General features: G+C 63.3%; 74 protein-coding genes, 1 tRNA gene, 1 rRNA gene, 1 pseudogene and 2 riboswitches. Of the genes and pseudogenes, 6 read left to right on the top strand and 71 right to left on the bottom strand.

Annotated elements, in window-relative coordinates:
• From GO707_RS07190 to argC, 16 genes are all read right to left on the bottom strand, one after another.
• Positions 1 to 341 (bottom strand): 16S ribosomal RNA (locus GO707_RS07190); the annotation flags it as partial.
• A 485-nt stretch (positions 342 to 826) separates the two neighbouring features.
• The gene (locus GO707_RS07195; protein ID WP_157012656.1) at positions 827 to 1,624 is read right to left on the bottom strand and encodes an anti-sigma-I factor RsgI family protein; all 798 of its coding nucleotides are present in this window, start codon (positions 1,622 to 1,624) and stop codon (positions 827 to 829) included.
• Complete coding sequence (locus GO707_RS07200) at positions 1,621 to 2,079, bottom strand: RNA polymerase sigma factor (RefSeq protein ID WP_022738980.1); 459 nt, start codon at positions 2,077 to 2,079, stop codon at positions 1,621 to 1,623. Before GO707_RS07200 ends, GO707_RS07195 begins: the two co-directional genes overlap by 4 nt.
• Before the next feature lie 47 nt (positions 2,080 to 2,126).
• Complete coding sequence (locus GO707_RS07205; RefSeq protein WP_022738977.1) at positions 2,127 to 2,555, bottom strand: hypothetical protein; 429 nt, start codon at positions 2,553 to 2,555, stop codon at positions 2,127 to 2,129.
• A 163-nt stretch (positions 2,556 to 2,718) separates the two neighbouring features.
• The gene (gene tyrS, locus GO707_RS07210) at positions 2,719 to 3,930 is read right to left on the bottom strand and encodes a tyrosine--tRNA ligase (protein ID WP_022738973.1); all 1,212 of its coding nucleotides are present in this window, start codon (positions 3,928 to 3,930) and stop codon (positions 2,719 to 2,721) included.
• A gap of 66 nt (positions 3,931 to 3,996) precedes the next feature.
• The gene (locus GO707_RS07215; RefSeq protein ID WP_114538827.1) at positions 3,997 to 6,504 is read right to left on the bottom strand and encodes a U32 family peptidase; all 2,508 of its coding nucleotides are present in this window, start codon (positions 6,502 to 6,504) and stop codon (positions 3,997 to 3,999) included.
• Positions 6,494 to 7,003, bottom strand: coding sequence for a bacterioferritin-associated ferredoxin (locus GO707_RS07220; RefSeq protein WP_147270606.1), 510 nt, complete (start codon positions 7,001 to 7,003; stop codon positions 6,494 to 6,496). Before GO707_RS07220 ends, GO707_RS07215 begins: the two co-directional genes overlap by 11 nt.
• Before the next feature lie 159 nt (positions 7,004 to 7,162).
• On the bottom strand, positions 7,163 to 9,355 hold the full coding sequence (locus tag GO707_RS07225; RefSeq protein WP_147272666.1) for a transglycosylase domain-containing protein: 2,193 nt from the start codon (positions 9,353 to 9,355) through the stop codon (positions 7,163 to 7,165).
• A 116-nt stretch (positions 9,356 to 9,471) separates the two neighbouring features.
• Positions 9,472 to 10,878: an ATP-binding protein gene (locus GO707_RS07230; protein WP_157012657.1), complete on the bottom strand. Its 1,407-nt coding sequence runs from the start codon at positions 10,876 to 10,878 to the stop codon at positions 9,472 to 9,474.
• 164 nt (positions 10,879 to 11,042) lie between these two features.
• Positions 11,043 to 11,858, bottom strand: a complete 816-nt coding sequence (locus GO707_RS07235; RefSeq protein WP_114538823.1) for a hypothetical protein — start codon at positions 11,856 to 11,858, stop codon at positions 11,043 to 11,045.
• Between the two features lie 395 nt (positions 11,859 to 12,253).
• Positions 12,254 to 13,639, bottom strand: coding sequence for an argininosuccinate lyase (argH, locus tag GO707_RS07240; protein WP_157012658.1), 1,386 nt, complete (start codon positions 13,637 to 13,639; stop codon positions 12,254 to 12,256).
• An 84-nt stretch (positions 13,640 to 13,723) separates the two neighbouring features.
• The gene (locus GO707_RS07245; RefSeq protein ID WP_022738953.1) at positions 13,724 to 15,106 is read right to left on the bottom strand and encodes an argininosuccinate synthase; all 1,383 of its coding nucleotides are present in this window, start codon (positions 15,104 to 15,106) and stop codon (positions 13,724 to 13,726) included.
• 639 nt (positions 15,107 to 15,745) lie between these two features.
• Complete coding sequence (locus tag GO707_RS07250) at positions 15,746 to 16,981, bottom strand: aminotransferase class III-fold pyridoxal phosphate-dependent enzyme (protein ID WP_022738949.1); 1,236 nt, start codon at positions 16,979 to 16,981, stop codon at positions 15,746 to 15,748.
• A 9-nt stretch (positions 16,982 to 16,990) separates the two neighbouring features.
• Positions 16,991 to 17,938 carry an acetylglutamate kinase gene (gene argB / locus GO707_RS07255; RefSeq protein ID WP_157012659.1) on the bottom strand — a complete coding sequence of 316 codons (948 nt, stop codon included), beginning with the start codon at positions 17,936 to 17,938 and terminating at the stop codon, positions 16,991 to 16,993.
• Positions 17,935 to 19,233 (bottom strand): bifunctional glutamate N-acetyltransferase/amino-acid acetyltransferase ArgJ, encoded by a 1,299-nt coding sequence (gene argJ, locus GO707_RS07260; protein WP_157012660.1) that lies wholly within the window; start codon positions 19,231 to 19,233, stop codon positions 17,935 to 17,937. Before argJ ends, argB begins: the two co-directional genes overlap by 4 nt.
• A 55-nt stretch (positions 19,234 to 19,288) precedes the next feature.
• Positions 19,289 to 20,347 carry an N-acetyl-gamma-glutamyl-phosphate reductase gene (gene argC / locus GO707_RS07265; RefSeq protein WP_157012661.1) on the bottom strand — a complete coding sequence of 353 codons (1,059 nt, stop codon included), beginning with the start codon at positions 20,345 to 20,347 and terminating at the stop codon, positions 19,289 to 19,291.
• 221 nt (positions 20,348 to 20,568) lie between these two features.
• On the opposite strand from argC, the gene GO707_RS07270 reads away from it, so the two are divergent.
• The gene (locus tag GO707_RS07270) at positions 20,569 to 20,997 is read left to right on the top strand and encodes an FKBP-type peptidyl-prolyl cis-trans isomerase (protein ID WP_157012662.1); all 429 of its coding nucleotides are present in this window, start codon (positions 20,569 to 20,571) and stop codon (positions 20,995 to 20,997) included.
• Between the two features lie 379 nt (positions 20,998 to 21,376).
• Here GO707_RS07270 and GO707_RS07275 read toward each other — a convergent pair whose 3' ends face one another.
• The 10 genes and pseudogenes from GO707_RS07275 to GO707_RS07325 all read right to left on the bottom strand — a co-directional run bounded on the left by GO707_RS07275 (position 21,377) and on the right by GO707_RS07325 (position 32,658).
• Complete coding sequence (locus tag GO707_RS07275) at positions 21,377 to 21,658, bottom strand: hypothetical protein (protein WP_114538815.1); 282 nt, start codon at positions 21,656 to 21,658, stop codon at positions 21,377 to 21,379.
• A gap of 225 nt (positions 21,659 to 21,883) precedes the next feature.
• Complete coding sequence (locus GO707_RS07280; RefSeq protein ID WP_157012663.1) at positions 21,884 to 23,032, bottom strand: helix-turn-helix domain-containing protein; 1,149 nt, start codon at positions 23,030 to 23,032, stop codon at positions 21,884 to 21,886.
• Between the two features lie 9 nt (positions 23,033 to 23,041).
• A complete protein-coding gene (locus tag GO707_RS07285; protein WP_227069945.1) occupies positions 23,042 to 24,526 on the bottom strand; it encodes a peptidase U32 family protein in 1,485 nt (494 codons plus the stop codon).
• Between the two features lie 19 nt (positions 24,527 to 24,545).
• Positions 24,546 to 26,105 carry a cysteine--tRNA ligase gene (gene cysS / locus GO707_RS07290; protein ID WP_157012665.1) on the bottom strand — a complete coding sequence of 520 codons (1,560 nt, stop codon included), beginning with the start codon at positions 26,103 to 26,105 and terminating at the stop codon, positions 24,546 to 24,548.
• Positions 26,106 to 26,198: 93 nt separating this feature from the next.
• A pseudogene (locus tag GO707_RS12740) lies at positions 26,199 to 27,117 on the bottom strand (HipA domain-containing protein).
• Positions 27,118 to 27,215: 98 nt separating this feature from the next.
• Complete coding sequence (locus tag GO707_RS07305) at positions 27,216 to 27,437, bottom strand: helix-turn-helix transcriptional regulator (protein WP_157012668.1); 222 nt, start codon at positions 27,435 to 27,437, stop codon at positions 27,216 to 27,218.
• A gap of 156 nt (positions 27,438 to 27,593) precedes the next feature.
• A complete protein-coding gene (locus GO707_RS07310; RefSeq protein ID WP_197745982.1) occupies positions 27,594 to 28,379 on the bottom strand; it encodes a GTP pyrophosphokinase in 786 nt (261 codons plus the stop codon).
• Between the two features lie 444 nt (positions 28,380 to 28,823).
• Positions 28,824 to 29,405, bottom strand: a complete 582-nt coding sequence (locus GO707_RS07315; RefSeq protein ID WP_114538809.1) for a hypothetical protein — start codon at positions 29,403 to 29,405, stop codon at positions 28,824 to 28,826.
• A gap of 28 nt (positions 29,406 to 29,433) precedes the next feature.
• Entirely contained in the window at positions 29,434 to 30,093 is a 660-nt protein-coding gene (locus GO707_RS07320; RefSeq protein ID WP_157012669.1) for an RNA polymerase sigma factor, read from the bottom strand.
• Between the two features lie 267 nt (positions 30,094 to 30,360).
• Positions 30,361 to 32,658, bottom strand: a complete 2,298-nt coding sequence (locus tag GO707_RS07325) for an oxidoreductase (RefSeq protein ID WP_157012670.1) — start codon at positions 32,656 to 32,658, stop codon at positions 30,361 to 30,363.
• A 277-nt stretch (positions 32,659 to 32,935) separates the two neighbouring features.
• Here GO707_RS07325 and GO707_RS12745 point away from each other — a divergent pair, with 277 nt between their 5' ends.
• Positions 32,936 to 34,594 (top strand): helix-turn-helix domain-containing protein, encoded by a 1,659-nt coding sequence (locus GO707_RS12745; protein WP_157012671.1) that lies wholly within the window; start codon positions 32,936 to 32,938, stop codon positions 34,592 to 34,594.
• A 232-nt stretch (positions 34,595 to 34,826) separates the two neighbouring features.
• Here the strand turns inward: GO707_RS12745 and ispF are convergent, their stop codons facing one another.
• The 7 genes from ispF to tatA form a co-directional block, all read right to left on the bottom strand.
• Complete coding sequence (gene ispF / locus GO707_RS07335) at positions 34,827 to 35,318, bottom strand: 2-C-methyl-D-erythritol 2,4-cyclodiphosphate synthase (RefSeq protein ID WP_157012672.1); 492 nt, start codon at positions 35,316 to 35,318, stop codon at positions 34,827 to 34,829.
• Between the two features lie 261 nt (positions 35,319 to 35,579).
• A complete protein-coding gene (gene ispD / locus GO707_RS07340) occupies positions 35,580 to 36,422 on the bottom strand; it encodes a 2-C-methyl-D-erythritol 4-phosphate cytidylyltransferase (RefSeq protein ID WP_022738886.1) in 843 nt (280 codons plus the stop codon).
• 405 nt (positions 36,423 to 36,827) lie between these two features.
• On the bottom strand, positions 36,828 to 39,410 hold the full coding sequence (locus tag GO707_RS07345) for an ATP-dependent Clp protease ATP-binding subunit (protein WP_157012673.1): 2,583 nt from the start codon (positions 39,408 to 39,410) through the stop codon (positions 36,828 to 36,830).
• Positions 39,411 to 39,550: 140 nt separating this feature from the next.
• Positions 39,551 to 40,612 (bottom strand): ion transporter, encoded by a 1,062-nt coding sequence (locus GO707_RS07350; RefSeq protein WP_198161041.1) that lies wholly within the window; start codon positions 40,610 to 40,612, stop codon positions 39,551 to 39,553.
• A gap of 147 nt (positions 40,613 to 40,759) precedes the next feature.
• The gene (gene lysS / locus GO707_RS07355) at positions 40,760 to 42,736 is read right to left on the bottom strand and encodes a lysine--tRNA ligase (RefSeq protein ID WP_157012675.1); all 1,977 of its coding nucleotides are present in this window, start codon (positions 42,734 to 42,736) and stop codon (positions 40,760 to 40,762) included.
• Positions 42,737 to 42,745: 9 nt separating this feature from the next.
• Complete coding sequence (greA, locus tag GO707_RS07360) at positions 42,746 to 43,216, bottom strand: transcription elongation factor GreA (protein WP_022738867.1); 471 nt, start codon at positions 43,214 to 43,216, stop codon at positions 42,746 to 42,748.
• A gap of 96 nt (positions 43,217 to 43,312) precedes the next feature.
• Positions 43,313 to 43,582: a twin-arginine translocase TatA/TatE family subunit gene (gene tatA, locus GO707_RS07365; RefSeq protein ID WP_114538803.1), complete on the bottom strand. Its 270-nt coding sequence runs from the start codon at positions 43,580 to 43,582 to the stop codon at positions 43,313 to 43,315.
• Between the two features lie 505 nt (positions 43,583 to 44,087).
• Here tatA and GO707_RS07370 point away from each other — a divergent pair.
• Positions 44,088 to 44,594, top strand: a complete 507-nt coding sequence (locus GO707_RS07370; RefSeq protein WP_227069746.1) for a metallopeptidase family protein — start codon at positions 44,088 to 44,090, stop codon at positions 44,592 to 44,594.
• A 61-nt stretch (positions 44,595 to 44,655) separates the two neighbouring features.
• Here GO707_RS07370 and GO707_RS07375 read toward each other — a convergent pair whose 3' ends face one another.
• Positions 44,656 to 45,057, bottom strand: a complete 402-nt coding sequence (locus GO707_RS07375) for a MerR family transcriptional regulator (RefSeq protein WP_114538802.1) — start codon at positions 45,055 to 45,057, stop codon at positions 44,656 to 44,658.
• A 111-nt stretch (positions 45,058 to 45,168) separates the two neighbouring features.
• Here GO707_RS07375 and GO707_RS07380 point away from each other — a divergent pair, with 111 nt between their 5' ends.
• Positions 45,169 to 45,819, top strand: a complete 651-nt coding sequence (locus GO707_RS07380; RefSeq protein ID WP_114538801.1) for an iron-containing alcohol dehydrogenase — start codon at positions 45,169 to 45,171, stop codon at positions 45,817 to 45,819.
• On the opposite strand, the gene GO707_RS07385 is transcribed toward GO707_RS07380, so the two are convergent.
• The 32 genes from GO707_RS07385 to GO707_RS07540 all read right to left on the bottom strand — a co-directional run bounded on the left by GO707_RS07385 (position 45,728) and on the right by GO707_RS07540 (position 77,102).
• The gene (locus GO707_RS07385; protein WP_231699566.1) at positions 45,728 to 45,967 is read right to left on the bottom strand and encodes an RNA polymerase sigma factor; all 240 of its coding nucleotides are present in this window, start codon (positions 45,965 to 45,967) and stop codon (positions 45,728 to 45,730) included. The genes GO707_RS07380 and GO707_RS07385 overlap by 92 nt on opposite strands.
• A 68-nt stretch (positions 45,968 to 46,035) precedes the next feature.
• On the bottom strand, positions 46,036 to 47,250 hold the full coding sequence (locus GO707_RS07390) for an acetate/propionate family kinase (RefSeq protein ID WP_173111680.1): 1,215 nt from the start codon (positions 47,248 to 47,250) through the stop codon (positions 46,036 to 46,038).
• A 55-nt stretch (positions 47,251 to 47,305) separates the two neighbouring features.
• Positions 47,306 to 47,382: transfer RNA gene (locus GO707_RS07395), tRNA-Pro, on the bottom strand.
• Positions 47,383 to 47,458: 76 nt separating this feature from the next.
• The gene (locus tag GO707_RS07400) at positions 47,459 to 47,941 is read right to left on the bottom strand and encodes a PaaI family thioesterase (RefSeq protein ID WP_114538799.1); all 483 of its coding nucleotides are present in this window, start codon (positions 47,939 to 47,941) and stop codon (positions 47,459 to 47,461) included.
• Positions 47,942 to 47,984: 43 nt separating this feature from the next.
• Positions 47,985 to 49,178, bottom strand: a complete 1,194-nt coding sequence (locus GO707_RS07405; RefSeq protein ID WP_114538798.1) for a lysylphosphatidylglycerol synthase transmembrane domain-containing protein — start codon at positions 49,176 to 49,178, stop codon at positions 47,985 to 47,987.
• A gap of 43 nt (positions 49,179 to 49,221) precedes the next feature.
• Complete coding sequence (locus tag GO707_RS07410; protein WP_114538797.1) at positions 49,222 to 50,388, bottom strand: ATP-grasp domain-containing protein; 1,167 nt, start codon at positions 50,386 to 50,388, stop codon at positions 49,222 to 49,224.
• A gap of 87 nt (positions 50,389 to 50,475) precedes the next feature.
• Positions 50,476 to 50,979: a DUF4430 domain-containing protein gene (locus GO707_RS07415; RefSeq protein WP_114538796.1), complete on the bottom strand. Its 504-nt coding sequence runs from the start codon at positions 50,977 to 50,979 to the stop codon at positions 50,476 to 50,478.
• A 31-nt stretch (positions 50,980 to 51,010) separates the two neighbouring features.
• Positions 51,011 to 51,129, bottom strand: a riboswitch (adenosylcobalamin-variant (AdoCbl-variant) riboswitch).
• A gap of 151 nt (positions 51,130 to 51,280) precedes the next feature.
• On the bottom strand, positions 51,281 to 52,462 hold the full coding sequence (locus GO707_RS07420) for a phosphoribosylaminoimidazolecarboxamide formyltransferase (protein ID WP_114538795.1): 1,182 nt from the start codon (positions 52,460 to 52,462) through the stop codon (positions 51,281 to 51,283).
• Positions 52,463 to 52,721: 259 nt separating this feature from the next.
• The gene (locus tag GO707_RS07425; protein WP_227069751.1) at positions 52,722 to 53,357 is read right to left on the bottom strand and encodes an IMP cyclohydrolase; all 636 of its coding nucleotides are present in this window, start codon (positions 53,355 to 53,357) and stop codon (positions 52,722 to 52,724) included.
• A gap of 127 nt (positions 53,358 to 53,484) precedes the next feature.
• Positions 53,485 to 53,567, bottom strand: a riboswitch (ZMP/ZTP riboswitch).
• Positions 53,568 to 53,666: 99 nt separating this feature from the next.
• Positions 53,667 to 54,659: an XdhC family protein gene (locus GO707_RS07430; protein WP_157012677.1), complete on the bottom strand. Its 993-nt coding sequence runs from the start codon at positions 54,657 to 54,659 to the stop codon at positions 53,667 to 53,669.
• 201 nt (positions 54,660 to 54,860) lie between these two features.
• Complete coding sequence (purN, locus tag GO707_RS07435) at positions 54,861 to 55,478, bottom strand: phosphoribosylglycinamide formyltransferase (RefSeq protein WP_114538792.1); 618 nt, start codon at positions 55,476 to 55,478, stop codon at positions 54,861 to 54,863.
• Between the two features lie 28 nt (positions 55,479 to 55,506).
• Complete coding sequence (gene purM, locus GO707_RS07440; protein WP_114538791.1) at positions 55,507 to 56,583, bottom strand: phosphoribosylformylglycinamidine cyclo-ligase; 1,077 nt, start codon at positions 56,581 to 56,583, stop codon at positions 55,507 to 55,509.
• A 17-nt stretch (positions 56,584 to 56,600) separates the two neighbouring features.
• Positions 56,601 to 58,082, bottom strand: coding sequence for an amidophosphoribosyltransferase (gene purF / locus GO707_RS07445; RefSeq protein WP_114538790.1), 1,482 nt, complete (start codon positions 58,080 to 58,082; stop codon positions 56,601 to 56,603).
• Entirely contained in the window at positions 58,082 to 58,990 is a 909-nt protein-coding gene (locus GO707_RS07450) for a class B sortase (RefSeq protein ID WP_157012678.1), read from the bottom strand. The genes purF and GO707_RS07450 overlap by 1 nt, the downstream gene beginning before the upstream one ends.
• Positions 58,991 to 59,432: 442 nt before the next feature.
• A complete protein-coding gene (locus GO707_RS07455; protein ID WP_157012679.1) occupies positions 59,433 to 61,166 on the bottom strand; it encodes a polyphosphate--AMP phosphotransferase in 1,734 nt (577 codons plus the stop codon).
• A gap of 64 nt (positions 61,167 to 61,230) precedes the next feature.
• Positions 61,231 to 64,089 carry a polyphosphate kinase 1 gene (ppk1, locus tag GO707_RS07460; protein ID WP_198161042.1) on the bottom strand — a complete coding sequence of 953 codons (2,859 nt, stop codon included), beginning with the start codon at positions 64,087 to 64,089 and terminating at the stop codon, positions 61,231 to 61,233.
• Positions 64,090 to 64,281: 192 nt separating this feature from the next.
• The gene (locus GO707_RS07465) at positions 64,282 to 64,689 is read right to left on the bottom strand and encodes a type II toxin-antitoxin system VapC family toxin (protein ID WP_117284201.1); all 408 of its coding nucleotides are present in this window, start codon (positions 64,687 to 64,689) and stop codon (positions 64,282 to 64,284) included.
• Positions 64,670 to 65,134, bottom strand: a complete 465-nt coding sequence (locus GO707_RS07470; protein WP_117284202.1) for an argininosuccinate lyase — start codon at positions 65,132 to 65,134, stop codon at positions 64,670 to 64,672. Before GO707_RS07470 ends, GO707_RS07465 begins: the two co-directional genes overlap by 20 nt.
• Before the next feature lie 190 nt (positions 65,135 to 65,324).
• The gene (locus GO707_RS07475; protein WP_157012681.1) at positions 65,325 to 65,651 is read right to left on the bottom strand and encodes a DMT family transporter; all 327 of its coding nucleotides are present in this window, start codon (positions 65,649 to 65,651) and stop codon (positions 65,325 to 65,327) included.
• A complete protein-coding gene (locus GO707_RS07480; protein WP_157012682.1) occupies positions 65,651 to 66,376 on the bottom strand; it encodes a B3/B4 domain-containing protein in 726 nt (241 codons plus the stop codon). The genes GO707_RS07475 and GO707_RS07480 overlap by 1 nt, the downstream gene beginning before the upstream one ends.
• A 227-nt stretch (positions 66,377 to 66,603) precedes the next feature.
• Positions 66,604 to 66,864, bottom strand: a complete 261-nt coding sequence (locus tag GO707_RS12045) for a hypothetical protein (protein ID WP_198161043.1) — start codon at positions 66,862 to 66,864, stop codon at positions 66,604 to 66,606.
• Positions 66,865 to 66,873: 9 nt separating this feature from the next.
• On the bottom strand, positions 66,874 to 67,467 hold the full coding sequence (locus GO707_RS07490; RefSeq protein WP_198161044.1) for an Rpn family recombination-promoting nuclease/putative transposase: 594 nt from the start codon (positions 67,465 to 67,467) through the stop codon (positions 66,874 to 66,876).
• 130 nt (positions 67,468 to 67,597) lie between these two features.
• Positions 67,598 to 69,025, bottom strand: a complete 1,428-nt coding sequence (locus tag GO707_RS07495) for a sodium-dependent transporter (RefSeq protein WP_227069755.1) — start codon at positions 69,023 to 69,025, stop codon at positions 67,598 to 67,600.
• 133 nt (positions 69,026 to 69,158) lie between these two features.
• On the bottom strand, positions 69,159 to 69,416 hold the full coding sequence (locus tag GO707_RS07500; protein ID WP_157012684.1) for a PqqD family protein: 258 nt from the start codon (positions 69,414 to 69,416) through the stop codon (positions 69,159 to 69,161).
• Between the two features lie 407 nt (positions 69,417 to 69,823).
• Positions 69,824 to 71,251 (bottom strand): phosphoglucosamine mutase, encoded by a 1,428-nt coding sequence (locus GO707_RS07505; protein WP_157012685.1) that lies wholly within the window; start codon positions 71,249 to 71,251, stop codon positions 69,824 to 69,826.
• Between the two features lie 115 nt (positions 71,252 to 71,366).
• On the bottom strand, positions 71,367 to 71,930 hold the full coding sequence (locus tag GO707_RS07510) for a phosphoribosyl-ATP pyrophosphatase (protein WP_232325695.1): 564 nt from the start codon (positions 71,928 to 71,930) through the stop codon (positions 71,367 to 71,369).
• Positions 71,931 to 72,041: 111 nt separating this feature from the next.
• Complete coding sequence (locus GO707_RS07515) at positions 72,042 to 73,052, bottom strand: 4Fe-4S binding protein (RefSeq protein WP_157012686.1); 1,011 nt, start codon at positions 73,050 to 73,052, stop codon at positions 72,042 to 72,044.
• A 9-nt stretch (positions 73,053 to 73,061) separates the two neighbouring features.
• Positions 73,062 to 73,745, bottom strand: a complete 684-nt coding sequence (locus GO707_RS07520; protein ID WP_232325697.1) for a 4Fe-4S dicluster domain-containing protein — start codon at positions 73,743 to 73,745, stop codon at positions 73,062 to 73,064.
• Positions 73,746 to 73,821: 76 nt separating this feature from the next.
• Positions 73,822 to 74,688 (bottom strand): DUF6273 domain-containing protein, encoded by an 867-nt coding sequence (locus tag GO707_RS07525; RefSeq protein ID WP_157012688.1) that lies wholly within the window; start codon positions 74,686 to 74,688, stop codon positions 73,822 to 73,824.
• Between the two features lie 68 nt (positions 74,689 to 74,756).
• Positions 74,757 to 75,626, bottom strand: a complete 870-nt coding sequence (locus GO707_RS07530; RefSeq protein WP_157012689.1) for a dimethyl sulfoxide reductase anchor subunit family protein — start codon at positions 75,624 to 75,626, stop codon at positions 74,757 to 74,759.
• A gap of 3 nt (positions 75,627 to 75,629) precedes the next feature.
• A complete protein-coding gene (locus GO707_RS07535; protein WP_157012690.1) occupies positions 75,630 to 76,247 on the bottom strand; it encodes a 4Fe-4S dicluster domain-containing protein in 618 nt (205 codons plus the stop codon).
• Between the two features lie 18 nt (positions 76,248 to 76,265).
• Entirely contained in the window at positions 76,266 to 77,102 is an 837-nt protein-coding gene (locus GO707_RS07540) for a molybdopterin dinucleotide binding domain-containing protein (RefSeq protein ID WP_278980952.1), read from the bottom strand.
• A 39-nt stretch (positions 77,103 to 77,141) separates the two neighbouring features.
• Between GO707_RS07540 and GO707_RS07545 the strand changes: the two genes are divergently transcribed.
• Entirely contained in the window at positions 77,142 to 77,753 is a 612-nt protein-coding gene (locus tag GO707_RS07545) for a LysR family transcriptional regulator substrate-binding protein (RefSeq protein WP_198161045.1), read from the top strand.
• Between the two features lie 372 nt (positions 77,754 to 78,125).
• Here GO707_RS07545 and GO707_RS07550 read toward each other — a convergent pair whose 3' ends face one another.
• The 3 genes from GO707_RS07550 to fusA all read right to left on the bottom strand — a co-directional run bounded on the left by GO707_RS07550 (position 78,126) and on the right by fusA (position 88,508).
• A complete protein-coding gene (locus GO707_RS07550) occupies positions 78,126 to 82,547 on the bottom strand; it encodes a DNA-directed RNA polymerase subunit beta' (protein ID WP_157012692.1) in 4,422 nt (1,473 codons plus the stop codon).
• A gap of 4 nt (positions 82,548 to 82,551) precedes the next feature.
• The gene (gene rpoB, locus GO707_RS07555; RefSeq protein WP_157012698.1) at positions 82,552 to 86,079 is read right to left on the bottom strand and encodes a DNA-directed RNA polymerase subunit beta; all 3,528 of its coding nucleotides are present in this window, start codon (positions 86,077 to 86,079) and stop codon (positions 82,552 to 82,554) included.
• A 350-nt stretch (positions 86,080 to 86,429) separates the two neighbouring features.
• Entirely contained in the window at positions 86,430 to 88,508 is a 2,079-nt protein-coding gene (fusA, locus tag GO707_RS07560; protein ID WP_157012693.1) for an elongation factor G, read from the bottom strand.
• A 602-nt stretch (positions 88,509 to 89,110) separates the two neighbouring features.
• On the opposite strand from fusA, the gene GO707_RS07565 reads away from it, so the two are divergent.
• On the top strand, positions 89,111 to 90,067 hold the full coding sequence (locus GO707_RS07565) for a hypothetical protein (RefSeq protein ID WP_157012694.1): 957 nt from the start codon (positions 89,111 to 89,113) through the stop codon (positions 90,065 to 90,067).
• A gap of 372 nt (positions 90,068 to 90,439) precedes the next feature.
• On the opposite strand, the gene GO707_RS07570 is transcribed toward GO707_RS07565, so the two are convergent.
• Together GO707_RS07570 and GO707_RS07575 are read right to left on the bottom strand one after the other, a co-directional pair.
• Complete coding sequence (locus tag GO707_RS07570) at positions 90,440 to 91,741, bottom strand: amidohydrolase (protein ID WP_157012695.1); 1,302 nt, start codon at positions 91,739 to 91,741, stop codon at positions 90,440 to 90,442.
• Positions 91,742 to 92,033: 292 nt separating this feature from the next.
• Positions 92,034 to 93,431 (bottom strand): peptidylprolyl isomerase, encoded by a 1,398-nt coding sequence (locus tag GO707_RS07575; protein WP_157012696.1) that lies wholly within the window; start codon positions 93,429 to 93,431, stop codon positions 92,034 to 92,036.
• Between the last annotated feature and the right edge of the window lie 444 nt (positions 93,432 to 93,875).

Raw genomic sequence — 93,875 nt, forward strand, 5'->3', positions numbered from 1 at the left:
TAGGAGTCTGGGCCGTATCTCAGTCCCAATGTGGCCGGTCGACCTCTCAGTCCGGCTACCCATCGCGGGCACGGTGGGCCGTTACCCCGCCGTCTACCTAATGGGCCGCGACCCCATCCCGCGCCGTCAGGGCTTTCCCGGGGAGGCCATGGGGCCTCCCCGGAGCATCCGGTATTAGCCGCCGTTTCCAGCGGTTGTCCCGGAGCGCGGGGCAGGTTGGTCACGTGTTACTCACCCGTTCGCCACTCTATACACGGCCGAAGCCGTCTTAATCGTTCGACTTGCATGTGTTAAGCACGCCGCCAGCGTTCATCCTGAGCCAGGATCAAACTCTCCGTTCGAAGGCGGCGTCTCCGCCGCCGACAGATCATGTGAGTGTGATTCTGTTTTTAAAACTCTCCGTCGGGGCCTTAGGGCCCCTGACAGGGAAAAAGTTAAGCTTGCTCTCTCGAATGTCCGTCTGACATCCGAGAAGACGTTTGTTCCGTCTCTCGAATTCCATCCTCAGTATCCGGTTGTCAAGGTTCCGCGGGAGGCTTCCCGCCCCGCCGCCCTCGCGAGCGACGCAAGGAAATACTTTACAGGGACTCGCATCCCCCGTCAAGCGGTTCACGAAATCTCGACAACTTCGCTCTCCCGCCCGACGGGCCGCCCGGACCGCCGGGGGCGCCGGGGGCGCCGCCTTCCGCACTTCCGAAAAAGGCAGCTCGCATATGATACAGCTCCCGGGATTTCGCGCAAGGGGGAATTTGAAAAATCTTTCATCCGCACGAATGGCCCCTGAGACGGCCGAAATTCCGTCGCAATACGTTATGCGTCGCCTCGTTTAATTGCCATGACGGCCGTGACCATATCCCTTACCGGCCCCTTGGCCATGTCCGTGGCCCTCGTAGGAATCGCCCTCCTGGCCGCTGTGGCATGCGTCGATGCGATCACGCAGCTGACGCATAGTCATAGAAGCACACTCCTCGAGCGTGTATGAGGGATCGAGGCTCATCAGCTCTTGGGCAGCCTGATAGCGACCAACGCCCAAACCCGCCGCAGCTGCCGCATCGCGAGTGGCGCTATCGGCACGGCGACAAGCATGTTCACAGGATGCAGAGGACAGCGCCTCGTCGCTTTGAGCAACAAGGCTCTCCCCCAAGCGATTGTTCTCAGAAACCACGTTGACGTCAATAAACGCATCTTTCTCAGCATAAGAGCCGAATGCGTCACTCGACAGCAGCGCGCCGATGACGTCGCCGTAAGGGCGATTCAGCATATCAACAGCGCCGAGCACGACAGCGCCATCATCATTGAGCGCTTCGGCTTCAATCACGATACCGAACGTATTAACCGTAAGCTCAAGAGAGGGATTCACCTCAATGTCCACGAAAGCAGACGGCGCACGATACACGCCATAGGCACCGACGAGGGCCAGCGCGAGCAAAAGGCATGCGGCCCAAGCAGTGACGACACGCACTCGCGGGCGACGCCGCAGGGAGGCGCGATGCACCTCAACAGAAGGAGCATCCGGCCGCCTCTTCCGCTCTTCCTCGAGAAGGGCCAGCGTGCGTCCGCGGAGCGCCTCGGAAGCATGCTGAGCATCGTAGGCCTCACGGATACGCTGCTCAAGATCGGTCATGAGAGGGCCTCCTTCAGCGTCTTTTTGCCGCGGGCAATCCAGGAATACACGGTATTCACGGGGACGTCGAGCATCGAGGCGATCTCCGGAGCCGTGTAGCCCTCGTACAGGGCAAGATACACGGGAGTGCGGGGAGGGTCATCGAGGTCGCTCATGGCATCGAGCACTTCTTTCACACGCGAATCGGGCTGAGCCTCCTCATCGCGGGACGCGAGCGATTCGAATGAGGTCTCATCAAGCGGCACATTCTTACTCGCAGCCGCCCGCCGCATATCGCGGCACGTGTTCGAAGCAACGCGAATCAACCACGCCTTGCGATGTTCCTCTTCACGAAACTGAACATCATCTGCGAGTGCGTATTTTAGAAATGAATTCTGGAACGCGTCCTCGGCATCCGCATGGCGACAAAGCGCCGTAAGGCAAACGCGCCACACGGTATCGCCATGACGCGCCATAGTCTCTTCTATGTCAGGGGCAGATCTCACGCACTCGCAGGGTTTGTTTAGCGAGCGCAGCCGTGGCCGCCGCCATGGTGACGGCCATGGCCATGACCCTGGCCGTTCCCGCTGCCGTAGTTGTCGCAGACGCCATCACCGTCGGCATCCACGTAGCCCGGGCAGTTCGCTCCAGCACCGGCGCAGTTGTCGCATATGCCGTCGCCGTCGGCATCCACATACCCAGAGCACGCGCCGTCTTGGTAGTTGTCGCAGACGCCATCGCCGTCGGCATCAGTGTAGCCGGGGCACGCACCATTCTCATGCCGGTCGCACGCACCGTTGGCATTGCGGTCGGCGTAATTCGGACACGTCGCCGCAGCCGAACGGGAGCCGATCGCCATCGGCGACGACGGGGAAAGGGCGGCGAAAGCCACCGCCGGCACGCAAAGCGCCAACGCGAGCACCACGACAACAACGAAGGTAGACTTCTTCATAATTCAGGTTCCTCCTTGAGTTTTCTTCCGTCTCTGCAAGTAACACGATTCAGCCACGCGAATCCTTGCAACTTTTTTCATTTCTGGAAAAAACTCCTCTAAGCGGAAAACGCCGCTGGCACTCAGCCGGCAAACCTCAGCACACTTACGCCGGCCTCAAAAGCTACTCGAAGCGCACGAACTTCTTCTTCCCCACCTGCACCTCGGCGCCGGCGAGAACCTCGGGAGCCACATTGTAGGCTTTGGGGGCAAGCGCCTCGCCGTTGACCTTCACGCCGCCGCCGTCGATAAGGCGACGCGCCTCGGAGGCGGTGCCAGCCACGCCGGCATCTACCAGAATCTTCGCCACATATACCAGGCCGTTCTCATCCGGCGTCAGATCGGGCGCGAAGATGGGGGCGTCGGCCGGGAAGCCGTGCTCCTTGAACTTGAGGTCGAAGTCGGCCTCGGCGGCCTCGGCGGCCACGTCGTCGTAGTAGGCGGCCACGATGTTGCGGGCGAGCGCGCGCTTTACCTTGTTGGGATGCAGCTCGTCAGCAGCCAGCCCTGCCTCGATACGGTCGATTTCGTCCACAGCCTCGGTGGAGGCGAGGCGGTAGTACTTCACCATGAGCTCGTCGGGAATGGACATGACCTTACCGAACATGTCGGCCGCCTCGTCAGTGAGCCCGATGTAGTTGCCGTAGCTCTTCGACATCTTCTTCACGCCATCGGTGCCCTCGAGCAAGGGCAGCGTGAGGCAGACCTGGGGCTCCATGCCCATCTTCTCCATGAGCTCGCGACCGGCGAGCAGGTTGAACAGCTGGTCGGTGCCGCCGAGCTCCACATCGGCCTTGATGACCACGGAGTCGTAGGCCTGCATGACCGGGTAGAGGAACTCGTGCAAGCTGATGGACTGGCCCGACGTGTAACGGTTGTGGAAGTCGTCGCGCTCCAAGATGCGGGCCACCGTGAAGTTCGCGAGAAGCTTCAGCAGCGACTCCATGTTCAAATCGAGAATCCACTCGGAGTTGTAGCGCAGCACGGTCTTCTCGGGATCGAGGATCTTGAACGCCTGGTCAACGTAGGTCTGCGCGTTCTCCTGGATCTTTTCGCGCGAGAGCTGCGGGCGCGTGGTGTTGCGCCCGGACGGGTCGCCGATGAGCGCCGTGCCGTCGCCGATGATGAGCGTCACTTGATGCCCCAGATCCTGGAACTGGCGCAGCTTGCGCAGGGGCACCGCATGGCCCAGATGGATATCGGGGGCCGTCGGGTCGACGCCGAGCTTCACGTTCAGCGGCACGCCGCGCTTGAGCTTCTCCAGGAGCGCCGATTCGGGCACGATCTGCGCCGTACCGGATTTGATAATGTGCAGTTGTTCCTCAGGAGTAAGCATGATGCCTCCGCTTTTCTTTAATATCGCGATACCTTTATACAAGTGCTGGAAATTCTAGCACAGCCGCTACGAGACGCCGCGGTAGAGGTGGCCGGAGGTGGTGTTGGGCATCTTCGCGATGGCGTTGCCGTCGTTTTGGGCCACGTGCAGGGCGCGAATGGCGCGCCCCACGGCGTGGGCCGTCTCCTCGGCGTTCATGAGGGTGGCGTCCACCATATAGGAGGAGATGCCGGCCGCGAGCAACTCGGGCATCGACGAGGCGATATCCAGTTCCACCGCGTTGTAGAGGTGGCTGCGGCCCATGGCGTCGGTGACGACCGGGAACTCGTAGCCCTTGCGATCCTTCAGCACATGGGGGCTCTTGCGACGCGGGCATTCGGCGCAGTTCTCGTCGCACGGGCCCTGGCTCATGAGCATGCAGTGCTCGGTGACCATGAGCTCCTGGGCGCCGATGAGCAGCACGCCCAGTTCCACCGGGGCATCTTTGGCAACCTCTTCGATTTGCCGCAGCGTGAGCTCCGGCGAGAGCCACACGCGCGCGGCACCGAACTCGCTGGCGACGGCCAGGGAGAGCTGGTTGGTAATGGGCACATGGGAGCCGACATCGAGCAGCGCCCCCTCTTCGGAAGCCCGTTCCATAGCACCGAGGCTTTCGGCCAGAAGCGGCTTGCCCTCGGCAGCATACTTCCACACGTCGGCATCGACGACCGCTTCGCGCGCGCCGCCAACGGCCTCGTGATCGGCCACAGGCATGATGGGAATGCAGCCCTTGGGGTAGCCGGCCTGCTCGGCAGCGGCGTTCTTCTGGCCGGCGATAACCGCCTCGCCGCGCCGGTAGTTCAGAGCCGGCACATAGATGATGTGCGCGCCGGCGCGCTTGGCGGCGCGAGCGCAAGCGGGGTTCGTGACCGTGACGGCCACGCGGCAGCCGGTGGGACGCGCTGCGGGCAGAGGCTCGCGCGGAGTAGTGCGGGGCAGGGTGCGCCCGTGGCCCTCGGCGGTAAGCGCCTCGGTGAGGACGTCCAGCGCCGCCGCGCGCACGCCATGCAGGGCCGAGAAGCCGATGCCGACGCCGTCGTCCATATCGATGGTGAGGTTCACCAGCTGGTAGGGCGTGTTGCCAAGGCGGTCGATGTGGGCGGCGACGTCGTCGAAGGAGACGGCGCGGGTGCGAGCCGCCTCTACGGGCGCGCCTTCGGCGACACCGGAAACCCCATCGGGGAAGGCAGCTTGCAGGCGACGGGCAACGGCGAGGGTGGTGCGGGGAGCGCCTTCGATATCGGCCTCGGCTGCGGGGTGGAACTCCATGCGAAGAGGCTCGCCGATGTGGAGGGTGGCGGTGCCGACGAGGGGCACGCGGGGCTCACGGGCGTCGTCTTCGAAGGCGGCCTCGGCACTGCGGACGCGGAAAACGCGGTCGCCGGCCTTCACCGTGCGCGTCTTGCCTTCCAGCGGCAAATGGTAGCGGCCCTTCTTGTCGGTGCGCACCGGCCCCAGCGTCAGCGTGCCGTTGCCCTTGCGCGTCCAGAACTCCAGGACGTCGCCTTCTGTCAGAGCATGGGCGCTCTTCAAATAGGCGGCGCCATCGCGCACCTCGTCGACGCGGCCGAGGAACAGGCCGCGGTTGTTGGGACGCTGGTAACTCATGATATCGTTGCCGCGCTTGCCGTCCAGATAAGCCGTGGTGAAACCGCGGGAGAAGGCATCGGTGAGGCGGTCGCGATCGGCATCGGTGATAGCCGCGTTCTCCTTCGCCAAAGCAGCATCGAGAGCTTTACGATAGACGGAGGTCACGGCGAAGACGTACTCGGGCGACTTCATGCGGCCCTCGATTTTAAGCGACGCCACGCCGGCGGCCACGAGGTCGTCCACGCGATCCACCGTGCACAGATCCTGGGGCGAAAGCAAGTGATCGCCCGGCGAGGGAAGGCTCTTCTGCAGAGCCTTGTTCTGCAGCTCATAGGGAAGCCGGCACGCTTGAGCGCACATCCCCCGGTTGGCCGAGCGGCCGCCGATCATGGAGGACATGAAGCACTGGCCCGAGTAGCACACGCACAATGCGCCGTGGGCGAACACCTCCACTTCCATCCCCTCTTCGGCCGCCGCCGCGCACAGAAGGGCGATCTCGTCCAGCGACACCTCACGGGCGAGCGTAATGCGCTCGGCCCCTAAGCGGGCCGCCGCGCGCACGCCGGCGAGGTTGTGGGTGTTCATCTGCGTGGAAAGGTGCAGCGACGCTTCGGGGAGCGTGCGGGAGATCTCCGCAGCCAGGCCGATGTCCTGTACGATGAAGCCGTCGGCTCCGGCGCGGTAAGCCTGGCGCACGCATTCCAAGGCCTCCCCTACCTCGTCGGGCAGGATGATGGTGTTCATGGTGACGTAGACGGAAACCCCGCGCAGATGCGCGAAGTCGCAGGCCTCCCGCAGCGTCTCCAGGGTGAAGTTGTCGGCCCCGCGCCGCGCATTGAAGGTCTCAAACCCCAGATACACCGCATCGGCCCCGCCAGCCACCGCCGCATGCAGCGCCGCCATATTGCCGGCCGGCGCCAGCAGTTCTACTTGATTAGTCTTCATTCAGCTTCAAAGCCTCTTCGTCGGCGGCCTTCAGTTTGTCGATGCCCTCGTTGTAGGCGTCTTGGATTTCCTTCACGCGCCCGTCGTAGGCGCTGAAGTCGAAGGGCGCCTCCTCGGTTGCGCTGCTGATCTCCGTGTACAAATCGATGTAGCTGTTCAGGGCATCCTTCAGCTTGTTGCAGCCGTCGACGTAGTTCGTCTGCAGGTCTTTCATGGCGTCCGGCGTATCGATGGCCGCCAGAGCGTCAATGGCCTCGAAGGCGCTGTTGGCCTTGTTGCGCATATTGACGACGCTCTCCTGAGCCACCGCCTCGTCGAATTCGCCGAGGCGCGTGTTCAGCTCCTCCACCGCCTGGTTGACCTTGGTCATGTAGGTGCGATTGGCCTGCTGCTGGTCGGTGGCTCCAGTGGCCGGCGACTGGCAACCGGCAAGAGCGCCGAGGGCCAAAGCCGCGCCAAGGGCCACAGCCAAAACCCGCGCGATGGTACGTTTCCTCATGATTTCTCCCGTCTTCGGTACCTTGAGGCACCGGTTGCTTGCTCAGGGCAGCCTCGTCGAGCGAGGCTTTGGTTTCTCATTCGCTATGATAGCAGTCCGCACCCCCGGGCCCGTACCGCCGTCACGGTATCGCAACAATTATGTCGCGGCTACGCTGCTTTAGGCACCCTCGCCGCCACCGTCGTCCGGGGCTGGGTCGGGCGTCGGCTCCGGCGTCGGCTCCGGCGTTGGCTCGGGCTCCGGGGTAGGCTCCGGCGTCGGTGTCGGTGTCGGCTCGGCGTTGCCGCCGCCCTCGTTGCCCTCTCCGCCTTCGTTGCCGCCGTTCTCGTCGCCGTCGCCCTCGGGCGTCTCCTCATCATCCTGCTTCGTGGTCACCTCGGTGTCGTCTTTCTTTTTCTTGGAAGAGTAGTAGCCGCCGATATGGTTGTCCTCGTCGCGGTAATCCTTCTTGTACTCGGGCTTATCTGCCTCGAAGAACTTCACCGTCTGCGTCGGGGAGATCATCTTGTCGATGAAATCGCCGAAGACGCTGGCCGCCGTCGTAGTCGTCGCCTGGGCCTCGGAATAGTCGGAGCGGTCACCCAGCCAGATGGCCACGGCGTACTGCGGGGTCACACCGCAGAACCAGCTGTCCTTCTTGTCGTCGGTGGTACCGGTCTTGCCTCCGGCCTCCTGGCCGTTATCGGGACGAGCCGCCTTGCCAGTGCCGTTGTCGATGACCACTTCCATGCAGTCGAGCGCCGCCCGAGCCACTTCGCGAGAGAACACCCGCTCGCCCGTGGGGTCGGTGTTGTCCACGATAACGTTGCCGTTCTTGTCCTCGATGGAGATGATGCACTCCGGATCGTAGTGGACGCCGCCGTTGGCCACCGTGGCATAGGCGTCAGCCATTTCGAGCGGCGTGACCGAACCGATGCCCAGGGTAAGGCCCGCCACCGCCGGCAAATCGGAGGTGATACCCATGGCGTGGGCCATCTCGATCACCTTATCGACGCCCACGGAGAGAAGCAAGCGAATAAACGCCGTGTTCGACGACACGCCGAAAGCGCTCTTGATGGTGCGCGTGCCGTAATCGGCCTTATCGTTGTTGTAGACAGGCTCGCCGCCCTCCAAATCAACCTTGTAGCCAGCATCGATGAGCGTTTCCGGGTCGATGCCCTCGTTGATAGCCGCCAAAAGCGTGAACAGCTTGAACGACGATCCGGCCTGACGGCCCGCGCCGCCCTCGCCCGTGGCCATGTTCACCTGGGAGCTCTCGTAATCGCGACCGCCCACCAGCGCGTCGATGTAGCCGTTCTCGGGGTTCACAACGGCCATGGCCACCTCGAAGGGATCGCCGGCCTCCTCTTCCTTTTCGGCCGCAGCCTCTTCGGCGGCGGTCTGGGCCTCGATATCCAGCGTCGTGATCACCTTCAACCCGCCCTTGAACAGCTCGGAGGTGGAATAGGCGTACTTGCCCTCGGGGTTGGTCAGCTGGTTGCGCACGTAGCTCGTGAAGTAGGGGTAGGCCAGAATGCCCGTCATGGAGGGCTCGGAGGGGTTCAGCTCGATGGGCTCGGCCTTCACCGCGTCGGCCTCCTCCGCCGTGATAACCCCGTTGGACACCATGCGGTCGAGCACGGTGTTGCGGCGCTTCAGGCAGTTGTCCGGATAATCGATGGGGTTATTGTAGGTGGGCGACTGGGGAATGCCCACGAGCGTGGCCGCCTCGTTCAACGTGAGGTCCTTCGCGTCCTTGGAGAAGTAGCGCTCGGCGGCGGCCTCGATACCGTAGGCACCGGAACCGTAGTTGATAGTGTTCAGGTACATGAGCAGGATCTCGTCTTTGGAGTACTGCTCTTCCAGCTTCTGGGAAATGTACATCTCGCGGATCTTGCGCTTGAAGGAGATGTCGCGCATCTCGTCGGAAAGAATCGTGTTGCGCACGAACTGCTGAGTGATGGTGGAGGCGCCCTCCAGCTCGCCGCCCATGAGGTTGTTCACGAGCGCGCGGGCCACACCGAGGTAATCGACGCCGGAGTGGGTGTAGAAGCGCTCGTCCTCGGTGGCGACGGTGCCCTTCAGCACGTACTCGCTAATCTGGTCGAGAGCCACCGGGTCGCGATTCTCCAGCTGGAACTCGGCGAGCAGCGTCGTGCCGTCCGATGCGTAAACCATGGTTGGCTGCGCCGTGTTGTAAGCGTCGGCGTTCTGGTAGTCGGGCAGATCCTCCAGCCAGGAGTTGCACAGCGTCACCACGCCGAACACGCCCGCCGCGAGAAAGGCGACGAACACGCCCAGCACCGACAAAACGATGACCTTCTTATTCTTTACTTTCGTGCCCTTACGGCCCTTCATTGCGCGAGAACCCACGAATTAACCTCCATCAGTTATAGGTCTGGCCATTTTACCAATGAGTTATGGAGGGTTCATAAGATGGAGCCGCCACCAGGAAATGCACAGAGGACGAGGGGCTTCCCATTCTGCCCTTATCGATGCCGATACAAGTCATCCAGCGTTACCGAAAATTCGTCGCCAGACGCCTTCATCTTTCGCAAGGTGGCCGTCGAAAGAGGGTTCTTCGAGAACAAGTAGAAGAATTCGATGCGGTAGCCCTTGACGAGATCGGCGCGGTGGTGCAGCTTCTCCAGCACTTCCGTCTCGTCGAACGAGTTGCGCCACTTGCACTCCCCTATTAAGGCCGTTTTGCTGGCGCGGTCTGCGGCCACGACATCGACGTCATCCTGCTGGCGAAGCGCCGGATCGGTTCCCCACCATTGCCCGAATGACGAGGCCCGTATCGGAAGGCGTCCCGCCAGGGACTCTTCGAGAAGCCATTGGGAGCACACGCGTTCAAACCGATGACCGAGGTAGGTTCCGAGTACTTCGTCGGAAAGCCCCTCAGCGACAATACGACCGGCACCTCCCTCGATGTCTCCAACTGCCGGCATGACAAAGGTATACCAAAAGTCGTAGCAGGCATCGGCGAAACGGTAGAGTCCTTTGCGCGAAGTTTGAGGGTTCTCTCCAAAAGGGACGACGCGCTCGATGATGTCAAGGCGTTCTAGAGTTGCCAAGTACTTCGACACCGCCGTCGCCTCAAGTCCCGCGCGAGCAGCAATCTCGCCGCGCCGCGTTGCCCCCGAGCCTATGGCGCGAAGAATCGAGTTGTACACAGCCGGTTCGCGCAACTCCTGTCGCAACAGCATAAGAGGCTCTTCATAGAGCAATCCGTCAGTCGAAAAAAACAGATCGGCGATGTTGTCGAGGAACGGCCGACTTTCATCAATCTGCGCCAGATAATAGGGCACCCCGCCCACGCAGGCGTAGTACCGAAAAGCGTCTTCTGCGCTTACCGTTGGAACCATGCGCGCTGACGTTAAATAGTCGAAGGGCCGCACACGAATCTGCGCCGTGCGGCGGCCGTGCAAGGGGCTCTTTTTGCCCAGCACCTCGCTCTCCATGAATCCCTGATCACTTCCGCATAGCGCAAGACACGCCTTCGTTTGAGCGAAATGATGGTCTATGGCGATTTGCATTTTCGAAACCAGCGACGGATTAGCCTCGGCAGCATAGGGAAACTCGTCGAATACGAAAAGGAACGGTTCTCGCCGAGCCTGCTCCGCGAGAAACTGCAGAGCACCATCCCAACCGTCGAACCTTGTTCCCGGCGGCAGCGAGAAAAACTGCGCAATCTCGACACTGAAATCAGCCAGGTTATCCGCGTCAGTCTGCTGCTGAGCCGTGAAGAAAAGCGTCGGCTTGTCCTGGGCGAAATGAGTTAGCAGGGTCGTCTTGCCCACACGACGTCGTCCATACACCACCACCATCTGGAAGACATCAGCATCATAGGCCCGCTCAAGCGTCTCCAACTCGTTTTCACGTCCGACGAACAACGGCACTCCTTACAGCAAAATAAGATACTCACGATTATTATAATCACGAGTATCTTATTTGCAACTAGCTATTCGCGTCTTCGTTCGTAGACAAGTCTCTTTCGCCGGAGCGCTTTCACCAGACATACGAGGTAACGGGCTCCACGACAAATCTCTGGCAAACGTTAGCCAACGGAATCCCTGTACATTTCGCTCCACGAGTCGTCATACAGACGATACAACTTGCTCCAGTTGTCGTCATAGGCACGATATTGATCGGTCCACGAGTCATCGTAAGCACGATACATGTCAGTCCATGTATCTGAAACAACTTTGTATTCCTCCGTCTCATAACCAGAGTTGATGGCCCCATCATACTGCTCGTACGAGTCTTTGAGCAGTCGGTCCCACGCCTCGTAATAGTCTTTCATGGCATCGTCCCACACCCCATAGCCATCCTCCATGGCTCTTGACCAAGTCTTATAATCGTCCAGCCCTTTTTCTCGGACAAGAGCATAATAGTCCGTCATACCAGCAAGGATTGACTCATACAGAGCTTCCGAACGCTGCAAAGCAAAATCGTAAGCATCTTGAACTTGGCTCGAATTGTCTGCATACCCCTGGTAAGTGTCACCAACCGCAGTATTAATCTCGCTGAACCTGCTTTCGAGATCGGACGAGGCTGCTTCTGTCTCGCTTTTAATCGCGCTCAGCTTAGCGTCAAGCTCATTATCTCCGGTAATAACCTCGACCTCTTCTGCCGGCAACTCAGCAGCAGAAGATTTTTCTTCCCCCTCGTCATCGCTAACGCTCTCAGCGTCTTGAGCACTTTCAGTAGATTTTTGCGCATCTGTCTGTGCAGACTCCGGGGTCGATGGAGAATCGTACGCACCTCCTGTCACCTGAGCGCAGCCCGCACACCCCAGCAAGGCCAAAGCGAAAACCACAGCGAAAGCCAATCTTGTTGCAACGGCCTTCTTCGAATCATCTTTGCCAAACACGCGATCGTCCTTTCCGTCGTTGCGTCTCGAAAGCTAGATGACGGCCAACTCGACACGTAAGCCACATCCTCTTTGACTCACTGCGAGCGAACGCGCGAAAGAGGAGAGCATCCACCGCAGTCACCACAACCGCAAGGACTTCAGAACGGGCAAACCGCACGAAAACCTTGAATGGCAGATGCTCTCCTGCCCTGGTTTTCGATGCAGCTGTACCGCAGCTCTGAAGTTGTATGCAAGCATGTCACTTGCGGTTGTGGTGGCTCGATTATAGCAAAGCCCAAATCGAAAGACAGCATAGAGAAAGCTGCGGCGCAAGCGGAGTCGCTTGTGCCGCAGCGGGATACAGCAGAATTCTCGATTTACCAAACTACGCTTAAACGCGCTTTGGCAATAAACTAAGCTCCAAAACCGACGAGTTGCGCCTTGGCGGCCGCCAGCTGCACGCGCACCGCTTCGGGGGCCGTGCCGCCGAAGGTGGTGCGGGCGGCGACGATGGCGGGCAGGTTCAGGCATTCCACGATATCGGATTCGAAAAGATCGCTCTCCGCCTTGAAATCGTCCAGCGTGAGGTCTTCCAAATCGCAGCCGCGCTGCTCGCAGGTGAGCACCAGATGCCCCACGATCTCGTGGGCCCGACGGAAGGGCAGGCCCTTCTTGGCCAGGTAGTCGGCCACATCCGTCGCGGCCAGATATCCCTTCTTCGCCTGGGTGGCCATGGCGTCGGCGTTCACCGTCATGGTGGCGATCATGCCGGCAGCGCATACGTAGCAGTCCTCCAGGGTGTCGGCGGCGTCCATGGCGCCCTCCTTGTCCTCCTGAAGATCCTTGTTGTAGGCGAGCGGCAGCGACTTCAGCGTCATCATGAGGGCCACCAGATCGCCCACGACCCGGCCCGACTTGCCGCGGATGAGCTCCGCGAAATCGGGGTTCTTCTTCTGGGGCATGATGGAGGAGCCGGTGGAGTAGGCGTCCGACAGCGTGATGAAGCCGAACTCCGCCGACGACCACAGCACGATCTCCTCGCACAAACGCGACAGGTGCAAACACGACACGCTACAGGCGTAGATGAGGTCGAGCAGAAAGTCGCGGTCGGACACAGCATCGAGCGAGTTCGGGATGGGATGGTCGAAGCCGAGCGCCTCTGCGGTGGCGAAGCGGTCGAGCGGGTAGGTGGTTCCGGCCAACGCGGCAGCTCCCAAGGGGCACGCGTCAGCGGCATTGCGGGCGGCGGCGAGACGATCGTAGTCGCGGGCGAGCATCTGCACGTAGGCGAGCATATGGTGCGAGAACAGCACCGGCTGGGCATGCTGCAGGTGCGTGTAGCCCGGCAGGATGACGTCGAAGTTCGCTTCGGCCTGGGCGATGAGCGCCTCGCGCAGGGCGACGTTGGCGGCCATGAGCTCGCCGGCGCGACGCTTGGCGTACAGGCGCGTGTCCGTGGCCACCTGGTCGTTGCGCGAGCGGCCCGTGTGCAGCCGAGCCCCGGCATCCCCCACGCGGCGGGTCAGCTCCGCCTCGATGGCCATGTGGATGTCCTCGCTTTCCATCACGTCGAACGTGAGCGCGCCGGAGGTGATGTCGGCCAGAATGCCCTGGAGCCCTTCTGCAATGGCTTCGGCATCGGCGGTCGCGATGATGCCCTGGGCGGCCAGCATGTTAGCATGGGCGATAGAGCCGGCGATGTCCTCGACGTAGAGTCGCTGATCCACGGGCAGCGACGCCCCGAAGCGCTGGGTAAAGGCATCGGCGCCTTCGGTGAATCTTCCAGACCACAGTGCCATAGTGTCTCCTCGGTAAATCGGTAAGCCAGGCGGGCGCCCCTCAAGACCGCCCGCTCCCCTCGTTGTCGTGCTCGTTGAGCGTCCCTAGGCCGTGACGGCGTCGGCGCCTTCCAGAATCTCCTCGGCTTCCTCCACCACGGCGCTCATCTTGCCGTAAGCGGTGTTCGCGAGGTTCACGTCGTCGTAGGAGGGCATGCGCGCGCCCGTGGCGAGCCGGTTTTTCGCCCACACCTTGCAGGACAGGCCGTGGATGTCGATGAAGCCCTTGGCGGCCTGATGGTCGAAAGCGTCGTCGGCATCGTAGGTGGCCAGGCCGAAATCATACAGCGAGTAGGTGCTCTTGCGTCCCACCACGGTGCAGGAACCCTTGAAGAACTTCAGCTTCACCGTGCCGGACACGCATTGCTGGGTGTGGGCGAGGAAGGCGTCGAAGGCCTCCTTCAGCGGCGAGAACCACAGGCCGTTGTACACCTGCTCGGCCCAGGTCTGCTCGATGGCGAGTTTGTGGTGCAGCACGCCCCGCTCCAGGCACAGATCCTCCAGGGCCTTGTGAGCCTGGATGAGGGCCAGACCGCCCGGCACCTCGTAGCACTCGCGGCTCTTCACGCCCACGAGCCGGTTCTCCACCATATCGATGCGGCCGTAGCCGTTGGTGCCGGCGATATCGTTCATGGCGTAGATGATGTCGAGGAAGCTCATCGGAGTGCCGTCAAGCGCACAGGGAACGCCCTGATCGAACTCGATTTCCACATAGGTGGGCTCGTCGGGCGCGCAGGCCGGATCGCACGTCATCGTCCAAATATCCGCCGGCGGCTCGCACCAGGGATCCTCCAGCACGCCGCACTCGATGGCCCGGCCCCACAGGTTGTCGTCGATGGAGTAGGGCTTGTCGGTGGTGGCCTTAACCGGCACGCCGTGGGCCGCCGCCCATTCGATCTCGTCGGCCCGGCAGCCGAGATCCCAGTTGCGCACCGGGGCGATGATGGTGAGCGCCGGATCCAGCATGAGCACCGAGGACTCGAAGCGCACCTGGTCGTTGCCCTTGCCCGTGCAGCCATGGGCCACGTACTTGGCGCCGAACTGATGGGCCACCGCCACGAGGTGCTTGGCGATGAGCGGCCGCGAGAGCGCGCTCACGAGTGGGTACTTGTTCTCGTACATGGCGTTGGCGGCCATGGCGCAGGCGAGGTACTCGTTGGCGAAGGTCTCCCGCATGTCGATGACCGCGCAGCCGATGGCACCGGTGGCGAGCGCCTTGGCCTTGATGGCCTCGAGGCCCTCGTGCTCCTGGCCGAGGTCGCCCACGACGGCGATGACGTCGAGATCGTATTCCTCTTGCAGCCATTTGATGCACACGGAGGTGTCGAGGCCGCCGGAGTAGGCGAGCACGCACCGTTCCTTCTCGCCGGGGGCCGGCTTGGCGGAGATCTGCGGGGCGTCGTGAAGGGATGAGTTCGTCGTAGTCATGGGAGTTGCCTTTCGTGTCGGGAGCTGCTTTTGGGTTTCCTTATGGGGTGCCCGGCTCGCTTTGCGATGGAAAGGCGTGGCGTGAAGTCGCGTCTGGGACGATGCGCAGGGTTCCTGCGCGATGGTGCTTGAGGTTTCGAAGAGGAACTTCGGGAGGCCACGGCCTTTGGCGGACCCGGGCGGGGCCGCGCGGCGGTGCGCTGAGCGCGCGAAAAGATCTGCTACGCGCGTCGGCGTCGCAGAGAAGAGGTACGTCGGCGTCGGTCGACGTAAGCCGTGGCGAGGAACTGGGGGCACGGGGCAGCAGCAGCGATTCCGCTGTGCTTGGAAGCTATGAGAGCTGCTGCCTGCATCGTGACAATTCCTTTCAAGTACGCGCAGCCGTCCGAGTTATGGGGCCCTGGCGCCTTGCGCCGTAAGCCCTCGGCTGTGCGGTTGACGGCATTATGCCCTAATTTATGAGTCGTCAACCCCGAATTTCAAAATTTTTGCGGAAACGGCGCAATTTAATTGTGCACTGTGCTGTGCAGTTGCACAAAAATTTGCTTATTCTACCTGGGAAATTGTGCGCTTATATACAAGAGCGACCCAAGCTTTTTGTGCAAGGGTCGCTCGATGATGGCTCGATGTGATGGCGTTTTACAGCAACTGCTCCAGCTTCTGAACCAGCACGTCCACGTCGGCTTCCGTGCAGATGAGCGGGGGCAGGAAACGCAGCGTATGGGGGCCGGTGGCGTTCAGGACGAGGCCCGCTTCCAGGCCGGCGGCCACCACATCGGGAGCCGACGGCGCCTCATGGGTGAGGTCGATACCGTTCATAAGGCCGAAGCCGCGCACCTCCTGCACGTGGGGCAGTCGGGCCAGCCGCTCGCGCATGTAGGCGCCGACCGACTCGATCTGCGCCCCCATACCTGGGGCGAGCAGCGTGGACAGCGTCACGTGGGCCGCGGCCATGGCGATGTTCGAGCCGCCGAAGGTGGTGCCGTGATCGCCCGGCGCGAACGCCGCCGCGATGGAGCTTTTGGCCGCGCAGGCGCCGGCCACCACACCAGAGGCGATGCCCTTGGCCATGGTGACGATGTCGGGCAGCACCCCGAAGTTCTGGAACCCGTAGGGCAGCCCCGTGCGGAAGATGCCACTCTGCACCTCGTCGCAGATCATGAGCGCACCGTGCTCTTCGGTGAGGCGGCGGATGGCGCCGACGAACTCCTCGGTGCAGGGATGTACGCCGCTCTCGCCCTGGATGCACTCGATCATGACGGCGCAGATGCGGTCGCCCTGGGTCTCGAACAGGCGCTCGAGCGCTTCCACGTCGTTGATGGGCGTGGCCGTGAACCCGGCCGGCAGCGGCTGGAAAGCCTCCTGCTTGGCCGGCTGGGCCGTGGCCGCAAGCGTCGCCAAGGTGCGGCCGTGAAAGCTCTTGGCCAGCGTGACGATGAGGCGCGGGGCCAGCTCGGCATCTTTGCCGGCGGCTTCCGTGCGGCGACGGGCGTACAGGCGCGCCAGCTTGATGGCGCACTCGTTGGCCTCGGCGCCGGAGTTCGCGAAGAAGGTCTTCCACGTCTCGGGGCTCGGCTCATCGACGTAGGCGTTCAGCATGTTCGACAGCAGCTGGGCCACTTCCCCGCGGTGCTCGATGTAGTAGTAGTTGCTCACGTGGATGAGCTTGGCCGCCTGATCGCTCACGGCCTGCACGATGGAGGGGTGGCAGTGGCCGAGGCTGCAGACACCGATGCCGGAGAGGAAATCGAGGTACTCGTTGCCGGCATCGTCGATGAGCGTCATGCCGTGGCCTTCGACGAATTCCACGGGCTTGCGGGCGAAGGTGCCCATCACGTATTCGGATTCCAAAGCCATTTCGCGGGCGAGAGTCATGGGATGCTCCTAACGGTTTTCGATGAGCTTGGCGGCGAATTTGCTGACAGGGGAGACGTTCAGGAACTGGGCCGAGGCGAGGCCTCCCACCATGGTGCCCATGCCGGAGTCGGTGAGCAGCTCCAGCAGCAACGCGTGGGGCACCGTGCCGTTGATGATATGGGCGGCGCTAACGCCGGAATCCAGCGCGCGCACGCAGCTGGAAAGCTTCGGGATCATGCCCGAGGAGAGTTTGTCGCCGCGCACCATGGCCTCGGCCTCGCCGAGGGTCATCTCGGCGATGAGGGAGTCGGGGTCGGGGTAGTTCTCGTAGAGGCCGTCCACATCGGTGAGGAAGATGATCTTGTGGGCGCCGATAGCCGCAGCAATGTAGCCGGCCGCCACGTCGGCGTTCACGTTGTAACAACCGCCGTCCTCGCCGATGGCGATGGAGGCAATGATGGGGATGTAATCGTCGGCCACCAAGTCCTCGATGAGCTGGGTGTTGATGCGGGTGATCTTGCCCACGCGCCCCAACTCCGGTCGGGCCTGCTCGGCCACGATGATGCCGGCGTCGGTTCCCGAGACGCCCACGCCCATGTTGCCGTGGGCGTTCATGGCCTCCACCAGATGCTGGTTCACTTCCCCGGTGAGCACCATGCGCACGAGATCCATGGCGTCGTCGGTGGTGACGCGCTGGCCGTCGATGAATTCCACGGGCAAGTTGAAGTTGGAGAAGGCGCGGTTGATGGCCTTGCCGCCGCCGTGGACGAGCACCGGGTTCACACCCAAGATCTTCAAAAGCACGATATCGGCCATGACTTCGGCGGCCAGCTGGGGGTTTTCCATGGCCGAGCCGCCGTACTTGATGACGATGGTCTTGCCCGTCACCTGCTTGAGCCATGGCATGGCCTCGTAGAGGATCTCGCCGGTGCGTACGGGTACGCCCTCAGCGCGAGCTTCGTTAGCGTATTTCATGAGCGGTAATCTCCATTGATCGTCACGTACTCGTGCGAGAAGTCGCAGGTCCACATCGTGGCCGACTCCTCCCCCGCGTGCAGATCCACCTCGATGGTCACTTCGGGTTCTTCGAAGCGACGCAGGGCCTCTTCTTCGTCGAAATCGACCACCAGGCCGGCACGGCACACAGGCAGGCCCAGTATATCGATATCCACGTCCTCCTGGTTGAAACGAGCACCGGACCGTCCGAGGGCGGCGGCAACACGGCCCCAGTTGGCATCGTGCCCGTAGACGGCGGTCTTCACGAGTGGCGAATTCGCCACCGTACGGGCAGCCGCATCGGCGTCGTCAGCCGTAACGGCCCCGCGCACGGTAACGGTGATGAGGCGCGTGGCCCCCTCGCCGTCGGCGGCCATCTTGCGGGCGAGCGTCGTCGCAAGCTGATCGAGAGCGCGCTGGAAGGCATCGAAGGCCGGCGTCCCGGGCGTGAAAGCGGGGCCGTCGGGCGCGGCAGCGCCGGAAGCCAGGGCGAAGCAGGTGTCGTTGGTGGAGGTATCGGAGTCCACCGTCACCTTGTTGAAGCTCTTGTTCACCGCCGCCGTGAGGGCCTGGGACAGATCGGGCGCGGCGAGAGGCGCGTCGGTGGTGATGACGGCGATCATGGTAGCCATATTCGGCATGATCATACCGGCGCCCTTGCACATGCCTCCCACCGTGAAGGTGACGCCCGGATATCCGATGCCGTCGCCGGAGAAGCTGACCGAGCCGTGTTTGGGACAGGTGTCCGTGGTCATGATGGCGCGGGCCGCCGTTGCGCCTTGGGATGTGCGGCCGGCGAGATCGTCGGCCACTTTCGCCATGGCCGCAAGCGCTGCTGGCACACCCTCCGCGAAGGGCTCAAGGCGCAGGTGCTGGCCGATAACGCCCGTGGAGGCCACGAGCACCTCGTCGGCCGGACAGCCCACGGCCTCGCCGACGAGCTCGGCGGTCTTACGGGCGTTTTCCAAACCGATCTCACCCGTGGCGGCGTTCGCGATGCCGGAGTTGACGACAACCGCCCGCGCGCATCCGTAGGCGGGAGCTCCCGCGCCCCCCTCGTTCAGGTGCTCGCGGGACACGCGCACGGGCGCCGCGCAGAACACATTGGTCGTGAAGGTGGCCGCCGCCGCACAGGGCTCGTCGGCCACGACGAGCGCCATGTCGAGACGCTCAGGATCGGCCCTAAAGCCCGCGTGTACGCCCACGGCGAAAAAGCCGAGCGCGCTGGCCGCGTTGCCCTCGGGATCGAAAGCGAAAGTGTCGTTCTCGGTCATAGGTCCTCTCTTTCCCACGGGACGGCGCCGAGGCGGCCCTCATCCCCTTCCACTGCTATACGGGGTTGGCGATCTCTTCCAAACCGCAAGTCTCGGGCAGGCCGAACACGATGTTGGCGCACTGCACGCCCTGACCGGCCGCGCCCTTCCCCAGGTTGTCGATGGCACCGGTGGCCACAATCATGCCGGCAGGGTGCACCGCCACGCCCACTTGGGCGCGACAGGTTCCCGCCACCGACGCCGTGCGCGGCTGCACGCCGGCGTCCATGACGGACACGAGCGGGCTTGCCGCATAGAAGTCGCGATACAACTCCACAAGCTCCTCGGTGGTAGGGGCGGCGCCCGGGGCCAGCGGCAACGTCACCGTGGACAGCAACCCGCGGTTGAGCGGAGCCAGATGCGGCGTGAACACGAGCCGGCCCTCGAGCCCCAGGATCTGCTCAATCTCGGGGGTGTGGCGATGGGTGCCCACGCCGTAAGCCTCCAGGTTCTCGTTGGCGAAGCAGTAATGGGTGCGCTCCGTGGCCTTCTTGCCCGCGCCGGTCACGCCCGAGACGGCATCGGCCACCACGGGGGCAGCAGCGTCCACGAGGCCCGCACGGATGGCGGGCGCAGCGGCAAGGGAAGTGGCCGTCGGGTAGCAGCCGGCGCAGCCCACGAGCACGGCCTCGCCGGCAGCGCGGCGCTCGGCCGCGGCGGCCAACTCATCGCCGGTCAGCTCGGGCAGTCCGAAGGCGGCCTGGGCCAAAAGGTCGGTGGCGGTGTGGGGCGCGTACCATTTCTCGTAGATAGCAGGATCCTTCAGGCGGAAGTCGGCCGACAGATCGACGACCGTGACACCGGCGGCGATAAGGTTGGGCGCCATGCCCATGGCCGCCTTATGGGGCACTGCCAAAAACACCACGTCGAAGGCAGAGAAATCAGTATCCTCGTGGGTGGAGAACGCGAGATCGGTTACCCCGGTGAAGGCGGGATAGGCCTTCGCAATGGGCGTTCCCGCCAGCGCGTCGGAAGTCGCCGCCGCCAAGTCGAACTCGGGGTGGCGCGACAGCAGGCGCACCAGCTCGATGCCGGCGAAACCGGCCGCTCCCACAACTCCCGCTCGATAGCCCATAGAAACTTCCTTCCTCTCTGCCCGTTTATATATTCGGCTCTTTCTTGAGCATGCGCACAAAGATGAGCGTTTTCATTACTGTTTTCATCATACCCCCACTGGGGCCATCCCAAAGGCAAAAAGCTCCGTTTATGACAACTTGGAGCAGGTTGCGCCCCTTCCCTGCCCCGCACGCCCCCTTCCGCTAAACTTAGGCGCACATCTTTTGGAAAGGAGCTCCCATGAGCAACAAAGGCAAGAAGGTCAAGGTGCACTACACCGGCACGCTGGACGACGGCACCAAGTTCGATTCGTCCGTGGATCGCGGCGAGCCCATCGAGTTTGTCTGCATGGCCGGCCAGATGATCCCCGGCTTCGACGCCGCCGTGGAGGACATGGCCATCGGCGAGAAGAAGACCGTGCACATCCCGGCCGCCGAGGCCTATGGCGAGCGCGATGACGCCATGGTGCAGAAGTTGCCCGTGGATCAGATTCCCAACGCCGACCAGCTGCCCGTCGGGCAGACCGTCTACATGATGGGCCCGGGCGGCCAGCCCTTCCCCGTGTTCGTGCAGTCCATCGAAGACGGCATTGTCACCTTCGACATGAATCACGAGTTGGCGGGCAAGGACTTGAACTTCGACATCGAACTTGTCGAGGTTGAGGACTAACCCCGGTTGTCCGGTCGGGAGTTGGCGGAGGGGGCACCGTGCTCAAACATCATTGAAGTGCAGGGCTCGTCGAGGGTTCCGACATTTCCTAATGCACTTCAATGAACTGCGCGCGGCACCCCCTCCGCCAACTCCCGACCTACTCTTACTTACTTGAGCTTACTTGAGCTTATTTGAAGCGACCCCGCCGACTTTGGCGGGGTCGCTTTGCGTTTGGGGAAAACCGAGGCTGCCCTGGGTGGGAAATTGGCAGCCGGCAAGGCTTGAGAGTCGGTGACTCGGCACGCCAAGGGGCATGCGGCAGATGCAAGCGCGGCAGCACGGGGCCAACGAAAAAGTGGCACCATGCGGCGAAGCGGAGACGCCTGCCGCGACGAACCTAGGCGAGCGCTTCGGACAGAGAAGCCTCGAACGCCTCGGAGGCGGCAGGCTTCACCTCGGTTTTCTTCTGGAAAAGGCCCTTGAACGCGGAGGGCAGCGCGGCCCAGACGCCAACTTGGGGCACGGCATCGGCCTCGACGAGCGACTGCACGGCGCTGGAAGCCGCCTTTGAGTTGATGCCCATATGGGCGAAGCGCTGCTCCAGCTTGGCGCAGTAGGCGGCGTCGGCGGAATCGAGGGAAGCAACGGCGGCTGTAGCCTGGTCGTTGAACAGTTTCATGGTGGTTCTCCTTTCGACGGCGCCTAGTTTAGGCCCACGATGAAGGTCATCGTTTGGTCGATCGGATGAAGCTCGATGCCTCGCTTTGTGCAGTTGCACAACGATATGCGCATCGTGCCCTTTTCGCAGAAACGCACGCACGCCCCATTGCAGCAAGAGCGCCGAATAAAACGCTGCCCCCGGAAATCGGAGGTTACCCCAACGGCGCCTAGAGCGCGCCCGGGGCTACGTCAGATAGGCCAAGGTGAGCAGGGCAGCCAGTTCGCGATCGGTCGCGTCTTGCACGGAAAGAACTTCCTTGATCTTCTTCAGGCGGTAGCGCACAGTGTTCGGGTGCTGGAACAGGGCCTCAGCCGTGCGGCTCACCTCGCCGCAGGAAGCGGCGAAGGCCTCGGCGGTCGGCCCCAGGTCGCTACCGTGCTCGGCATCGTAGTCGAACAGAAGCGAGCGCAGAAGGTCGGCGGCACGCGCGTACAGGCGGTCGCTTCGGGCCGCGGCGCGGAAGGCGTCGAAGCGCAGGGTGGTCCAGCGCACGATGCCGGCGTCCTCCCGCTCGGCCGTGCGCAGGGCGGCCATGGCCTGGCGCACGGCTAGATCCCCCTCCCCCAGGCTCACCTCCTGGCTGATACCGCACACCAAAGGCCCGGCCATGGCGATGCACTTCGCCAGGTCGGCGTCGGAGATGGCGATAGCCTTCAGCGGGGGCCTCTTGAAGGAGACGAACCCCAGAAGCATCCCACGGTAGCGGCACACAAACGTGCGCTCGACATCGTCCCAGCGCTCGCCATAACCGGCGAGCACCCCTTCCACCACTTTCTGCAGAGCGCGCAGCGACGCCCCATCGTCGGTGATGGGGCGTATGGCCACACACTGGATAGTGGCGCCCGTAACCCCCGCGATGGTGAAGAACGTAGAGCGCACGGCCTGCTCGTCGGAAGGCGCCAGAATGAGGTCGATCAGGTGGTTGCGCTCCCACTCGGCGGCATCGTCGTCGAGCAGGTTCATGAGGTCGGCGATGACTCGCTCCATATAGCGCCCCTCATAGAAGAACACGGGCACACCCCGGGCGGTCGAGGCCTCCGCCACCGATGGCGGCAGCTCCTTCAGCACCACGGGCTTCACGGCCACCGCCGCCACGCCGTACTCGATGAGCGCGAGCAGCGCCTCTTCGGCCAGATCGGGGTGCATCCCGGCGAAACCCAAGGTGGTGAACACGAATTCGCCCGAGGTGAACACCTCATAGCCGCCCGTGAAGGGCTCGTGATCGAGGGTTCCCACGCCCGTGACCTCGCGCTCGGCCGCCCCCTCGCAAGGCGCCGCCAACCAAATGCTGTCGAAGGCCCTCATGTTCATAACGTCGCCAACGGTGATCATGAGATTCTCCTAACTGCCATGGCGGGCGGAGCGGCGGAAGGTGCGTTTGCGGAGGAAGGAACCCTCGGGCACGTGAGCGGCAGGGGCACCACCGCACGCGCCACCTTCCACGAGGATGCGGTAGAGGTTGCAGGAGCGGTTGGCCACGGCGGCGGCTTCCCAGTCAGCGGTGGTGGCGCGGGTGAGGGCCTCTTCCACCGTGGCAGGGGCGTCCTCGTCGTGGTTGTCAGGGCCGAAGGTGTTGAGCCAGTGCAGGTCGCGCACGATGAGCCGGCGACTGGGCTCGTGGGGCGCGAGGACTTCCAGCTCGTCGCCTTCCGCGAAGCGGTTGCGGCACAGGAGGTAGAGGTGGTGCGGGTCGCCGGCGACGACGTCCGCGATGTGCATGGTCTCTTGTTCGTAGCCGTCGTAGGCGGGGGCCTGCTCCGCCTCGGAGAAGTAGAAGCCCGTGCCGTAGGGGCGGTGGGAGACGGCCAGAAGCTCGTCAGCCACCTCATCGGGCGGTTCGCCGTCAAGCACGCGGCGATAGGCGCCCACGACCGTAGCCACGTAGAACGCCTTCTTGTTGCGGCCCTCGATCTTGATGGAATCGACTCCCGCATCAGCCAGCGCCTGCAGGTGCGCAAGCATGTTAAGATCTTTCGCGTTCATAATGAAGGTGCCGCGGTCGTCCTCCTCAATGGGAAAGAATTCGCCGGGCCGCTTTTCCTCTTCCAGAAGGAACTCCACGGGTCGCCCCGCCGCGAACTCCGTAGGGGCGGACTTTAGTCCGCCCTGGATACCGATGGCGTTTTCGCTTTGCGGCAACTCAACCACACTTGCGGGCGAGGGGCGACCGAGGTCGCCCCCTGCGGGTTCATCCGGCCGCGTCGCCGCAGGCGAGGCGGCGCCGAGCTGGTAGCTCCAGCGGCACGGCTGGGTGCAGTGGCCCTTGTTGCCGGAGCGGCCGGTGAGGTAGCTGCTGATGAGGCAGCGGCCCGAGACGGCCATGCACATGGCGCCGTGGGCGAAGGCCTCGATTTCCAGATCGGGCGGCGCGTCCTGGCGCAGGCGGGCGATGTCGGCCAGCGACATCTCGCGGGCGCACACCACGCGGCTCGCGCCGAGGGAATGCCACACCCGGGCGGCGGTCGCATTGGCCACCGAGGCCTGGGTGCTCACATGGCGCTCCACCCGCGGCGCCACCTCCCCGGCCACGGCGAAAGCGCCCACATCGCCGATGATGAAGGCGTCCACGCCAGCCGCGTCCAGCGCACGGAAGAACGGCGGCAGCCCGTCGATGTCGTCGGGATGCATGAGGATGTTGCAGGTGACGTGCACCTTCACGCCATGGTCGTGGGCGAAGGCCACCGCGGCGGGAATCTCGTCCATGCGGAAGTTCGCCGCCCGCGCTCGCATACCGAACCGCTCAGCTGCCAAATACACCGCATCGGCCCCAAAGGCCACCGCGGCCCGCAGCTGTTCCATGCCACCCGCCGGCGCCAGAAGCTCCATGCCGATTTTGCCCAACGAGCTACCCCTCGAACGTCACGCGGGCACCCTGGGGGGTGTCCTCGATCACGAAGCCGAGGTCGGCCAGGCCGTTGCGGACGCCGTCGGCCACGGCCCACATCTTCTCGGCGCGGGCGGTGGCGCGGGCCTCGAGCAGACGGGCCACGGCGATCTCGGGGTCGTCGCCCTCGTAGCCGGCCAAGTCGGCGGCCAGGCCCACCACTTCCGCGGGATAGGCCGCGCCTGCCTCGGCGGCGGTCACATCGATGCCGAGCACGTCCATGAGCTCGACGATGGCATCCCGGGCAGCGCGGCCGGCCGCGGCCTCTTCGGCCGCCAGCACGGTCACATCGGCCACAAGCCCGTTCACATCGCTCACGAAGGAGAAGATCTCGCCCAGAGCCGCCGGAGCGTTGAAGTCGTCGTCCATAGCCTCGGCGAAGTTGGCCCTCAGCACGGCCACGCGATCGGTCAGCGCCGCCGCATCCAGCACGGCCGCGAGCTCGCCCTCGGCGGTTTCCGGGGCCAGGGCCGCCTCGCCGCGGGGCGTGCCCGTCTCCAACAGCCAATCGAGGGCCTTCACGGCGTTCTCGATGCGCGTGAGGGCCGCGTCGGCCTCGTTCATGCGCTGCTCGCCGAACACGAGGGGGCTGCGGTAGTGGCTCTGCAGCATGAGCATGCGCAGGGCCTCGGGCCGCACCTGCTCGAGCACCTCGCGCAGCAGCAGGAAGTTGTTCAGCGACTTCGACATCTTCTCGGTCTCGCCGGTTTCGGCATTGGCGATCTGCAGCATGCCGGAGTGCATCCAGTAGTTGGCAAACGTGCTGTCACAGGCGCACTCGGATTGGGCGCGCTCGTTCTCGTGGTGCGGGAACACCAGATCGGCCCCGCCGCCGTGGATGTCGAAGGGCAGTCCCAGGTACTTCTCGGACATGGCCGAGCACTCGATGTGCCAACCGGGACGGCCCTGGCCCCAGGGCGATTCCCACGCGGGCTCGCCGGGCTTGGCCGCCTTCCACAGGGCGAAGTCCAGCTCATCGCGCTTGCGCTCTTCCAAGCCCTGGCCATCGGCGCGCAGCTCGCGATGGCCGCTTTCCGCCTCGTCCACATCGCGACCCGAGAGCTGGCCGTAGCCCGGATAGGAGCGCACGTCGAAGTACACGTCGCCCTCCGACACGTAGGCATGGCCGCGCTCGATCAAGCGCTCGATAAGCGCGATCATGGTGCCGATCTCCTCGGTGGCTTTCGGGCGGATATCCGGATCCTGCACGCCAGCCGCGCGCATGTCCTCGATGAACAGACGCGTGTACTCCTCGGCCACCTCGGCGGCCGTGCGCGCCTCCTCTCCGGCGCGCTTGATGATCTTGTCGTCCACGTCGGTCACGTTCTGCACGAAGGTGACGTCGAAGCCGCGCCAGGTGAGGTAGCGGCGGATCATATCGAAGGAGATGAACGTGCGCGCGTTGCCGATGTGGATGCGGTTGTACACCGTGGGCCCGCACACGTACATGGAGACCTTCCCCGGCTCCACAGGTTCAAAGTCCACCTTCTGGCGGCGGCGCGTATCGTACAACTTAATCATGGGTGAGCTCCTTCGGCGAAAAATAAGGTTCCGGCCATTGTAGCGCAAGAGAGCACCTCGCCTTTGCGACGCAGGGCGATTAGGATATGAACATCAGCCCAACAAGTCGGCGGCCTTCCGCATGACGCCCTTGCGCTTGGCTGTGCTTCTTACGATGCGTTGCGTCAGATCGTGGGCGTCATCGGCCAGGCCAACCCTCGCCGACTCGATAGCGGCCGCCTCGAATGCCGCTTCCAACGAACTGGCCAATTCCTCAAGAATCTTCGCAGCCACTCGCTTCGGCTGGCGCATATCCTGAGCATGATGGGGTTTTTGCGTCTCGTACTTCTCCCCCGAAGTGAGGCCGATAGCTTGGCAGAAGTCTTCCTGGTGCACCCGCCGCAACACCTGGAGCGCGCCGTCGCCGGATCCCTCCATCATCTCGCGATCGTAGCGACGAACAACGAAAAGAGGGTGCTCGCCTAAGACAATACGTCTCGGGAACTTCGAACCCCATAGCCCGCGCTGCTTCCATGCAAATAAATTCGTTGGAGGCCAGAAGCGGAAAACGATCGGCTATCTGAGGCTTGATGATATGGCTCGACGGTGCTCCCGCCAATGGCGCAAACCAGCCCTTGTCCAAAGGAGCACGATCGTCATAAAAAAGCGCGATCTTCTCTTGGCCTCCAGCAAGGGATAGGCGATACTCCGCGCGAAGTTGGGCGATGGCGCCGTACGGGTAGCGAACGATTTCCTCAAGGGTGTTTGGGAGCGGAACATAGGCCGCCTCCCCTGGCAAATCACAGCTATCACCCTCTTCCAGTATGACGACATCGCCGGCACAATCCTTGCCGAGCACGCGAATGAGTTCCATAGGTCGCATGGCCGACACATGGAACTGACGCGCCACCGCCTCGCGAACATCGTCTTCGGGGAGAAGGCCCTCAAAGAACGGCATCGCCTCATAGCCCGTGTAGCGACGAGCTGAAAGCGGCAGCGATAGGGACAGCGGCACAGCAGATGACGACTTCAGTTAGGCCTCATCATAGGTAAAACCATAGAACGGCTCGCTGTTGCCCTTGTCGAGAGCGCCAACTAAGACGCCCCCTTGAAGCACCTTGAGCGACTCGCTCATCGCGCCCCTCCTCTCACGTCGATACTCAGGTCAAGTCCGAGCATAGAAGCCACACCGAGAGCCTTGCCGAACTGAATGGTCTCCTTGCCATTCTCCAAATCGGAAATGAAACGCGTGCCGCACCCGCAATAATCGGCCATCTGTTGCTGCGAATAGCCGAGCTCTTTGCGACGCGCGCGAATAGCTTGTCCGAGGACCTCCGTCGAGTTAATGCGCATAATGGTCTCATCACCTATCGGGAATATCTGGTGTTCGTGAACTATATCATTCCCGATCGGGAATGAAAAAGGAATTCAAGTGGTTCCATTACCGATCGGGAATGATATGGAACTACTAATTTTAGTCAGCCAGCTATGCCCTATCGCCGACGAGCCCTATTCTTCCCCGTCGTCCAGGTAGTTGCGCAGGGCCTGCATGCGGCGATCCAGCTCAGCGGCGGTGTCGGCCAGATCGGCCAGCTCCGCGGCCACGGCGGCGGCATCCTCCTCGGCGAGGTCCTTCTTATAGCGCAGCTGGTGCTCCAGCGAGGCCCAGAAGTTCATGGAGATGGTGCGCAGCTGCACCTCCACCTTCACGCAGCGCTTTTCGCGTTCCAGGAAAATGGGCACCTCGACGATGAGATGCAAACTGCGGTACCCGCTCGGTTTCGGGGAGGCCACATAGTCGCGCCGCTCGATAAGTCGCACGTCATCCTGGGAGAGCAGCGACTCGGCCAGGGAGAACATATCTTCGGGGAAGGTGCAGACGACGCGCACGCCGGCAACATCGTAGATGTTCTTCTCGATGGAGTCCACCGACACGGGAAAGCCCTTGCGGACAAGCTTCTTCGCTAAGCTGTCGGTGCTCTTCAGGCGCGATTTGATGGACTCGATGGGGTTGCGATCGTGTTGCAGGCCGAACTCGGCATCCAGCACGCGGAACTTCGTCTCCACCTCCATCATGGCGCACTCGTAGTAGGTCATAAGCCGCCGGTAGGGCGCGAAGTTGCGCTCCAACATGGCAGAGAACTCGTCGCTGCCCGCCAACCGCGCGAGCATCTGGTTCGCCAGCTCCTCCCGCTGCTCGTGCAACGCATCTAGCGCACTTTGGCCCAGCGCGCCCTGGCCGTCACGCAGCCGCACCACCGCGTTTTCGAAAGCTCGCTCCGTCAATCTCGCCATAGCCGCTCCCTTTCCCGCGTCATCGTTGGTCCCTTGCTCCTTCCGAGCATGAGACTTCGCTCTCTTTCGCAAGATGATACTTTGTGGCCCCGATATGGCTTGGAAATCACGAAACATCGGTCGAAATCTACAAAATGAGACTTCATATCCTTCAAATGGCTTGAAAACGACGAAACATCGGTCGGAATTTTCAGATTAAGCTCTTTTGTAATACACGACCTGGGAAAACATCATCCTCAGTATTACAAAGAATGCTGAAAACAAGCTCTTCGACCGATGTTTCGTGTTTTCCAAGCCATTTCAGCCATTTCGGCAAGAAGGTCTCCCGCAGAGAGTGAGCTTCTGCGGGAGATCGCACGAATATGGTTAGCGCATAACAAAATTCTGCATCGATCTATCGCGCCGTCGCTTCGACCCTATCACGCATTCGTGGCTGCGAAAACTCTACCGCACCTCCGCAGCGGCGGACGGAGCGGCTTCGGCCTCGGCGTCTTCCAAATGCACGGAGGCGTGCCAATTGCCGGGTTCGCCGCTTACCTGGTACACGTAGGTGGCGCCGTCCTTTTCGTAGGTGCCCGTGGCGGCGCCGTTAGCGGCCAGCTCGTCAGTCAAGTCGATGGGCTCCACGCCCTCGGGGGCTAAAACCACGTGGCCGTCGGAGGATTCCAGCACCATATCGTCGGCGTTCGGCGAGCCGTCCTCGGCGCCTTCCACCGTGTAGTCGTGAATCTCGTAGGTGGTGCCGTCGAAGTCGCCGCCTTCCGAGATCATGGTCATCTGCACCGCGCCACCCTCGCCGTCGCCCACCTCGTAGGAGACCTCACCGACGGTGGTGTCGCCGTTCTGGCTCATCTGCACGTCCATCTCCACTGGCTCGCCGTTGATCCACACCGTGACCTTCTCCACCCAGGTCTCGCCCGTGGCCGCGTAGCAAACGCCGTTGGTGACCACAAACACCCCGAGCAGGGCCGCACAGGTAGCAGTCGCGAACTTCAGCGCCATGCCGCGCTTTTTCGTCTTCTCCATGGGAATGCCCTTAACCTTTCCTATCAGGTCAGCAGAGGCATGGACCTCGCCCATCATGGCTTTGTATTGGCTTTGGTTGCTCATCTTCCCACGCCTCCTTCAGTGACTGTTTCAGTAGCTTCCTTGCGCGGACGAGCCGGGTGCGCACCGTGGGTTCCTTGATGCCCAGCACCTCGGCGATCTGGCGCGTGCCCATGTCCTCGAAGTAGAACAGGTGCACCACGATGCGGCACTTCTCGGGCAGATCGCCCAAAGCGGCATACAGCGCCTCGTGGGCGGGCTCGGCGAAAGCGGGCTCCTCGAAGGGAGGGGCGTCGCCGTCGCGAATCTCGCGCAGCTCCACCCGCTGGCGCCACAGACTGCGCCAGAGACTCTTGCACTCGTTCACCGTGACGCAGATGAGCCACGCGCGCAGGCGCTCGTCGAGGGCGCCTGTTCGCTTGGTATCGCAACCAGTTCCGTCCCCTGCAGTGCGCTCGCCGTCACGGCCGCGACCGTGGCCGGCATCGCGCCCGGGATCAGGATCGCCATCACATTCGAGCCACGTCGGCGGCTTCTCGTACGGTTTTAGAAACACCGCCTGCACCACGTCCTCGGCATCGGGCACCCGTCGCGTCTGATTGAGCGCGATGCGGTACACCATGTCGGCGTAGTCGTCGACGATCTGTCGGTACTGGCGGTTGTCCACGGGTTTCCTTCTCGTCCGTCGAGAAAGCGGCGACAGCGCGGCCGCTAGCTTGCCGCCCCGTCGCCACCTTCCACAAAAGGCCTTTCACAGACAATACGCTTGGGCGCGGCACAATGTGCGACGTTTGGGAGAAATTTTCCCTGACAAAACTCGCCAGAAACGAGGGTGGTATAGAACAAGCAAGGAAAAGGCCGACTCGGGGCCGGCCTTCTTCTTGGGAGGGTGAGGGGCGATGCGCCTTGCGCGCAGTGGTACGCCTTGGGCGCCTTAGCAGTTGCGGGCGGTGAGGTTGCCCGCGGTGATGGCGTTCTGGATGCTCAGCGGCTCGGCGGCGTCGCCAATCACGTGCACGTCGAACTCGCCGGACAGCTCGTCGGCCAGAGCCGTGTTGGGGCTCATGGTGGAGGCGTCCACCACGCAGTCGCAGGCAAGGGTGACGTCCATGCCGAAGCTGTTCGTGACGACGATCTCGCCGTCGCCCACGCTCTTCAGCGTGCACTCGGGCATGAGGCGGCCGCCGGCGGCGAAGAAGGCGGGCTTCACGAAGGCGTTCAGCATCATGGCCTGACCGGTGCCGAAGGCCTCGGCGGGCTCCGGCGCGATCACCGTCACCTTCTTGCCCTGGGCGATGAGGTAGTGGGCCGTGTCGGTGGCCTGAGCGTTGAATCCGAGCACCGCCACGCGCTCGCCGATCTCGCTGGCCAAAAAGTCGGTGACGCCAATGACCGGCGTGGCGGCCGTGCCCGCAGCCGCCAGCTCCGGCCGTACGCCGCCGGTGGCGACGATAACCACATCGGGGCTCTGCTCACGCACGAAGGCCGCGTCCACTTCCTGGCCGGTGACGACGTTCACACCTTCCACTTCCAGCATACGGGAGAGGTAGTTGCGCAGACGGCCCAGGCTCTCGTGCTTGCCCTTCACCATTTCGGCGAAGTCCAAAAGGCCGCCCAGGCCGTTCTTCTCGTACAGCGTGACGGCGTACCCGCGCTCGGCGGCCACGCGCGCCGCCTCCATGCCGGCCGGGCCGCCGCCAATGACCATGACGTTCTTGTCGCCGTCGGCCGGGCGCACCTCGTAGCCCTCGGGCATGGCATCGGTGAACACCGAGTTGTTGCAGGGATTCACGCGGCACAGACCGCCCAGGCAATTCAGGCAGCGGCAGCAGGGGCGGATCTCGTCGATGCGGCCCTCGCGCAGCTTGTTGGCGTATTCCGCATCGCAGTTGGCCACGGGACGGTGCATATAGATCATGTCGAGCCACCCCTCGCTCAGGGCGTTCTCGAAGTAGTCGGGAGCAAGCGCCGGATCCATGAACACCACGCCGCCCACGGGGATACTCACGTGCTGCTTCACGTAGCGGCAGGCGCCCATGATGAGGCCGCAGCCGGAGTGCGAGCCGTCGAGCAGCCCGCTGAAGTGGCTGTCGAAGTCGTAGAAGGTGCCGAAGCTGGTGGCGCCGTCGTAGCCGTAGCCGGCGAAAACGCCGTCGTTGACAAACTGGGCCTCGTGGAAGGCGAAGGTACCCAGGCGCAGCTCCAGGGCATCGGCGCCAGCGGCCTCGAGGGCTTGACAGATAGCCACGGTTTCCTCGGGAGTGTTCACCAGCGCGTTGTCGCCGAGAGCGCCGTCGTTCTCCTCGGCGCCGTTCACGAGCACCTGCACCACGAAGTCCGCACCGCAGCGCTCCTTGATGCCGCGGATAATCTCGCAGGCAATGCGCGTGCGGTTCTCGATGGTGGCCGGGCCGTAGGGGTCATCGGCGGCGCGGTCGTTGCCGAAGCGCGAGAAGAACCGTGCGGGCAGGTTGTCGCCGGCGGCATTCAGATCGATGCCGTCGAAGCCGATGGCCTGAAGGCGGGCGGCCCCGTCAATGGTGTCCTCGATGTACGTCTGGATGTCGGCGGCCGATAGCAGGCTGGCCTTGTGGGTCTCGCCCTCTTCGCCCATGTTCTCCCACAGATACACGATGCCCGGCGTGGCCGTCTTCATCTGAATGAGGCACGGCACGTCATAGCTGTGCACTTCGGCGCAGATAGCCGCAAGCGGGCTTTCCTCGATGGTCATGCGCATATCGTTGTCGGCCACATTCACGCGCTTGTCCAGCCGCTCGAGCATGATATAGCTGCCCTCGACGAACACCGCGCCCATGCCACCGGCGGCGATGCGGCCGTGATAGGCCACGGCCTTCTGCTCCTCGTTGGGCACCATGGAGCTGGCCGCCGACTTGATGAGGCGGTTCTTCAGCGTGAGCGAACCGATCTTCAGCTCGGAGAACATAGTGGTGTTGGCGAAGTCCTCGATGCTGTTGGTCGTAAAGTCCCAGTCCTGGGGATTGATCTGCGCGTAGGGCGAAGCGGTGCTTCCCGTCTGCGACAACGCCGGGGACGTCGCATCACCGGACGCCGCTGCCTCGCCGCCGGCCTCAGCCGCACGAGGCTGCGGGGCGCACCCGCCCAGAAGCCCAAGCCCAAGCGCGCTTGCACCCAGGGCCGCCGCGCCTATGCCGCCCAAAAACCCGCGGCGGCTTACCGTTGCTGCTGTTTTCGTCTCTTCCATCGTGCTCATGCGAGCCTCCCTTTCTCTCCTTCGGCACGTTTCCGTTCCGTTTTGCCGCCCCACCCAACGCCGCCGGGATCAGTGCGCTCGCTGCGGCTTGTCGCCGCCTTGGCAAGTGGCCCTGGAGGGCGTTCGCGGCGGGGATGAGGACACGGTAGGACGGAAGCCCAGTTCAACGCATCGACCCGATGGAGGTAATTGCGAAAATATTTCCAGCATCGACCCGTTAGTACGATAGGAACGAGGCGGGGTGAGCGTCTATAATCTAGAGAGAAAGGAGGGGCCCGTGACATTCGATTCCGCGAAACCGCTGGTGGTGGAAATCGGCCTTGGCTGCTATTTCTGGCTGGCGCTGTGCACGCTGCTGTCGGGCGCGCTGTACCCCGCGCTGGAGGTGGGCACCGCTTGTCAGATACCGCTGACACTGTCGTGCGACGCAGGGCTGCTTCTGGGCTTCGCGGGGTGCCTGGCCGTGGCGCAGAGCGGCGGGCGGACCTTCGGGGCATCGAGCCTTGCGGGAACCGACCGCACTTCCGGCGCCGTCGTGCTGCCGTTTCTGCTAGCCTGCACGACGAGCGCCTCCATCTTGCTGCGGGCGGGGATGCTCTTCGAAGATGCAGCGGTACCCATGATCGCGGGCGACGTGCTGCTCGGCGCGTCCTTGGCCGCTGCCGGATACCTCTGGTGGCTCGCCTTTTCCGGCGAACCGCCGCGCGGCGCGTTCCTTCGGCTCGTGCGCGCGCTGCTCGGCGCCAGCATCGCCTTTGTCGCGCTCAGCCTCATGCCGCGCGGCATTCTGCTGCTTTGCGCCTGCTTGGTGGCGCCCGTCGCCATGGGTCTGGGACTGGCGGCGCAGCTCCCGGAAACCAAAGCGAGCAGCAGCAAGGCTCATCCTGGAACCGGCGAAGACAAGACCCCCCTAGCCGCTGACGTGCTGCGCAGCGCCGAAGTCAAAAGCGCGCTTAACGCCGATGCCGCCAGCACCGGCGCCGAAGCCGAGCGGCCCGCGCCCTTGCCCCGCGTGCTCTCGGCCTCCATCGTCATCTCGGTCTTCGTGGCCGATTTGCTGCTCAGCCTGTTCCCCGTGTCGCTCTTCTCGGAGGCAAGCCCGCTTTTCGCGCCGCTGACCGGCGACCCAGCCGCGGCGGTCCTCGGCAACCTCACCGAGCCGGCCTTTATCGCTGCGCTGCTCATCGCCCTGTTTTCGGTCGCCGCCCTTCTGCTTGAAGAGCGCGGGCGCCTGCGCCTCCCGCTCGTGTGCTCCGTGGGATTTTTCGCCGTGGCCGTGGGGTTCGTCACCTTCCCCTACCACCTTCCCGGCGGAGCACCCATCGGCATCGCCGAAGCCGGGCGCGTCATCATTCTCGTCTTCATCATCATGGCGCTTCTGCGCTACTACCAGGGCTGCCCGCCGCAGGCGTGGCTCATCCCCCTCGCCCGGCTCGCGTGCCTGTGCGCCCTGGCCATGGCCGTGGCCGACGTGCTTGTCATGACGCTGTACCTGAACCCGGCCCTCGACCTGTTCGACTTCACCAACCGCACCATCTTCGGCGGCGTTGGCGTCCTGGTTCTGGTGGCACTGCTGCTGGGGCCCATGCCCCATGTCTACGAGGTCGTGCGCCGGGGGGCATGCCACTCGGAAGCCGCAGGGAACAATGCCGAAAATACCGACGAAGGAGCCGAAAGCGCGGCGGCGGTTTCCCTTCAACGCGAGGAGCTGGCCGAAGCGCACCTGGACGCCTTCGCCAGCACCCACCGCCTCTCGCCCCGCGAGCGGGAGATCCTAGGGCTCATCTCGAAGGGCCGCGACGTTCCCTACATCGAGCAGGAGCTCGTGCTTTCCAAGAGCACCGTGAAGACCCACATCCGCCACATCTACGAGAAGTGCGAGGTCTCCTCCCGCCAGGCCCTGATCGACCTCCTGCAGTCGCACCCGGGAGACTGAGGAAGCAGCCTCATTGAGGCCAGCACTCCCCCTACAACGGCGCACGCCGCGTCATCCAGCTCGGCAGCGAGTCGGCCGAGCAGGTGGGTCTCCCTAATCGTCCACCTGCAGCTCGACGAAGGCGCTTTCGGGGCTGTGCTCGCCGGCATCGTTCACCGAGCGCACGCGCAGCACGTAGAAGCCCGCCTTCGCCGGGGTATAACCGAAGGTCCAGATGGGGTTCTGGTTGTCGTTAAATGCGGTACACGAGACAGGTGGCGTAGGCGGTGATGCCCTCTTCGCGGCCTTCGGGACCCAAGTGCTCGGTGGTGGTGGCCTTCACGCCCACGTTCTCCACGGGAAGGCCCATGGCGGCGGCCAGGTTCTCGCGCATGGCCTCGCGGTAGGGAGAGAGCTTCGGAGCCTGGGCGGCAATGACGCTGTCCACGTCGATGATCTCGAAACCGCGCTCGCGCACGAAGCGAGCCACCTCGGCGAGCAGCTTAAGCGAGTCGGCATCCTTGTAGGCCGGGTCGGTGTCGGGAAACAGCTTCCCGATGTCGCCCCCGCGCACGGCGCCCAAAAGCGCGTCGGAGATAGCGTGGGCCAGCACGTCGGCATCGGAGTGCCCGTCGAGCCCCTGATGGTGCGGAATGTCCACCCCGCCCAAGATGAGCTTGCGGCCCGGAGCAAAAGCATGCACATCCATTCCCAGCCCCGTCCGAAGATTGCGCAGGTCGTTCATACCGGCTCCTTCCGCCTTCTTCCATCACGCATATCGCCTCTGAAAACCCTTCTCATTTCCTTCTCGGTCATCGAAAAGGCTCGTTTCTGCAGCAAATCGCGAGTTATAAGCGTCTGAGCGATGCGCTTCACCGCATTCCAGGTTTTCCGCCCAGCAAAACCCCAGGTCAGAAATTCGCAGCTTTTGAATGTCTCGAACGAAGCAAGCTCCAGACGCTTATAACTCGCGATTTGCTGCAGAAAGTGGCCTCTTCGTTAACCGTCATCGATGCTCGGAGTTCAAAAGCATAGTCCGAACGGCACTGGCGAGAAGCACATAGTCCTCGGGCACCGTAAGCTTAATGTTGTCGCGCTTCCCTTCCACGATCAGCACTTTGCCGCCAAGCCGCTCGATGAGCGACGAGTCGTCGGTTCCCACGAAGCCGTCGGACAGCGCGCTCGCATGGGCGCGGCGGTAGATGCCCGCGCGGAAGACCTGGGGCGTCTGGGCATTCCAGAAGACCGAACGGTCGGGGGTGCCCACCACCACGCCGTCTTCCACGACCTTCAGCGTATCCACCGCCGGATGTGCCACAATGGCGCCGTCGGCATCGAAGTTGCCCTTGACCATGTTGATGGTGTGCTCGATGAGATCCGGCGACACGAGCGGTCGGGCGCCATCGTGCAGCACCACGTATTCGTACTCGTCGCCCACCATCTCGAGCCCCGAAAACGCCGACTCCTGGCGAATGGCCCCCGAGGGCGCGAGCACCACGGGCGTGACGAAGGGGAACGGGTCGATGGCGCGGGACAAGTACTCGTGCATGCGCTCCTCGGGGCACACGATGACGATGAGCCCCACATCTCCTACCGCGTCGAAGGCCTCGGCCGACCACGTAAGGATGGGCTTGCCGGCAATCTCCACCAGCTGCTTGCCACCTTCTTTGCCGAAGCGCTCCCCTGTGCCACCGGCCAGAATGATGGCCGCCGTCTGGGGCTTTTTGTCCACTTTGCCCTGCAGCTGCAGAAGCGGCGAGCTCAGGGCATCGAAATCGAGCTCATCCATGCAAAAGGACGGCTCGCGAAGAACCGAGGGCTCGGTGACGGGATCGATGATGTTCGGCATAAGTACCCCCTGAGGGCTCGTGGAATGTTGGGACATAGTATAAGCCATCGCGCGCATTTTCGGTTTTCTTCCGCAAATGCCACTTCAGGCCCGCTTTGGTAAGGCGCGAGGACGAAAAATGCCAGTTGAAGCCCGCTTTGGTAAGATTTCGAGCTCCAGAGGTCTTGCGCCCTTACCATTCCGGGGTCGAACTGGCATTCGGGAAGGGAAAATCGAAATCGTCCCCAATCGCGGTTCAGACATGAAGAAGGAGGCTCCGGGGAGCCTCCTTGTAGACGCGGTTAGAATACGCTCGAATTACGACTGGGCGCAGCTGCGTCGGAGCCGAGGCGCGGCCTCAGTTGGCACCGAAACGCAGCCGGGGCGGAACCGAAGGACAGCCCCGCTAGCGCCGAAAGGCCGCCCCTACTCCCCTCCCGCCAGAGAACCAGCGGGGGTGCCGGCGCCACGGCCGCTTCCCACGCCAGCGTGGCCCAGGTCGTAGTTCGTCAGCAGCAACTCGGCGTCACGGGCGATGGAGTCGCGCTTGCGAGGCGCCGGGATGGAACCGGTTCCCTCGGAGAACACCAGCTCCTCACCGTCCTCGGACACGGTGACGTCCACCACCGAACCGCTTGTCCAGCGGCCCTCAAGGATCTGCTCGGACAGCGGATCCTCCAGCATGCGCTGGATGGCGCGACGCAAAGGACGCGCGCCGAAGGCGGTATCAGTGCCCTCTTTGGCCACGAGGCGTTTGGCGGCGTCGTCCAGGTTGATAGTCATGTTCTGGGCAATCATGCGCTCGCGCAACTCGGCCACCATGAGGTCGACGATCTGCACGATCTCGTCCTCGGTCAGGCTCTTGAACACGATGATCTCGTCGATGCGGTTCAAGAATTCCGGACGGAAGGCGTTCTTCAGCTCGTGCATGACGCGGCTCTTGATCTCCTTGTCGGAAAGCCCGTTCTGCCCCGAGTTCGAGAAGCCCAGCGTGGTCGTGGTGGTGATGTCGCGGGCGCCCACGTTCGAGGTCATGATGATGACGGTGTTGCGGAAGTCCACGGTGCGGCCCTGGGCGTCCGTGAGGCGCCCCTCCTCCAGAATTTGCAGCAGGATGTTGAACACATCCGGATGCGCCTTCTCAATCTCGTCGAAGAGCACCACCGAGTACGGGCGCTGCCGCACGGCCTTGGTGAGCTGGCCGCCCTCGTCGAAGCCCACGTAGCCCGGAGGCGAACCCACCAGGCGCGACACCGTGTGCTTCTCCATGTACTCGGACATGTCGAAGGACAGCAGCGCGTCCTCGGAGTTGAACAAGAACTCTGCCAGCGCCTTGGAAAGCTCGGTCTTGCCCACACCCGACGGCCCCAGGAAGATGAACGAGCCGGCCGGGCGCTTCGGATCCTTCAGGCCGGAACGGGAGCGGCGGATGGCTTTGGAAAGCGCCGTGACGGCCTCGTCCTGGCCGATGATGCGCTCGTGCAGGACGCCTTCCATACGCAAGAGCTTCTCGGTCTCGGCCTCGGTGAGGTTGCTCACGGGCACGCCGGTGGACATGGATACCACGTCGGCGATGTCCTCAACCGTGACGTTCTGCACCGTCTTAGAGGTGTCCTCTTCCCATTGCTTCTCGGCCTCTTCGCGCTCCTTCTTCAGAGCCTCTTCCTCGTCGCGCAGCTCGGCGGCGCGCTCGAAGTTCTGGTCGCCGATGGCGCGGTCCTTCTCGGCGCGGCACTTCCGCAGCTTCTCGTCCAAGTCGCGCAGCTCTTTGGGCAGCGTCATGTTGCGGATGCGCATGCGGGCGCCGGCCTCGTCCATGACGTCGATGGCCTTGTCGGGCAGGTAGCGATCCTGGATATAGCGGTTCGCCAGCTGCACGGCGGCGGTCAGCGCCTCGTCGGTGAAGTGCACGCCGTGGTGCGCCTCGTACTTGTCGCGCAGGCCCTCCATGATGCGCACGGCCTGTTCCTCGTTGGGCTCGTTGATGGTAAGCGGTTGGAAGCGGCGCTCCAGCGCAGAGTCCTTCTCCAGGTGCTTGCGGAACTCCTCCAGGGTGGTGGCGCCGATGATCTGGATCTCGCCGCGCGACAGCGGGGGCTTCAGAATGGCCGCCGCGTCGATGGAGCCCTCGGCGGAGCCGGCGCCGATGATGGTGTGGATCTCGTCGATGAACAGCAGCACATCGCCGGCGTCCATGACCTCCTTGATGACCTTCTTCAGGCGCTCCTCGAACTCGCCGCGGTACTTCGAGCCGGCCACGAGCGCGGAAACGTCCAGCGTGATGAGGCGCTTGTTGCGCAGGATGTCGGGCACCTGGTTGGCCACGATGAGCTGGGCCAGGCCTTCGGCGATGGCCGTTTTGCCCACGCCGGGCTCGCCCAGAATGAGCGGGTTGTTCTTCTGGCGGCGCGAGAGGATCTGCATGACGCGCTCGATCTCCGAGGCACGGCCGATCACCGGATCTAGCTTGCCCTCGCGGGCCTTCTTGGTGAGGTCGGTGCCGAATTCGGTGAGCATGGAGTCCGATGAGCTGGGCCCGTCGAAGCCCGTGCGCCCGGCGTAGACCGGCGACTGGCCCACCAGGTCGTTCAGCGCCCCGCGCACGTCGTCGCCGGAGACGTTCAGCCGGCCCAGCACCTCGAGCGCCGTGCCCTCGCCCTCGCGCACGATGCCGAGCAGCAAGTGCTCCGTGGAGATGTAGGACTGCCCCATCCGCATGGCCTCGCGCAGCGAGTTCTCCAGCACGCGCTTGACGCGCGGCGTGAAGGAGAGGTGCCCCGAGACATCGGTGTCCTCGTCGATGGTGACCACCTGGCGGATGGCCTGAACGACGCCGTCGTAGCTGACGTTCAAGCGGTCGAGCGCCTGGGCGGCAAGACCGTCCTTCTCCTGGATGAGGCCGAGCAGGATATGCTCGGTGCCCACGTAGGGCTGGTGAAGCGAGCGCGCCTCATCCTGAGCCAGGACAAGCACTTTGCGCGCCTTGTCCGTGAATTTCTCGAATGACATGGTTGCCTCGTTCCTTGGGTTGGTGCCCTTCTGCGAATGCTTTCTCTCTGGTAAAACTGACACGTCGGGCACGGTAAATAGTTCCCGTGCAGTTTAGCACTCCCTATCTTGAATTGCTAAACCTGGGTCTTGGAAACCCCCTATTTGTGGGCACGTTGTGAGGGATCCGCAGAAGAATTCCGCGAGGGAGCTTCCTTTTCAGGCTCTTCGGCAACTGCGCGTTCGACCTCCTCGTCGGCGGCGCGCTCCTCCTCGTCGCGGTTGTCTTGACGGGCGTCCTCGCGGCGGACGTCGCGCTCGATCTTGCGCAGGTTGGCATTTTGGAACTCGGCCACGAAGCCGGCCGAGAAGATGCCGCCGGGAATGGCCACGAGCGCCACCGAGAGAAACATGATGACCGAGCCCACAATGCGCCCCGCCGGCGTGATGGGCACCAAGTCGCCGTAGCCGGTGCTTGTGACAGTGGTCACGGCCCAGTAGATGCCGGACAAAAGGTTGTTGAACTTGTCGGGCTGAGCCGGGTGCTCAATCTCGTACATCACGACACTGGCCACCACCACGAGCATGGCGATGACCAGAAACGACGCCACGATTTCATGGTAGTGCTTCGAAATGACGCGACCGATGGTGCGCAGCCCGCGCATATAGCGGGAGATCTTTATCAGGCGCACCAACCGCACCACGCTGATGACGTTCTGCAGCGCGGGCGTGACGGGCAAAAACCATGCCGCCATATTCGGCCCGAAGGACAAGAGGTCAATGATGCCCCACGGCGAGAAGATATAGCGCAGCCGAGCACGAGCCGGCGTGCAGTTACCGTAGGCCAAATCGGCAATCCAGATACGAGCGATATATTCCACGAAAAAGCACACCGTGGAGAATCGGTAGAAGCCCTGGATGATATTGGCCGCCACCGGATCGAGCCCCGGCTGAGCGGAGACGAACACCACCACGGCATTCAGGAGGATGAGCGCGAACAGCGCACCTCCGACGATCTTCGCCGGCCAGTTCGCCCGATTCAGGTTCTCCAGAGCGTAGAAGGTTTCCCGTTTGAACGTGGAGGAGTCGCCCAAGCGCCGACGCAGGCTCTCGCGGCGCGTGCGCTCCTTGCGCCGCCGGCGCTCCTCGCGGCGCTCCCACCGCTCGCGGGCAGCGCGCTCGTCGTCTTCGTCGCGTTGCCGTTCGTCATCTGTGGCGCTCATGGGGCACCTCCTCTCCCCTCTCATTTTAAGCAGGGGCACCGCGGAGATGCGCCGTCATTCACCAGCCGTCAAGAAGCTGGATACAAAGGACGGCCCCCTTCACCGCAGTTGCGAAGGGGGCCGTCCTGGAGTCGTCAGCGCAAGCGCCTAGTACAGCTTGGCGCCGGCGGGGATGTGGTCGTCTACCATGAGGAGGTTCAGGCGCTCCTCGGGCTCGCCGTCGTCGCCGGGCACCTCGTGGATGGCGGACATGAGCATGCCCTCGGAGGCCACGCCCATCATCTTGCGCGGCGGCAGGTTGGTGATGGCGATGAGCGTCTTGCCCACGAGCTCCTCCGGCTCGTAGTAGGCGTGGATGCCCGACAGGATGGTGCGGTCGGCGCCCGTGCCGTCATCTAAGGTGAACCGCAGCAGCTTCTTCGACTTCGGTACCGCAGTGCACTCCTTCACCTTCACGGCGCGGAAGTCCGACTTGCTGAAGGTGTCGAAGTCCACCTCGTCTTCAAAGAGGGGCTCGATGACGACGTCGGAGAAGTCGATGGGCTCGGACGCGGGGGCCGCAGCGTCGGCATCGGCGCTGCCGGCAGCTTCGGCCGGCTCCTTCTCAGTCGCGCACACCGGCCTCCCGTCCCCGAGCACCTCGTCCTTCATGTGGGGGAACAGCAGCACGTCGCGAATGGACGGCGCATCAGTGAGCAACATGACCAGGCGGTCGATGCCGATGCCCACGCCACCAGCCGGCGGCATGCCGTACTCCAGCGCGCGGATGTAGTCGGCGTCGAAGCCCATGGCCTCGTCGTCGCCCATGTCCTTGGCCGCCACCTGGGCGCGGAAGCGCTCGGCCTGATCCACCGGGTCGTTCAACTCGGTGAAGGCGTTGCCGTACTCGTGGCCCAGGATGAACAGCTCGAAGCGCTGAGTGAGCTCGGGGTTCTCCGGATGCTTCTTCGCCAGAGGCGAGATCTCCAGCGGGTGGTCGACGACGAAGGTGGGCTGGATGAGCTTCTCCTCCGCCACGGCCTCGAAGATCTCGGAGATGAGCTTGCCCTTGCCCCAAGCCGCCTCGGCATGGCCGCCGTTTTTCTCCAGAATGGCCACCAGCTCCTCGCGGCTGCGGTCGAAGGACACCTCCTCGCCGGCGTGCTCGCTGGCCAGCTCCATCATGGAGGCGCGGCGCCAGTCGCCGGACAAATCCACCGGCGTTCCCTGGTACTCGATCTTCAGCGTGCCGCAGGCTGCCTCGGCCGCGGCCTTGATGCAACCCTCGGTGAGATCCATCATGGAGTTAAGGTCGCCGAAGGCCTCATAAGCCTCCATGGTGGTGAACTCGGGATTGTGGTACGGATCCATGCCCTCGTTGCGGAACTGACGGCCGATCTCGAACACCTTCTCGAAACCGCCCACGAGCAGACGCTTCAGCGGCAGCTCCGTGGCGATGCGCAGGTAGTAGTCGCGATCAAGCGCGTTGAAGTGCGTGATGAAGGGCTTCGCGTTCGCGCCGCCGATGATGGCATGCAGAAACGGCGTCTCTACCTCGTAGTAGCCCTGCTCCTCCATGTAGCGGCGGATGGCCGAGACGATCTTGAAGCGGCGCTCGAAGGTGGTGCGCACCTCGGGGTTCATAACGAGATCCACGTAGCGCTGGCGATAGCGGGTCTCCTTGTCCGTCAGGCCGTGGAACTTCTCGGGCAGAGGCCGCAGCGACTTGCTCATCAGCTCAAAAGAGTCCACCGCTACGGACAGCTGGCCGCGGCGGGTTCGCATCATAGTGCCATGGACGGCGATCCAGTCACCCACATCCAAATCGCACAGGGCCGCGAAGGCCTCCTCGCCGAGCGCGTTGATGCGGCAGAACAGCTGAATGTCGCAGCCGGACTCGCGCAGCTCCAGAAACGCGATCTTGCCCTGGACGCGCTTGGCCATGACACGGCCGGCGATGAGCACCTCATCCTCGGTGGACTCGCCGTCTTCCAAGTGCGCGTACTTCTCGTTCAGCTCGCCTACCGAATGACTGCGCTTGACCGAGTGCCCATAGGGATCGATGCCCGCGGCAATCAGCGCCTCGCGCTTGGCGCGGCGCACCTCGATGGGATCGTCTTCGATGATTTCTACCGCTTCGGCCATTCCGGTCTCCTAGTGCTCGATCTTGATAACGGTCAGCTTGATGTCGCGACCAGTGGGGCCGGTCGTCGTCACCTCGTCGCCCTTCTTGCAGCCGAGCAGCGCCTGACCCACCGGCGACTCGTTGGAGATCTTGCCCTCGTGGGCATCGGACTCGGCGCCGCCGACGATGGTGAACACGCGCTCACGGCCGTTCATGTCCACGGTCACCGTGGAGCCGATGTTCACCTTGCTCGAGCGCTTCGGCGCGTTCACAACGGTGGCCTCGGAGAGGATGCGGCTGATCTCGGCGATGCGCGCCTCCATCATGCCCTGCTCGTTCTTGGCATCGTCGTACTCGGAGTTCTCGGAGATGTCGCCGAACTCGCGGGCGACCTTGATGCGCTCGCCGATCTCGGCACGCTTCTCGTTCTCGAGGTAGTGCAGCTCCTCCTCGAGCTTCTTCTTGCCTTCTTCAGTCAGCACGTAGTTGTCGTTAGCCATAATGATTCCTATTTTCTCTCTTATACATCGGTGGTGCGCCCGCACAACGCAGCGGGCGCACCACCGTTCTTGCCTGATGTTGTCGAAGGAGCGAGGTTACTCGGCCTTCTTCTTGACGACCTTCTTCACCGTCTTCTTCGGGGCGGCTGCAGGCTCTTCCACGACCTCTTCCACCACTTCGACAACTTCCTCGTCGTCGGCGGCTTCCTCGACGTCCTTCTCGCCGGCGCCCATGCCCTCACGCAGGTTCTTCACCGTCTTGCCGAGCGCGCTGCCGAGTTTGGGCAGGTTCTTCGGGCCGAAGATGAGCAGGATAACGACCAGGATGATGAGGAGCTCGGGAACTCCCATGCCCAGAATCTTCATGCAATTCCTCCATAAGGTCGGGCAAGGGGTCGCCTTGCCTTATCGGTAATCGCCCGCCGTCGTCTCGTTTCCGACGAGCAGTGCGCCCGGACCCTCCGCGCGCCTTTGAATGCGCGGGCAATGGTAACACAAACCCCCTCACCGCGCCGCGTTTCGCACAAATACTTCAACGACGTCCGCCGTTCAGCCTCCACCTCTCGCAAAAGGCGCGAAAGAAAAGCGGCGACCGTAGCCAGAAACAAATTTTTGCCACCCCGGTTCGAAGAGCCAGGCATTTTTCCTTGTCTGGCTACGGTGTTATCCTGATACAACAAATCGCCCCGGGGCTACGACCAGGCGATATGCCAGAAATCGATATGTTATCCACACGATACACCGTAGCCTGGGGCAGGATAATGACGCGATGCTTGCTGCGTCGTGACAAAAACACGCCTCGGGCTACGGTTCGCCGCAACCTCGATGGGATAGAATGGGTGTTCAGCATTCGCATCCAGAAGGAGCAGCTATGTACCGCATGACCGATGAGGAATTCGAAACCGCCATCGCCGAGGCCCTTGATGCGATGCCCGAGCAGTTCATGGAAGCGCTGAACAACGTGGCCATCGTATGGGAAGAAGAGCCAAGCGCCTACCATGTGGGCTATGACGAGGAATGGGACATCGAACCAGCGTTTGTCGAAGACGAAGATGGCCCCGAATCGTATACGCCTGCGGAACGCGATGCAAAAGACGACGCAGCAGCGGAAGACGCAGGCGGCGAATACGAGGCGGAGGACGACGAGGACGAATTCGACGACCTTCTCGGGCTGTTCGACGGGCTGTCCATCGTGGAACGGGCCAACGGCTACGACGACGACATCCCCGACGTCATCACCATCTTCAAAGGCCCACACGAGCGCTGCTTCAACAGCCGCGAGGAAATCGTGGAAGAGGTCGGCAAGACCATCATCCATGAGCTGGGCCACTACTTCGGCCTTAACGAGGACCAGCTGGCCGCCATGGGCTACGAGTAAGGGGGCAGGATAGCCCCGCGCCGAGCCATGCAACCCCTTGAGCGAAAGAGAGCGTGCGGCCCTATCGAGGCAGCAGGTTGCTTGCGTACTCCGTCCTTCCCGCCAGAACATCGTCGTAGAAGCCCTGTTTCCAATCGATATAGTCGATGCTCTTTTGCACCTCGACGAGTAGCTCCGCAAGTCGCGCGCGCTTGGCCTCGAGCATCGTTTTGCGCTCGGGAATGCTGGCGGCCCCCTGCAAGCACAGCGCTAGGTACTCCTTCATTTCCTGGATGCTCATATCGCAGCGCTTAAGGCACGTCAGACTTTTGACCCACTCGACATCGCGCTCGTCGAAAACGCGGCGGTTGTTCGCGCCTCGCTTCACATTGGGCACGAGCCCCTGGTTGCAGTAGAACTTCAGCGTCTCGTAGGTGAGGCCCGTCGTCTCGCACACCTGCTTCATGGAGTAAAGCTGCGTCATGTTTGTGAATGCTCCTTGCTTTCGCTGCCACTGCCCTTTTGCGGTAGTAACTACCGATTGATAGAGTCGCACTTTAGCAGCTGAAAGACATCCTGACAAGAAAGGATTCCCATGAACTCGTTCACTTACCAGTACCCCGTCAAGAACTACTTCGGCGAAGGCGCTCTGCACACCGCGCTCGCCGCCGAGCTGCCCGCCATGGGCGAGAAGGTCATGCTCGCTTACGGCGGAGGCTCCATCAAGCGCACGGGCCTCTATGACGAAATCGTGGCGGCGCTTCAAGATGCGGGGAAGACCGTCGTGGAATTCCCGGGCATCATGCCTAACCCCACCTACGAGAAGGTGCAGGAAGGGGCCCGCATCGCCCGTGAGGAAGGGGTCGACTTCATCCTCGCCGTGGGCGGCGGCTCGGTGTTCGATTGCTGCAAGATCGTCTCCGCTCAGGTGCTGCTCGACGAGGACATCGACGATTTCGAGCACGTGCAGGACAAGACGCCGACCGCCTTCATCCCGCTGGGGTGCGTGGTCACGCTCTCCGGCACCGGCGCCGAGCAGAACAACGGCGGCGTCATCACTAACGAAGCCACCAAGGTGAAGGGCCGGGGGTGCGGACGTTTTTTCGTACCTTCCTACACCGCCCAGCCCTCGCTGCGGCGGTACTCGTCGGGGCTCAGCCACCCCAGCGAGCGCTTCTCATCACATCGCGGCAGCGGTTTTGGGCGCAGACGATCAGCCACGCCTTCTCATGCTCGGCGTCGTTGAACGTGCGGGGATGCTCTACCAGCGAGAGAAACACTGCCTGGGCGGCATCCTCGGCCTTGGCGGCGCTTCCCAAATAGGAGTAGCACAGCCGGTACACCGCCCCAATGTGGAGGCGGTACACAGCTTCCATCTCGGTTTGCGAGGCCACGGTTTCTCCTTCCCTTTCCTCTAACACGATTGGGGAAGGTGTTTTGTCGGAAGATTTCGGAAAATGCTTTACCCCAGCTGGCTTACGAGGTTGTCGGTTTCGCGGGCGATGCGCATCTCCTCGTCGGTGGTGACCACGCAGATTTTGATGGGGCTGTCGTCGATGGAGATGATGCGGTTCACGCCGATCTGGCCCACCACGTGATTGCGCTCGCGGTCGAGGATCATGCCCATGTGGGCCAGCCCGTCGAAAATAAGCTCGCGCAGCTCAGCGGAGTTCTCGCCGATGCCGGCGGTCATCACCACGGCGTCGGTGCGGGTCATGGCCGCGTAGAAGCCGCCGATGGCCTTCTGCACCCGGTACACGTACATGTCGATGGCCAGCCGCGCCTGCTCGTTGCCCGCATCGGCCGCCGCCAGCACGTCGCGCATGTCGGCCGACAGCCCCGACACGCCGAGCACGCCGCTCTCGCGGTTCAGCACGGCATCCATCTCGTCGAAGGAGATGCCCTCGCGGCGCATGATGTAGGTGAGGATGGCCGGGTCGATGGAGCCGGAACGCGTGCCCATCATGAGACCCTCCAGCGGCGTGAAGCCCATGGTGGTATCGATGGACTTCCCATGGTTGACCGCCGTAATGGAGCCGCCGTTGCCAAGGTGGCACGTGATGAGGCCCAAGTCGCGCAGCGGACGGCCGAGCAGGTTCGCCGCCTGCTGGGCCGCGTAGCGGTGGCTCGTGCCGTGAGCGCCGTAGCGGCGGATACGATAATCGTCGTAGTAGCGAGCCGGCAGCGGGTACATGTAGGCCTTCGCGGGCATGGTGGCGTGAAAGGCCGTGTCAAAGACGGCGACCTGGGGCGTGCTTGGCATGAGCGCGGCCATCATATCGATGCAGGCGTCAGCCGGCGGGTTGTGCAGCGGCGCCAGCTCCTCACACAGCTCAAGTTTCTCGCGGGCCGGCCCGTCGATGATGACGGACTTGGTGAAGTACTCGCCGCCGGCCACGATGCGGTTGCCGATGGCGTCAATTTGCGAAAGGTCGCTGATGGGACTCTCCGGATCGTCCACCAGCGCTTCCAAAAGTTTCTTCAGGCACTCGGCTACCGTCATATCCGCCACATGATAGGTGACCTTCTGGAAATCGGGCGCAAAGGCCACGTTCATGTAAGCGTCGGGGGTTCCCACCTTCTCGGCCAGGCACTTCATGAGCGAAACCTTGCCGTCAGTCTCGATAAGCTGGCTCTTCAGCGACGACGAACCCGCATTCACGACCAGTATGCGCATGAGCATTTCCCTTCCATACAAGAAGAGCCGGCGCGGGGCCGGCTCTTGAATTCGATGGTCGGGTTGACAGGATTTGAACCTGCGGCCTCTGCGTCCCGAACGCAGCGCTCTACCAAACTGAGCCACAACCCGAAAGTGCGTCCTTGCGGACAGCGAACGCTATGATACCACAGAGCACGCACAGTGCAAGGGGGAAGTCAGGGGAATTTTACGCCTGCCCGCGCTCGGCGAGCTTTTGGGCGAGGTAGTCTTTCGGCACCACCTTCACCACGATGACGCCGTCGCTGATGACGTCGCCGTCCCCGTCGTAGGCGGCCACGTCCCAGTACAGCTTGTAGCCGGCCTTCGACGACGGTTTGCGCTCGGCGAGTTTCGCCACGCCGCGAGCCACGTCGCCTTCCCGACCGCTCTTCTTGTGACGGATGGTCACCTCCACGCCGAAGGGCTGCTCGGTCTCCAAGTCGCATGCCAGCTCGCCGCCGGCCGAAGCGACCGATTCCAGAAGCGCGATAGTGGCGCCTCCGTGCAGAAAACCGAAAGGCTGCAAAAGCGCCGGAGTGATGGGCATCTCTGCCTCGACGAGGCCCGGTTCCACCTTGGTGAAGTGAACGCCCAGCGTGTGGTTGAGCCCCTGCGTCTCGCGCTTCTGCGCTACTTCCAAAGCAGCGCCCGCCAGATTCGTTCCCGTCATCACTCTCGTTTCCTTTCGCGCCGGACGCCTTCGCGGTGCCCGTCTATTTCGTTTTCTTCGGAGCCTTCCCCGACCCGGACTGCGAAACCTTCGCAGACACCGACACCTTCTCGGCCTTGGCCTCGGCGGAGTCCCACTTGGCGGCCTCGTCGGCCTCCACCTGCTTCACGGCCTCCACCGCATCGGGCAGTTCGTGCTCCATGGTCTCGGCCTTGCCCTTCAAATCGCGCGAGCCCAGCGGCATGAACGCCTTTATGCGCTGGATGACCACTGCGCCCACGAGGAACGGCAGCCAGAACACGATGCCGCGATAGACGATGACCACGGCAAGACCCGTGGCCGAGCCGATGCCGAACAGCGCGAAGGCCACGGTCACCGCCGCCTCCACGACACCGACGCCCTGGGGCACAAAGGAAATCATAGCGAACAGCGTGGCCACGACGTACCCGCAAATGAGCGCTTCTGGGTGGTGCACGCCGAACGCGAAGCCAACGAGCACAAAGCAGCTCATCTCGCAGATGCTGGAGAGGGTCGTCCACAAAAACGATTGCACCGTCTTGCGCGGGTTCTTCGTGATGAGATGCGCGGCGCTGGAGAAGTTGTGGATCGTGCGCTCCACGGACTCGTCAATGGCCGGCTTCTTGAACTTCGCGAGGATCTTGTCGGCGAGCTTCACGAACGGACGCAGCACCTTCAGCACCAGCTGGGGCTTCAGCCCGCCCACAGCGATGACGAACACGAGGCCGCCCACGAGCGCCACGGCCACCAGCCCGAGCGCCAGCCACCCCGGTTGCAGCCCCACCGTGAAGGTGAGCACGCCGAAGGTGGTGAGCATGATGATGACGAAACCGGAATCGATGGATAGCTGCATGAGCAGCGCCGCCGTGGTGCCCTTGCCCGCCTGCATGCCGTTGCGCGTGGCCGTGGCCATGACAAGCGACGTGCCGGCCAGGTTCATCGAAGGCGCCACCGTGTTCATGAAGAAGGTACCGAACACGAGCGAAAGCCCCGTGCGGTAGCTGATGTGCCCGTTCACGGTGTTGAAGCAGGCCTGAAAGCCGCGGCCCTGGGCCAGGTACTTGCACAGCTGGGCCACTACCGCCGCAATGATGAAGAAGGGCGTGCCCTGCTTGATGGTGTCGACAAGCTTCACCAGCGAGTCGCCGGAAAAGAATATGAATGCGAGCACGATAACGACCACCAGGCCGATCATGACCTTCTGCAAATTGCCGCGCATCAGCGCACCTCCGTCGTGGTAGGAGACAGGGGTAGGTGCATCATTATAACGCGCCGCCCACAAACTCCATGAGATCGCTGCGCAAAAGCCAATCGCGCTCGTCAGCCCCCGTGCCTTCCGCATCGGTTTCCAGGAACAGGAACCCGTAGAAGCCCACCGTCACCGGATCGAACCCATGGTAGGCGAGCACATGGCTGAACCGCTCGCAGAGCGCCGCGCCGTCGAAGGGACGCGCCAGATCGGCCTCCGGCGCCGGATTCAGAAGCGACATGGAATACGCCTTGCCCGGATGCGCCGCGTACAGCGCCGCCAGATCGACCGGCGTATCTTCCAGGAAGGCCTCGTAGGTGCGCAGGCCCACGCCGTAAAAGGCCACGTCGGTGCCGCCGAGGCCCGCGAAGCGCAGGGGGTTGAACTCGATGGGAGCAATCGTGTCGCCATCGACGCGCAGCTCCACGTGAACGGGGATGCTGCGGGCGCCCACCACCTCGTTCACAGCCGCCAGCCACGCCGTGAAGCGGTCATTCCACGCATCCACAATGGTGCCGTCGGTGAGATACATCCTGTCGGAGGTCTCCTCGGGCCCGGCGAAATCGTGACGCAAGATGTTCAGGATATGGGGCGCGCCATCCTCGTCGAAGTAGGCGTCCAGGGCGTATTCCGTACCAGCGAGGTAGCCTTCGATAAGGTATTCGCTGCCGCCGACGACGCTTTCCGGATAGCGCTCGTGCCAGCCGTCCTCGCGCCGGGCGATGTCGGCCACGGCCGCCGCCCAATCCTCGGGCTCTTCGATGACGTAGACGCCCATGGAACAGAAGCCCACCGCCGGCTTAAGCACCACCGGCAACGGCAGATCGGCGACGTTTACCGCTTCCAATCCCGCACGATCGACGGTCTTATGGAACAGGCCAGGGCTTAGAGGCGCGAGTTTCTCGCGCATGGCCGCCTTGTCCTTGAACAGGCGAATGGCATCGGTGAGCGTGGGGTTGTCCACGTGGTCGAGAATCCAGGCCAGAGCGTTCTCGGAGTTTGTGTAAATGCGCTCCCCCGCCTCCAGGCGCCGGGCGCACTCGTCGGCGTCCACCAGGTTCAACGTGCGGCCGCCCGCCACGAGCTTCTCGGTGAACCCGTTGGCGAGCACGGGATGCGCCGAGGCCTCCATCCAGTCGAGCAGCGGAACGGAGGCGTAGGGTTCATCGAGAATGATCATGGAAAGCTCCTTCGCATAGGGGACTTGCAAAACGGGCCCCTCGCTTGGAGGAGCCCGCCGGATTGCGCGCTTGGCGCGGAGGGGTGGCTAGCCGACGTAGAACGACCACTGCACGGAGTCGCCGGCGGCCAGCTGGCGCACGTCGCAGGCTTCCATGACCGTCTCGTCGTTCACCGTGTACACCCAGCCGGAGGCCTCGCCTTCAGAGCCGTTGGCGATGCCGTTGATGGAGGTGACGAACTTGCCGTAGTCGCTGTCCTCCACCTGCACATCCCAGCCCGCAGCCTCGGTCGCCTGCAGCACCGTGGCGCCATCGGGCACCGTCACCTCGATGGTCTTGGGCTCGGCGCCGGCTCTTTCCGGCATCGTGATGGAGACGGGAACAACGATGTCCTCCGCCGCCTGGCCGGCCTCGATGGGGCCTTCCTCCTCGGCCACTTGGGCCGCCTGCTCGGCCGCGTTCTCGCCGTTGCCGCCGTTATCGGCCGCCTCCCCGGCGCAGCCCGGCACCACCAGCAAGAAGGTGAAGGCCAGGGCCACCAAGGCCACGAGCCACTGTTTGGGAAGCTCCGTGATATCGAATTTGTTCATAGTTCCTTATCCTTTCTTCCAGGGCCCTGTTGTTCAGCTCGGTGTTCCGACTTCGCCACCGCCGCGCCCTTCGGCGCAACGGCGAACCTTACGGTTACTGGCATAGCGCGGGCTTTCCACCCACATTTCCCGAGACGCGCATTGCCGCATTCTCATCCACGGCGCGCACCGCGCTCCCACGCGCGGCCCGACGGGCCATTGACCTACCCATTATGGCGCAAAACGGCCGCCCTCGAAAGAGCGGCCGCAAAGGGTTCGACAACCGACACTTTAGGCCCCAAGCAAGGCCCCAATCGTCCGATTAGTGATGGAACAGGCGCATGCCGGTGAAGGCCATGGCGATGCCGTACTTGTTGGCCACCTCGATGACGTTGTCGTCGCGGATGGAGCCGCCGGGCTCGGCGATGTAGTCCACGCCGGACTTGCGGGCGCGCTCCACGTTGTCACCGAAGGGGAAGAAGGCGTCGGAGCCCACGGTCACGCCGCTCATCTTCGCGATCCAGTCTTTCTTCTGCTCGCGGGTGAGCGCCTTGGGCTGCTCGGTGAATACGCGCTGCCACTCGCCGTCGCGCAGCACGTCGTCGCACTCGTCGTCGGACAGGTACACGTCGATGGCGTTGTCACGATCGGGACGGCGAACGTCGTCCTTGAAGGGAAGGTTCAGCACCTCGGGCATCTGTCGCAGCCACCACTGGTCGGCCTTGTTGCCCGCCAGGCGCGTACAGTGGATGCGGCTCTGCTGGCCGGCGCCCACACCGATGGCCTGGCCGTCCTTCACGTAGCACACGGAATTGGACTGGGTATACTTCAGCGTGATGAGCGCCACGATCATGTCGATCTTCGCCGATTCCGGAATTTCCTTGTTCTCGGTCACCACGTTTTCCAGCAGCGCCTCGTTGATCTCGAAGTTGTTGTGGCCCTGCTCGAAGGTGATGCCGAAGACGTCCTTCAGCTCGGTCTCGGCCGGCACGTAGTCCGGATCGATCTGCACCACGTTGTAGGAGCCCTTGCGCTTGGTCTTCAAAATCTCCAGGGCCTCATCGGTATAGCCCGGGGCGATGATGCCGTCGGACACCTCTTTCGCCAGGTAACGGGCCACATCAGCGTCGCACACGTCGGACAGCGCCGCCCAGTCGCCGTAGGAGCACAGACGGTCGGCGCCGCGAGCGCGAATGTAGGCGCAGGCGATGGGCGAGAGCTCCCCCTCTTCTTCCACGAAGTACATGGCGCGGTCGGTCTCGGTGAGGGGCTGGCCCACGGCGGCGCCGGCCGGGGACACATGCTTGAAGGAAGCGGCCGCCGGCAGCCCCGTGGCCTCCTTCAGCTCCTTCACAAGCTGCCAGGAGTTGAAAGCGTCGAGGAAGTTGATGAAGCCGGGCTTGCCGTTCAGCACCTGAATGGGCAGGTCGCTGCCGTCCTTCATGAAGATGCGCGACGGCTTCTGGTTCGGATTGCAGCCGTACTTGAGTTCCAGTTCGTTCATGAGTCTCCTATCTATGATGTTTCTGGGTCCTCGGGGGGCGAAGCTACGCGGTATTCTGATTCGCTCAGACAGTCCTCGCTTTGTGGAAATGCCCACTGGGCATTTCCAGTCGCTGCGAAACTCGCTCGGTCAGAACACCCCGTATCTTCGCTAAGCTCAGCCGTAGTTGAGAGCGCGCAGTTGCGCTCGCTGCGGAACTCGCTTGGTGAGCGGCGCCCCGCATCCCGCCAAGCTCAACCGTAGTTGAAGATGGGCGCGATTAATCCCCGAGGTTCTTGTTGTAGAGGGTCACTTCGCCGCCGACATTGGCGTAGAGGCTCACCTTGTTGTCATCGTTCAGCGCGGCCCACAGCTCATCGGGAGTCGGCAGCGTCACCGGGATGGGCTCGCCGGCGAAGGTAGGCAGCGGATTGCCGTCGCCCTGATAGGTGCTGATGAAGTAGCCTTGCCCCTCGTCGGCACCTTCGTAGGCGAAGAACTCGCGGATACAGCGGTCGCCATCGGCGTGCTTCAAGATGGACATCTCAAACGAGCCGTCGAGGTTCACAATGGCCGAGATGCGCGGCGTGAAGTTCGGCGCGTCGGGCTCGTAGGCGCGGGCCATGCAGCCGGCGCGGAAATCGCCCGCCTCCACAATGGTGTCGGTCTGGTCGCCATTGGTTACCACAAGGGCGTCGCCCATCGTGCGCACAGGATGGTAAATGATGAGGCTCGGGTCTTCCAGAAGCGCCGGGTCGTGAGCCTCGGTGCGGATGCCGTCGGGCTCGGTAGCGAAGATGCGATTGCGGCTGTTCACCGAGCGGCCCATGATGAAGTAGTACACGGTGTCCTTGCCCACCACGATACCGCGGCCCGGGTAGGGATTGTTTTCCAGCAGTTCGACGAGGTCTTGCACGGGCGTCCCTTTCTCTTCGGCTCTCTCCCAACGCGGCTGCGACTCTTGCTTGTTCCGCATCGGCCCTCGGTTCGCGTCGGCGGTTTTCGCACCCCGCCCATGAAAAAAGGCAAGCCCCTCCTGCGAGAAGGCTTGCCCAGACGGTCGGCGGGATAGGCGCGCTGCTCCCCCGTGGTTCCCCACGCGTACCCGTCAGTCACAGCGCGTTCGCTTCGAAAAGCAGGGTATCACGGAAAGAGTCGCCCGCGGAAGAGCGCTCCTCGTTTTCCCACGGCTTTTCCGTCGGCGGCGCAAGCGCGGCCAGAGCGGCTATTCCCGCCCCAGGCTCTTCTCGTGGCGCGCCTGCGCCTCTTCGCTGTAGCGCTGCCGGTAGCGCACGTCCACCAGCTCGCCGACAATGGCGATGGCCAGCTCCGCCGGGGTCTTCGCCCCGAAGCTAAGGCCGATGGGCCGCTTCACGCGATCCCAATCCGTCTCGGTGATACCGGCGCCAACGACAAGATCGTGCACCGTGGAGTTCTTCCCCGCGCAGCCCATCATGCCCACATAGTGCACGCCGTTCTGCAGCGCCCAGATGCAGCTTTCCGGGTCGAACATATGCCCGCGAGTCAGCACGCACACATAGTCCTCAGGGCGCCCCGGCATGTTAGCCAGCTCGTCGAAGTTGCCCCCATGCAGCATGATGCGCTCGGCAGTCGGGAAACGTTCCTCGTTCAAAAACGCCGGGTCGTAATCGACGGCCACCACATGGAAGCCCACATGATCGGCCAGCTGAGCCACTTCTACGGCCGCATCGGACGCACCGAGCAGCCACACCCGCACCTTCCCGAAGAGCGGCTCGCTCGCCCAGGTGAGGCCGTCGAACTGGTCGTTGTGCATCGAGGGGCCGCGGGTGACGTCCTTCGCCTGGAAGATATCGCGGGGCGACAGCTCGCGGGAGGCGACAATTTCCTTGGCATCGTTGCAGAAGAACACAAGCGGCTCTCCGTCGGCGGAACCCTGCTCGCCGTACTTCTTCGTGACCTCATTGTCCACATTGCCCTGGGCAGCAGCCCCGTCGTAGACGACCTTGAAGCCGAGCCACGCCAAATCGCCCTCGTCCATAGCGCGCAAGGCGCGCTCGAACGTGGGGATATCGGCCTCAGTTAGCGTGGCGGCGATAGCCTCCAGCGTCGCGGGGCCGATGTGCGCATCGCCCGCCGTCGCCTCTTCCGAGAACGCCGGGGAATCCTCGACGGCCAGCTCGGGCACACGACCGGCTCGCAAATCAGCGACAATGGTTTCGATGGTCTCTCGTTTCATGGGTTCCTCCGCAATATTTTTCTCAAAAATGGTCAAAAAGTCGAGAAATGAGTCTATATTTTGACCAACAAGACGCTATTCACGCCAAAATGATGCGCAACGGGACACATTTTCGATTGTTTCGAGCCCAAAACCAACGTCGCAAGACTCGCTTCTCAGGTTTTTGACCAAAAAATCCAAAATTTGTGTCACCGAGCGCTTTTAACCGAGCGGTTGAATATGAATCTTGCGATCGGCATCCAGGGTCATGCGGCCCTCGGCGATGGCGCGCAGCACCTCGGGGTAAATGACGTGCTCGGTCTCGTGGATGCGCGCCTCCAAAGCGTCGATATCGTCACCTTCCAGCACCGGCACCGCGCGCTGAGCCACGATGGGCCCCTTGTCGTAGTCCTCGTTGGCCAGATGCACCGTCACGCCCGTCACCTTCACACCGGCATCCCATGCATCTTGAATAGCATGGGCGCCCTTGAAGGAGGGCAATAGCGCCGGGTGCAGATTCAGCACGCGATCGGGGAAGGCGTCGAGCACTACCGGGGTGAGCTTGCGCATATAGCCGGCCATGACCAGGTACTCAGCCCCAGCCTTATCCATGATGGCGGCGATGCGCCCGTCGGCGGCCGTGGGATCCTCGTAGCAGGAGCGGTCGAACACCGTCACGGGAATGCCGGCCGCCCGAGCGCGTTCGATGCCGTAGGCATCGGGGCGCGAGGACAGCACATGCACGATCTCAACCGGCAGATCCTCGGCAATCTCGTCGATGATGGCCTGCAAGTTCGTCCCGCTACCGGAGAGCAGCACGCCGATCTTCAGCTTCTCCATCTCATTTCCCTTCTCTCGGTCGCAGGGACTACGCGAACAAGCCGCCCTCGTTGGCGTACTGGACCTCGCCCCCGCCAGCGACGATGCGGCCGACGCGGAAGGTCTGCTCGCCGGCATCGGCCAGGGCGGCCTCCACGGCCTCAGCCTCGTCCGGATTCACGATGAGAATCATGCCGAGGCCCATGTTGAAGGTCTTGAGCGCCTCCTCCTCCGAGAGATTCGCCTGATCGCAAGCGAAGCGCACCACGGGCGGAATGGGCCAAGTGCCCAAATCGACCTCGGCGTTCACACTCGCGGGAAGAGCGCGGTTCAGATTCTCGGTAATGCCGCCACCGGTAATGTGGGCCAGAGCGCGGATGCCGCCGGGCACCTCCTCCATGACCGTGCGCACCGGCTTCACGTAGATGCGCGTCGGTGTGAGCAGCGCCTCCAAAATGGACTGGCCGCCCAGGTCCTCGCGCCCCTCGCGGAGCTCCTCTTCGCTGCGGCCCTCGACGCACACTTTGCGGGCCAGCGAGTAGCCGTTGGAATGCAGGCCGGACGAGGCGAGGCCGATGAGCACGTCGCCCTCACGCACGCTCTCGGGATCCAACATGCGCGGCCGGTCGACCAGCCCCACGCAGAAACCCGACAGATCGTAGTCGTCCGGATCCATCACACCGGGATGCTCGGCCATCTCGCCGCCGATGAGCGCGCAGCCGGATTGGCGGCAGCCCTCGCCGATGCCCCCGACGATTTTGGCCATGGCCCCGGAATCCAGCTTGCCCACGGCAACGTAGTCGAGGAAGAACAGCGGCTCGGCGCCGGTGGCCAGAATATCGTTCACGCACATGGCCACCAGATCGATGCCCACCGTATCGTGCACGCCAAGACGCTGGGCGACCTTCAGCTTCGTGCCCACGCCGTCGGTGCCGGAAACCAGCAGGGGATCGGCCATGTCCTTGGCGGCCGCGATGGAGAATAGGCCGCCGAAGCCGCCGATGTCGCCCACAACCTCGGGGCGATAGGTGGAGTGCACCGTGTCCTTGATGGCGTCCACGGCACGGGCGCCCTCCACGATATCGACGCCGGCCTCGGCATAGGTCACGCTGTTCTGGTTTTCCATGGGGTTCCTTTCAGTGTCTACGAAACCTCGCCGGCGTACACCGCCTCGAAGTCCTTGCGGGTAAGAAAGCTCTTTTTTGCCACATCGTCGGGAATGGGCACCGGGTAGTCACCGGTGAAGCAGGCCGTGCAGAAGCCGTCGTGGCCCGCATCGGCGAGCGACGCGCGCAGGCCGTCCAGCGTGATGAACGCGAGCGAGTCGGAGCCGATCCAGTCGTTCATCTCCTCAAGCGTCATGTTCGCGGCGATGAGCTGCTCGCGGGTGTCGGTGTCGATGCCGTAGAAGCAGGGCCAGAGCACCTCGGGGCTCACGATGCGCAGGTGCACCTCGGCCGCCCCGGCATCGCGCAGCATCTGAACGAGCTTCTTGGAAGTGTTGCCGCGCACGATGGAATCGTCGATGACCACGAGGCGCTTGCCCGAAATCACGCTCGGCAGCGGGTTCAACTTCAGGCGAATGCCCAGCTGGCGCATGGCTTGGGTGGGCTGGATGAAAGTGCGGCCCACGTAGCGGTTCTTCACGATACCGTCGGTGAACGGAATGCCCGAGGCCTCGGAATAGCCCAGGGCCGCCGGCACGCCGGAGTCGGGCACGCCGAGCACGAGGTCGGCCTCCACGGGCGCCTCGTCGGCCAGAATGCGGCCCATGGCGCGGCGCGCCTGGTAGACCGATTGCCCGTCGAGCACCGAGTCGGGCCGGGCGAAGTATACGTACTCGAAGATACAGGCGGCCCGGGGGCGCGGCGGCACAGCCTGCTCGCTTACCATGCCCTCGGCGGTGAAGCGCACCATCTCGCCGGGCTCCACATCGCGCACGTACTCGGCACCGACGATATCGAGCCCGCAGGTCTCCGAGGACACCACCCAGCCGCGACCCTCGGGCAGCTGGCCGATGCACAAGGGCCGAATGCCATGGGGGTCGCGGAAGGCGTAGAGCGCCTCGGGGCTCGCGAGCACCATGGCGTAGGCGCCCTCCAGGTTCTCCATGGCATAGCGGATGCCCTCGCGCAGATGGTGCGTCTGACGCGTGAGGTGGCCGATGGCCTTGGCCGCCACCTCGGAATCGGTGCCGGCGCGCAGGTGCTCCCCCTCGTCGATAAGCTGCGCCCGCAGGTGGTTCGTGTTCACCAGCGTGCCGTTGTGGGCGAGCGCGATGAGCGTGTCGTCGATAGCGGAGATGTGCGGCTGCGCCGCCTCCCAGGAGGCCTTCCCGCCGCTGGTGGAGTAGCGCACGTGCCCGATGGCCACCACGCCCTCGCCAAGGCCCGCCAGCGTTGCCTCGTCGAAGACCTGGGTCACAAGCCCCAAGTCCTTCGCCTCGATGACCGTGGAACCGTCGCCCACGGCGATGCCCGCGCTCTCCTGGCCGCGATGCTGCAGGGCCTGCAGCCCGTAGCAGGTCAGGCGCGCCACGTCCTCGCCCGGCGCGTAGACGCCGAAGACGCCGCACTCCTCTTCCAACCGATCCGGCTGCTCGCCGGGAAATATGCTATCGGCCACTAGCCCTCCACTCGCTCTTGCGCGTCGGCGGCAATCTCGCCGGCCGCATCGTCTTCCACCGCCGTGTCGCCTTGGTAGGTGTCGGTGCCAACATAGCTGATGGGCACGAACTCGGCAACATCGGCGAAAGTGATGTAGCGCCAGGTGTTGTCGGCCCCGTCGCACGTGCAGAAACCGAAGAGCTTCGTCGCGTTGGCAAGCGTATCGGTGGTGTCGGGATCGGGCGTGACGACGGACTCCTCCACGAGCCAGTCCTTGAAGGCCGTGAATTCCTCGTCGGTCGGGTAGTTCGGCGTGGCGATGGAGGAATGGGTCATGGGCACATGCTCCACAGCAAAAGTTTGCAAGCGGTAGTTGCCCTCGGGAGTGAGCAGGTAGATGGTGCGATGCTCGTTGAAGATGGCGGAGTCGCGGAACTCGGCAAAGAGGGCGAACATGGAGCCGTTGCGCATGTGGTGGCCGTAAAGGATGTTCACCTCGTCGGAGAAGTCGCCGGCGTTCTCGCCCGACAGCATGATGGAGCCGAACTCGGCGCCGAAAGAGCCCTCGCCCAAGCTGAAGTTGTGGTGCAGGTAGTACTCCGAGTCGCCGTCTTTGTGAGCCACCGGGTAGTTGATGATGGTGCCGGGCATGTACACCCACGCGACGATGTCCGGATTGATCGCGCGCAGGGCGTCCCAATCGACCACCAGGTCGGCCAAGTTCGCGACATGGCCGTCCTCGGGCACTTCGACGACGCGGCTGGCAATCTCCTCGTACTCGTTCTGACCCTGCCAATAGGTGTAGAACAGATAGCCCAGCGTGCCCACCGAGCCGATGAACACGATGAGCGCCAGCCAGAACACGATGCGCCAGAAGCACCCGCGCTTCTTTTTCTTCTTGGTATCGGTATTCTGAGCGGTAGCCATGAGGCCTCCCCCTTCGATATCGATCTCTCTGCATGACGGCGGGGCTGGGGTCAGCCTCCTGACCGCGCCGCCCACGACGTCCTCGCCGGTCCCGTGCCGGCGCTCTCGCCTTCCCCGGCCCTGCGCCGGCGGAAAACAAAAGGGCCCCCGCAGGGGCCCTGAGCTCACCCCGTCGAGCGGGCGAGCTGCTACTTCTTCATCTCGTCCATGAAGCCCTTGGCGATGAACACCACGATGACGAGCACGATGATGGCCACAACGACCCAGATGGCCTCCATGGGCACTTCGAAACCGAACAAAGACATAGCGGACTCCTTCTATGCAACGGGGCCATCCTCTGCGCACCCGCCAACTTGCTGATGTTGGGTTCATAGTACCCTGAACCCCGGGTTGGCGCAAGGAAAAACCCCGCGACGACGGCGAACTGTCCTCTTGGAGGGCATCACGAGGCGGGGCACTCGCCCAAGCGCTTCTCCAGGGCTTCCACGATGATGCGCAGGGCCTTGATGCGGGCGTAGCGCTTGTCATCGGACTCCAGCACCACCCAGGGAGCGAACGTGGTCGACGTCAAGCGGAACATATCGTCGATGGCGGCCTTGTACTGGGGGTACTTCTCGCGATTGCGCCAATCGTCCTCGGTGATCTTCCACTGCTTGGCCGGGTCGTCCTCGCGGTCCTGGAAGCGGCGCAGCTGCTCCTCGGGGCTCACATCGACCCAGAACTTCAGCAAGATGGCACCCCAATCGACCAGATCGTGCTCGAACTCGTTGATTTCGTCGTAGGCCCGCGACCACTCGGCCGGCGTGGCGAAACCCTCCACGCGCTCCACCAGCACGCGCCCGTACCAGCTGCGATCGTACATGCCCACGTGCCCCGCCTTGGGCAGGCGCGTCCAGTAGCGCCAGAGGAACGGATGGGCGAGCTCGGGCTTGGTGGGCGCCGGCGACGGGAAGATGGTGTAGGCGCGAGCGTCGAGAGCCTGGGCGACACGCTTGATGTTGCCGCCCTTGCCGGCCGCGTCCCACCCCTCGTACATGAGAATGAGGGGGACCCGGCGCTGGAACATGATGTTCTCCAGGCGGAACAGGCGATCCTGCAGGCGCTTGCGCTCGGTTTTGTATTCCTCCAAGGTGAGCGCCAGGCTGTGGTCGATCGTGTCCACCTGGGGGTAGTGCTTCACGATGTCGAAGCGGGACTTCTTGGGGGCCAAATCGTGGGCCGCGGCCGCCTGGGCCTCGGCGCGGGCCAAAGCCACGCCGGTTAACATGCCGCGTCCAGGTTGGGTCGCCGGCGCCGGCACCGCACCGGCTGCCTCGGCAGCGGCGGCCTCTTCCACGGCGCGCTCTTCCGCGAGAAGCGCATCGGCCCTCTCGCGGGCCGCCAGCGACGCTTTCAGCACGTCGTCGGCCTCCTTGCGGGCGAGCGCGCGCTCCAGGGCGTCCACCAGCGTGCTGGCGATGGTGAGGTTCGTGCGGCGCTTGTCCTCGCCGTTGAGCAGCACCCAGGGAGCGAAGTCGTAGTCGCTGCGCTCGAGCAGACGGTCGTACAGCTCGTAGGCGGTCTCGTAGCCGTGATGGCTCTCGAGCTTCTTCTCGGTCACGCGCCAACGGGTCACGGGATCGTCGTGCAGCCGCTGCAAGCGTTCGACTTGGGCTTTCTTGGTCATATGCACGAAGAACTTCACCACCACGTAGCCATCGGCCACAAGCTGCTGCTCGAAGTCGTGAACGGAATCCAAGTAGTGGCGCTCCTCCTTCTTGGGAAGCAGCAGTTTGGCCGGCGCGTTGTAGAGCATATGCTGAATGACCGCCGTATACCAACCGCGATCGTAGAACGTGATGGAGTTCCGCTCGCCTAAGGCCTTCCAGAAGGGCTGCATAATGGGGTAGAAGCCCGTCACGCCGCACTCGCGGCCGACGAACTCGCGCTCGGTGTCCGGATCGAGGTCGAGCCCCACGTAAACCCCGGTGGAGCGGGCGTCTAAGTGATACATGAGATCGGAGATACGACTGCCCTTGCCGGCGCCGTTCCAGCCCTCGAACAGTACCACGAGCCCCACGCCCTCGTTATGAGCCTGCTGCTGGAGCACCACGAGCTTGGCCAGAAGTTCGTCCCACTGCTCCTTGTAGACGGCCTTCTTCATGGGCTTCTTGTTGAACGTGACCTTCTCGAGCATGGCTTTCCTTTCCCCTATCTTTGGGCGTTCGTCTTCTGTGAGAACCGGGCGCTGCGACGCCGGCCTATTTGCCGAACAGGCGGCGAAAGAACCGCGCGATGGCATTGCCCTCAGGCGCCGGTTCCACCACGGCGGCCGGCACGATGGCGCGGCCGTCATCGGTGCGAGCGGCATCGATGACCTCGGTTGCGGGGGCCGGAGCGGGGACCGGTGCCGTTACCGCAGCAGCGGTCGGCGCGGTATCGGGCCGCGGGCGCCCCTCTTCCACGGCCGTTGCCGCCGCGGCATCCAACTCCGCGCGTTCGGCCACGGGGCCCTCGGCGGTCGGGGCTGTCGCAGCCGGATCAGCCGCCTCGGCCGGATCGGTCGCAACTGGATCAGAACCGGCGGCAGGGGCATCTTCCGAGGGCGCCGTCGCCCCTTGGGCCTCACGGGCCTGCAGGGCGGCCACCTCCTGGGCCACGCCCTTGGTCACCGCCTCCAAAACCGACGCCGCCGTAGCCGTCGCAGCCGCGGCCATGGCATCGGCCGCATCGCGCACGGCCTTGGCCTCGGCCGCCTCCAACTCCGGCGAGCGATGGGCGATAAACTCCGACTCCTCTTCCGTCACCACCTCGTCGGCACCGGCCGGGGCGCTCCCTGCGGTCGCCACCTCCCCGAGCGGAAACACCATGCGCGCACTGCCGCCGTTGTTGGCCTCCTGACGGGCGGCCAGCTCGGCCGACACGAGCTTCATGCGCTGAGCCTCGGCAATGAGGTACTTCTGGGAATCGAACAGCTCTACCTCCCCGTTCTCGTCACGTTCGGCGAAAGCGCCGAGCGCCGTGTAGGAGCCGTCGGGCAGAAGCTCGCGCAGCTTGGCGGTGTCGGAGTAGCAGATGCCCAAATACCCCAGCACCTGGTTGCGCAGCGTATCGTTCAAAATGGGCCAGGCGATCTCGATGCGCTTGTCCATGTTGCGGGTCATGAGGTCGGCGCTGGACAGGTACAGCTTGCAGTCGTCGCGCGGGCCGAAGCCGTAGATGCGGCTGTGCTCGAGCAGCTGGCCGACGATGGACACTTCGCGCACGCGGTCGGTGTAGCCTTCCACGCCCGGCAGGATGCAGGAGATGCCGCGCACGAACAGGTCGATGGGCACCCCCGCCTGGGAGGCCTCCACCAGCTTGTCGATGACCTCCTTATCGGTGATGGAGTTCGTCTTGAAGAACAGCCCGCACTTCTCGCCGCGGCGCGCGCGCTCGATCTGCACGTCGATGTTGCGCAGGATGTTCTGCTTGATCATAAGCGGCGCGACCCACAGGATGTCGTAGTTGTCTGAGGTGTTCTCCAGCGCCATGTTGCGGAAGAAGTCGGCAGCGTCGTGACCGATTTGGGAATCGCAGGTGATGAACGAGAAGTCGGTGTAGAGTTTCGCCGTCTTCTCGTTGTAGTTGCCCGTACCCAGCTGGGTGATGTGCTGCAGGCCGTTTTCCGTCTGACGCGTGATAGTGCAGATCTTCGAGTGTACCTTGAAGTTGCGGAAGCCGTAGATGACGTGGCAGCCGGCGGCCTCGAAGCGCTGGGACCACTCGATGTTGTTGGACTCGTCGAAGCGGGCGCGCAGTTCGAACAGCGCCGTGACCTCCTTGCCGTTCTCGGCGGCGTTGATGAGCGCCTCGGCCAGATGCGACTGGCTCGCCAGGCGGTACAGCGTGATTTTGATGGAAACGACGGCCGGGTCCACCGAGGCCTCGCGCAGAAGCTGCACGAAAGCGTCCATGGACTGGTAGGGGTACGACAACAGCACCTCGTGCTCGCTCACCTGCTCGATGATGGAGCGCTTGCGATCGAGGCAGGCGGGCCACTGAGGCGTGAACGGCGCCTGGGTGAGCGCGGCGCGCGCCTCGGCGGACAGACGACTGCCCAACCCCCAGGTGTAGCCCATGTTCAGCGGCACGCGGGTGACGAACAGCTGGTGCTCGGCCAGGCCCAACTTCTCCAGCAGAAGCCCCTTCACCGTGCGCGAGAGCGGCCGCTCGCTTTCCAGGCGCACCGGCGCCAGGCGGCTGCGCTTCTTCAGGATGCGCTTCATGTGCTCGCGGTAGTCCTCGCCCTGCTCTTCGGCGCCTTCCGTGGCATCCAAATCGGCGTTGCGGGTCACGCAGATGATGTTGGTGTGCTTGACGGTGTACATCGAGAAGACCTCGGCGGCGAACATCTCGATGGCGCGCTCCACCAGGATGAACTGCAGCCCGTCGCCGGGCAGCTCGATGACACGGCTCGTCTGGCGCGGCAGCGGAATGATGCCCAGCGTCACGCCCTCGGCGCCGAGGTTCTTCGTGGCCTTCGCCTCGGCCTTGTCGCGGGCGCGCTCCTCCTTCGACTTCTTCGCCTTGGGACGCGCCTCCTCATCGAGGCGCACGACGATGTACAGGCCGCCGTTTTCCAGATGCGGGAAGGGGTGCCGCGCGTTGATGATCTGCGGCGAGAGGAAGGGCAGCACGTTGTCCTCCATGTAGCCGCGCAGGTAATCGCGCTGCTCGGCCGTGAGGTCTTCCTTGTGCAAACCGCGAATGCCTTGTTCGGCGAGGAGGCTGCGGACCGTTTTATAGGTTTCCTCGTAGTAGGGGTACAGCTCGTGGCAGCGGGCGTAGATGGCGTCCAGCTGCTGGGCCGGCGTCATGCCGGACTTCGGGTCGATGATGGACTTCTTCAAAAGCGACAGGTCGGTGAGCGAACCGACGCGCACCATGAAGAACTCCTGCAAGTTGCTCCAGAAGATGGAGATGAAGTTCAAGCGCTCGAGCAGCGGCACCGTGGGATCGGCCCCCTGGTCGAGCACGCGCTTGTTGAAATCGAGCCACGAGAGCTCGCGATTTTGCATATAGGGCGGCTTCACAATCGTCGTCGTTGCCGCGGTATCCTTCGATGCCTGTGCGTTCATGGGCCTAGCCTTCTCCCTCTTGTATAGTCGCTGGCCGAAAAAATCAAGCCGCGCACCGGAACGCGCGCGACCTATGTATTTTACCATTCTTTGGACGATTAGCCGAAATTTGGCAACGGGATGTCAACGGCCCTGGAGAAAGCAGTCCGATGTGTCAGACCGCTCCTGGGATCCTCGCCAAAACCGCCCACCCTACAAGCTCGCCGCCCCGAGACAGTTCACCCCATTGGCCTCGCAGATGGCTCTCAGCTTCTTGTCAAACGTGAAGAGCGTAGCAGCATTGCGCCGAGCGAGGACGAGATAAAGCATATCGTAAACAGGGTGGTTGTTCCGCGCAGCCTCATGAAGCGCCTCCAGCAGAAGCGATTCGTCATCCGCATAACCGTCTATCAAATCAAGCGCATTCTGGAAGAGCTCGATGCCTTCCTCCTCGGAAAGACCCCCTATCCGTATGTACTTCCAAGCCACATTGCCCATTTCGGTTACGAAGCATCGTGGAGCAATGATCGCCTCCCCATTGCCCACAAGCATTCTGAGCGCCTGCCCCGCTTCTCCGCCTTGGGCCATCGCCACGGCGGCATTAGCATCCAGAACGATCATTGACACCCCCCTCGTCTTCGATGTCGGCAAAAGGATCAAGGGATGCCATAATGCGATCGGTGCGCTCTTCCCTTCCCTCTCTTACCAATGCAACGATCTCATCAGTCGTCAGCGTCTTGCACTTCCAGTTCAGTTCATCGAAATTGGCGAAAATCTGCTGACGCCTCTGCGCTCGGGACTCCTCGATTGCCCCTCTTTCCTGCCAGAAGCTTCCCTTTGCGACCCCCGCTGAAGCGAGCTGAATATCACCATTGCGCGGCGCGGGGCGTGACAGACGATCTGCATCGAACGGGAAGGACTCCTGCCGCAGCGCCGATGCCTCGGCCAGCATCTCCTCCACGGCGATGATCGTCTGCTGGGCAATAGAGCGATGGTTGCGCGCCGCGTATTCCTTCAGCTCATCGTAAAGCGTCGCCGGAAAATCCCTTACCTGAAGCGCAGGCATCTCTTGTCCTCTCTTCCGGAGCAATCATTGCATGCATTATACCTACTTTTACATGCATATACAAGCGGCCTAGTGCAATCCCCGTTCTGACTATCGTTCTACCGATAGTCAGAACGGGGTCACCGTGGCGATCGCCCTGGCCCGCGTCCTCGGCTGCTCCGTGGAGGATCTGATGCAGGGGGTGTAAAGATCAATCAGCTGCGCCGTCGACGAGCTTGAGGCCGATGACGCAGCCGACAAGGCCCGCAATGAGTAGGATGCGGGCGAGGCTTGCGGGCTCCGACCCTGTGACCATGCCGTAGATGACCGTGAGCGCCGCGCCGATGCCGACCCACACGGCGTAGGCGGTTCCCGTCGGCAGCGTCTTCACAGCGAAGGAAAGCCCCAGCATGGATAGCACCAGGGCCACAACGAACACAATGGTGGGGCCGACATGGGTGAAGCCCTCGGACTTGCCGAGGGCTATGGCCCACACCGATTCCATGACGCCGGAGGCTATAAGCACCAGCCAACTCATTATTCGTCGATCACCATGGTCGGATTGTCGCGGGTGACGATCTGCTTGGCGAAGATGTCGGCACCCAGGTACTGCTGCACCATGGCGGCCAGCTGGTCGGTGGCAGCCGCCAGATCGTCGGCGCGGGCCGGATCGACGGACTCGATGATGAGGAAGGCCTTCTTCGAATCGTCGGTCAGGGCCGTGCGCTCGCCGTCGCGCCAGTTCCAGCAGCGGCAGATGGCACCGGCATCGTCGCGATAGCACAGCTCGCCTTCCAACGTGGGCGCGTCCTCCTCCTCGCCGAGCGGACGGAACGCATCGCCGCCCTCGGTAATGCCGAGGCGAATGTCACCGGCCATGGCATCGATGTCCTCACCGCCCACGGGCAGCGCGTGCGTAAGCGACACCGTGTTGTAGATGTCCACCGACGGCGTGATGGAGCCCACGGGATTGCCCTTCAGCACGCGCTTCAGCAGGTTCTCGATGGAACAGCGCGCTCCCTTCTTCGTCTTGAACTTCTGGTAGGCGTCGCGCCATACGGCCACCACCTCGTTCTGCGAGATGGTGTTGCTCTCCAGGTGCTGATCGGCCTTTCCGTTGGCCTCGGCCAGAGCGCGCGCGATGGCGGCGGCGTCTTCGGGCGCCACCTCTTCAGTCGGCTTCATGTTGTGAGCCACGACGATGCCGATCTGAGCCTCGGGGAACAGCTCCCAAAACGACTCTTCCGTCACGAACTGCTTCATAGGTCTTCCTTTCTCGACGGCCGTCGCGCCCGCAAAGCCCTCAGCTTCGCGTGCCAGCACAAACGCGACGACCTTCTCCAACGAAAAAGCGCCCGCGGGGCGAACATCTTCAAAGGCCTAACGATGTCCGCACTGCGAGCGCTTCGTGCCTACCCGGCGGCAGGCTATGTGCTTTAAGCTGGCTCCATGATAGCACGATGGCAGCGGCTATATCCAGTTTGGCATTTTCAGAGACCGAACTCCACGAGCAGCGCTTCGCGGTAGGCAGCGTCCTCGGAGACGCGCTTTGCGTCGTCGAGGCGGCCCGCGTCAATAAGACGACCGACGAGAGCTCCTAAGCGATCCATGCCCTGCTCGATACCCTGCTCGATACCCTGCTCGATACCCTGCTCGATACCCTGCTCGATGCCCTGCTCGATGCCCTGCTCCAGAGCCTCTTCCCTGGCCCGGCGACAGCGCATCTCGGTCTCCTGCTCATAGGTCAGCACGCGATTCACCTACTCTCGATCTTCGTTGAACGCATCGACCAGAGCGTCGATCTCTTCCGACAACGGCCCCAAGGCCTCTCCAGTCTGGAGGTATCGTAGCACATCCCGCAAGCCGGGATCAGCAGCTGTCTCCCACGCTGTGGCATTGAGCACCACCCAGGGAGAGCCGTCCCCTACATCAAGATCTCGATAATCAATGCACTGCCGCTCAATCACGTACAATGGGGAGCCTTTGCCATAGGCGTCGAAGGTGCAGACGAACATCACGTAGCTCTCAGGCAGATCACCGAAGTCCGCCCCCGCGCCCAGCTCGCCCACGTCCATGGCGGCCTGGTAGTAGCGCATGCGACGCCCTAGGTCGCGTTCCTTTGCGACTTGCATCTCGATGTCATAGACCCGCCCGTCCCCTCTGGCGAACACATCCAGGCGCACGCCCCGCCCTGACGTCAGCGGCTCGAAGCACTGCTCGGCGTTCAAGTAGGATATCTCGCCCGCCTCTATCCCAAGCGCGGCGCGCAGAATCTTGCGGCAAACATCCTTCTCGCATAGTACTCGATTAAACATCCAGCGGTCCTGGAACCCCAGTTTTCTCTTTGTCATCATGAACCCCCTTCGATCAGCGACAAGTCGATGGAGGGACATTCTGCCAGAGCACGACCGTAGCAATGACGCGGGAAAGTCCCGTTCTATTCCTCGCGCCAACCGCAACGGAGTCGCACTAGAGTCGCATCTTCTACCCGATGCCGCCGTAGAAGATGCCGAGCACGATGACCAGCGCGGTGATGCCCACGAACACGTAGCGGGTGAACACGTTGAACCACGCTCCCAAAGGCTTCTTGCGCCCCAGCTCCGCCTGGCTCTTCGCGAAGCCCGCCGGGCACACCCAGAAGAACATGATGGCCGCCAGGAACGCGCCCGCAGGGATGACGTAGATGGAGATAACGTCCATCCAGTCGCTCACCGAGCTGCCGCCTTCGATAAACAGGCCCACGGCCACGGCAGCCACGGCGATAATGCCCACCGACGCCAACCGCGACAGTCCCAGCTGTTTCTGAAGCGCCTCCACCGGTGCCTCGAACAAATTCATGAGGCTCGTGATGGCGGCGAACACCACGGCCACGAACAGGATGACCGCGAAAACGCCGCCGAAAGGCATCTCCTGAAACACCTGGGCCAGCGTGATGAACAGAAGCGGCGGCCCAGAGGACACGTCCAACCCGAAGGCGAACACCGCCGGCACCACCACGCACGCGGACACGAGCCCCGCGATGGTGTCGAAGATGGCGACGTTCTTCGCCGCGTCCACCACGTCCACGTCTCGCTTCAGGTAGCTGCCGTACACCAGCGTGCCGCAGCCGGCCAACGACAGGCTGAAGAATGCCTGGCCGAGCGCGTACACCCAGGTAGTGGGATTCAGCAGCGCCTCCCAGCGGGGCACGAGCAGGTACAGATAGCCCGCTTCCGCCCCCGGCAGCGTGGCCACGCGGATGGCGATGATGACGAACAGCACGAAGAAGGTGGGCATGAGCACCTTGTTCGCCTTCTCGATGCCCCGGGACACGCCGAGGATCATGATGCCGAAGGTGATGGCCAGCCCCAGCAAGTGGAAACCCACGTTACCGAAGTCCGACGCCATGGCTCCGAAGAAGGCGCCCGTATCGGTTTGGGCCATAAGCTCGCCGGTCATCGCCGAGAACAGGTAATGGCAAGCCCAGCCCAGCACCACGGCATACCCGATGGCCAAGGCGAGCGACCCCAGCGTGGGAATTAGCCCGATGATCTTGCCGATGCGCTCGCCATGCCGCACGCCGCGCATCTCCATGGCGCGCCCGAAAGCGCCCATGGGGCCGGTGCCCATGGCGCGGCCGAAGGCCATCTCCCCGATCACGCCAGTGAAGCCGAGCAGGGCCACGAAGATGAGGTACGGAATGAGGAAGGCCGCGCCGCCCAGCTGGGCCACACGGTAGGGGAACAACCAGATATTGGCCATGCCCACCGCACTGCCCACGCAGGCGAGGATGAACCCGGTGTGGGTGGCCCAGGTGTCGCGACGCCCGCGACCCGAACCGCCCGATGGGTTCGGCGCACCGACGGCCGTCTCCTCTCCGACCTCGATGGCCCGCGCCTCCTCCGCAATGATGTTGTCGTCTCTTGTCGCCACAGCATCCTCCTTGAATTTCTGTGACTTCCATCATAGCGAAAGGCACGAAACGAACAAGCAAGTTCTGGCCAGAGGGAGAATCCTGCACACTTTTCCGGCGCGTTCAACAAGGGGCAGCAACGCCAGCGGGATGCTAGGAATGCAGGAAACCGCTCGCTTCCATTTCGTCGAGCCAGGCGGCCACCTCATCGCGGGACTGAGCGGGAGTGCCGTTGAAATAATGGCGCAACGCATCGGCGATGCCCTCGGCGGAAAGCCCCGTGAGAGCCAGCGCGAGAATGGAGCCTCCCATCTTGTTCATGGCGAAGCACTTGCCCTCGGCATCGTACAGGGAAACGCCCTGGCCGCTTCTTGCCAGATAGGCCCCGGGAGCAAGGGTTCGCGTTTTCATGTCGCCCGTCCTTTCGGCAGCAGATAAAGCAGGACCGAGGACAGAAAGCTCTTGCGCCGATCACTACCAAGAAATAACGACAGTGTAACGGTGACTCCTTGTAAATAACCCCAGGTTAACAGCGATGTCATGTTCTGTTGCCAAAGCGAAATCAATGAGCTGCTCGCTTATAGAAGAACACAATCGAGCGAGCCTTACGATTCCGACGAGCAAAGTCATTTTCGAAATCTCCCAAGAAAATGCCAGTTCGATCCCGCTTTGGCAAGAAGGGGAGGCGGCTGAGGGGTGAAAATGCCAGTTTAGCCCTGCTTTGGTAAGAAACAGCGCCGAAGCTCTTACCATTTCGGGGTCGAACTGGCATTTACTGCATTGTTTCCGAAAAACGGAACCTGTCGGTCGCCTTCGCCTTACACGCAGGCTTCCACCACGGCGGCGATGGCCTCGGCGTGCGCTTGCGCGGCGGCCGGATCAACCGCCTCCACCATCACGCGCACCACCGGCTCGGTGCCACTCGGGCGCAGAAGCACGCGGCCGTCCTCGCCGAGTGCCTCCTCAGCGGAGGCCACGGCAGCGGCCACCTCGGCGCTGTCCTCCACAGCATGCTTGTCGTTCACACGCACGTTAATCAGGGTCTGCGGCATCTTCTCCATGACCTGGATGGCCTCGGCCACGGGCTTGCCGGAACGGATGACCGCCGCCAAGAACTGGCAGGCCGTCATGAGGCCGTCGCCCGTGGAGTTGTGATCGAGCAGAATCATGTGGCCGGACTGCTCGCCGCCGATGGAGTAGCCGTGCTCGCGCATGGCCTCCAGAACGTAGCGGTCGCCTACCTTGGTCTGCACCACGTTGATGCCCATCTCTTTCATGGCGCGCACGAAACCGAAGTTGCACATCACCGTGGACACAACCGTGTCGCCGGCCAGCACGCCGCGTTCGCGCATATCGAGCGCGCAGACCGCTTCCACCATATCGCCGTCGATCTCGGTGCCATCGGGCGCCATGAGCATGACGCGGTCAGCATCGCCATCATGCGCAATACCCACATCGGCACCCGTCTCGGCCATAAGCGCGCGCAGGGGCTCGAGATGAGTGGAGCCGCACCGCACGTTGATGTCCATGCCGTCGAAATCATCGTTGATGACGCTCACCTCGGCGCCCAACCGCCGCAGAGCCTCCGGGGACGTGAGCGAGGAAGCACCGTGACCCGTATCCAAAGCGATGCGCAGGCCCTTGAAGGAAATGCCCTGCTCCTCGATGGAGCAGGCTGCATGATCGATGTAAATGTCGCAAGCGTTTTCCAGCGGAATGACCACGCCCACCTCGGCACCAGCAGGCATCTTGATTTCGGAAGCCAGATAGCTCGTCGCATCGGCGGGAGCATCGGGCGCAGCGGCTTGAGCGGCGCTCCAGGCAGCCTCCTCGGCGGCAGCGGCCTCGCCTTCCAATCCACCGTTGACGATGAAGGCCTCGATCTCGTCTTCCACGGCGTCGGGCAGCTTGAAACCCTGGGCGTCGAAGAACTTGATGCCGTTGTACTCCGGCGGATTGTGAGAGGCGGAGATGACCGCGCCGCCCGCCGCGCGCATCTCGCGCACGAGCAGGGCCACGCCCGGCGTGGGGATGATGCCTGCCTCGAGCACGGTACCACCGGCACTCATGATGCCCGCGGAAAGGGCGGCGCCCAGCATGTCGCCGGAGCGGCGCGTGTCGCGACCCACAACGATAGTCTTGCCGAGATAGATGGCGGCGGCCTGGCCGAGACGATAGGCCATCTCGCAGGTCAGCTCCACATTTGCGATACCGCGCACGCCATCAGTTCCAAACAGTCGGGCCATGAAATCCTTCTTTCCTTCAACTCGGGGGCTCCCCCGAAGTTCTTCATATCGTTTCGCTCGCTCAGGCTGCCGCGAGATTCCCGTCTCTTCCCCGCACAAGACCTGCAGCTGAACGCTACTTTCCGCGTCGTACGAACTCGTCGTGCAAGCGAACGGCGCCGTGCGGCCGCTCTCCTTCGGTCATGCGATTGTTCAGCTCGGCAGCAAACTCGTCGAGCGTGATGCCGTAGCGCTCCAGCACGACGAGAAGATGATACACCACATCGGCGGCCTCGTAGCGCAAATGATCGACCGCCTCGCCGTACTCCGGGGGCAGCTGGACGGAAAGGGGGAAGTCGGCGCCGCCGTCAGCCGTCTCCGCGCCGGTAGTCGTCCCGCCAGCCTCAGTCGCCTCCAACGCCACAGCCGCCGCGAGCGAGGACGTCGCCCAGCCCTCTACGTCCTTGGCGGCCAGGGCCACCTCCCCGGACTCTTCCATGACCTTCTTCAGCACGCCGTCGACGTTGCCAGTCAGAAGCCGGTAGGTGTAGCTCGCCTCGTCGGCGTCGCGACGCGCGGCGATAGTGGCAGCGAGCGCCTCCAACGTCGCGCCAATCTGCGAGGCCGGGGCCGCCTCGCCTTCGGGGATGAACGTCTTGTTGACCATTGAATGCAGCACTTTCTCTCGGGCAGCCACCATGATATTTCTCTCCATGATACCCAACCACAAAAAGCAGGGGCGGCCCGAAAGCCGCCCCTGATAAAAATCACAGGTTTCGAGAAGATGACGCGAGCCGTCGGCCCCACCGCCTTACGCTTCTTCGGGTTCCAAATCGTCCAAAGCCGGTGCGGCAGACGTTTTCGCCTTCCCGCCACCGCGAACCGAGGAGAGGGCATTGGCGAAGGGAACGGGCTTGCCGCTGACGACGCGGAAGGCGATGGCACTTGTGGGACAAGCATCGATGCAGTCGCCGCAGCGGGCGCAGTCGTGCAGGGGCAGCTCGCCCAAATCGGGATGACGCAGGTTCACATCGAAGGTGCAGGCCGTGGCGCAGCGGCTGCAGGCCGTACCCTTGGCTGTTTCCAGGCAGCGCTCGTTGTCGATGACCGGCATGCCCGTGCGGCTGAAGCGGGAGAAAAGGCTCATGAACGCCGAGATGGGGCAGAACCGGCCGCACCATTTGCGCAAGAATACCAGCTCAATGACAAGCATGGCCGGCACGAACAGAAGCGACCAGTTCAAGTCGCCCGCGCCGAACAGGCTCACCAGCAAGGCCACCGCTGCGAAAGTGAGGCCCACGGGGCACACGAGGCAGAACACGGGGAACCCGAACACAGCCGTCGTCAGCAGCGCACCGCCGAGCACCGCATGGCGCGAGTCGAAAGGCGCGTTGCGCTTGGCGTGGCAGGCTCCGCAGGCGGCGCAGTCGTGAGTCGCCGACGCCTCTTTCAGCGCTGCGATCTCCTCGGCGGCGAGGGCCTGGTTCGCTTGAGAGAGGGCCTCCGCCTCCTGCTCGCGCGTTTTCACGGGCTTGAAGAACTCCTTCACTCGGCGCCACAGGGTCACGGGGCAGATCCAGCCGCAGAACAGGCGGCCCAAAAGCAGCACGAGGGCGATGGCCACCACGATGCTCAGCACCGCACGCGGGATGAGGGTCTTGGCCGCCACCATGGATAGCAGCGCGCCCACCGGGCACAGAACCGCGATGTCGTTCGCCCCGAATCCGCACCAGGTTCCCGTGGCCACGCCGGCAATAAAGCAGACGGCCAGCGCCGCAAAAGCCACCGCGGCCACCGCAGTGCGCGCATTCTTGAACTTCATGACGACCCCCTACCCTTCCAGCGGCTTCACGACAATGGCACGCTCCGAGGCGTTCATGGTGGAGCCGGCCTGGGCCGACACGCACACGGCCTCGCAGGCGCCGCAACCGTTGCACTTCTCGGCATCCACCACGGGCAGCCGCGTGTCCAGGGCATCCGTCGCATCGGCGTTCTGGTAGTAGATGGCCGCATTCTCCTCGCCACGCACCTGGATGCACACGTCGTGGCAGAAAGCGCAGAAGCTGCTGCGGTAGGCGATGCACGTTTCGGTATTCAGTACCGCCACGCCAATGACCTCGGTTTCGGGTGCGTAATCGACCGGCAGCTGCAAAGCCCCGGAAGGGCACACAGCCGCGCAGAGGGGCACGCCTCCGTTGCGCTCGGCGCAGAAATCGCAGTAGCGGAAATCGTCCAGCTGACCGGGGTAGCAGTCGGAGAACTCCATGCGCGGCGTGCGCATATTCAGCACGCCCGCATCAAGAGAGGCAGCCACGATCACCTTCTCGGGGCACGCCTCGATGCAGCGGTAGCAGTGCACGCAGCGGGACACCAGGTTCTCCTCGTCCTGTCCTCCCGGCGGTCGCACGAGCGGCTCGCTGCCCACATAGCGCAGCGCCCCCAGCCCGGCCATGGCCACGGTAGCGCCCACGCCAATACACAACGTCCGCCGCGTCAACGGATTTCCACCAGCCATGCTCATCCTCCTCTCTCGGACTTATCAACAGGAATGGGAGCGACCGATCAACCAGCCGCTCCCGTTCCAAGCGCTTCTAGGAAAGCGCGCTCGTCTCCACCCAGATGGCGGGACGCACGCCCACGTTGCCGCCGAGCGTGCTCTTAAGCTCGGAGCCGTGGTCGTCGAAGCCGTCGTGCAGCTCGCCGGCCATGCGGTAGCCGTCGCCGTGCACATAGCCGTCGTCGGTCACCGCCGAGGCGTAGCCGGCATAGTAGCCGTTGGAACGCAGCCACCAGGCCGCCGCGCCGTCGGGCTGCTCGTCGTTGCTCGCCACGCCCACATACACGCCCTGTCTCACGGCGTAGTCGGTAGGATGGGCCACACGAGCAGCGTTGTTGGCGAAGTACTGCTTCGCCTCGGCCAGGCTCAGCAGAAAGACCTGATCAGTCGTCTCCTCGGCCGCATGCACCGACGGGTCAGCCGCCGTGGCCGCCGTGTGGGACACGTTGTTCTTCGCATCGGTCAGCGTCGTGGCGGCAATGGCACCCTGCTCATCGGCGCTGAAGGCGGCCTTCAAGAACTCGCCGTTCAGCCACGTGCGGATCGAGCTCGTCGCCCACTCAATGTCCTTCTGGGGGCGTGGCGACTGCACCGACCACTGGTACGGCTCGGCCGTGTTGTCGTAGGGCACGGCATCCAGCACCGACTCGCTGATGAGCAGCGTCTTGCCGTTCTCCTCGGCAAGCGCAAGCCACGTGATGTCCTGACCCTGGTAGCTGCCGAAAGTGACCGTATCGAAGCTCTGCTCGTCAGCGGTGTTGGCACCGGTATAGGCCAGTTGGGTGTTGTCGCCCTTGGAAGGGTCGCTCACCGGCGCGCTTTCCGTAGCGCACCCGGCGAGGCCAAGTGCGAGCGCTCCGGCGGCAAGCGCCAGGCCAGCCCGCTTGTATATTCCTCGCATGAGAACCTCCTTGTCTCATTTCTCGAAGGGCGGGGAGGCGCACGCGCACGCGGCCTCCCCGAAGCCCGCTAGTACAGCATGAACAGGGTCTCGCCCATGGTGTACATCATGATGCGCAGAGCCACGGCGCACACCAGGCCGGCGATGGCAACCACGGCGCCCCATACCTTCCACGCTCCCTGCTTCTTGCCCAAAAGCGCGCCGACGAGGGCGACCACCAGGGCGATGACCGCCACCACGAGGGCTGCCAGCGAGTCGCCCGTGAACAGCGACACATTGGCCGGGTTGGCCATAGCCACGTTCGGGTGCGTCGGATCGAAGTAGTACTGGAAGGACTGGAAGGTGGCGCTCGAGGCCTCCATGGCGAACATGTAGGCCGCCGAGAGCACGGCATTCACAGCCGCGCCGATGACCGTAAGAAGGCCGATGCCCTCGATCTCGACGCCCTTCACGGCACCGATGAAGGCCACGGTGGCCGGGCCCATGACGCAGGCCGCGCCCAGAAGCGACAGCAGCTGCAGCACCGTGTCCCAGGCGGGCAGCGACGGCATCATGTAGCTGTGGCCCATGGCCACGATGAGCACGAGCACCACCACGATGCCCACCACGGCCAGCCACTGGGGCACCGTGTCATCCTCGGAGCGGCGCAGCATCAGGAAGAACAGCACCATGACCACCGCCAGAAGCACAATGGCGATGAGCTCCTGGGTAATGCCCGAGGTGATGTGCCCGAACCCGTTGAACAGGTTGAACGGATGGGTCAGGTGGAACACGACGGCGATGCCGCCCACCACGAGCACCACGGCCGAGCAGATGAGCGCCGGCAGCTGCACCGCGCCGCCGCGCTTCTGCAGCGCGAGGATGCACTGGGTGCCGAAGATGCCCGCGGCCCAGGCCAGAAAGCTCGTGAAGATGACGAGCGGGATTTGAATTTCCATGGGCTACTCGACCCCCTGCCGCTTGATGTTGCGCATGATGTAGAACATGCTCGGTCCGTTGCCCACATCGGTGAGCTTGTACACCTGATCCTCGGTGAAGTCGTTCACGAAGTCGCCCAACCGCTCGCCGCGCGGGCCCTCGAAGGACTCGATACCCTGCTCGGCATCGCCGTACCAGCGGGCCATGCCGCAGCACTGGCTCACGCACTGGGGCAGCTCGCCCTGAGCCGTGCGCTGCTGGCACAGCGTGCACTTCTCCACGACGCCCTCCTCCTCGTTGAGGTAGCGCACGCCGTAGGGGCAGCTCATGACGCAGAACTGGCAGCCGATGCACTTCGACTTGTCAATCTGAATGGTGCCGTCGGGCAGCTTGTGCGACGCCTCGGTGGGACACACCGACACGCACTGGGGGTTCTCGCAGTGCTGGCACTGCACGTTCAAAAAGTAGGTTTCGACATCCGGGTACTGGCCGGAACCGCCCTCCTTGGGGGTGGGGCCCACGCGCAGGGTCTTGTTCCAGAAGTTGCCGATGGGCACACCGTTGACCACTTTGCAGGACACGCTGCAAGCGAGGCATCCCACGCACCGGTCGAGGTCGGTGCAAATAGCAAGCTGTGTCATTTCTCCCACTCCTTTCTCTTACGCGTCGAACTTGTCGGGGTGAATGCCCTCGGCGCCGATGGCCCACAGCTTCAGGCGCGGATCGGACGAGTCGTGGATGATCTCGGTGCCGTCGTTGCCGCAGGGGATGGGGTTGCCGAAGGGGCTGTTCTCGGGCGTGGCCTTGTACACCTTCACCGGATAGCCGCGTACCGTGGACGAGCCGTTGTACTTGTCCTGGGCCGTGCGGTCGGTGATGCAGTTGATGCAGGACAGCTTGAAGCCCTTGTCGGCCTGGGCCAGCTCCGGGTACCACCACTGGTGCTCGCAGTTGATAGTGCCGGGCGCGATGCCGTAGTAGAGGTCCACGGTCTGGCGCACCTTGCCCCAGGGGCTCTCGATCCAGGCCCAATCGCCCTGCTCCAGGCCGAGCTCGGCGGCTGTCTCCGGGTTGATCTCCATGCGGGGAACCGGCCACAGCTCGCGACACCACGGCAGCTGGCGATGCTCGCTGTGGAAGTACACGGGGATGCGGCGGCCGGTGATGCAGAGGATCGGGTACTCCTCGTAGGTTTCCGCGTCGCGCACCCGGGAGTGGATGCCCTCCACGTAGTAGGGCAGAGCCTCGGTGTGGAAGCCCGGCGTCACCTCGGGGCCGTCGGAGCCCTCGGGGAAGTGGGACTCGATGGTGGTGGCCCACAGCTCGTGCTTCATGGTCGGCGTGGGGAAGCCGGGAATGTTGATGTTCAGCTTCGTCGGCTGCTGATGCGGCGCCTTGCGGTAGGCCTGGCCGATCTCGTAGCGGCGGTAGGAGCCCCAGTCGTCCGGGAACACTTCCTTCATGTTCCAGGTGCCGTGCTCCTGGTAGGCGGCCACGAAGTCGTCCCAGGAGTCATAGGGAGCGCAGCCGCCGCCGTGCTCGGCATCGAGGGCGAGGCTCCTGCCAGCTACAACAGCCTGAACGATACGAACTACCTGGAGCAATTGGTGGAAGGCGATGCCGACATCTTGCTGGCCTATGCCGAACTGGACAAGCTCGATAATTTGGGACTTGCCTACATTCCGCTCATTCGTTCGCCCTTCGTTGCCATGGTCTCTATGGACAGCCCCCTGGCCTCTATGAAGTCGGTGACCATGGACGATCTGCGCAGCTACCGCTTCGTGAAATTCGCCGACGGCTATTCCTTGTCGGGCTGGACCAACATCGAACGCGTCTGCCAAGAGCACGGCTACACGCCCCGCACCCGGGCGGTACTCGGGCGCACCTACATGAACTACTGCGCTATTCCGCTGGGTGTGGAAGACGTCATGATCCTGCAGGCATCCATGCCCCAGCTGCGCTACCTGTCGGACTTCTCCCGCGTGACGGTGCTTCCCGTGACCGACGACGATGCGGCCTTCCGGCTGTACGCCATCTACAAGAAGGACAACTACGAACGCGTGCGGCCGGCCCTGGACGCCTACACCCGCGCCCGCAAGATCATCCTCAACCACGGCAAATCCGGCACCCTGGTCGACAGCGAGTAGCCGCGCACAAAGGGAAGCTGCGCTCAGTGGCCAAATTCCGAATGCCAGCTGCAAGTTCGAAGAGCTTGAAGCGACGTTTTGGTCAATTATCGGTCGTTAGCTGCAAACCGAAAAGGCGGCTTGCTTTGTACCAATATTCGTCGACGCACTGACCTGGGAATATTTTCCGAGCAGCCAGCCTGATTTCGTCGCTATAGCCTCCATGGTCAAAAACAGGTACCTAGCTGCCAGCTGGCAGCTACTTTTTGGCCATTTGGCGCCCCGCGGGAACAGCAAACACAAAAAGGGGCGGCCCGAAGGTCGCCCCAATAGAAAACTCCCGAGTTCGTCCAAGGAAGTCAGTGATGCTTCGCAAGGACAGGCGAAACCAATTTACTCCTCGCCGTCTTCCATGGCCTGGTTGGAAGCCGCCTCGTCCTCGGCGCTGGTGAAGCCGAAGCCGAGGGAGCCCAAGCCGCCCATGTTGCCGAGCAGCGCGTCAAGCTCCTCCAGGTTGCGCTGGTAGGAGCGCGGAGGCAGGGCCTCGCCGAGCATCTCCTCGCCGTCGGTGTTGAACGTCGGGGGCTCGTCGCCGCCGATGAGGATGGTGTCGTCAGGCGAGAACACCATGTCCAAGAGCTGGCTCGTGTCGTCGGAGGAAGCCGCCAGGTCGTCCTCGATGACGTGCATGAGGTCGCGGGCCGCCAAGCCCTCCTTCAGCTCCTCGATGGCCTTCACGCCGATGCCCTCGATGCGCAGCAGATCCTCCTCGGTATGACCCAGCAGGTCGGCCACGGTCTCGATGCCCGCCTCGGAGAACTTGTTCGCCCAGCGCTGGGACACGCCCAGATCGTCGTAGATGTACAGGCGCGCGTCCTCGTCGGACAGGTTGTGGCCGCGGTGCCCCGAAAGAGCGCTGTAGTAGCCACCGAACGAGCCCGAGGAGTTGAAGTAGCCGTCGCTGTCGAGCGACCAATCCTGAGGCTGGGGCAGCAGATCCTCGATCTCGCGCAGCGCATCCGGCGCGAAGTCGGGCAGCGCGTCCCCGGTGACCTTCTCCACCGGACGGCCCTTGTAGGTGAGACCCACATCGCGGTAGCGACGCAGACCCGTGCCGGCGGGAATGGGCTTGCCGATGATGACGTTCTCCTTCAGGCTGGCCAAGTGATCGGTCTTGCCCTCGATGGCGGCGTCGGTGAGCACCTTGGTGGTCTCCTGGAACGACGCGGCGGACAGCCACGAATCCGTTGCCAGCGACGCCTTGGTGATGCCGAGCAGCAGCGGCTGGCCCACCGGCGGCTCCTTGCCCTCGGCGATCAGCTCGTTGGCCACCTTCTCGAACTCGAAGCGGTTCACCTGACGGCCCGGCAGGAAGTCGGAGTCGCCGGCATCGAGCACGGCCACCTTGCGCAGCATCTGGCGCGCGATGACCTCGATGTGCTTGTCGTTGATATCCACGCCCTGGGACACGTACACGTCCTGAACCTGGCCCACGATGTAGCGCAGCGTCGTGTTCGGGTCGGTAAGGCGCAGAAGATCGTGGGGGTTCACGGAACCCTTGGTCAGCTGCTGGCCCACGCGCACCTCGCACCCGTCAAACACGCCCGGCAGAAGCTGGGCACGGGCGCTCACCACGTACTCGCGGTAGTTGCCCTCCTGGTCGTGGATGGTGATGGTCTTCGACATCTTGTCGCCGGTGACCTGCATGGTGCCGGAGATTTCCGCGAGCACTGCCTGGCCCTTGGGCTTGCGGGCCTCGAACAGCTCCTGAACACGAGGCAGACCGTGGGTGATGTCCTCGCCGGCAACGCCGCCGGTGTGGAACGTACGCATCGTCAGCTGGGTGCCGGGCTCGCCGATGGACTGGGCGGCGATGATGCCCACCGCCGTGCCGATGTTCACCGGACGGGCCGTGGCCAGATCCCACCCGTAGCACTTCTGGCAGACGCCGTGCTCGGCATGGCAGGTCATGATCGTACGGATCGTGACCTCCTCGATGCCGGCGGCATCAAGCTCGCGCAGCTGAGCCATGGAGTGCAAGTAGGTACCGGCCTCGGCGAGGATCTCGCCGGTCTCGGGCGCCACCACATCTTCCAGGAGGCAGCGGCCGATGAGGTTCTCGTCCACCTCGTTCTTCTCGTTGCGCACACGGTAGGGCACGCCCTCGGTGGTGCCGCAGTCGATCTCGCGGATGATGACGTCCTGGGCCACGTCCACAAGACGACGGGTCAGGTAACCCGAGTCGGCGGTACGAAGCGCCGTGTCGGCCAGGCCCTTGCGGGCGCCATGGGTGGAAATGAAGTATTCCAGAACGGACAGACCCTCGCGGAAGTTCGCCTTAATCGGACGGTCGATGATCTCGCCCTTCGGGTCGGACATAAGGCCGCGCATACCGGCGAGCTGGCGAATCTGTTTGATGTTGCCTCGAGCGCCGGAGAAGGCCATCATGTAGATGGGGTTGAACTTGTCGAAGTTCTCCGCCATGGCCTCGCCGACCTCCTCGTTGGCATCGTTCCAGATGTCGACGACCTGCTTGTGGCGCTCCTCGTTGGACATGAGGCCCATCTCGTAGTCCTCGTCGATGGCGGCGACGCGCTCATCGGCCTGGGCGAGAATGGCCGGCTTGGAGGGCGGGATGGTGGCGTCGTACACCGACACGGTAACACCGGCGCGGGTGGCGTAGTGGAAACCGGCGTCCTTCAGACCGTCGAGAATCGGCGGCACCTCGGACAGATCGTAGGTGTTGGTGACGTCCTCGACCAGGCGGCTGATCTCCTTCTTGTTCATCTCATAGTTCAGGAAGGGATAGTCCGGCGGCAGCACATCGTTGAAGATGATGCGGCCGACGCTCGTCTCGATGCGCTCGCCCTCCTTGTGGTCCTCGAACACGCCGAAGGCGGTGGCCACCTTCGTGTTGTAGGGCAGACGCACCTGGATCTTGGCCTGCAGGTCCAGATCGGCGCGGGCGTCGTAGGCGTTCAGGGCGTCATCGAAATCGATGAACATGCGACCCTCGCCGGGGAAGCCGTCGCGCATGGCCGTCAGGTAGTACAGGCCGATGATCATGTCCTGGGTCGGCACGGTCAGCGGATGGCCGTGGGCCGGGGACTTGATGTTGTTAGAGGACAGCATCAGCACGCGGGCCTCGGCCTGAGCCTCGGCGCCCAGCGGCACGTGCACAGCCATCTGGTCGCCGTCGAAGTCGGCGTTGAAGGCGGTGCAGACGAGCGGATGCAGCTTGATGGCCTTGCCCTCGACGAGCACCGGCTCGAAGGCCTGGATGCCCAGACGGTGCAGGGTTGGTGCGCGGTTCAGCAGCACCGGATGGTCGACGATGACCTCTTCCAGCACGTCCCACACGTAGCTGGCACCGCGATCGACGGCACGCTTGGCGGCCTTGATGTTGGCGGCATACTCAAGCTCGACCAGGCGCTTCATGACGAAGGGCTTGAACAGCTCCAGCGCCATCTGCTGAGGCAGACCGCACTGGTGCAGCTTCAGCGACGGGCCGACGACGATAACGGAACGGCCGGAGTAGTCGACGCGCTTGCCGAGCAGGTTCTGGCGGAAGCGGCCCTGCTTGCCCTTGAGCATATCGGAGATGGACTTCAGCGGACGGTTGCCGGGGCCGGTCACGGGGCGACCGCGACGGCCGTTGTCGAACAGCGAGTCCACGGCCTCCTGCAGCATGCGCTTCTCGTTGTTGATGATGATCTCGGGAGCACCGAGGTCGAGCAGGCGCTTCAGGCGGTTGTTGCGGTTGATGACGCGGCGGTACAGATCGTTCAGATCCGACGTGGCGAAGCGGCCGCCGTCGAGCTGCACCATGGGGCGCAGATCGGGCGGAATGACCGGGATGACGTCCAGGATCATGTCGGAAGGCTTGTTGTCCGACTTGAGGAACGCATCCACCACCTTCAGGCGCTTCACGGCCTTGGCGCGCTTCTGGCCCTTGCCCGTGGCGATGACCTCGCGCAGCTCTTCAGAGGTCGCCTCCAGATCCATGGCGTCCAGAAGGTCGCGCACCGACTCGGCGCCCATGCCGCCGGTGAAGTAGTCGCGGTAGTTCGCGCGCATCTCGCGGTAGAGGGCCTCGTCGCCGATGAGCTGCTTCGGCTCGATCTTCAGGAAGGCGTCGAACGCGTCCTGGCGCAGGGCCTTGCGCTCGTTGAACTCCTCGTAGATGTCGGCGATCTCCTCTTCCACCTCTTCGGGGGTGAGGCGCTCGTCGTCATCGAGATCGTCGACGAAGTCGTCCTCCTCCGGCACGTAGTCGGTGGACAGCTTGCGGGTGGCCTCGATAAGGCGGTCGCGCTCGGCGTCCAGCTCTTCCATATCGGCGGCAAGCTCGTCGCGCAAGTCGTCGATGTCCTCCTCGCGGGCCTCTTTATCCACCGAGGTGATGATGGAGCTGGCGAAGTACAGAACCTTCTCAAGCTCCTTCGGCGGAATGTCCAGAAGGTAGCCCAGACGCGACGGGGAGCCCTTGAAGTACCAGATGTGGCTCACGGGCGCGGCCAGCTCGATGTGGCCCATGCGCTCGCGGCGCACCTTGGAGCGGGTGACCTCCACGCCGCAGCGCTCGCAGACGATACCCTTGAAGCGAACGCGCTTGTACTTGCCGCAGGCGCACTCCCAGTCCTTGGTGGGACCGAAGATCTTCTCGCAGTACAGGCCGTCCTTCTCAGGCTTCAAGGTACGGTAGTTGATGGTCTCGGGCTTCTTTACCTCGCCGCGGGACCAGCTGCGCACGTCCTCGGCGGAAGCGAGCGAAATGCGCAGGGCGTCGAAGTTGTTGACGTCGAATTCCGTCATGGGGTTAGGCCTCCTCTCCGCCACCGATGAGGTCGGTGTTCAGGTCGGACTCAAGACCGCTCATCAGGTCGCCCAGCTCGGCAGCCAGGGCATCGATGGCGTTGGCCTCTTCGTCTTCGGTCTTCTTGGCATCAGCGACAAGTGCGGCGTAAAGCGCCTGGTCAGCACTGTAGTCCTCGATCTCGTCCTCGCTGATGGGTTGCATATCGTGGCCCTCGAGCTCGACGTTCAAGCACAGGGACTTCATTTCCTTCACGAGCACCTTGAAGGACTCGGGCACCTCCGGCGCCGGGATGTTCTCGCCCTTCACGATGGCCTCGTAGCTCTTCACGCGGCCCGACGTGTCGTCGGACTTCACCGTGAGGATCTCCTGCAGCACGTTGGAGGCGCCGTAGGCGTACAGCGCCCACACCTCCATCTCGCCGAAACGCTGGCCGCCGAACTGGGCCTTGCCGCCCAGCGGCTGCTGGGTGATGAGGCTGTAGGGGCCGGTCGAGCGAGCGTGAATCTTGTCGTCCACCATGTGGCCGAGCTTCAGGATGTAGGTCTGGCCGACGGTGATGGGCTCGCGGAACTTCTCGCCGGTGCGGCCGTCGTACAGCCACGTCTTGCCGGTGCGCGTCAGCTGGGGCACCAGCTCGTCGCGGGCCATGTCGCCGTACTTCGCGTGGTTCATGTTGATGAGGTTGCGGTTGGCCTTCTCGATGGCGTCCGAGATCTCTTCCTCGGTGGCGCCGTCGAACACGGGCGTGGCCACGTACATCGGGCCCTCCACGACTTCGTCGGTCTCCTCGGCGTCCGACCAGCCCCACTTGGCGGCCCAGCCGAGGTGGTTCTCGAGCAGCTGGCCGACGTTCATACGGGACGGAACGCCCAGGGGGTTCAGGATGACGTCGATCGGGGTGCCGTCGGCGAGGTAGGGCATGTCCTCCACCGGCAGCACGCGGGAGATAACGCCCTTGTTGCCGTGACGGCCGGACAGCTTGTCGCCCTGCTGCACCTTGCGCTTCTGAGCGACGTAGATGCGCACGAGCTCGTTCACGCCGGGGGCCAGATCATCGCCGGCCTCGCGGGAGGAGCGGTAGATGCCGATGACGCGGCCGCCGGAGCCGTGGGGCACCTTCAGCGACGTATCGCGCACCTCGCGGGCCTTCTCGCCGAAGATGGCGCGAAGCAAGCGCTCCTCGGCGGTGAGCTCGGTCTCGCCCTTCGGGGTGACCTTGCCCACCAGCACGTCTCCCGGGAACACCTCGGCGCCCACGCGGATGATGCCGTCGGCGTCCAGGTCGGAAATCATGTCCTCGGAGATGTTGGGGATCTCGCGGGTGATCTCCTCGGGGCCCAGCTTCGTGTCGCGGGCATCCACCTCGTACTCGGAGATGTGGATGGAGGTCAGCAGGTCCTCGGCCACGACGCGCTCGGACACGATGATAGCGTCCTCGTAGTTGTAGCCTTCCCACGGCATGTAGGCGATCATAAGGTTCTGGCCGAGCGCCAGCTCGCCGCCATCGCAGGACGGGCCGTCGGCCAGCACGTCGCCGGCCTGCACCTCGTCGCCCTTGCGGACGATGGGACGGTGGTTGATACAACCGGACTGGTTGGAGCGCTGGAACTTCGGAATGAGGTACTCGTCGTACTCGCCGTCGTCGTTCAGGATGATGATGGTCTGGCCGTCCACATAATCGACCACGCCGGGGCGCTGGGCCACGAGGATCTCGCCGGAGTCCACCGCGATGCGGTGCTCGATGCCGGTACCCACGAGCGGGGCGCTCGGACGCAGCAGCGGCACAGCCTGGCGCTGCATGTTCGAGCCCATGAGGGCGCGGTTGGCGTCGTCGTGCTCGAGGAACGGAATGAGCGAGGTAGCCACGGAGGTCATCTGGCGCGGCGACACGTCCATGTAGTTGACCATCTCCGGCGGCACGTCCATGGCCTCGCCGAACACGCCGTTGGTGTCGGTGGTACGGGCGAGCACGCGGGCGGACTTGTGGAAGACGCCGTCCTCGTCGGTGTAGCCGAACTCGCGGGTTTCCAGATCGAACAAGTCGTTGGCCTGGGCGATGGTGAAGTTCTCTTCCTCATCGGCGGTCAGGTAGTCGATCTCGTCGGTCACCTTGCCGTCGATCACGCGGCGGTAGGGCGTCTCGATGAAGCCGTAGGGATTGATGCGGCCATAGGTGGCCAGAGAGCCGATAAGGCCGATGTTCGGGCCTTCAGGCGTCTCGATGGGGCACATGCGGCCGTAGTGGGAGGTGTGGACGTCGCGCACCTCGAAGCCGGCGCGCTCGCGGGACAGACCGCCCGGGCCCAGAGCCGACAGACGGCGCTTGTGCGTAATGCCGGCGGCGGGGTTGGACTGATCCATGAACTGCGAGAGCTGGGAGCTTCCGAAGAACTCCTTGATGGCGGCCACGATGGGGCGGATGTTCACGAGCGACTGCGGCGTGATCTCGTCGGGCTCCTGCATGGACATGCGCTCGCGCACCACGCGCTCCATACGCGACAGGCCGATGCGGAACTGGTTCTGGATCAGCTCGCCCACGCTGCGGATGCGGCGGTTGCCGAAGTGGTCGATGTCGTCGGTGACGAAGCCCTCGTCGCCGTTGTGCAGACCGATGATGTAGCGCATCGTGCGGATGATGTCCTCATTGGTCAGCGTGGAGGAGTCGTTCTCCTCGGGGGTGAAGCCGAGCTTCTTGTCCATCTTGTAGCGACCGACCTTGGCCAGGTCATAGCGCTGCGGATTGAAGAACAGGCCGTCGAGCAGCGTGCGGGCGGAATCGATCGTCGGCGGCTCGCCGGGACGGAAGCGCTTGTACAGCTCGATGAGCGACTCTTCCTTGGTGGTGGCGGGGTCGCGGTCGAGCGTGCGCAGCACCATCTCGGAGGAGCCCAAAAGCTCGATGATCTCCTCGCGGGTCTCGGCCAGGCCGAGGGCGCGCACGAGCAGGGTGGCCGGCTGCTTGCGCTTGCGGTCGATGCGCACGGAGAGCAGGTCGCGCTTGTCGGTTTCGAACTCGAGCCACGCACCGCGGGAAGGGATGACCTTCGCGTTGTAGATGGTCTTGTCGGAGGTCTTGTCGCGCTCAGAGGCGAAGTACACGCCCGGGGAGCGCACGAGCTGGGAGACGACCACGCGCTCGGTGCCGTTGATGATGAAGGTGCCGCGCGGCGTCATGAGCGGGAAGTCGCCCATGAACACCTCCTGCTCCTTGATCTCGCCGGTCTCACGGTTGATGAAGCGGATCTCCACAAAGAGCGGCGCCTGGTAGGTGACGTCCTTCTCCTTGCATTCGTCCACCGTGTACTTGGGCTCGCCGAACTCGTGCTTACCGAATTCGACGCACATGTCGCCGGTGTTGTTCTCAATCGGGCACACATCGGCGAACGCCTGGGCCAAGCCCTCGTTCTTGAACCAGTCGAAGCTTTCCGTCTGGATAGCGATCAGGTTCGGGACGTCCATGACGTCGGGAATCTTCGCGAAGCTTCGGCGATCCCTGTAAAGGCTGGTGGGAGCGGATTTCTTATCCATTGCCACGAGGCTGTTCCTCCTTCACGTCCATCGCAAATCTGCAAAAAAGTTGCAATTCGCTAAAATACTACGGCGTGAAGCCCGAGTCAAGAAAAATTTTTACGAGCCATGGAAATTTTCTGGAAAATAGGGCTCGGAGCTGGGCGTTGTTGCGTTCCGTCCTCCGTAGGGGGCGACCTTGGTCGCCCCTCCTCAGGTGAGGGCGCCGCGCTTGAGGAGGGCAGACCAAGGTCTGCCCCTACGGATTGGAGCGCCACGCTCTCGCGCAACGAAAAGGGCGGACCGAAGTCCGCCCTTGTGGGATGGGGCAGAGCGTTTTCGCTCCGTCCCATTCTGCTATGAGAATGCCGTTAGTTTCCGGCGGCGCGGGCGGCCTCGTAGGCTTCCACGAGCTTCTTCGTCACGTCGGCCGGCGCCTGCTCGTAGCCTTCCAAGGTGAGCGTGTAGGAGCCGGAGCCGCGGGTCATGGAGCGCAGATCCTTGGTGTAGTTGATGACCTCGGCATAGGGCGCGCGCATCTTGATGACGGTCTCGCCGGCCGCGAAGCCCGCGTCGGTGCCCACAATGCGGCCGCGGCGCGTGGAGATGTCGCCCATGATGGTGCCGGCGTACTCCTCGCCCACGGTCACTTCCATAGTGGCCCAGGGCTCCAAGATGATGGGGCCGGCGTTCTCGCAGCAGGCGCGGAAGCCGATGCGCGCCGCGGTCTTGAAGGCCATCTCGTTGGAGTCGACGGAATGATACGAGCCGTCGAACACCGTGCACTTGATGTCCACCATGGGGTACCCCGCGAGGAAGCCCTCTTCCATGGCCTCGCGCACGCCCTTATCCACCGCCGGGATGAGGCCGTTGGGAATGGCGCCGCCCTTGATCTCGTCCACGAACTCGTAGCCCTCGCCGGGGATGGGGGCCAACCTCAGCCAGCAGTCGCCGAACTGGCCGGCGCCGCCGGTCTGCTTCTTGTGACGGCCCTGGGCCTCGGCCTGCTTGGTAATGGTCTCGCGGTAGGGGATGCGCACGGGCACGAGCTTCGCCTCCACGCCGGACTGCTCCTTCAAGCGCCCGATCAGCATGTCTACCTGGGTCTCGCCCATGGCGTGGATGATGGTCTGATGCGTGTCCTCGTCGCGCGTGATGCGGATAGTGGGGTCAGCCTCGGCGGCGCGGGCTAGGAAGGTGCCGAGCTTGTCCTCCTCCTTCTTCGACACAGCCTCGATGGCCACGGGGTACAAGGGCTCGGGCAACGGCAAAGGCTCGATGGCGATGGTGCCCTCGCAGGAGAGCGTGTCGCCCGCACGCACGTCGGAAAGCTTCGGCACCACGACGATGTCGCCGGCCTTGGCGCTCTTCACGTCGACGGCCTCTTTGCCCATCATGACCTGGATCTTGCCGAGGCGCTCCTTCTTGCCGGTGCGCCCGCAGACGAGCTCCAGCCCCGGCTCCAGGTAGCCGGAGATGACCTTCAGGAAGGTGAGGCGTCCGACGAACGGGTCAGACACCGTCTTGAAGGCGAAGGCGCAGGGGGGCTTCGTCTCGTCGATGCGCACCGTCACGTCGTCGGCCATGCGGAAGCGACCGTGGCTCTTCGGGTGCGGGAAATAGGTGCAGATGTCCTCCATGAGGCCCTGAACGCCTTGCATAATAATGGTGGATCCCACGAACACCGGAATGATGAGCTCCTGAGCGATGGCTTTGTCCAGCAGCCCCTCCAGCTCCTCTTGGGTGAGCTGCTCCTCGCCCTCGAGGTACTTCATCATAAGCTCGTCGTCGGCCTCGGCCACCAGATCGCACAGCTTGTCGCGGGCGTTGCGCGCCTCCTCCTGGTACTTCGCCGGCAGGGTTTCCACCGCTTCCACGCGCTCGCCGCCGTCCTCGAAATAGCGGGCCTCCATGCGGATGATGTCGATGACACCCTGGAAGTCCTCGGCCTGGCCGATGGGGATGGTCACCGCGCCGAGGCGACCGCCGAAGCGGGCGTGCAGCAACGCCATGGCGGCGTCGAAGTTGGCGTTCTCGCGATCGATGTGGTTGATGTACACCGCGCGCGACAGGCGCATGTCCTCCGCCTCGCGCCACAGCTTCGTCGTCATAACCTGGGGGCCGTCGACGGCGTCCACCACGAACAGGGCCATTTCGGCCGCCTGCATGGTGGCCAGCGTATCACCGATGAAGTCGGGATGGCCGGAGGTGTCCAGCACGTTGATCTTGTAGTCCTTGTAGGGGATGGGGGCAATGGAGGTGGAGATGGTGAACTTGCGCTTGATCTCCTCGGGGTCGTAATCGAGGTACGACTTGCCGTCGTGGGTCGTGCCCATGCGCGGCGTCTTGCCGGAGACGAAGAGCATGGCCTCGGCCAGCGAGGTCTTGCCGGCGCCATCCTGTCCTACAAGGACGATGTTTCTGACGTGTTCGGGAGCCGGAGCTGCCATGAGCGACCACCTGCCTTCCTGATAGAGGGCGCCCGCACCCCTTGCGCGGGTCTAACCCGGGCGCGCCGCCCATCGGTCGCGCGCCTTCTCGCCAAACGCTACGCTGAATTCCCGTTGCCGCGAACACCCGCTGCCGGGGCCGCGCCAACTGACAGATCCACGACCCGCGAGCTCTTGGCGCATCGCCAGCGAGCGGTCTTTCAGCGCCGACGAACGGCGTCTTTTCCGTGGCATCCATATTAGCAGAGGGCACCGCGTCCGCTGAGTACAGCGAAAAATTCGCGAGACGAAGTTCGTGCGCTTTTTCTCAGGGGGAGCTTCTCAGGGTTTGATCCGCGAGTTGGTCCGCGAATTGGTTTGCAGGTTGATCCGCGAGCTGGCCCGCAAGCTGGACCGCAAGTTGGCCCGCGAGTTGGCCCGTGCACCCCCCAACCGCCCATGCGACGCCACCACGGTTGGCGCGAGGAACCAACCGAGACATTCTCGCGTCATTAATACGGTTCGGAGAGAGTAGCCTGTTCGAACGCGCGCAGGGCGCAGGAGCCACACGCGCCATCCCTCACCGCCGCATGGCTTCATTATCGATTGGAAAGTGACGGTCAATGTCGAAACTAATACTATGGGGCTCGAGTGCCCTCGATTTCTACCAGCACGGCGATTTCACCTCTCTCCTCACTCTGTGGCTTGATATCGCCCACCAGGAGGACATCACCCCCAACGCTGCCGCCGTTCAGTATCTGGAGGATAGGCTCCCCTGGCTGAGCAAGCCTTTTCGCGTCATCGTTCCTTCACGCCAGCAAAAGCGCAATCTCAAAGATGTGCGCTGCCATGTCGCAGAGGCGTCAATTCAGCAAGATCGCTATTTTCGCATTGCGCAAGGACTCTTTGCTCCTTCCCCCGAGGTCGCCTTTCTCCAAAGCAACTGGAGTCACGACCTTGCCGAAGTGATCTTCAAAGGAAGCACCCTTTGCGGCGCCTACGGTCTAACGCCTCCTTTCGACACCGTCTTCAATCGCCCCGTTCTTACTTCATCTGAGCGCATCCAAGAAGCTCTTTTGGCCCACCGGGACATACGAGGCTGCGCCATGACGAGACGCGCCGCTCCTTGGATTCTCGATAACGCCGCCTCGCCGAGAGAGGCAGCCCTCGCTCTTCTCATGACGCTCCCCAACCATCTCGGCGGCTATCACTTCGCCCGACCGAGGCTGAATCATTCCATCGAACTCACCGGTGCCGCTCGCCCGCTTTCGCGAGAAGAGTACTATGTTGCAGATGTTTGCTGGCCCGCGCAAAGACTCATTCTCGAGTACGACAGCGACGAACGCCACCTTACGTCCGAGCAGCTGCAGGAAGACGCTGTTAAACGCATGACGCTGCAAGCCATGAACTACCGGATCATCACCGTGGGACGATTGCAGCTCAACTCAACCAGCGAAACAAGGAAAATCGCGCTCTCTGTTGCCCGCGCACTTGGCAAACCGATCCGATTCCGCATAGGCGACTTCGATGCAAAGCACAAGCATCTGCGAGAGGTCCTGGGACTCCCCTCCTGGCAATAACGCACCCTGACAACCGCAGCCCAAAGATGATTTTTGTCAGGCGTCCTTCCTTGTTCTGACATTTTTGCTGGTCTGGCTGCGGGTTGCCGAGGAAGGATTTGGAGGCACGAAGCTGTGACCTGGTGCTTCTCTTGCTGCGACTTTGTTTTTCATGGTTAACACCGCAGCCCGAGAGCCTAAAATGTCGCACGTTTCAGAACCGAACGACAAAAAGATGCCTCGGGCTGCGGATCGAGGATCAAAATGCCGTTGGCCCCAAACCCAAATGACAAAATGAGGCCCCAAGGTGCGGCCGCGACGCGCGAGGCCACGGCAAGAACCGCGGCCTCGCGAAACTGGGAGCAGCTGGGCTGCTCGACGCATGGGATATGGCTAGAGCTCGCTGATGATGCGGGCGGTGCGGGCGACGCATTCGGCCTTGGCGCGCTCGACGTCGATGGTGGGCCATTCACCGGCGCGGTAGATCACCTCGCCATCGCACATTGTGAGCACCACGTCGGCACCATCGCCGGCATAGACCACGTTGTACACCGGGTCGGGCGCGGGGCACCAGGAGGGGCCCGTGGTATCCAGCACGCACAGGTCGGCACGGGCACCTGCGGCCACAATGCCGCAATCCTCGCGGCCCTGGGAAAGCGCGCCGGTGCGCATCGCCGCCGCCAGCGCCTGCTGGGGCGTGACCGCCGTCGGATCAAGCGTCGCGCCCTTGTAGATAAGCGCCTGCAAGTACATGTCGTGGAACAGGTTGTGGTTGTTGTTCGACGCCATGCCATCGGAGCCCAGGCACACGGGAATGCCGCGGCGCAGCATCTCGGGAATGGGCGCGAAACCGCTGCCAAGCTTCATGTTGGAAGCCGGGTTGTTGGCGACGAACACCCCGTGCTGCTGCAAGATATCCAGGTCGGCGTCATCGACCCATACGCAATGGGCCGCCGTCACCGGCACGTCGAACAACCCGAGGCTTTCGAAATACTGCACCGGCGAGAGGCCGCCGTGGCGCTCGCGGCATTCGCGCACTTCCTTCTCGGTCTCGGACAGGTGGATGTGCAGGCGCAGGTCGGTGCCACGCACGATGTCCAGAATGTCGCGGCAAACCGTCTCGGTGGACAGGTACTCCGAATGGATGTTATAGTCGATGCGAATGCGTCCGTCGCCGGCCCCGTGCCAGTCGCGCACAAGGGCCTCCATCTGGGCGCAGATGGGATATTCCGCATAGGGCTTCTCCTCGAAGGCAACGAGTCCCTCGCACATGTTGGCCTTCATGCCGGCCTCGAGCACCGCACGGGCACGCTCCTCGGTCGCGTAGTACATGTCCGAAAAACTGACCACGCCGAAGCGCGCCATCTCGGCGCAGGCGAGCACCGTGCCCCAATAGCAATCCTCGGCGGTCATTTTGGCCTCGAAGGGGAAGCACTTCTCCTCGAGCCAACGCTGCAGCGGCAAGTTCTCGGCGTAACCGCGCAGAAGCGTCATGGGAGCATGGGCATGGGCGTTGTAGAGCGCGGGCATGAGCAGACGTCCCGTGCCATCGTAGGTCTCGCCGAAGGTGGCAGCCACATCGGGCGCAGGAGGCACCGAGCCGATATAGGCGATTCGGCCGTCGCGCACCCCCACCCATTGGTGGTGCTTGATAGCGAAGTCGGCGTCGAGAAGATTGATATCGGCAAAGAGCATGGAAGGCCTTTCGAAGAGAGCAGAACGGGGTTCTAGGGAAGAAGCATAACGCATTTCGCGGACGGAAACGGTTTTCGCGGCGACCTCTTCCACAAATGGACATGGTACCTTTGGCTACTTCCGAATGCCGCCGGCAGAGAGCGAACCCTTCGTCGGCAAAGCTCGCTGCTGGCTGCGTGGCCGAGAGTGCGTCCTCGGGGGGGATTCCCTCTTGAAGCATCATTCGCTGCCACAAAAAGGACCCGTGCCTGAGCGCGGGTCCTTGGGAAACGCCTGGGTTGTCGAGAGCAGCTTACTGCTGGGTACCCTCGGCGCCCTCGGCGGCCTGATCGGCAGCGGCCTGGTCGGCGGCAGCGTCAGCGCCAGCCTGGTCGGCGGCCGTCTGGTCGGCAGCGGCCTCATCGACTGCCTGGTCGGCAGCGGCAGCGTCGCCGGCCTGATCGTCGGCAGCGGCATCAGCACCAGCCTCGCCGGCAGCGGCCTCGTCGGCGGCCGCATCGGCAGCGGCGGCGTCGGCAGCGGCCTGATCCTCGGCGGACATGGTCTCGTCGGAAGGCTGCTCAGTGCCCTCGGTGGCGGCAGCGTCGCCCTCGGCATTCTGGGCAGCAGCCTCCTCGTAGGGAGCAAGGTCGATGGCGTAGGGCAGGCCCTCGGGCATCGGGTTAACGGTGATCTCGGCGTTGTTGCGATACTCCTCGAACCAGGTGGAGAAGTTCTGGGAGGCGTTGCTCTGCTCCATGTAGGTCAGATACTCCTGGAACTCGGTCGGCAGCTGGTCAACCGACGTGATACCGCCCTCGGGAACCTCGTAGACATCGGTCACCTTGATGATGTGGTAGCCGTACTCGCTCTTGACGGGAGCGGCGACGATCTGATCCTTCTCGAGGCCGGCCAGAGCGTCCTGGTACTCAGTGACGAAGGTGCTCAGCGCGTCCCAGCCCACATCGCCGCCGTTAGCAGCGGAGCCAGTGTCGGTGGAGTACTGGGAAGCGGCATCCTCGAAGGAGATCTCGCCGGCGTTGATCTGATCAAGCAGCTCCTGGGCGCGGGCGGCCAGAGCGGCGTCGTCCTCGCCTTCCTCGGCGGTCAGCAGGATGTGGCTCGAGCGCTTAGCGCCGTTGAACTGCTCGCTCATGGCCTGGGCCTGGGCCAGGGCCGCATCCTCGCCCTCGCCTTCAGTATCCTGGGCGGCCACGGCCTCGGCGAGCTTCGTCTGAAGCAGATTCGGACGAATGACGTCCTCGATGTAGGACTCCTCGGTCATGCTGGACGCCTCGAGAGCCTCCTGGAAGGCCTCATCAGACTCGAACATGGCCTTGGTCTCCTCCATGGCGGAATCGATGTCGGCCTGCTCCACGGTCACGTTGTACTCTTTGGCGGCCTGGTCGTAGAGATCCTGGTTGACGTAGTAGTCGATGACCTCTTCGCGCACGGACTCGGGGGTGTAGCCGTTGGCGACCATCCACTCGCCCCACGCCTCATCGGACTCCAGCGAGCTGGAGGTGCGGAAGTTGGCGATGTAATCGGTGACCGTCTGCTCCATGATGTCCTGGCCGTTGACCGTCGCGGCCACCGCGCCGCCGCCGGCACCGTTGCCGCCGCAGCCCACCAGCCCGGCACCGAGAGCGACGCAGAGCGAAACCGCTCCCACGCTCTTCAGAGCAGAGCTCTTGAACGAGGCAAATTTCATGTGTCCTCAACCTTTCATGACATTGCGTCAGCCCTATTGCCGGCGCAGGCTCATCGAGCGCACTCCCGCTCCCTCCGCGGGACTCCCGCCCTTCCTTCATGAGCGCTAACTGAATGTTGCAACCCTAGCGTAACGTTCTTTACCGTTTCGTAAGGTCAGAGAGCTATTATTTCAATGCGCGCGCACCGTATAAAGCGAATTACTTAGTCCACACACGGTGTCAACAATAATCGCACATACCTGTAAAGTTCCTGAAAGGATTCCTTAAAACCTGAGGTGAAGGGTCATTTTCCAGGTGCCTGTCGAAACCGCAGCATCAATCATGAACCACCCCTCAAAGGGGTGGTTTGCTCTGGGCCTATAAGGCCGAGGGGGGCCGGCAGCGTCTAAAGGCGCTGCCTCTCACTTCGTTCAAGCCGTACCGCCCTTGTCTCTCGCGGGCCG

Origin of the sequence: Adlercreutzia rubneri, from assembly GCF_009755265.1 — a bacterium.
In the GTDB taxonomy this organism is placed as follows: Bacteria; Actinomycetota; Coriobacteriia; order Coriobacteriales; family Eggerthellaceae; genus Adlercreutzia; species Adlercreutzia rubneri.

Bases quoted from the DNA above. Each gene is read 5' to 3' on its own strand.
- GO707_RS07195 (WP_157012656.1), bottom strand. From the start codon at position 1,624: ATGACCGATCTTGAGCAGCGTATCCGTGAGGCCTACGATGCTCAGCAT.
- GO707_RS07200 (WP_022738980.1), bottom strand. From the start codon at position 2,079: ATGGCGCGTCATGGCGATACCGTGTGGCGCGTTTGCCTTACGGCGCTT.
- GO707_RS07205 (WP_022738977.1), bottom strand. From the start codon at position 2,555: ATGAAGAAGTCTACCTTCGTTGTTGTCGTGGTGCTCGCGTTGGCGCTT.
- tyrS (WP_022738973.1), bottom strand. From the start codon at position 3,930: ATGCTTACTCCTGAGGAACAACTGCACATTATCAAATCCGGTACGGCG.
- GO707_RS07215 (WP_114538827.1), bottom strand. From the start codon at position 6,504: ATGAAGACTAATCAAGTAGAACTGCTGGCGCCGGCCGGCAATATGGCG.
- GO707_RS07220 (WP_147270606.1), bottom strand. From the start codon at position 7,003: ATGAGGAAACGTACCATCGCGCGGGTTTTGGCTGTGGCCCTTGGCGCG.
- argH (WP_157012658.1), bottom strand. From the start codon at position 13,639: ATGGCACTGTGGTCTGGAAGATTCACCGAAGGCGCCGATGCCTTTACC.
- GO707_RS07245 (WP_022738953.1), bottom strand. From the start codon at position 15,106: ATGACTACGACGAACTCATCCCTTCACGACGCCCCGCAGATCTCCGCC.
- GO707_RS07250 (WP_022738949.1), bottom strand. From the start codon at position 16,981: ATGACTCTCGCCCGCGAAATGGCTTTGGAATCCGAATACGTGATGGGC.
- argB (WP_157012659.1), bottom strand. From the start codon at position 17,938: ATGAAATACGCTAACGAAGCTCGCGCTGAGGGCGTACCCGTACGCACC.
- argJ (WP_157012660.1), bottom strand. From the start codon at position 19,233: ATGACCGAGAACGACACTTTCGCTTTCGATCCCGAGGGCAACGCGGCC.
- argC (WP_157012661.1), bottom strand. From the start codon at position 20,347: ATGGGCTATCGAGCGGGAGTTGTGGGAGCGGCCGGTTTCGCCGGCATC.
- GO707_RS07270 (WP_157012662.1), top strand. From the start codon at position 20,569: ATGAGCAACAAAGGCAAGAAGGTCAAGGTGCACTACACCGGCACGCTG.
- GO707_RS07275 (WP_114538815.1), bottom strand. From the start codon at position 21,658: ATGAAACTGTTCAACGACCAGGCTACAGCCGCCGTTGCTTCCCTCGAT.
- GO707_RS07280 (WP_157012663.1), bottom strand. From the start codon at position 23,032: ATGATCACCGTTGGCGACGTTATGAACATGAGGGCCTTCGACAGCATT.
- GO707_RS07285 (WP_227069945.1), bottom strand. From the start codon at position 24,526: ATGGAGCTTCTGGCGCCGGCGGGTGGCATGGAACAGCTGCGGGCCGCG.
- cysS (WP_157012665.1), bottom strand. From the start codon at position 26,105: ATGATTAAGTTGTACGATACGCGCCGCCGCCAGAAGGTGGACTTTGAA.
- GO707_RS07305 (WP_157012668.1), bottom strand. From the start codon at position 27,437: ATGCGCATTAACTCGACGGAGGTCCTCGGACAAGCTATTCGCGCGCGT.
- GO707_RS07310 (WP_197745982.1), bottom strand. From the start codon at position 28,379: ATGGCGAGATTGACGGAGCGAGCTTTCGAAAACGCGGTGGTGCGGCTG.
- GO707_RS07315 (WP_114538809.1), bottom strand. From the start codon at position 29,405: ATGGAGAAGACGAAAAAGCGCGGCATGGCGCTGAAGTTCGCGACTGCT.
- GO707_RS07325 (WP_157012670.1), bottom strand. From the start codon at position 32,658: ATGAGCACGATGGAAGAGACGAAAACAGCAGCAACGGTAAGCCGCCGC.
- ispF (WP_157012672.1), bottom strand. From the start codon at position 35,318: ATGAACGACCTGCGCAATCTTCGGACGGGGCTGGGAATGGATGTGCAT.
- ispD (WP_022738886.1), bottom strand. From the start codon at position 36,422: ATGCCGAACATCATCGATCCCGTCACCGAGCCCTCGGTTCTTCGCGAG.
- GO707_RS07345 (WP_157012673.1), bottom strand. From the start codon at position 39,410: ATGTCATTCGAGAAATTCACGGACAAGGCGCGCAAAGTGCTTGTCCTG.
- GO707_RS07350 (WP_198161041.1), bottom strand. From the start codon at position 40,612: ATGAGCGCCACAGATGACGAACGGCAACGCGACGAAGACGACGAGCGC.
- lysS (WP_157012675.1), bottom strand. From the start codon at position 42,736: ATGGCCGAAGCGGTAGAAATCATCGAAGACGATCCCATCGAGGTGCGC.
- greA (WP_022738867.1), bottom strand. From the start codon at position 43,216: ATGGCTAACGACAACTACGTGCTGACTGAAGAAGGCAAGAAGAAGCTC.
- tatA (WP_114538803.1), bottom strand. From the start codon at position 43,582: ATGAAGATTCTGGGCATGGGAGTTCCCGAGCTCCTCATCATCCTGGTC.
- GO707_RS07370 (WP_227069746.1), top strand. From the start codon at position 44,088: ATGTACCGCATGACCGATGAGGAATTCGAAACCGCCATCGCCGAGGCC.
- GO707_RS07375 (WP_114538802.1), bottom strand. From the start codon at position 45,057: ATGACGCAGCTTTACTCCATGAAGCAGGTGTGCGAGACGACGGGCCTC.
- GO707_RS07380 (WP_114538801.1), top strand. From the start codon at position 45,169: ATGAACTCGTTCACTTACCAGTACCCCGTCAAGAACTACTTCGGCGAA.
- GO707_RS07390 (WP_173111680.1), bottom strand. From the start codon at position 47,250: ATGCGCATACTGGTCGTGAATGCGGGTTCGTCGTCGCTGAAGAGCCAG.
- GO707_RS07400 (WP_114538799.1), bottom strand. From the start codon at position 47,941: ATGACGGGAACGAATCTGGCGGGCGCTGCTTTGGAAGTAGCGCAGAAG.
- GO707_RS07405 (WP_114538798.1), bottom strand. From the start codon at position 49,178: ATGCGCGGCAATTTGCAGAAGGTCATGATCGGCCTGGTGGTCGTTATC.
- GO707_RS07410 (WP_114538797.1), bottom strand. From the start codon at position 50,388: ATGATCATTCTCGATGAACCCTACGCCTCCGTTCCGCTGCTCGACTGG.
- GO707_RS07415 (WP_114538796.1), bottom strand. From the start codon at position 50,979: ATGAACAAATTCGATATCACGGAGCTTCCCAAACAGTGGCTCGTGGCC.
- GO707_RS07420 (WP_114538795.1), bottom strand. From the start codon at position 52,462: ATGAACGAACTGGAACTCAAGTACGGCTGCAATCCGAACCAGAAGCCG.
- GO707_RS07430 (WP_157012677.1), bottom strand. From the start codon at position 54,659: ATGAAACGAGAGACCATCGAAACCATTGTCGCTGATTTGCGAGCCGGT.
- purN (WP_114538792.1), bottom strand. From the start codon at position 55,478: ATGGAGAAGCTGAAGATCGGCGTGCTGCTCTCCGGTAGCGGGACGAAC.
- purM (WP_114538791.1), bottom strand. From the start codon at position 56,583: ATGGAAAACCAGAACAGCGTGACCTATGCCGAGGCCGGCGTCGATATC.
- GO707_RS07450 (WP_157012678.1), bottom strand. From the start codon at position 58,990: ATGGCTACCGCTCAGAATACCGATACCAAGAAGAAAAAGAAGCGCGGG.
- GO707_RS07455 (WP_157012679.1), bottom strand. From the start codon at position 61,166: ATGCTCGAGAAGGTCACGTTCAACAAGAAGCCCATGAAGAAGGCCGTC.
- ppk1 (WP_198161042.1), bottom strand. From the start codon at position 64,089: ATGAACGCACAGGCATCGAAGGATACCGCGGCAACGACGACGATTGTG.
- GO707_RS07465 (WP_117284201.1), bottom strand. From the start codon at position 64,689: ATGATCGTTCTGGATGCTAATGCCGCCGTGGCGATGGCCCAAGGCGGA.
- GO707_RS07470 (WP_117284202.1), bottom strand. From the start codon at position 65,134: ATGCCTGCGCTTCAGGTAAGGGATTTTCCGGCGACGCTTTACGATGAG.
- GO707_RS07475 (WP_157012681.1), bottom strand. From the start codon at position 65,651: ATGAGTTGGCTGGTGCTTATAGCCTCCGGCGTCATGGAATCGGTGTGG.
- GO707_RS07480 (WP_157012682.1), bottom strand. From the start codon at position 66,376: ATGAAGCAGTTCGTGACGGAAGAGTCGTTTTGGGAGCTGTTCCCCGAG.
- GO707_RS07490 (WP_198161044.1), bottom strand. From the start codon at position 67,467: ATGATGACAAAGAGAAAACTGGGGTTCCAGGACCGCTGGATGTTTAAT.
- GO707_RS07500 (WP_157012684.1), bottom strand. From the start codon at position 69,416: ATGAAAACGCGAACCCTTGCTCCCGGGGCCTATCTGGCAAGAAGCGGC.
- GO707_RS07505 (WP_157012685.1), bottom strand. From the start codon at position 71,251: ATGGCCCGACTGTTTGGAACTGATGGCGTGCGCGGTATCGCAAATGTG.
- GO707_RS07510 (WP_232325695.1), bottom strand. From the start codon at position 71,930: ATGGTGGCTGCCCGAGAGAAAGTGCTGCATTCAATGGTCAACAAGACG.
- GO707_RS07515 (WP_157012686.1), bottom strand. From the start codon at position 73,052: ATGAAGTTCAAGAATGCGCGCACTGCGGTGGCCGCGGTGGCTTTTGCG.
- GO707_RS07520 (WP_232325697.1), bottom strand. From the start codon at position 73,745: ATGGCTGGTGGAAATCCGTTGACGCGGCGGACGTTGTGTATTGGCGTG.
- GO707_RS07525 (WP_157012688.1), bottom strand. From the start codon at position 74,688: ATGCGAGGAATATACAAGCGGGCTGGCCTGGCGCTTGCCGCCGGAGCG.
- GO707_RS07530 (WP_157012689.1), bottom strand. From the start codon at position 75,626: ATGGAAATTCAAATCCCGCTCGTCATCTTCACGAGCTTTCTGGCCTGG.
- GO707_RS07535 (WP_157012690.1), bottom strand. From the start codon at position 76,247: ATGACACAGCTTGCTATTTGCACCGACCTCGACCGGTGCGTGGGATGC.
- GO707_RS07550 (WP_157012692.1), bottom strand. From the start codon at position 82,547: ATGACGGAATTCGACGTCAACAACTTCGACGCCCTGCGCATTTCGCTC.
- rpoB (WP_157012698.1), bottom strand. From the start codon at position 86,079: ATGGATAAGAAATCCGCTCCCACCAGCCTTTACAGGGATCGCCGAAGC.
- fusA (WP_157012693.1), bottom strand. From the start codon at position 88,508: ATGGCAGCTCCGGCTCCCGAACACGTCAGAAACATCGTCCTTGTAGGA.
- GO707_RS07565 (WP_157012694.1), top strand. From the start codon at position 89,111: ATGTCGAAACTAATACTATGGGGCTCGAGTGCCCTCGATTTCTACCAG.
- GO707_RS07570 (WP_157012695.1), bottom strand. From the start codon at position 91,741: ATGCTCTTTGCCGATATCAATCTTCTCGACGCCGACTTCGCTATCAAG.
- GO707_RS07575 (WP_157012696.1), bottom strand. From the start codon at position 93,431: ATGAAATTTGCCTCGTTCAAGAGCTCTGCTCTGAAGAGCGTGGGAGCG.